Annotated in this window: 103 protein-coding genes, 2 tRNA genes, 1 pseudogene and 2 riboswitches (1 of these 108 only partly in view); of the genes and pseudogenes, 50 read left to right on the top strand and 56 right to left on the bottom strand. The window is 70.3% G+C overall.

The window, feature by feature from the left end; genetic code table 11:
• The 9 genes from HNQ05_RS06170 to HNQ05_RS06130 form a co-directional block, all read right to left on the bottom strand.
• Positions 1-1,202, bottom strand: partial view of an ABC transporter ATP-binding protein gene (locus HNQ05_RS06170; protein WP_147147003.1) — the 5' portion only. Its footprint begins 511 nt before the window's first position; 1,202 of the gene's 1,713 nt are visible here — the first part of the coding sequence; the start codon lies at positions 1,200-1,202; the stop codon falls past the left edge of the window.
• 125 nt (positions 1,203-1,327) lie between these two features.
• Positions 1,328-1,978, bottom strand: a complete 651-nt coding sequence (locus HNQ05_RS06165) for a thiamine diphosphokinase (RefSeq protein WP_183677660.1) — start codon at positions 1,976-1,978, stop codon at positions 1,328-1,330.
• Positions 1,975-2,937, bottom strand: a complete 963-nt coding sequence (locus HNQ05_RS06160; protein WP_147146999.1) for an ABC transporter ATP-binding protein — start codon at positions 2,935-2,937, stop codon at positions 1,975-1,977. The genes HNQ05_RS06165 and HNQ05_RS06160 overlap by 4 nt, the downstream gene beginning before the upstream one ends.
• The gene (locus tag HNQ05_RS06155; RefSeq protein ID WP_147146997.1) at positions 2,938-4,479 is read right to left on the bottom strand and encodes an ABC transporter permease; all 1,542 of its coding nucleotides are present in this window, start codon (positions 4,477-4,479) and stop codon (positions 2,938-2,940) included.
• Positions 4,480-4,583: 104 nt separating this feature from the next.
• Entirely contained in the window at positions 4,584-5,627 is a 1,044-nt protein-coding gene (locus HNQ05_RS06150; RefSeq protein ID WP_147146994.1) for a thiamine ABC transporter substrate-binding protein, read from the bottom strand.
• Positions 5,628-5,664: 37 nt separating this feature from the next.
• Positions 5,665-5,755, bottom strand: a riboswitch (TPP riboswitch).
• A gap of 37 nt (positions 5,756-5,792) precedes the next feature.
• Positions 5,793-6,164, bottom strand: coding sequence for an acyl-CoA thioesterase (locus tag HNQ05_RS06145; protein ID WP_147146992.1), 372 nt, complete (start codon positions 6,162-6,164; stop codon positions 5,793-5,795).
• A gap of 9 nt (positions 6,165-6,173) precedes the next feature.
• Positions 6,174-6,878 carry a Clp1/GlmU family protein gene (locus HNQ05_RS06140; RefSeq protein WP_246104109.1) on the bottom strand — a complete coding sequence of 235 codons (705 nt, stop codon included), beginning with the start codon at positions 6,876-6,878 and terminating at the stop codon, positions 6,174-6,176.
• A 30-nt stretch (positions 6,879-6,908) separates the two neighbouring features.
• Positions 6,909-10,028, bottom strand: coding sequence for a phage head spike fiber domain-containing protein (locus tag HNQ05_RS06135; RefSeq protein WP_147146990.1), 3,120 nt, complete (start codon positions 10,026-10,028; stop codon positions 6,909-6,911).
• Positions 10,029-10,084: 56 nt separating this feature from the next.
• Positions 10,085-12,949 (bottom strand): DUF11 domain-containing protein, encoded by a 2,865-nt coding sequence (locus HNQ05_RS06130; protein WP_147146988.1) that lies wholly within the window; start codon positions 12,947-12,949, stop codon positions 10,085-10,087.
• 588 nt (positions 12,950-13,537) lie between these two features.
• Between HNQ05_RS06130 and HNQ05_RS06125 the strand changes: the two genes are divergently transcribed.
• Positions 13,538-15,376: an Ig-like domain-containing domain gene (locus HNQ05_RS06125; RefSeq protein WP_183677658.1), complete on the top strand. Its 1,839-nt coding sequence runs from the start codon at positions 13,538-13,540 to the stop codon at positions 15,374-15,376.
• A gap of 260 nt (positions 15,377-15,636) precedes the next feature.
• The gene (gene clpB / locus HNQ05_RS06120) at positions 15,637-18,204 is read left to right on the top strand and encodes an ATP-dependent chaperone ClpB (RefSeq protein ID WP_147146984.1); all 2,568 of its coding nucleotides are present in this window, start codon (positions 15,637-15,639) and stop codon (positions 18,202-18,204) included.
• 67 nt (positions 18,205-18,271) lie between these two features.
• Here clpB and HNQ05_RS06115 read toward each other — a convergent pair whose 3' ends face one another.
• The 4 genes from HNQ05_RS06115 to HNQ05_RS06100 are packed head-to-tail and all read right to left on the bottom strand — an operon-like array spanning position 18,272 to position 24,012.
• Positions 18,272-18,670, bottom strand: a complete 399-nt coding sequence (locus HNQ05_RS06115; protein WP_147146981.1) for a cupredoxin domain-containing protein — start codon at positions 18,668-18,670, stop codon at positions 18,272-18,274.
• A 44-nt stretch (positions 18,671-18,714) separates the two neighbouring features.
• Positions 18,715-21,909 (bottom strand): molybdopterin-dependent oxidoreductase, encoded by a 3,195-nt coding sequence (locus HNQ05_RS06110; protein WP_147146979.1) that lies wholly within the window; start codon positions 21,907-21,909, stop codon positions 18,715-18,717.
• A gap of 1 nt (position 21,910) precedes the next feature.
• Positions 21,911-23,104 (bottom strand): NrfD/PsrC family molybdoenzyme membrane anchor subunit, encoded by a 1,194-nt coding sequence (gene nrfD, locus HNQ05_RS06105; protein ID WP_147146977.1) that lies wholly within the window; start codon positions 23,102-23,104, stop codon positions 21,911-21,913.
• Between the two features lie 11 nt (positions 23,105-23,115).
• Positions 23,116-24,012 (bottom strand): 4Fe-4S dicluster domain-containing protein, encoded by an 897-nt coding sequence (locus HNQ05_RS06100; RefSeq protein WP_147146975.1) that lies wholly within the window; start codon positions 24,010-24,012, stop codon positions 23,116-23,118.
• Positions 24,013-24,186: 174 nt separating this feature from the next.
• Here HNQ05_RS06100 and HNQ05_RS06095 point away from each other — a divergent pair, with 174 nt between their 5' ends.
• From HNQ05_RS06095 to HNQ05_RS06085, 3 genes are read left to right on the top strand one after another with little or no spacing between them, the layout of a single operon-like run.
• Positions 24,187-25,074, top strand: a complete 888-nt coding sequence (locus HNQ05_RS06095; RefSeq protein ID WP_147146973.1) for a PhnD/SsuA/transferrin family substrate-binding protein — start codon at positions 24,187-24,189, stop codon at positions 25,072-25,074.
• Positions 25,061-26,755 (top strand): sensor histidine kinase, encoded by a 1,695-nt coding sequence (locus tag HNQ05_RS06090; protein WP_147146971.1) that lies wholly within the window; start codon positions 25,061-25,063, stop codon positions 26,753-26,755. Before HNQ05_RS06095 ends, HNQ05_RS06090 begins: the two co-directional genes overlap by 14 nt.
• Complete coding sequence (locus HNQ05_RS06085) at positions 26,752-27,393, top strand: response regulator (protein ID WP_147146969.1); 642 nt, start codon at positions 26,752-26,754, stop codon at positions 27,391-27,393. Before HNQ05_RS06090 ends, HNQ05_RS06085 begins: the two co-directional genes overlap by 4 nt.
• A gap of 20 nt (positions 27,394-27,413) precedes the next feature.
• On the opposite strand, the gene HNQ05_RS06080 is transcribed toward HNQ05_RS06085, so the two are convergent.
• Positions 27,414-28,697, bottom strand: a complete 1,284-nt coding sequence (locus HNQ05_RS06080; protein ID WP_147146967.1) for an arsenic transporter — start codon at positions 28,695-28,697, stop codon at positions 27,414-27,416.
• A gap of 110 nt (positions 28,698-28,807) precedes the next feature.
• On the opposite strand from HNQ05_RS06080, the gene HNQ05_RS06075 reads away from it, so the two are divergent.
• The 3 genes from HNQ05_RS06075 to HNQ05_RS06065 all read left to right on the top strand — a co-directional run bounded on the left by HNQ05_RS06075 (position 28,808) and on the right by HNQ05_RS06065 (position 32,883).
• Positions 28,808-30,280, top strand: a complete 1,473-nt coding sequence (locus HNQ05_RS06075; RefSeq protein WP_147146965.1) for a glycoside hydrolase family 3 protein — start codon at positions 28,808-28,810, stop codon at positions 30,278-30,280.
• Positions 30,281-31,201: 921 nt separating this feature from the next.
• Positions 31,202-32,038 carry a glycerophosphodiester phosphodiesterase gene (locus HNQ05_RS06070; protein ID WP_183677656.1) on the top strand — a complete coding sequence of 279 codons (837 nt, stop codon included), beginning with the start codon at positions 31,202-31,204 and terminating at the stop codon, positions 32,036-32,038.
• Positions 32,035-32,883, top strand: coding sequence for a type 1 glutamine amidotransferase (locus tag HNQ05_RS06065; protein ID WP_147146960.1), 849 nt, complete (start codon positions 32,035-32,037; stop codon positions 32,881-32,883). Before HNQ05_RS06070 ends, HNQ05_RS06065 begins: the two co-directional genes overlap by 4 nt.
• Before the next feature lie 148 nt (positions 32,884-33,031).
• Here HNQ05_RS06065 and HNQ05_RS06060 read toward each other — a convergent pair whose 3' ends face one another.
• The 8 genes from HNQ05_RS06060 to cobT form a co-directional block, all read right to left on the bottom strand.
• Positions 33,032-33,238, bottom strand: coding sequence for a hypothetical protein (locus HNQ05_RS06060; protein WP_147146958.1), 207 nt, complete (start codon positions 33,236-33,238; stop codon positions 33,032-33,034).
• The gene (locus HNQ05_RS06055) at positions 33,235-33,489 is read right to left on the bottom strand and encodes a hypothetical protein (RefSeq protein WP_147146956.1); all 255 of its coding nucleotides are present in this window, start codon (positions 33,487-33,489) and stop codon (positions 33,235-33,237) included. Before HNQ05_RS06055 ends, HNQ05_RS06060 begins: the two co-directional genes overlap by 4 nt.
• Positions 33,490-33,557: 68 nt before the next feature.
• Positions 33,558-34,253, bottom strand: coding sequence for a glycerophosphodiester phosphodiesterase (locus HNQ05_RS06050; protein WP_147146954.1), 696 nt, complete (start codon positions 34,251-34,253; stop codon positions 33,558-33,560).
• Position 34,254: 1 nt separating this feature from the next.
• Positions 34,255-35,079: a carbohydrate ABC transporter permease gene (locus HNQ05_RS06045; RefSeq protein WP_147146952.1), complete on the bottom strand. Its 825-nt coding sequence runs from the start codon at positions 35,077-35,079 to the stop codon at positions 34,255-34,257.
• Position 35,080: 1 nt separating this feature from the next.
• Positions 35,081-35,971, bottom strand: a complete 891-nt coding sequence (locus tag HNQ05_RS06040; RefSeq protein WP_147146950.1) for a carbohydrate ABC transporter permease — start codon at positions 35,969-35,971, stop codon at positions 35,081-35,083.
• A 78-nt stretch (positions 35,972-36,049) separates the two neighbouring features.
• The gene (locus HNQ05_RS06035; RefSeq protein ID WP_147146948.1) at positions 36,050-37,360 is read right to left on the bottom strand and encodes an ABC transporter substrate-binding protein; all 1,311 of its coding nucleotides are present in this window, start codon (positions 37,358-37,360) and stop codon (positions 36,050-36,052) included.
• A 67-nt stretch (positions 37,361-37,427) separates the two neighbouring features.
• On the bottom strand, positions 37,428-38,156 hold the full coding sequence (locus tag HNQ05_RS06030; protein WP_147146946.1) for an adenosylcobinamide-GDP ribazoletransferase: 729 nt from the start codon (positions 38,154-38,156) through the stop codon (positions 37,428-37,430).
• A gap of 17 nt (positions 38,157-38,173) precedes the next feature.
• Positions 38,174-39,223, bottom strand: a complete 1,050-nt coding sequence (cobT, locus tag HNQ05_RS06025; RefSeq protein WP_147146944.1) for a nicotinate-nucleotide--dimethylbenzimidazole phosphoribosyltransferase — start codon at positions 39,221-39,223, stop codon at positions 38,174-38,176.
• Between the two features lie 84 nt (positions 39,224-39,307).
• On the opposite strand from cobT, the gene HNQ05_RS06020 reads away from it, so the two are divergent.
• Entirely contained in the window at positions 39,308-39,766 is a 459-nt protein-coding gene (locus tag HNQ05_RS06020) for a helix-turn-helix domain-containing protein (RefSeq protein ID WP_147146942.1), read from the top strand.
• Here HNQ05_RS06020 and HNQ05_RS06015 read toward each other — a convergent pair whose 3' ends face one another.
• Positions 39,767-40,846 carry an anhydro-N-acetylmuramic acid kinase gene (locus tag HNQ05_RS06015; RefSeq protein ID WP_147146940.1) on the bottom strand — a complete coding sequence of 360 codons (1,080 nt, stop codon included), beginning with the start codon at positions 40,844-40,846 and terminating at the stop codon, positions 39,767-39,769. It abuts the gene before it with no gap.
• The gene (locus HNQ05_RS06010) at positions 40,843-41,601 is read right to left on the bottom strand and encodes a GntR family transcriptional regulator (RefSeq protein WP_147146939.1); all 759 of its coding nucleotides are present in this window, start codon (positions 41,599-41,601) and stop codon (positions 40,843-40,845) included. The genes HNQ05_RS06015 and HNQ05_RS06010 overlap by 4 nt, the downstream gene beginning before the upstream one ends.
• A gap of 72 nt (positions 41,602-41,673) precedes the next feature.
• Between HNQ05_RS06010 and HNQ05_RS06005 the strand changes: the two genes are divergently transcribed.
• From HNQ05_RS06005 to HNQ05_RS05975, 7 genes are all read left to right on the top strand, one after another.
• The gene (locus tag HNQ05_RS06005; protein WP_147146937.1) at positions 41,674-42,711 is read left to right on the top strand and encodes a serine hydrolase domain-containing protein; all 1,038 of its coding nucleotides are present in this window, start codon (positions 41,674-41,676) and stop codon (positions 42,709-42,711) included.
• A complete protein-coding gene (locus HNQ05_RS06000) occupies positions 42,708-43,583 on the top strand; it encodes an N-acetylmuramic acid 6-phosphate etherase (RefSeq protein WP_147146935.1) in 876 nt (291 codons plus the stop codon). Before HNQ05_RS06005 ends, HNQ05_RS06000 begins: the two co-directional genes overlap by 4 nt.
• Positions 43,580-45,139 carry a glycoside hydrolase family 3 protein gene (locus HNQ05_RS05995; RefSeq protein ID WP_147146933.1) on the top strand — a complete coding sequence of 520 codons (1,560 nt, stop codon included), beginning with the start codon at positions 43,580-43,582 and terminating at the stop codon, positions 45,137-45,139. Before HNQ05_RS06000 ends, HNQ05_RS05995 begins: the two co-directional genes overlap by 4 nt.
• 4 nt (positions 45,140-45,143) lie before the next feature.
• The gene (locus tag HNQ05_RS05990; RefSeq protein WP_147146931.1) at positions 45,144-46,439 is read left to right on the top strand and encodes an ABC transporter substrate-binding protein; all 1,296 of its coding nucleotides are present in this window, start codon (positions 45,144-45,146) and stop codon (positions 46,437-46,439) included.
• Positions 46,440-46,503: 64 nt separating this feature from the next.
• Positions 46,504-47,466, top strand: coding sequence for a carbohydrate ABC transporter permease (locus HNQ05_RS05985; protein WP_147146929.1), 963 nt, complete (start codon positions 46,504-46,506; stop codon positions 47,464-47,466).
• A gap of 57 nt (positions 47,467-47,523) precedes the next feature.
• Positions 47,524-48,354, top strand: coding sequence for a carbohydrate ABC transporter permease (locus HNQ05_RS05980; protein WP_147146927.1), 831 nt, complete (start codon positions 47,524-47,526; stop codon positions 48,352-48,354).
• Between the two features lie 99 nt (positions 48,355-48,453).
• Positions 48,454-48,924, top strand: coding sequence for a c-type cytochrome (locus HNQ05_RS05975; RefSeq protein ID WP_147146925.1), 471 nt, complete (start codon positions 48,454-48,456; stop codon positions 48,922-48,924).
• 37 nt (positions 48,925-48,961) lie between these two features.
• Here HNQ05_RS05975 and HNQ05_RS05970 read toward each other — a convergent pair whose 3' ends face one another.
• The 14 genes from HNQ05_RS05970 to HNQ05_RS12330 form a co-directional block, all read right to left on the bottom strand.
• Complete coding sequence (locus tag HNQ05_RS05970; RefSeq protein ID WP_147146923.1) at positions 48,962-49,531, bottom strand: GNAT family N-acetyltransferase; 570 nt, start codon at positions 49,529-49,531, stop codon at positions 48,962-48,964.
• A 12-nt stretch (positions 49,532-49,543) separates the two neighbouring features.
• Positions 49,544-51,523 (bottom strand): cobyric acid synthase, encoded by a 1,980-nt coding sequence (locus HNQ05_RS05965; RefSeq protein ID WP_147146921.1) that lies wholly within the window; start codon positions 51,521-51,523, stop codon positions 49,544-49,546.
• Positions 51,508-52,041, bottom strand: a complete 534-nt coding sequence (locus tag HNQ05_RS05960; RefSeq protein ID WP_147146919.1) for a histidine phosphatase family protein — start codon at positions 52,039-52,041, stop codon at positions 51,508-51,510. Before HNQ05_RS05960 ends, HNQ05_RS05965 begins: the two co-directional genes overlap by 16 nt.
• A complete protein-coding gene (locus HNQ05_RS05955) occupies positions 52,038-52,754 on the bottom strand; it encodes a DUF3800 domain-containing protein (RefSeq protein WP_147146917.1) in 717 nt (238 codons plus the stop codon). Before HNQ05_RS05955 ends, HNQ05_RS05960 begins: the two co-directional genes overlap by 4 nt.
• Before the next feature lie 26 nt (positions 52,755-52,780).
• On the bottom strand, positions 52,781-53,758 hold the full coding sequence (locus tag HNQ05_RS05950) for an aminotransferase class I/II-fold pyridoxal phosphate-dependent enzyme (protein ID WP_307724371.1): 978 nt from the start codon (positions 53,756-53,758) through the stop codon (positions 52,781-52,783).
• A complete protein-coding gene (gene cbiB, locus HNQ05_RS05945) occupies positions 53,746-54,618 on the bottom strand; it encodes an adenosylcobinamide-phosphate synthase CbiB (protein ID WP_147146913.1) in 873 nt (290 codons plus the stop codon). Before cbiB ends, HNQ05_RS05950 begins: the two co-directional genes overlap by 13 nt.
• Entirely contained in the window at positions 54,615-55,946 is a 1,332-nt protein-coding gene (locus tag HNQ05_RS05940) for a cobyrinic acid a,c-diamide synthase CobB (RefSeq protein WP_147146911.1), read from the bottom strand. Before HNQ05_RS05940 ends, cbiB begins: the two co-directional genes overlap by 4 nt.
• Complete coding sequence (locus HNQ05_RS05935; protein ID WP_147146909.1) at positions 55,943-56,746, bottom strand: alpha/beta fold hydrolase; 804 nt, start codon at positions 56,744-56,746, stop codon at positions 55,943-55,945. The genes HNQ05_RS05940 and HNQ05_RS05935 overlap by 4 nt, the downstream gene beginning before the upstream one ends.
• 9 nt (positions 56,747-56,755) lie before the next feature.
• Positions 56,756-57,298 carry a cob(I)yrinic acid a,c-diamide adenosyltransferase gene (cobO, locus tag HNQ05_RS05930; RefSeq protein ID WP_147146907.1) on the bottom strand — a complete coding sequence of 181 codons (543 nt, stop codon included), beginning with the start codon at positions 57,296-57,298 and terminating at the stop codon, positions 56,756-56,758.
• Positions 57,279-57,641: a hypothetical protein gene (locus HNQ05_RS05925; protein WP_147146905.1), complete on the bottom strand. Its 363-nt coding sequence runs from the start codon at positions 57,639-57,641 to the stop codon at positions 57,279-57,281. The genes cobO and HNQ05_RS05925 overlap by 20 nt, the downstream gene beginning before the upstream one ends.
• A complete protein-coding gene (locus tag HNQ05_RS05920; protein ID WP_147146903.1) occupies positions 57,638-58,414 on the bottom strand; it encodes an ABC transporter ATP-binding protein in 777 nt (258 codons plus the stop codon). The genes HNQ05_RS05925 and HNQ05_RS05920 overlap by 4 nt, the downstream gene beginning before the upstream one ends.
• Positions 58,407-59,411, bottom strand: coding sequence for a FecCD family ABC transporter permease (locus tag HNQ05_RS05915; protein WP_147146901.1), 1,005 nt, complete (start codon positions 59,409-59,411; stop codon positions 58,407-58,409). The genes HNQ05_RS05920 and HNQ05_RS05915 overlap by 8 nt, the downstream gene beginning before the upstream one ends.
• Before the next feature lie 7 nt (positions 59,412-59,418).
• Entirely contained in the window at positions 59,419-60,300 is an 882-nt protein-coding gene (locus HNQ05_RS05910; RefSeq protein ID WP_147146899.1) for an ABC transporter substrate-binding protein, read from the bottom strand.
• Positions 60,301-60,428: 128 nt separating this feature from the next.
• Positions 60,429-60,571, bottom strand: a riboswitch (cobalamin riboswitch).
• A gap of 81 nt (positions 60,572-60,652) precedes the next feature.
• The gene (locus HNQ05_RS12330; RefSeq protein ID WP_221266821.1) at positions 60,653-62,518 is read right to left on the bottom strand and encodes a collagen-like domain-containing protein; all 1,866 of its coding nucleotides are present in this window, start codon (positions 62,516-62,518) and stop codon (positions 60,653-60,655) included.
• Between the two features lie 545 nt (positions 62,519-63,063).
• Here HNQ05_RS12330 and HNQ05_RS05900 point away from each other — a divergent pair.
• The 8 genes from HNQ05_RS05900 (at position 63,064) to HNQ05_RS05865 (ending at position 71,889) form a co-directional block, all read left to right on the top strand.
• Positions 63,064-63,603, top strand: coding sequence for a LemA family protein (locus HNQ05_RS05900; protein ID WP_221266820.1), 540 nt, complete (start codon positions 63,064-63,066; stop codon positions 63,601-63,603).
• Positions 63,597-65,468 carry a DUF2207 domain-containing protein gene (locus HNQ05_RS05895; protein WP_147146897.1) on the top strand — a complete coding sequence of 624 codons (1,872 nt, stop codon included), beginning with the start codon at positions 63,597-63,599 and terminating at the stop codon, positions 65,466-65,468. Before HNQ05_RS05900 ends, HNQ05_RS05895 begins: the two co-directional genes overlap by 7 nt.
• A 12-nt stretch (positions 65,469-65,480) precedes the next feature.
• Positions 65,481-66,743, top strand: coding sequence for a DUF2207 family protein (locus HNQ05_RS05890; RefSeq protein WP_147146895.1), 1,263 nt, complete (start codon positions 65,481-65,483; stop codon positions 66,741-66,743).
• A 12-nt stretch (positions 66,744-66,755) separates the two neighbouring features.
• The gene (locus HNQ05_RS05885) at positions 66,756-68,159 is read left to right on the top strand and encodes a DUF4832 domain-containing protein (protein WP_147146893.1); all 1,404 of its coding nucleotides are present in this window, start codon (positions 66,756-66,758) and stop codon (positions 68,157-68,159) included.
• Between the two features lie 121 nt (positions 68,160-68,280).
• Positions 68,281-68,368, top strand: a tRNA-Leu gene (locus tag HNQ05_RS05880).
• A 105-nt stretch (positions 68,369-68,473) separates the two neighbouring features.
• Positions 68,474-70,678 (top strand): RelA/SpoT family protein, encoded by a 2,205-nt coding sequence (locus HNQ05_RS05875; RefSeq protein ID WP_147146891.1) that lies wholly within the window; start codon positions 68,474-68,476, stop codon positions 70,676-70,678.
• Positions 70,678-71,325, top strand: a complete 648-nt coding sequence (locus tag HNQ05_RS05870) for a DUF92 domain-containing protein (RefSeq protein ID WP_147146889.1) — start codon at positions 70,678-70,680, stop codon at positions 71,323-71,325. Before HNQ05_RS05875 ends, HNQ05_RS05870 begins: the two co-directional genes overlap by 1 nt.
• Before the next feature lie 9 nt (positions 71,326-71,334).
• Positions 71,335-71,889 (top strand): hypothetical protein, encoded by a 555-nt coding sequence (locus HNQ05_RS05865; protein ID WP_147146887.1) that lies wholly within the window; start codon positions 71,335-71,337, stop codon positions 71,887-71,889.
• On the opposite strand, the gene HNQ05_RS05860 is transcribed toward HNQ05_RS05865, so the two are convergent.
• Complete coding sequence (locus HNQ05_RS05860) at positions 71,879-72,274, bottom strand: secondary thiamine-phosphate synthase enzyme YjbQ (protein ID WP_147146885.1); 396 nt, start codon at positions 72,272-72,274, stop codon at positions 71,879-71,881. The two genes, HNQ05_RS05865 and HNQ05_RS05860, sit on opposite strands and share 11 nt — an antisense overlap.
• 55 nt (positions 72,275-72,329) lie before the next feature.
• Here HNQ05_RS05860 and HNQ05_RS05855 point away from each other — a divergent pair, with 55 nt between their 5' ends.
• Positions 72,330-73,094: a hypothetical protein gene (locus tag HNQ05_RS05855; RefSeq protein WP_147146883.1), complete on the top strand. Its 765-nt coding sequence runs from the start codon at positions 72,330-72,332 to the stop codon at positions 73,092-73,094.
• Here the strand turns inward: HNQ05_RS05855 and HNQ05_RS05850 are convergent, their stop codons facing one another.
• Positions 73,095-74,264 (bottom strand): class I SAM-dependent methyltransferase, encoded by a 1,170-nt coding sequence (locus HNQ05_RS05850; RefSeq protein WP_147146881.1) that lies wholly within the window; start codon positions 74,262-74,264, stop codon positions 73,095-73,097. It lies immediately after the preceding gene.
• 27 nt (positions 74,265-74,291) lie between these two features.
• On the bottom strand, positions 74,292-74,492 hold the full coding sequence (locus HNQ05_RS05845) for a CDGSH iron-sulfur domain-containing protein (RefSeq protein ID WP_147146879.1): 201 nt from the start codon (positions 74,490-74,492) through the stop codon (positions 74,292-74,294).
• A gap of 79 nt (positions 74,493-74,571) precedes the next feature.
• On the opposite strand from HNQ05_RS05845, the gene HNQ05_RS05840 reads away from it, so the two are divergent.
• On the top strand, positions 74,572-75,828 hold the full coding sequence (locus tag HNQ05_RS05840; RefSeq protein WP_147146877.1) for a DNA recombination protein RmuC: 1,257 nt from the start codon (positions 74,572-74,574) through the stop codon (positions 75,826-75,828).
• A gap of 26 nt (positions 75,829-75,854) precedes the next feature.
• Here HNQ05_RS05840 and HNQ05_RS05835 read toward each other — a convergent pair whose 3' ends face one another.
• The gene (locus tag HNQ05_RS05835) at positions 75,855-76,286 is read right to left on the bottom strand and encodes a hypothetical protein (RefSeq protein ID WP_147146875.1); all 432 of its coding nucleotides are present in this window, start codon (positions 76,284-76,286) and stop codon (positions 75,855-75,857) included.
• Between the two features lie 90 nt (positions 76,287-76,376).
• On the opposite strand from HNQ05_RS05835, the gene purB reads away from it, so the two are divergent.
• The 3 genes from purB to HNQ05_RS05820 all read left to right on the top strand — a co-directional run bounded on the left by purB (position 76,377) and on the right by HNQ05_RS05820 (position 79,876).
• The gene (purB, locus tag HNQ05_RS05830) at positions 76,377-77,687 is read left to right on the top strand and encodes an adenylosuccinate lyase (RefSeq protein WP_147146873.1); all 1,311 of its coding nucleotides are present in this window, start codon (positions 76,377-76,379) and stop codon (positions 77,685-77,687) included.
• Between the two features lie 148 nt (positions 77,688-77,835).
• Positions 77,836-78,564 (top strand): HAD family hydrolase, encoded by a 729-nt coding sequence (locus tag HNQ05_RS05825; RefSeq protein ID WP_147146871.1) that lies wholly within the window; start codon positions 77,836-77,838, stop codon positions 78,562-78,564.
• 175 nt (positions 78,565-78,739) lie between these two features.
• Positions 78,740-79,876: a carboxypeptidase-like regulatory domain-containing protein gene (locus HNQ05_RS05820; protein WP_147146869.1), complete on the top strand. Its 1,137-nt coding sequence runs from the start codon at positions 78,740-78,742 to the stop codon at positions 79,874-79,876.
• Between the two features lie 179 nt (positions 79,877-80,055).
• Here the strand turns inward: HNQ05_RS05820 and trmH are convergent, their stop codons facing one another.
• Positions 80,056-80,700, bottom strand: coding sequence for a tRNA (guanosine(18)-2'-O)-methyltransferase TrmH (gene trmH / locus HNQ05_RS05815; protein WP_147146867.1), 645 nt, complete (start codon positions 80,698-80,700; stop codon positions 80,056-80,058).
• Positions 80,701-80,833: 133 nt separating this feature from the next.
• Between trmH and HNQ05_RS05810 the strand changes: the two genes are divergently transcribed.
• Positions 80,834-82,396 (top strand): hypothetical protein, encoded by a 1,563-nt coding sequence (locus HNQ05_RS05810; protein WP_147146865.1) that lies wholly within the window; start codon positions 80,834-80,836, stop codon positions 82,394-82,396.
• Between the two features lie 46 nt (positions 82,397-82,442).
• Here the strand turns inward: HNQ05_RS05810 and hisG are convergent, their stop codons facing one another.
• The 3 genes from hisG to HNQ05_RS05795 are packed head-to-tail and all read right to left on the bottom strand — an operon-like array spanning position 82,443 to position 84,857.
• A complete protein-coding gene (gene hisG, locus HNQ05_RS05805) occupies positions 82,443-83,075 on the bottom strand; it encodes an ATP phosphoribosyltransferase (protein WP_147146863.1) in 633 nt (210 codons plus the stop codon).
• Complete coding sequence (locus HNQ05_RS05800; protein ID WP_183677701.1) at positions 83,072-84,172, bottom strand: ATP phosphoribosyltransferase regulatory subunit; 1,101 nt, start codon at positions 84,170-84,172, stop codon at positions 83,072-83,074. The genes hisG and HNQ05_RS05800 overlap by 4 nt, the downstream gene beginning before the upstream one ends.
• 22 nt (positions 84,173-84,194) lie before the next feature.
• Complete coding sequence (locus HNQ05_RS05795) at positions 84,195-84,857, bottom strand: DNA/RNA nuclease SfsA (RefSeq protein ID WP_147146859.1); 663 nt, start codon at positions 84,855-84,857, stop codon at positions 84,195-84,197.
• Positions 84,858-84,938: 81 nt separating this feature from the next.
• On the opposite strand from HNQ05_RS05795, the gene HNQ05_RS05790 reads away from it, so the two are divergent.
• The 9 genes from HNQ05_RS05790 (at position 84,939) to HNQ05_RS05750 (ending at position 94,446) form a co-directional block, all read left to right on the top strand.
• Positions 84,939-85,784, top strand: coding sequence for a MurR/RpiR family transcriptional regulator (locus tag HNQ05_RS05790; RefSeq protein WP_147146857.1), 846 nt, complete (start codon positions 84,939-84,941; stop codon positions 85,782-85,784).
• A 105-nt stretch (positions 85,785-85,889) separates the two neighbouring features.
• Complete coding sequence (locus tag HNQ05_RS05785) at positions 85,890-86,948, top strand: sugar ABC transporter substrate-binding protein (protein WP_147146855.1); 1,059 nt, start codon at positions 85,890-85,892, stop codon at positions 86,946-86,948.
• A 45-nt stretch (positions 86,949-86,993) separates the two neighbouring features.
• Positions 86,994-88,517 carry a sugar ABC transporter ATP-binding protein gene (locus tag HNQ05_RS05780; RefSeq protein ID WP_147146853.1) on the top strand — a complete coding sequence of 508 codons (1,524 nt, stop codon included), beginning with the start codon at positions 86,994-86,996 and terminating at the stop codon, positions 88,515-88,517.
• A gap of 4 nt (positions 88,518-88,521) precedes the next feature.
• On the top strand, positions 88,522-89,505 hold the full coding sequence (locus HNQ05_RS05775; protein ID WP_147146851.1) for an ABC transporter permease: 984 nt from the start codon (positions 88,522-88,524) through the stop codon (positions 89,503-89,505).
• Position 89,506: 1 nt separating this feature from the next.
• A complete protein-coding gene (gene mtnA / locus HNQ05_RS05770) occupies positions 89,507-90,619 on the top strand; it encodes an S-methyl-5-thioribose-1-phosphate isomerase (protein ID WP_147146849.1) in 1,113 nt (370 codons plus the stop codon).
• A gap of 2 nt (positions 90,620-90,621) precedes the next feature.
• Positions 90,622-91,884 (top strand): S-methyl-5-thioribose kinase, encoded by a 1,263-nt coding sequence (gene mtnK / locus HNQ05_RS05765; protein WP_147146847.1) that lies wholly within the window; start codon positions 90,622-90,624, stop codon positions 91,882-91,884.
• Positions 91,877-92,542 carry a ribulose-phosphate 3-epimerase gene (locus HNQ05_RS05760; protein WP_147146845.1) on the top strand — a complete coding sequence of 222 codons (666 nt, stop codon included), beginning with the start codon at positions 91,877-91,879 and terminating at the stop codon, positions 92,540-92,542. Before mtnK ends, HNQ05_RS05760 begins: the two co-directional genes overlap by 8 nt.
• A gap of 10 nt (positions 92,543-92,552) precedes the next feature.
• Positions 92,553-93,356, top strand: a complete 804-nt coding sequence (lsrF, locus tag HNQ05_RS05755) for a 3-hydroxy-5-phosphonooxypentane-2,4-dione thiolase (protein WP_147146843.1) — start codon at positions 92,553-92,555, stop codon at positions 93,354-93,356.
• 58 nt (positions 93,357-93,414) lie between these two features.
• Positions 93,415-94,446 (top strand): zinc-dependent dehydrogenase, encoded by a 1,032-nt coding sequence (locus HNQ05_RS05750; protein WP_147146841.1) that lies wholly within the window; start codon positions 93,415-93,417, stop codon positions 94,444-94,446.
• 60 nt (positions 94,447-94,506) lie between these two features.
• On the opposite strand, the gene HNQ05_RS05745 is transcribed toward HNQ05_RS05750, so the two are convergent.
• From HNQ05_RS05745 to HNQ05_RS05715, 7 genes are all read right to left on the bottom strand, one after another.
• Positions 94,507-95,328: a ferredoxin--NADP reductase gene (locus HNQ05_RS05745; protein ID WP_147146839.1), complete on the bottom strand. Its 822-nt coding sequence runs from the start codon at positions 95,326-95,328 to the stop codon at positions 94,507-94,509.
• A gap of 94 nt (positions 95,329-95,422) precedes the next feature.
• Positions 95,423-95,498, bottom strand: a tRNA-Gly gene (locus tag HNQ05_RS05740).
• Positions 95,499-95,584: 86 nt separating this feature from the next.
• A complete protein-coding gene (locus HNQ05_RS05735) occupies positions 95,585-95,893 on the bottom strand; it encodes a hypothetical protein (protein WP_147146837.1) in 309 nt (102 codons plus the stop codon).
• A gap of 36 nt (positions 95,894-95,929) precedes the next feature.
• Positions 95,930-96,595, bottom strand: coding sequence for a 2-C-methyl-D-erythritol 4-phosphate cytidylyltransferase (gene ispD, locus HNQ05_RS05730; RefSeq protein ID WP_147146834.1), 666 nt, complete (start codon positions 96,593-96,595; stop codon positions 95,930-95,932).
• Positions 96,596-96,600: 5 nt separating this feature from the next.
• Positions 96,601-97,155, bottom strand: coding sequence for a UbiX family flavin prenyltransferase (locus tag HNQ05_RS05725; RefSeq protein WP_147146832.1), 555 nt, complete (start codon positions 97,153-97,155; stop codon positions 96,601-96,603).
• 55 nt (positions 97,156-97,210) lie between these two features.
• Positions 97,211-98,560, bottom strand: a complete 1,350-nt coding sequence (locus HNQ05_RS05720) for an alanine/glycine:cation symporter family protein (protein WP_147146829.1) — start codon at positions 98,558-98,560, stop codon at positions 97,211-97,213.
• A 12-nt stretch (positions 98,561-98,572) separates the two neighbouring features.
• Positions 98,573-99,379, bottom strand: a complete 807-nt coding sequence (locus HNQ05_RS05715; RefSeq protein ID WP_183677654.1) for a DUF4388 domain-containing protein — start codon at positions 99,377-99,379, stop codon at positions 98,573-98,575.
• Positions 99,380-99,480: 101 nt separating this feature from the next.
• Between HNQ05_RS05715 and HNQ05_RS05710 the strand changes: the two genes are divergently transcribed.
• The gene (locus HNQ05_RS05710; protein WP_147146825.1) at positions 99,481-100,164 is read left to right on the top strand and encodes an alpha/beta hydrolase; all 684 of its coding nucleotides are present in this window, start codon (positions 99,481-99,483) and stop codon (positions 100,162-100,164) included.
• Here the strand turns inward: HNQ05_RS05710 and HNQ05_RS05705 are convergent.
• Positions 100,161-100,601 carry a CBS domain-containing protein gene (locus HNQ05_RS05705; RefSeq protein WP_013456987.1) on the bottom strand — a complete coding sequence of 147 codons (441 nt, stop codon included), beginning with the start codon at positions 100,599-100,601 and terminating at the stop codon, positions 100,161-100,163. The genes HNQ05_RS05710 and HNQ05_RS05705 overlap by 4 nt on opposite strands.
• Positions 100,602-100,666: 65 nt before the next feature.
• Here HNQ05_RS05705 and HNQ05_RS05700 point away from each other — a divergent pair, with 65 nt between their 5' ends.
• The 3 genes from HNQ05_RS05700 (at position 100,667) to HNQ05_RS05690 (ending at position 103,178) form a co-directional block, all read left to right on the top strand.
• Complete coding sequence (locus tag HNQ05_RS05700; protein WP_147146823.1) at positions 100,667-101,527, top strand: nitrilase-related carbon-nitrogen hydrolase; 861 nt, start codon at positions 100,667-100,669, stop codon at positions 101,525-101,527.
• Positions 101,524-102,375, top strand: a complete 852-nt coding sequence (locus HNQ05_RS05695; protein WP_147146821.1) for an NAD+ synthase — start codon at positions 101,524-101,526, stop codon at positions 102,373-102,375. The genes HNQ05_RS05700 and HNQ05_RS05695 overlap by 4 nt, the downstream gene beginning before the upstream one ends.
• Positions 102,376-102,440: 65 nt before the next feature.
• The gene (locus tag HNQ05_RS05690) at positions 102,441-103,178 is read left to right on the top strand and encodes a DegV family protein (RefSeq protein ID WP_147146818.1); all 738 of its coding nucleotides are present in this window, start codon (positions 102,441-102,443) and stop codon (positions 103,176-103,178) included.
• Between the two features lie 53 nt (positions 103,179-103,231).
• Here HNQ05_RS05690 and HNQ05_RS05685 read toward each other — a convergent pair whose 3' ends face one another.
• Both HNQ05_RS05685 and HNQ05_RS05680 read right to left on the bottom strand, forming a co-directional pair.
• Entirely contained in the window at positions 103,232-103,588 is a 357-nt protein-coding gene (locus HNQ05_RS05685; protein ID WP_147146816.1) for a P-II family nitrogen regulator, read from the bottom strand.
• Positions 103,585-104,898: an ammonium transporter gene (locus tag HNQ05_RS05680; RefSeq protein WP_221266819.1), complete on the bottom strand. Its 1,314-nt coding sequence runs from the start codon at positions 104,896-104,898 to the stop codon at positions 103,585-103,587. Before HNQ05_RS05680 ends, HNQ05_RS05685 begins: the two co-directional genes overlap by 4 nt.
• A gap of 273 nt (positions 104,899-105,171) precedes the next feature.
• Here HNQ05_RS05680 and HNQ05_RS05675 point away from each other — a divergent pair, with 273 nt between their 5' ends.
• From HNQ05_RS05675 to HNQ05_RS05645, 7 genes and pseudogenes are all read left to right on the top strand, one after another.
• Entirely contained in the window at positions 105,172-106,497 is a 1,326-nt protein-coding gene (locus HNQ05_RS05675) for an ATP-binding protein (RefSeq protein WP_446430498.1), read from the top strand.
• Positions 106,498-106,506: 9 nt separating this feature from the next.
• On the top strand, positions 106,507-107,742 hold the full coding sequence (locus HNQ05_RS05670) for an aminopeptidase (RefSeq protein WP_147146812.1): 1,236 nt from the start codon (positions 106,507-106,509) through the stop codon (positions 107,740-107,742).
• A 29-nt stretch (positions 107,743-107,771) separates the two neighbouring features.
• The gene (locus HNQ05_RS05665; protein ID WP_147146810.1) at positions 107,772-108,704 is read left to right on the top strand and encodes a DeoR family transcriptional regulator; all 933 of its coding nucleotides are present in this window, start codon (positions 107,772-107,774) and stop codon (positions 108,702-108,704) included.
• A complete protein-coding gene (locus tag HNQ05_RS05660; RefSeq protein ID WP_147146808.1) occupies positions 108,694-109,377 on the top strand; it encodes a molybdenum cofactor biosynthesis protein in 684 nt (227 codons plus the stop codon). The genes HNQ05_RS05665 and HNQ05_RS05660 overlap by 11 nt, the downstream gene beginning before the upstream one ends.
• A 49-nt stretch (positions 109,378-109,426) precedes the next feature.
• On the top strand, positions 109,427-110,077 hold the full coding sequence (locus tag HNQ05_RS05655) for a hypothetical protein (protein ID WP_147146807.1): 651 nt from the start codon (positions 109,427-109,429) through the stop codon (positions 110,075-110,077).
• Positions 110,074-111,897: a hypothetical protein gene (locus HNQ05_RS05650; protein ID WP_183677652.1), complete on the top strand. Its 1,824-nt coding sequence runs from the start codon at positions 110,074-110,076 to the stop codon at positions 111,895-111,897. Before HNQ05_RS05655 ends, HNQ05_RS05650 begins: the two co-directional genes overlap by 4 nt.
• Positions 111,898-111,923: 26 nt before the next feature.
• Positions 111,924-112,815, top strand: a pseudogene (locus HNQ05_RS05645) (hypothetical protein); the annotation flags it as partial.

The following is a 112,815-nucleotide window of genomic DNA, read 5'->3' as shown; positions in this document are numbered from 1 at the left end:
CAGGCGGCCAGGTCGAGCTCGCGCAGGTCCACCCCGTCCACCAGCACGCGGCCCTCGCTGGGGTCGTAGTAGCGCAGCAGCAGCTTGACGAACGTCGTCTTGCCCGCGCCGTTCTCGCCCACCAGCGCCGCGGTGCGGCCGGGCTCGAGCCGCAGCGAGACGTCCGCGAGCGCAACCCGCCCGTCGGGGTATCGAAAAGAAACGTTTTCGAAGACCACTTCGGGCGGCCCGGGGTTCAGGCGAAGCCGGCCGCCGGTGATGCGTGGCTCGGCTTCCAAGAAGGCCCGCAGCTCATCCATGTAGTAAAGCGAGCGCTCCAGCATCCCCAGCGCCTCCACCAGCAGCGCCAGCTCGGCCTGCAACCGGTGCAGCGCCGCGGTCACCTCGACCACGCCGCCCACCCCCACGCCGCCCTTTAGCACGCTCCCGAACGTCCACCCCAGCCCCAGGGCGCTGGGGAGAACGTAGACGCCCGAGACCAGGACCTCGCGCCGCCGCACCGCCCGGCCGCGGGCGTGCAGCGCGCGAAAGTTGCGCTCGTAGAAACGCGCCCAGAAGCCGCCGCTGGCGAACAGGCGCGTCTCCGCCGCCAAATCGGGGCTGAGCACCACCCCGGTGGCGTAGTCCATGCGCCGCGCCTCGGGGCTGGTGCCGACGACCGTCTCCCAGACCAGCCGCTGCAACCGCACCCCGGCAAGGGCGTAGGGCAGCGTCGAAAGCAAGAGCGCCGGCGGGTAGACCCAACCCCAGCGGGCCACCAGCAAGAGTAGCGGCAGCGCCGTCAGGGCCGCGAGCAGCACCTGGCCCAGGAAGATCGAGAGGTTCATGGGGGCGTAGCTGGCCTCGCGCCGCAGCCGCTCGACCCGCTCGTAGAAGGCCGCGTCCTCGAAGGGCTCGAGCCCCGCGAACCGGTTCATCTTCTCCATCAGCGCCCGGTTGACCCGGGCGGTGAGGCGTTCGTTGAGGTTGCCCTCCACCATGCCCGACAAGGGGTCCAAGAGCCGCTCGGCGAGCAGCGCCCCCAGCCAGACCCCGCCCCAGCGGGCGAGCGCGTCGCCGTCCCCGGCCGCGGCGGCCGCGGCCAGCCGCCCCACGGACAGCACCACCCCCGCGGGCACCAGCGCCCGCAGAACCAGCAGACCCCAAAACCCCGCCGCCAGCGCCGGAGCGGCGCGAACGACGAAACCAAGCGCAAAAGCCATGCTTTGGTGACGGGAAAACACGACGCCTCCTTTTCGTGTCGGTAAATCAACAGGCCAAGACCTGCGCCCCTTGCGGGGCGCGCCGACGAAAGAGGAGGCGGCTAAAGGATCATCTTGTTCGTATTCTAGGAAGCCCGGGGCGCCGCGTCAACAACGAAAAGGCCGAAGCCGCCCATGAGCCCGACGTCCACGCCGCCTTCGGCCGCGTTGCGCAGCCCGTGACCGCTGCCGAGCGGCAGGCGGGCATCCTCCAGCTGCCAGCGGCCGCCGCGGATCGTCAGGCCCTCCAGGTCGGCCAGCGGCACCACGCTGAAAGACGTGCCCGGCTCCAGGTCCAGCTCGAGCCCCGGGGGCACCAGCGCAAAGGCCCAGGTGGGCCCGCTGGAGACAGCGGTCTGCACGCCTTCTTGCGCCAGAGCGACGGCCAGCGTCAGGTTGCCCAGCTCGTGGTCGAGCTCGCCTCCCAGCCCGCCAGCGAAGAGCAGGCGTTCCGGCCCGGCTTTGAGCGCTACCTGCGCCGCCAGCTCGGCGTCGGTGGCGTCCTTGTCGCGGGGGTATTCCATGCGCGGCAGGTGCCGCCAGCGGGTCAGGTCTTCGAGGTTCACCGAGTCGAAGTCGCCCACCCACAGGGCCGGCTCCACCCCCAGCGCCTCGGCGTGGCGCACCCCGCCGTCGGCGGCGATGACCAGCCGCGCCGCCCGCGCCGCCGCGCGCAGCGCGCCGGTGGCCTCGAGCGGCCCGCCCAGGAGCACCAGCACGTCAGGGGTCCAGTTCAAGGCCGCACCTCCACCGCCCGCGCCGGGTCGATGGTGAGGCGCACGCGGGCGCCCTCGGGCGGCGCCCCGGCCTCCGGGCCCTCCCAGTAGAGCCGCACCCCGCGCGCCTCCAGCCAGACGCCCACCCGCGGCCCGTAGAAGAGGCGCTCGCGCACCCGCGCCTCCAGGGGGCCCGCCCCCAGCCCCAGCGCGCCCGGAAGCAGCACCGTCCAGCGCTCCGCCAGACCCAGCCGCGCCGCCTGCCGGGGCTCGAGCACGTTCTTGTGCCCCAAGAACCGCGCCGTCCAGGCGTCGGCCGGACGCTCGAAGACCTGCTCGGGCGCGCCCTGCTGCACCAGGCGGCCGTCCTTGACGATGGCCACGCGCCCCGCGGTCACGAAGGCCTCGGTCTGGTCGTGGGTTACGAAGACGGCGGTCACCTTTTCGTCGCTCAAGACCCGCCTCAGCTCCAGCAGAAGGCGTTCGCGCAGCCGCAGGTCGAGCGCCCCCAGCGGCTCGTCGAGCAGCAGCACCGCCGGCTCCGGCGCCAGCGCCCGCGCCAGCGCCACCCGCTGCCGCTCGCCGCCGGAGAGCTGCTCGGGCTTCTTCCGGGCGTGGGCCTCGAGGCCCATCTTCGCGAGCAGTTCGCCCACCCGCCGGCGGATGCGGTCGCGCTCCCAGCCGCGCTCCTCCAGGCCGAAGGTCACGTTCCGCTCGACGGTCAGGTGCGGAAAGAGCGCGTAGTCCTGAAAGACGAAGCCCACCCCCCGCCGCTCGGGGGGCAGGTCGGTGACGTCGCGCTCACCGAAGAAGACCCGGCCCGCGGCCGGGCGTTCCAGCCCCGCGGCCACCCGCAGCGCGCTCGACTTCCCCGAGCCGCTGGGGCCGAGGAGGGCCAGCGTCTCGCCCCGGGCCACCTCCAGGTCGAGCCGCAGCTCGAAGCCCGGATAGCGCACCACCACGTCCCGCCACGCCAGCACTTACCCCACCTCCCCGCCGCGGCCCAGGCCCCAGAAGACCCCGCCGGCCAGCAGCCCCAGCACCACCGAGAGCGCCATGGCCTCCTGATAATTCACGATACCCGGCTTGCCCAGCCGTTCGTAGATGGCCACCGTCAGCGTGGCCCACTCGGGCCGCGCCAGCACCAGCGTCGCCCCGAACTCGCCGATCGTCACCGCCGCCGCCAGCGCCGCCGCCGCGCCCAGCGCCGGCCGCAAGAGCGGCAGCTCCACCCGCCACAGCACCCGCCAGGGCCCGGCCCCCAGGGTGCGGGCCGCCTCCGCCAGGTTCGCCGGCAGCCGCCGCATCGCCGCCAGCACGGTGCGGGCGAAGAGGGGGTAGGCGATCAGGGCGTAGGCCGTCACCAAAAGGACCAGCGAGGCGCGCAGCCCCGGGTAGGCGAGCAGGTAGCCCACGGCGAGGCTGACCGGGCTGACCAGCAGCGGCAGGAAACCCAACAGGTCGAGGCCGCGCGCCCCCTTCCAGACGCCGTAGGCGTAGGCGAGGCCCAGCGGCGCGGTGACCAGGAGCGCCAGCAGCGTAAAGCGCAGGGTGTTGTAGACGGCCCGGCCGGCGCTGGGCGCGAAGTAGCTGGCCTGCGCCTGCCCGAGCGCGGCCCAGCCGGCGAGGCTGAACCCCTCGGGGCCCCAGAAGCTCTTCAGCACCAGCGCCCACAAGGGCGCGTAGAGCAGCGCGAAGAACCCGGCCACCAGCGCGAACGCCAGCCAGCCCCGCGCCCCCCCGAGCCGCGGCGGCGGGGCCGGGGCGGCGGCGCGCACCGCCAGCCGCCGCTGGGCATAAAGGTAGCCGAGGCTCACCAGCGCCAGCACCCCGGTCTGCAGCAGGATCAGCGCCGCCGCCTCGCCGAAGGCGAGCCGCTGCAAGAGGGCGCGGTAGACCTCCACCTCGAGCGTCGCGTAGCGCGGCCCGCCCAGGATGAGCGGCAGGCCGAAGCTCGAAAAACTGTAGACGAAGGTCAGCCCCGCCCCGGCGGCCAGCGCCCCCGCCGCAAGCGGCAACTCCACCCGCCGGAAGCTGCGCCAGGAGCCGGCCCCCAGCGTCCGCGCCGCCTCGACGAGCCGCCCGTGGCCGCCCAGCACCCCCAGCACCAGCCGCAGCGTCATCCCCAGGTTGTAGAGCAGGCTGCCCCAGTAGAGGATCCAGGGCGTTCCGCTCAGGTCGACGCCCAACAGCCCCCGCGGCCCCGCCCAGGCGAGGAGGCCGGTGGCCACCACCAGCGTCGGCAGCACGAAGGGGACCATGGAAAGCGCCACCAGCGCGTCGCGGCCGGGAAAGCGCCAGCGCAGCAGGTAGACGAGGGGAACGGCGAGGAGGACGACGAGCAGGCTCGAGCCCGCCCCGAAGGCCAGGCTCCAGCCGAGCCGCCCGCGCAGGTAGGGGTCGGCCAGCACCGCCCCCAGGCCGTACCCGAGCCCCCGCCCGATCACCAGCCCCAGCGGCCAGAAGAGCGCGAAGGCCAGGAAGACCAGGACGAGGAGGGTGGCGAGGCGGGAGGGGCGCATAGGCAGTGCGTGGTACGTAGTGCGTAGTACGTGGTGCGTGGGGGAAGCGGCCCGTAGCTTGTGGCTTGTAGCTCGTGGGAAAACCACAAGCCACGGGCCACGGGCTATTTCCTCTTGAAAATCACTTCTTCCGCGCTCCGGCCGCGGACGACGACGGCCTCCCACTCGCTTATCCAGCGCTCACGGTTCTTGGCGATGGCCTCGGGGGAAAGCTCGGCGGGCTCGAGCGGCCGCTCGGCGAACTCGAACACCTCGGGAAGCTTGGCGTCGCGCCGCACCGGCCAGACCCACATGTTGAGCGGAATGTCCTCCTGGACGGGCTTCGAGAGCAGCCAGTCCACGAACTTCTCGGCGGCGGCGCGGTGTTTGGTTCCCTTGAGGATACCCACGAACTCGACCTGCAGGAAGCTCGCCCCCGGCCACAGCAGGTTGCCGGTGGGCGGCTCGCTGTACTTACCTTCCGAAAAATAGACCTCGGCCGCGGGGCTGGTGGTGTAGCTGACCACCAGCGGCCGGTCGCCGCCGTAGCGGGTGAAGTGGGCGAAGTAGGCCTCGCTCCAGCCCGGGGCCACCTTGACGCCGCCCTCGCGCAGCCTTTCCCAGAACCTCAGGTAGCCGTCCTCGCCCAGCGAGGCCACCGTGGCCAGCAGGAAGGCCAGCCCCGGCGAGCTGGTGGCCGGGTTTTCGACCACCAAGAGCCGGGCGTACTCGGGCCGGGCCAGCTCGTCCCAGCTCCGTGGCAGCGCCTGGTCCTTGAAGTAGTCCTTGTCGTAGTTGAGCGCCACATAGCCGTAGTCGACCGGCAACGCCGTCAGCGTGGGGTCGAGCAGGAAGCGGCTCTGGACCGCCCCGATCGCGGGCGTCGAGTAGCGTTCGAGGATGCCGGCCGCCAGCGCCCGCGAGAGGAAGGTGTTGTCGATGCCGTAGATCACGTCGGCGATCGGCGCGCCCTTGCTGAGGATCGCCTTGTTGAGCGTCTCACCGGCGTCGCCGCCCTCGACGAAGCGCAGCTTGATGCCCGTCTCCTGCTCGAAGCTCGCGATCACCTCTTTGGAGAGCGCGAAGCTCGAGTGCGTGAGCACGACGAGCGTTTCCGCCAGCGCCAGACCGAAGACCAGAGGAACGAGGAACAGCAGCTTCTTCAACATAAAACCCCTCCTTGTCACGCGGGAGGGGGAAGGGTGGGGCGCTTGCCCGTCACCTTCCCTACGCCGGCATTACCCGGTTCAGGTTCCAAGGGTGTCTCTCAGCCCGTAGGGCACCCCCGGTGACGCCTCCAGTATAGCGCCGTTTGCGGCCACCCGGTCCGCCGGCTAGCCGTCGACCGGCGTGGGCCGGCCTTCCTCGTCGATGGCCACGTAGACAAGCTCGCCGCGGGTCGCCAGCACCCGGGTCGCCTCGCCGCCCCCGAAGCGCTCCTTGAAGACCTCCACCTGGACGGTCAGCGAGGTGCGGCCCACCCGGCCCACCCGGGCCACCACCTCGAGCAGATCGCCCGCGCGGATGGGCACCTCGAACTCCACGCGCCCCACGGCCACGGTGACGACCGGCTTCTTCGCGCGGCGCGCGGCCGCGTAGGAACCCACCTTGTCCATCAGCCCCAGGACGAAGCCGCCGAAGGCGTTGCCCAGCGGGTTGGTGTGTTCGGGAAAGACCATCTCGAGGGTGCGGGCTTCGCTTTCCATGCCCCCAAGCTACCAAAGCCCCGCGAGGGGCACCCGGACCCAGGTCGGCACCACCCGCGCCGGCTCGCAGCGCACCGGGGTCAGCAGCCGGCCGTCCTGGGTGCGCGCCCCGTACCCCAGGAACCAACCCTCCCGGTCCAGCAACGCGAAAAGGTAGCCGGGCCGGGCGGGCGGGAGCTCCAGCTCGCGCGGCTGGGCCCCCTGCAGGTGCCGCAGCAAACGCAGTTTGCGCAAGCGGCGGCGCTCGGCGGCCGTCTTGGCGCGCACCCCCGGCGGCGCGGGGAGGGTCCGCACCTCCAGGTCGCGGCGCCAGGCGAAGATCTCGCGCAGGTCCGCGTCGCCGAGAACGCCCACCTGCGCCGCCCCCAGAACCTCGACCTGCTGGTACCGGAAACGGCGGGCCGCCGCCCCCTCGACCCAGCCGTCGGTATCGGCGACCCAGACCGCCCCGCCCGCGCGCGCCAACCGCGCGGAAGCCGCCAGCAGCCAGGCCTCGGCGCCGAGCGGCTGCACCTTACCCACGAGCAACCGCCGCCACACGCGGACGCCGGCGCGGTCCCAGCGGAAGAGCGTCACCGTGCCCGGCAGGCTGCCCTGTCCCACGTCCAGGTCGAGCAGGTGAGCGCGGCCGAACCGCCGGGCGGCGCGTTCGGCCAGCGCCCGCGCCAGGGTGGACTTGCCGCGGTCGGTGGGTCCTACGAGCACCAGGTTCACGCCCGCCTCCCCACCCCACGCTAGCAGGGCTCAGGGCAGCGGGTCCATGCGTCGGGCGGTGCCGTCGTCGTAGGCCTGCCAGAGCCAGACCGCGTCGGCCAGGGCGCCGACCGGGGCGACCGCGGTCACCGGGGTCTGCTGCTCGAGCACCGTCCCCGCGGCGTCGAGCGCCACCAGGCCGCCCGCCGCCTCGGTGGCGAAGACGGGCCCGTCGGTCACCGGGGCGGCCGCCAGCGGTCCGGCGAAGGTGTGGAAGAGGCTCGGGCCGGCGTCGTCCAGACGGGTCAGGCAGCCGCCCGCGTCGTGGATCCAGACCACGCTGGTGCGGCTGCGCCCGGCGTAGGCGCCGCAAAGGTCGTAGGTCACCGTCGGGGCGGGGTCAAGCGCGGTGTTGCCCACGTCGAGGCGCACGCCCCAGAGGTAGAGGTCCACGTCGGCGGCGAGGGGCGGATCGGAGCCGCTGGCCTCGCGTTTCAAGGGGTAGAGGACGACCTGGCCGACGCCCGCGGGCACGGTAAAGGTCACCGCCACGCGCGACCAGCTGCCCGCCGTAAGCGCGGCGGCGTAGTCGGTCTCGGGCACGATGGGGTTGCCGGACCCGTCGCTGACGGCGTAGTAGGCCTCGCTCCCGGCCCCCGGGTAGGCCCAGAAGCTGAAGGTGTAGGTCTCCCCTTCCTTGACGTCCACCGTCTGCCCCAGGGCGTACCCCTCCACGCCGGCCGTGACCTGCTCGGCGGTGGTGCTGCCGTCGGGCGCGGCGAGGGCGTCGGGGGCGACCGTCACCCCGGCGGCCGACCAGCTGGCGGCGTCGAGCGCGCTCGGATCCTGAACCGGGTTGAGGGCGAAGTCGCGGCCGACCAGCCGCGCGCCCTCCACCAGCCAGAGCCGGCCCCAGCCGTCGAAGCCGTCCGTGGGGGCGGCCGGAAGCCGCTCGTAGGTCACCGGCGCCGCGGCCGCGCTGTGGGCGTAGGCCAGGATGCGGGCGGGCGTGACGACGTAGACGTAGTTGCTGTCCGTGCCCAGACCCACGATCGCTTCACCCACGTCCAGCGACCAGGGGCCCGTGCCGGCGGCGCGCAGGACGCTGCCGGAGGCGAAGTAGGCGGACCCCGCGCGGACGCCAACGGGGGTGCCCGGTTCCCAGACGGGAACCAGCCCCGTGAGGTCGGCGCCGATGTAGTACACCCCCTGGGTGGTGCGGAAGTAGAGGATGCCCTGATCGTTCCACAGCTCCAGCACCTGCCCCGAGACGGCCCGCTGGGCGAGGGCCAGCGTGTCGCTGTCCACACGGGCCACCCAGCCGTCGCCGCCCCAGTAGACCCCGCTGCCCAGCACCACCGGCCCCGCCGTGGGCACGCCGGGAAGCGCGACCTCGTCGCGCACCCCGAAGGGCAGGCTCAGGTCGAAGCTGGCCTGCGCCTCACCCGAGAACGCCAGGGTATCGACGGCCAGCGCCCGCACCGTGTGGACGCCGTTGGCCTGGAGACCGGGATCCCAGCTCCAGCTGTAGGGAACCTCGGTGTCGGTGGCCACCAGGTTGCCGTCGAGGTAGAACTCCACCCGGTCGAGGGTGCCGTCGTCGCTGACGTTCGCGGTTACGGTCACCGGAGCGGCGGTGGGCTTGGCCGGCACGTCCAGGCTGACCTGGGGCGGCCGCGAGGTCTGCAGGGTGAAGCTCGCCGAGCCCCGGCGCAGGCCGTACTCGTCCTGCCAGTAGAGGCGCGGGGCGTACTCCCCGGAAACCGCGTCCGCGGGTACCTGCACCGTGACGGTGACGTTCTGACTGCCCCCGTTCGTGAGCACCACCGAAGACGGGCTCACCGAGACGACGACGTTGCCGTTCTGGTCTCCGCTCAAGAGCGCGGTGCCCTCGAAGCCGTTGCGCGAACGCACGGTGGCGGTGAAGCTCGTGCTCTCGCCCGGAACCAGCCGCAGCAGCGGGGGCAGGTTCTGGTACTCCACCCAGGCCGAGGCGTTCCAGGGCACGTTGAGGGTCACCGCGTGGGTGGGGCCGTTCACCCAGGTGCCGTCGAGCTTCTGCGCCCGCACCAGCAGGTCGTGGGGGCCGTTGTAAAGCGTGGGGTCGAGGATCAGCTCGCGCACGAAGTGGCTGTTTCCGTCCACGTACCAGGAGTCGAGGATGCCCATGTCGGTGAACTGCACGTCCATACGCACGTACTGCCCGGGATCGGCCAGATCCACGACCACGTTGAAGCGGGGTTCGGTGATCACCGTGCCGTCGGCGGGTTCCACCAGGGTGATCCCGCCGTCGGGCGGGGGCGGGGTGCCCTGGGTGTAGGTCAGGATCACCTGCGTCGTCTGACCCTCGAGCACCTCCACGTCGGTCGCCGGCGGGTCGACGTAGCCGTCCAGAGGCAGGCCGTCGACGGTGTAGGTGCCCACCGGCAGTTCGAGCACCGTGCTGCCGTTTACGGTGCCGTTGAAGACCGTCTGCGTTCCCTGGTTCACCAGCACGTCGGCCGCGGCCACGCCCTCGAGGACGAGTTCGAGCTGCCCCTTGACGACGGGGAGGCCGACCTCGACCTGGAAGGGGCGGCGCACCCGCCAGTCGCCCAGTGTGGCGGTCAGAGTGTAGTTGTAGTTTCCCTCGGCGTCGCGGGCGGGCAGGACCACGCTCGTCTGGCCGGGCACCATCAGCGGCTCCCGGGCCAGGAGCGCCCCCGACGCGTCGCGAAACTCGAGGGCCGCCGGGCAGCCGAAGCGCACGTCGCTGTCGATGCGGACGGGGACCGAGATGAACTGATCCGGCTCGGCGCCCACGGGGCTCGCAAGCACCAGCTGCGGGGGGTCCGGCGTGTAGTCGAAGGTGGCGCTGCGCTCGAGGGTGAGCTGAACCCCGCCGTTGCTGACGACCTGAGCCGAGACCTGGAGCAGGTTCGAGCCGTAGCACATGAGCCCTTCCAGGGGCAGGGTATAGGTTCCGGGCGCGAGCGGGCCGTTCAGGGTTCCGGCCCCGCGGCCGTTGATCTGATACTGGATCGACAATATTTTTTCCACGCCCTCGATCTTGACGGTGGCGTTGGGCACGGTCACGACCAGCGAGGTGATGGCGGCACGGCGCGCCGTGCCGCAGGCCGCCAGCAACAGCACGACCGCTGCGAGGAGGGCAAGACGGAGGGTTCGTTTCATAGTTCAGAAAAGAGAGCGGCCCCCGGACCGCACGGCGGTCCGGGGGCCCGAGAGGGCTAGAAGGGAGGCTGGATCGAGACGGTCTCGATCATGCTGTAGGGAACCAGCGGAGCCTGCGTGTCGGGGTTGGCGTAGTCCACGGTCGCCGTCGCCGAGTTGTTGCCCACGGCGTTGGCGTGCGCGAAGACCGCGAAGAAGGCGGTGTCACCCGGGGCCAGGTCGAACGGCGTGAAGCTCAGGCTCGAGCCGTTGAATGCGGCCACGGCGGTGTGGCTGCTGGCACCGCCCAGGATCGTAGCGTTGGCGTTGTCCAGCGTCACGACCAGCGAGACACCCTCGGCGACGCCGTCACCCGAGTTGCGGATCTCGTAGAGGTAGTAGAAGTCGCTGCCGCGGGTCACGTTCGGCTGGAAGGTGTAGACGTCCCAGTTGCCGATGCCGTTCAGCTCGACCCAGGGGTCGGTGGGCTCGATCACGAAGGACCAGGCGCAGTCGAAGACCAGGTTGGGCCGCTGCGGAAGGTCCGGCATGCCGATGGCGCTGGCGTCCACCCCTTCGAACGGCGGGCGGCAGTTGTTGGTGAACTGGTTCATGTTGGCCGCGGTCGCGCCGGCGAGGTTGATGTGGATGCCCGGCAGGTTGTTGTCGAGCACCAGCGTGGTGCTGGCCACGTCGCCGCCGCCCATCAGCGGGATCGTCGCCCAGAACATGCTCTTGTCGGCGAAGCCGAGGAAGTCGCCCGGCGCCGCGTTGGCGGCGAAGGTCTGATCGGGGTTCACGCCGTCGTCGTCGACCAGGGTGATCGGGTTGGTGGTGTTGAAGTCGAGGCCGATCAGGAAGCCGTCGCCCACCTGCACGTCACGCCCGTAGGGGTTGTCGCGCTCCGAACCGTCGAACTCGGCCGGGTACTGGGCCATCAGGCCGGCGTACTCGGGGCGGTCGAGGTTGTAGAGGGTGATGTCGAAGAAGGCGTCCATACCGACCTGGAACGGCAGATCCTGCGCGTTGGTCAGGACCTTGTCGATGTCGAAGATCGGGCGGACGGCCCAGACGATGGCCTGGTCTTCGTAGTACCAGCCGTTGAAGTCCACCACGGCCTGGAAGCCGCCTTCGGCTTCGGGGGCACCGGTGAACCAGCTGGCCGTCACGTCGCGCTGCTGCGCGCCGTTCACCACGAAGTACGGGTCTTCGTAGCAGTACTCGCCGTCGCGGTCGTAGCCGAACATGAAGGGCACGGCGTAGAACTTGGCGGCGGCCAGGTCCTCAGGATCCACACAGAAGCCGGGCTTCTGGCGCACGTAGATCTGGAAGGTGACCGTGATCGACTCGCCGGGGTCGAGCTGCTTGAACTTCGGCTCGTAGGCGCCGGCGGTCTGGTAGTTCCAGGTCACTGCGTGGTTGGTGGCGTCGTAGGTGCCGCCCGCGGGGTTGAGCGTGGATTCGATCACGCCCAGCTCGGCCGGCAGCTGGTCGGCGATGCTCACGTCGTAGACCGGGGCGTTGCCCTCGTTGGTCGCGGTCAGGGTCACCGTGGCGGTGAAGACCGAGTTCGCGGGCACCGCGTTGGCCGGGTCGAGCGTGTGCTCGGGGCCGTACCAGGTCAGGACGTGGTGGTCGATCTGCTTGTCGATCTTGAGGTAGCTGCCGATCCAGGTCTTGGTGACCGTGTAGTCCTTGAGATCGAACTCGTACAGGGTCTTGCCGTAGGGCTGCGCGATCACCAGCGTGGCCTTCACGGTCGCGCTGATGGGCAGATCCTCGAGGCCGATGTCGTCGTTCGGCTGCAAGCCGATGTTGGTGTCGTAGTCGTTGCAGACCGTGGCCGACACCGGGTCGTCACAGGCCACGAAGTGGACGTTGTCGGCCCCGTCGACGATCTCGTAGCGGATGTAGAAGTAACCGCCGTAGAAGTCCTCCCAGAAACCGCGGTCAAGGCGGAACTGCGGCTGCTTGGAGTAGACGGCGGTGTCGATCCAGAAGGTGTTGGGGAATTCTTCCCGCTCGGGCGGGTAGGGGTCGAAGATGTTGACCCGCTCGAAGCTGGCGCCTACGCGCTGGTCGGTGGGCACCGGCTTGTCGCCGTCGAACCCGGCCCAGAGGTGGGCGATGTTGTAGAAGTAGAACTTGAACTCCTCGAGCACGTTGGTGTCGTCGGAGTTCTCGGCGGCCGCGGTGATCTTGGCGATGCCGTACACCCAATCGTAGGCTTCGGAACCGAAGGTGGCGTAGAGGGTGAACTTGACCATGCCCTCGGCGTCGGTCATCAGGCCGTCGCGGAAGCCCATGGCCGCGTAGTCGCCCTCGGTCGCGCAGCCGCGGATGATGGCGATCCGGTCGTCCATCCAGGTGCCGTCGGCGATGTTGACCACCACGGGCACGAAGGCGGCCGGGTCACCGTTCTCGTCCAGCGCCTGCAGGGTCACGCACACCGGCTCCTCGGTCTGCGAAGCGTAGATCATTACGTCCTTGTTGATGTTCGCTTCCGGCAGGCCGGGCAGGTCCACGCCCATCACGTCGGTGACCGAGATCACCTGCAGCGAGCGCGCGATGCCGGGTTCGCCCTCGACCGCTACCGGCTTGTACTCGAGCTTGGCGGTTACCTGCGAGCCGCCGTCGAGCACGACGAGCATCGGCGAAGGATCGATCATGCCGCTGACGGGCATGCCGTCCAGGGTGTAGGTCCCGGGGCCGAGCTCGAGCGTCTTTTCGCCCGCCACGGTACCCTGGAAGAGCACTTCCTGCCCCTTGGCCAAAACAACGTCCGCCGCGGAAACGCCGTCAATGGCGATCTTCAGCACGGCGGTCTGAGGCGGCGGGGGCACGTTCGGATTCGTGCCGTTGTTGCCCTGCGGCTGCGAGCAGGCCGCGAGCACGAACACCAATCCCAATACCCACAACCACAACCTTGCTTGCTTTTGCATGTGTACCTCCAATAGGCCGAAAATGATGGGTCCTGCTTGTGGAAATAGCTTTGAAGTCGTAAACGGATCGTGGACGGATTGCCTGAAGCCTGTACCGCGTTTACCTCACTTCACCACCTCCCCCCTCTCGTTATTCATTGCATCCTCATCCTATGCAAGAGCTTCTCAGAATACAAGAACATTTACCGTTAACATCGGCGTTAAAGAAACGTTAAATTTCTCATCGTGCGTGAACCCAAGCACATTTCCGGGGAAAGGACACCGGCGGTCGCGCCGTCGATTTGACGCCGCGGCCCTCAGGTAAGGTGCTGCACCAAAGCGAAGGAGCCGGGCGTCAAACCGGTGCCGCGTTACCGGGGCGCGGGTCGCATTCGGGCACGTTGGGTGGGCGCGAAAGGTCCGGCGGCGCGCGCCTGCGGCGCTGCCGGGCGGGGCCGGCACCGCGGCCAGGCCGGCCTCCGAGCCGGCCGGCCCGTCCCCCCTGGCCGCTCCGCGGGCTGAACCCGCCGCGCAATGGAGCTTCTGTTACAATTTGACCAACCCGCGTCGAGAATCAGCTTCCACCGATTGTCGGCGGAAAGGAGCGGCATGACCACGGTTCTCAGGTATTTCTACGTTTGGATTTTGGCGTTTTTTCCCGTCCTTCTGGCGGCCTGCGGCTCACCCCCACCCCCTGCCGACACCACCCCGCCCCGGCTGGTGAGCCACACCCCGGCCGACGGGGCCACCGGGGTGGACCTGCACAACCCCGTCCGGCTGAACTTCAGCGAGGCCATCGCTCCGGACAGCGTGACCCCCGCCAACGTCAAGCTCAGCAGCGGCAGCGCGAGTCTGAGCTACACGCACACCCTCAGCTCCGACAAGAAGACGCTTACACTCACGCTTACTTCCTTCCCCGCCGCCAGCCCGGCGCCGGTGACGGTGGAGCTGCAGAACGTCAGCGACCTCGCCGGCAACCTGCTGGCGGCCACCTCGTTTGGTTTCGAGAGCGCCGACGTGACCGCACCCGAACTGCAAAGCCACGTGCCCTCCGACGGCGCGACCGGGGTCCTGCTGGCCGATGAGATCGTGCTGGTCTTCAGCGAGGCCGTGGACCCGGCCTCCGTCACGCCGGCGACGGTGGCGGTCCGCGACGGCGCGACCAGCCTTGACTACACCGCCTCGTTCAACGCCGAGCACACCGAGGTCCGGCTCACGTTGCAAAGCGCTCCGGCCAGCCTCCCCACCCGCCTGGACGTGGTCGTGAGCGGCGTCAAGGACGCGGCGGGCAACCCCAGCGCCGCGGCCGGCTTTGGCTTCGACACCGCCGCCGAGTGGGCCGCCATGGGCGGCTCGCTCGACATACTATCGAACAAGTTCTCTCAGTTCCCGCAAGTCGCCGCGGGCACCGACGGCTCCGTTGTGGTAACGTTCACCGAGCCCAACAACTACGGCGGCATCAACGTCTTCACCAAACGCTGGAACGCGACAGCGGAAAGCTGGGAGCTCCTGGGAACCGGCCCGGTGGACGGCGCCCCCACCAGCAACAACTTCAACTACGCCGCCATGACGCTGGACGGCGCCGACCGGCCGCTGGTGGCTTACACCAACAGCAACGACGGCATGACCGTCAAGCGCTGGGTCTGGGACGATGCGCAGCACAGCAGCGGCAGCTGGCAGCAGCTCGGCGGCGCGATCGCCGAGGCCGCCGGCGCACAGGACATCGGCGTGGCGGCCGGAGCCGACGGCACCGTAGCCGTGATCTGGTGGAACCAGGTAAGCGGCCAGTACCACATCCAGCTGGCCGTCTGGAACGAGGCCGGCGCCAGCTGGGACCCGCTTGGCGCCGCCTACTCGCAGGGGGCTTCCTCACAAGCCTCCCCGGCCTTAGTGGATTCCAGCGGTGCGGTTTACTACGCCAAGCCCGTGGCCGGTGGGGTGGCGGTCAACCGTTGGGACGGGGCCAGCTGGCAGCAGCTCGGCGCGGCCGTCAACCACCAAGACACCGCCCCCGACTCATGGCGGTACAAACTCGCCCTCGGCCCCGGCGACGAGCTCTACCTTGCCAGCAACTGGGACAGCGGCACCCACGTGGACCGCTGGAACGTCGTCGCCAGGCAGTGGGACGCGCTCGGCGGCGCCATCGCCACCGAAGCCGGCGCTACCACCAGGCCGCTGGCCCTGGCAACGGATGCGCAGGGCATGCCGCTGCTGGTCCTCTATCAGGATCTGGCCAGCGGCCAAGGCGGCTGGGTGATGCGCTGGAACGACGCGGGTACCAGCTGGGACACGGTCGGCGGGAAAGCCTTTACGCTGAGCAACGCCGACACCTGGCGGCGGGCTTCCCTGGCCGTGTTTAGCCACGACCTGCCGCTGATCAGCTGGCACCAGGAAGCCGGCAGCGGCGCCCACGTGCTGGTGGAGCGCTACAACGGACTGGCCCGGTGAACGGCTTGCGGCCGGGCCGCTGGACCCCCGCCGGGCGCGCTCGTTTCGTTTCGTAGCCCAGGGGCCGTCGGCTCAAAGGGCCCGGGCGACCTACGCCGAGCCGGACCGGTCGCAGCTTCGTACCCTGGGCGGTCCGCCAGGTAACCCCCTCGCACGAGGGGGTTTTCCTGGTCCCCGTACCATGGCCGAAAGGCATGCCCAAAATACTTGATATTACCTTTATCAAGTGTTATGCTTATGTACGGTCATAGGAGGACGTCATGAACCTGGAGAAATGGACCGCACAATCCCGCGAAGCTCTGGCGCAAGCCCAGGTGCTGGCGCGTGAACTGGGGCACCAGCAGATCGACCTGCCCCACATGGTCGTGGTCTTGTTCCGCGACCCCACCGGCCTGCCCGCACGCCTGCTCGAGCGCGCCGGGCGCGACCCCAAGGAAGCCGTGGACGCCGCCAACAAGGAACTGTCGGGCCTGCCCAAGGTGCAGGGCGCCGAGGGCGGCCGGTACCTTTCGCAGCGGCTCGACCGCGTCCTGGGGCGCGCCGAGCAGCTGGCCGAAGCTCAGGGCGACAAGTTCGTCGCCCTCGACATCCTGCTGCTGGCCATCGCCGAGGAGAACTTCCCCGGCCTGCCGGCGGCGGACGAGCTCAAGAAGATCATCGACGAGGTTAGAGGAGGAAGAACCGTGGAAAGCGAACATGGCGAGGGCACCTTCGAGGCCCTGGCGCAGTACGGCATCGACCTGACCGAGCTGGCCGAACAGGGCAAGCTCGACCCGGTCATCGGCCGAGACGAGGAGATCCGCCGCACCATCCAGATCCTGCTGCGGCGCACCAAGAACAACCCGGTGCTCATCGGCGAGCCGGGCGTGGGCAAGACGGCGATCGTCGAGGGCCTGGCCCAGCGGATCGTGAGCGGTGACGTACCCGAGGGGCTCAAGGAGAAACGCATCATCGCCCTGCAGATGGGCTCGCTGCTCGCCGGCGCCAAGTACCGCGGCGAGTTCGAGGAGCGCCTCAAGGCGGTCATCGCCGAGGCGACGGCCAGCGAGGGCCGCATCATCCTCTTCATCGACGAGCTGCACACCATCGTCGGCGCCGGTAAGGCCGAGGGCGCGGTGGACGCCGGCAACATGCTCAAGCCGGCGCTGGCCCGCGGCGAGCTGCGCCTGATCGGGGCGACGACGCTCGACGAGTACCGTGAGATCGAGAAGGACGCCGCCCTCGAGCGCCGCTTCCAGCCGGTGTTGGTGGACGAGCCCAGTGTGGAGGACACCATCAGCATCCTCCGCGGCATCAAGGAGAAGTACGAGGTCCACCACGGCGTGCGCATCTCCGACCCGGCCATCGTGGCGGCGGCGACGCTCAGCCACCGCTACATCTCCGACCGCCGGCTGCCCGACAAGGCGATTGACCTGATCGACGAGGCGGCGGCGCGGTTGCGCATGCAGCTGGAGAGCCAGCCCGAGGAGATCGACCAGCTCGAGCGCAAGAAGCTGCAGCTGGAAATTGAGCGTGAAGCGCTCAAGAAGGAGACCGACCCCGACTCCAAAGCACGGCTCGAGGAGATCGAGAAGGAGATCGCCGAGCTGACCGAAAGGATCGAGGCCATGAAGGCCGAGTGGCAGGCCGAGGTCGAGATCCTGAACCAGCTGCGCGAGAAGCAGAAGGAGCTGGACGAGCTGCGCACCCAGATCGAGCTGGCCCAGCGCAGCTACGACCTCAACAAGGCCGCCGAGCTGCAGTACGGGGTGCTGCCGAAGCTGGAGGAGGAGGTCAACCGGCTCTCCGAGCAGCTGAAGGACGCGCAGTACGTCCGCCTCGAGGTGACCGAGGAGGACATCGCCGAGGTGGTCAGCCGCTGGACCGGCATCCCGGTGGCCAAGCTGCTCGAGGGCGAGCGCGAGAAGCTGTTGCGCCTCGAAGACGAGCTGCACAAGCGGGTGGTGGGTCAGGACGAGGCCATTCGCTCGGTGGCCGACGCCATCCGCCGCGCCCGCGCCGGCCTGAAGGACCCGAACCGCCCCATCGGCTCGTTCATGTTCCTCGGCCCCACCGGCGTGGGCAAGACCGAGCTGGCCAAGACGCTGGCCGAGACGCTGTTCGACACCGAAGAGGCGATGATCCGCATCGACATGACCGAGTACATGGAAAAGCACTCGGTCGCGCGGCTCATCGGCGCGCCTCCGGGCTACGTCGGCTACGAGGAGGGCGGCCAGCTCACCGAGGCGGTGCGGCGCAAGCCCTACAGCGTGATCCTCTTCGACGAGATCGAGAAGGCCCACCCCGACGTCTTCAACATCCTGCTGCAGATCCTCGACGACGGCCGCCTCACCGACAGCCACGGCCGGGTGGTGGACTTCCGCAACACGGTCATCATCATGACCTCGAACATGGGCAGCCACCTGATCCTCGACGGCATCAAGGAGGGCCAGCCCTACGAGCGCATCCAGGAGCGGGTCTTCGCGGTGCTGCAGGAACACTTCCGCCCCGAGTTCCTCAACCGCCTGGACGACATCATCGTCTTCAAGCCGCTCACCCGTGAGCAGATCATCGAGATCGTCGAGATCCAGGTGGCCGGCCTCAAGAAGCGGCTGGCGGAGCGGCGGATCACCCTCGAGCTCACCGACGAGGCCAAGCGCTGGCTGGGCGAGCGCGGCTACGACCCGGTCTTCGGCGCCCGCCCGCTCAAGCGGGTCATCCAGAAGGAGCTGGAGACCCCGCTGGCCAAGGAGATCCTGGCCGGAAACGTGCGCGAGGGCGACACCGTCCTCGTCAAGGTGGGCGACCGCGGCCTGATCTTCGAGACCACCCACCCCGTCGAGGCCTGAGGAGCCGGTCGCCACAACGAACCCCCGCCGCGGCGGGGGTTCGTTCGTCGAAGCCGCCGAAGCGGGGTCAGCTGCAGCCCGAAGGCCCCTCGTAGTACTCGGGGGGCTCGAGGATCAGCTCGAGCAGGAACCGGGCGGACCCCTCCGTGACCCGCAGGTGCAGGATGCCCGTCCTGGTGGGCCAGTACTCCAGCTCGAGCCGCCCGGCGGCCGGCACCACGAGCGGGCCCTCGGCCAGGAAGCGGGCGGCAAAGGCCTGCTCCGGAGGGCTCAGCTCCGTCTTCTGATCGAAGAACAGCCGGACCGGCTCGTTCGTTTGGTTGATCAGGATGAGGCTATAGGGCTGGTCGGTGGGCACATGCAGCCGGGACGGATCGGGTCCCCCGGCGGTAAACCGTATCTCGACGGGGGCCCCCGCGAGGGCGAGGCCCGCGAACAACAGCGTCCAAACCAACAGGCGTTTCATGAAACGGGGGCGGGGACGTGCGTCCCCGCCCCTTCACCTCCTTCCTAGGAATTCCGGAACACCGCGCGGGCCGCCTCTTCCATCGCAGCCGCGCGTGCGTTCTGCTTTGCGCCCTCCGCGACGGCGCCCGCCACCTTGACGAGCTTGACGTAGGTCCCGCCGTAGGCCGAGTCGCCGGCGATGGGATCGGTGAGGCAGACGTCTTTGAGGTAGGGGTCTACGGCCATCGCCGGGTTGGGCACCAGGCCCCGGCCCCGGGTGGGGTCGCCCGCCACGGTCGTGCCGTCGATCTCGACGTCGCTGGACCCGTAGGCCCAGTGGCCGTAGTGCCAGGAGATGGCTACGGAGCCGGGGCGGATCCCCTGGCTGACCCGCACCTTGCCCTCGACGCGCTCGCTGCGGCCGGGCGCCACCTCGAAGGTGCCCTCGAAGTCGGGGGAGCGCACCTGCACCACGTCGCCGTCCCGGAGGCCCAAACGCTCGGCGTCCTTGGCGCTTATGTGCACGAAGTTTTCGGGCTGGATGGCCTGCTGGGCGGCGTAGTTGCTCGAGGTGCGCGACTGGCCACCGTAGATCTCCTTGTAGGTGAAGAGCTTCAGGTCGTACTCGGAGGGGAATTCGATCACGGTACCGTCGAAGCCGGTCATCCGCTCGAAGCGGGGCACGCCGGAAAGGCGTTTCGCCGTCACCGAGTGCACCCCCGTGCCAATGGGCTCGGCGTAGAGGTTCATCAGCTTGGACCAGGTGTGGGCCACGAACTCACCGTCCGGCGCGTAGGCCTTGTCCCAGGCCTCGAACCGTCCGCCGCGGTTCAGCACCGTCACCACCTGGCGCCACACCCCGCCACCAACGGCCTTGCGCCACTTGCCCTCGTCGAAGACGGCCTTGGGGAGGTGGCGCCGCGCCTTGCGCAGCAGCTCGACCTCGGCGTCCGGCGCCGCGGGGACGGGCGGATCCTGCATCGCCACGTTGGCCACCATCTTGAGGTAGTAGTCCTCGGGGCGGTTGAAGTCCCAGCTGGTGGCGAAGCCGTCTTTGCCGTAGCCCGGCGCGCGCAGCTTCTTGGCGATGGCCAGCATCATCGACTCCATGCTGATGGGCATCGCTTCCCCATCGACCTCGACGATCTCGGGGACCGGAGCCGCCGCCGGCTGGCGCAGCTTCCAGTTCTTCACCTTGATCGCCGGGCTGAACCCCTCGAAGGCCCACCGCTCCAGGTAGGTCAGATCCGGGAAGACGTAGTCGGCGTACATGCTCGTCTCGCCAATTACGATGTCGTCGGCGATGTAGAGCGGGACCTTGTCCGGGTCCTTCAGCATGTCGATCTGCAGGTGACCCGCAGGGGTGGCCAGCACCGGCGTGCCTTTGTGTAGCCAGAGGATCTTGATGGGGTACGGGTAACCCGACGCCGCGGAGGGAATGATTTCCTGGTAGACGTCGTCAGTGAAGGGGAACCAGGGCCGCTTGGCGGGGTAGCCGTCGCGTTTGAAGAGGGTGCTGGTCTCGTAGGGTCCGCTCGCCTCGCGGTTGCTCTTGACGCCGAACGGAGTGAGGGCGCCGGTATGCATCTTCTTGAGGTCGAAGACGCCGCCCATGGCGTTGTACTTGCCGCCGCCGGTCACCAGGCCGCCCTTGTGGTCGATGTTGCCGATGAGCAGGTTCAGGTGGATGATCGCCTGCGCGGCGTAGTACCCGTAGGTAAACTTGATGGGCCCACGGTAGAAGTCGATGGCCGCCCGCTTGCCGTGGCTGGTGAACTCGCGGGCCAGGTCGACGATGGTCTTCTTCTCCAAGCCGGCCTCGCGGGCGTAGAAGTCGAGGTCGTGCTTGAAGACCTCTTCCTTCAGCACCTGGAAGGCGGACTTGGCGGGGAGGCCGCCAACTTCGGTGTCGACCTCGAGGTCCCCCGTCACCGGCTGTTCGCTGTCGTAGGGGTCCACCGCCACCGGCCGGCCGGAAGCGAGCACCACGAACTCGCCTTCGCCGCCCAGACCGAGCTCACTGGCGCGAATGAAACGGCCGGTTTCGGGGTTGACGAGCCAGGTGGCGTTGCTCCAGCTCTTTTCGCCCCCGGCGTTCGCCGCCGCCTTGTTGGCGTTTCTCAGGAAGGCGGCGTCGTAGCGCCGGTTTTCGATGATCCAGCGAATCATCCCCAACGCCAGGGCCAGGTCACCGCCCGGCTTGACCGGGATCCACCAGCCGTGCGCCGCCGACTTGGAAAGCCGGGGGTCAATCACGGCGTACTTGAGCTTGCCGTCGGTGGCTGCCTGGGTGACCTGCGGCGTCATCGGCGGGGGCCCGAAGTTGGCTTCGGCGAAACCGGTCCCCCAGAAGATCACAAACTCGGCGCCCTCGAAGTCGGGCTTCATGTGGTCCTTGCCCTTCTTCCAGCTGTATTTGCCGAGTTTTTCAACCCACTGGGCGGTGGCGTACTTGTAGGCAATGTGGTGGGCCTGCTCGCAGATGGTGGTGTGGGCGTACCAGTTGATCGAGCCCAGGCCGCCGAAGGTAAACCGCTTGGCGTACTCCTTGCGGCCGTGCTCGATGCGGCCGGCCATGAAGACGAACTGGTTGTTCTTGGGACCGAGGTCGGGGTGGTCGGGGTCGATGAGCAGGTCCAGGTGGGCGCTGTGCTTTTGCTTGAACTCCTGGACCGTCATCCGGCCCGCGCGAATCGCGGCGACGTCGGCAGCCATCTCTTTGGCGAGCCGCGCGTCCTTGAGCTTGAAGACGTCCTTGAAGCCGGGGTAGACCCGGTCGTCGCCGATGTCGGCGAAGAGCTTGCCGCCGTTCACGATCTCGTCGATGGCTTGGTCGAACGAGATCGCCTTCCATTTACCGCTACCCCGGGGGCCGGCGCGTTTGAGCACCTTGCGGATTCGGTAGGGGTCGTACTGCGTCTGCACCCCCGCCTGCCCCTTGGGGCAGATCGAGCCGTCCACCTTCGCCGCCTGCTGGGGCGAGGTGGCGTAGTCGAGTTGCGGCTGCATGTTGCCCGGGCTGAAGGGGTTGCCGTCGATCTTGGAAACCACGCCGTCCTGCAGCTTGATCTTCAGGGTGCACTCGGTGTGGCACTGCAGGCACAGGCCGTAGATGATGTTCTCCGGCTCCACCAGCGGGTAGGCGCCCTCACCCTGGGCCATGGCGCGGTTCATCAGCCGGAGCCCCTCGGCCCCCAGCAGCGCGCCGGCCCCGGAAACCGCGCCCGCTTTCAAGAGATCCCTGCGGTTGACCTTCATTTCATGCCACCTCCTTGTCGGTTACGAGCGGCAACCAGCGGTAGCCGATGTAGAAGAGCGCGATCCCCATGGCGATCACGCCGAAGAAGATCTGCCATTCGAAGACCGAGGGCAGGTAGTCGAAGCTCAGGCGGTTCACCGGCGGGATGGGGTCGGTGTAGCTGCGCTCGAGCCCCCTCAGCTCGGGGAAGACGAGTCCGGGGATGACCAGGTTCAGGCGCACCGCGAAGAAGGTCACGGTGATCAACAGGCTGGCCAGGGCGATTCCCAAAGGCTTCCGGTACCACACCAGCAGGACCAGCGGGATGAGCACGCCGAGCAGCACGTGCACGATCCAGAAGTTCCACCAGAACGGACCGAAGAGGACGTACATGAGCTTGTCGTACTCGGCGCCGATGCCGTACCACATCGGGATGGAGTACTCGGCCCACTCGAGCAGCGCATCGAGCAGCAGCAGACCCAGCACCACCTTGCCCAGGTAGCTCACCGTCTCCCGCCAGGCGGGGGAGCGGTTAGGCCAGAAGTACGCGACCACCACGGTCATCAACGCCCCGCCGGAGAGCAGCGCGCCGGTGAGGAAAAGAATGGGGTAGATCGGGGTATGCCAGAGGTCGCGGGCGATGACGGTGGCGAAGAGGGCGCCGACCCCGCCGTGGAACGCGACCGCCAGCGGAATGCCGATCCCGCCCAGCCAGGTGAGGTAACGCTGGTAGCGCGCCTTCAGCGCAGCGTCGCTGACGGCGTCCTTCCGGATCGCGTAGTAGAGCTCGACGACCAGCAGGATGAAGTAGGCCGTGTACAACCAGACCATCCAGGCCATCATGGAGTGGAAGTTGGGGCGGGTGAAGACGTAGAAGAAGCGTTCGAGGTGCCCCAGGTCGAACCAGATCGTGACCAGCGCCATCAGCAGGGTGACGATCGCCGTGAACAGCGAGAGCTTGGCGATGCGCTCGAGCTGCCGCACCCCGAAGACGTAGACCAGGCTGGAAAGCAGGAAGGCGCCGGCGGAAAGCCCGATGAAGTAGATGTAGGCCGCCACCCAGTGCCCCCAGGGCACGTACGAGCTGTAGTCCGCCAGCCGGTGGCCGTAGAGGAACCGATCGATCAGGCCCCACCCGCCGAACACGGCCAGGGCCAGCCAGGCTACCCAGCCCACCACCGACAACCATCCGTAAGGGTATTTCTTCTGTACCATGACCGCCTCCTCTAGACCAGGTAGTAGACCTTGGGCTCCGTACCCAGCTCTTCTTTGAGCCGCACGGCGTTGTTGCGCGCGATCAGCTCGGAAACCAGCGATTCGGGATCGTTGAAGTCGCCAAAGAAGGTGGCGCGGCCGATGCAGGTGGTCACGCACATGGGCAGCACGCCCTTCTCGACGCGGTGAATGCAGAAGGTGCACTTACGGGCGTTGCCCACCGGGCTTTGCGGGATGATGCCCTCGCCGCGCTCCCAGGTCTCTCCGTATTCGAAGTTGGGCAGCTCCTCGTAGATGCGGCCCGTCTCCAGCGCCAGCGGACCGTCCTTCCCGGCGGCGGCCGCGTCGGTCCAGTTCTCGCCGAAGTCGAAGGTGCGGGCGCTGTAGGGGCAAGCGGTGATGCAGTAACGGCAGCCGATGCAGGCGTCGTAGTCGATCTCGACGATGCCGTCCTTGCGCTTCCAGGTCGCCCCCACCGGACATACGGGCACGCACGGCGGCTTGTCGCACTGCATGCAGGGCCGCGGCAGGAACTTACGGTCCACGTTCGGATACTCGCCGACCTCCATGTCGATGACGGGGCGGTAAACCACGCCGGGCGGGAGCTTGTTCTCCATCACGCACCCTACGGTGCAGGCGTGGCAGCCCACGCACTTGCGGGTGTCGATGACCATGCCCCACCTGCGCTCCTCGATCGGTTTCGTTAACGCCCGCTGCAGGTCGCGCTGCATGCGCAGCAGCACGTCCTCCTGGGCCTCCGAACTGATCTTGAAGGGCGGCGGCGGCGTGGGTTCGACGCCGCCTGCGGGGGCCTGCGCCTCGACCTTCGCCCCGCCAAGCACCATGCCGGCGAAGACGGCAGAGGCCACCTTCTCCAAAAAGTCGCGTCGGTCCTCGTGGTTGGCCATAGCTTTCCCCCTTTCTTGCCCTCACCCTAGGGGGGGGTCGCGGCCTTGCGGGTCCGTCGGCCTCCCACGTTGCCGGGGAGGTTTGTCCCGGCCGATTTGTGGTTCAAACTCCCACAACGCGGCAGGACGTCCCTCCCGGCGACGATTCCACGGGTCGGCTAGGATAGGGGAAAGATGCGTCGAATCGCCGTTCTCTTCCTGCTGGTCCTGGCGGGGTGTTCGCCTCAACTCCCCAGCGTCCGGCTGGGGGAGCTCGACCCCACCGTTCCCGAGGTGCGCGTCCCGGACAGCGGCGAAGCGCTGGTCGTGGCGGTGGCCGGGATGCTCTCGCCCCGGGCTTCGGAACCCTACCGCCGCCTCGCTGCGGCGCTGGCCGAAAAGCTGGGGCGCGACGTGGTGGTGCTGCAGCGCCGCACCTACGCCGACGTGCTCGAGCTGTTGCGGGAAGGCACGGCGCAGGTGGGCTTCCTCTGCACCCTGGCGGCGGGGAAAGGCGTTTCCGAAGGCTACCTGCGCGCCGTCGCCGCCGGGGTTCCCTACGAGTACGCCCCCTACCGCTCGGTAATCCTCACCCGCGCCGACATGCAGGTGCGGGGGCTCGAGGACCTGGCGAACCGCCGCTTCGCCTTCGTGGACCCGCTTTCCAACACCGGCTTCGCTTGGCCGCAGCGCTACTTCCGGAACCGGGGGGTGGACGCCCGAACCTTCTTCTCGCAAACCGTCTTCACCTATTCGCACGACCGCTCCATACGCGCGCTGCTCGACGGGTTCGTCGACGCCGCGGCGGTCGACGGGATCGTGTACTTCGGCCTGCTTAAGGACGACCCCGGGCTGGAGCGCGAGCTGCGGGTGCTCTGGGAGAGCCCCGAGGATCCGCCCCCGCCCCTGGTCGTGCGCTCCGGGCTGCCCCAGGCGCAGGTAAACGACCTGCTCGCAGCCCTCACCTCGCTCGACAAAAGCCTGCTGAGCCCCCTGCACATTGCCCGGTTCACCCCTACGGACTCGGCGCCCTACCGGCGGGTCTGGACGCAGTTCCTGGAGGAGCCGCATGCCGCGCCGTAGCGTCAGCCTGCGCGCGAAACTGCTGGGGATCGTCGCGGTCACCTTTGCCATCGTGGGGGGCGGCCTGTGGCTTTCCGCCTACGTCATCCTCAACGATCAGGCGAACCACGCGCTCGACGCACGCATCGAGGGTCTGTCGAAGAGCCTGGCCGGCGAGCTCACCGACTACGTGCTGATGAACGACCTCTACACAGTGCGGCGCATCCTCAAGCGCGCCCAGCAGCAGCACCCCGACCTGGCCTACGCCTATCTGCTGAGCCCCGGCGGCGACCTGCTCACCCACACCTTCGACGGGGGTTTCCCGGACGCGCTCCTCGATCTGGGTCAGCGGGAACGGATCGCCAGCGAAGCCGGGCCGGTGCGCCAGCGGCAGGTGGAACTGCTCGGGGGGCAGGCGGGCAGCCTCTGGCTCGGTGTGTACGAAAACGTCGCACTGGACGGAGTGCGCCGCACCCTGGCCAACCTCGCCCTGGCCCTGCTCCTGGGCGGCCTTGCCGCCGCGCTGGTGGCGGGGTGGATGACCAAGGCTTTTCTCGCGCCGGTGCGCGGCATGGTCGCCGCGGTGGAGAACCTGGAAAAGGGCAGGCGCGCGCAGGTCCCGGTGCCGAACGACGAGCTGGGCGTGCTGGGTCGGGCCCTGGAGCGCTTTTCCGAGACCGCACGGCGAAGATCGCTCGAGCTGAGGACGCTCAACCTGCTGGGCCAGCGCCTCAACAAGACGCTGGACCCACAGGAAATGCTCCGGGCCACCTTGAACACGCTGGTGGAGACCCGCTGGTTCTCCTGCGCCGAGGCCCTGAGCCCCACCGCCGAGGGGGGCTCGCTCCTGCGCGTGGGCTGCAAGGTTGCGCCCTCGGAGTGCCCGGCGCTGCGGCAGCTGCAGCTGGGCCGGCCCGTCGAGGGCTTCCAGACGCTGGAGATCAACGAGGAGGTCGTGCTCGCGCTCTCGGGAGGCACGGCCAGCGAAGCGTTCCTGGCGGCGGTGGCCGACTACCTCAGGAACGGGCTCGAGCGGGCCCGGGTGCACGAGCACATCCGGGAAAAAGAGCTCGAACGCCGCCGCCTGCTCCAGGCCCTGCTCAGGGCGCAGGAGGAGGAGCGCGGGCGCATCGCCAAGGACCTGCACGACCAGGTCGGGCAGTCGCTCACCGCCCTCCGGCTGGGGCTCGAGGCGCTGGAGCCGGCTCCGCCCACGCTGCACGCCCTGAAGCGCCTCGTGGAGACGACGCTCTCCGACGTCCGCCGCATCGGCCGCGAGCTGCGCCCCGCCGCCCTCGACGAGCTGGGTCTTGAAGCCGCCCTCAGGCGGATGGTCCAGGAGATGGCCGGCTTCGCGGAGATCGAGAGCGACGTCTTCGTTCACTGCAGCCGCCCGCTTCCGCCCGAGCTCGAGACCGTGCTCTACCGCGTGGCGCAGGAGGCCCTGACCAACGTCGTGCGGCATGCCCGGGCGAAACACGTCTCGGTGCTGCTCAAAGAGCACAACCGCCACGTCCAGCTGGTGGTCGAAGACGACGGCACCGGCTTCGACCCCCGACGGGTGAGCGAGAGCAGCAGCGGCCTGATCGGCATGCGCGAGCGCGTCGAGCTGGTGGGGGGCGAACTCGTCGTCGAAAGCAACGCGGGCGAGGGAACCTCGATCTACGCCCGCGTCCCCCTCCCGGTGGAGGTCCGGGCATGATTCGGGTTTTTCTGGTCGACGACCATCCGGTGGTGCGCGCCGGGGTGCGGTTCATCCTCGAGCGCTCCGGCGAGGTCACCGTCGTGGGCGAGGCGATCTCGGGCGAGGAAGCGCTGGAGAAGCTGGCCAAAACAGCGACCGAGGTCGACCTCGCCATCCTCGACCTTTCCCTTCCCGGCATCGACGGCATCGCCTGCGCCCGCCGGCTGAAGGCACTTCGCCCCAACCTCAAACTTCTCGCCCTTTCCATGCACGAGGAGGCCGAATACGCCGAACGTTTCCTGGCCGCGGGAGGATCGGGCTACCTGGGCAAGAGCAGCATCGAGTACGAACTGATGGATGCGGTCAAAGCCCTGGCGCGCGGCGAGCACTACGTGCCCCAGGACCTGCTCTACGCCATGATCCAGCACCGGCAGGAGGAGCCGAGGCCCACGCCCGAGGTCCTCACGGCGCGCGAACGCTCGGTGGTCCGGGGCATCGCCATGGGGATGACCTACAAACAGATCGCCGCCGAACTGGAGCTGAGCGAAAAAACGGTGGCGACGTACCGGGAGCGGGCGGCGTCGAAGCTGGGCCTGAGCTCCCGGGCGGCGCTCACGCGCTGGGCCCTCGAGGTGGGACTACTGGACGAGACCTGAGTCGGCCGCCCGGCCGACACTCAACCGCGGTGAGGCAGCCAAAAACCAAGGAAGATCAGGGTCACGAGCAGCACAGGGGTGGTGAGCACCACCCCGGTCTTGAAGTAACGCCCCCATCCAACCTTGAACCCTTTTCGTTCCAGGACGTGCAGCCATAAGAGCGTGGCCAGGCTGCCGATGGGTGTAAACTTCGGCCCCAGGTCGGATCCGATCACATTGCCGTAGATCATCGCCTCGCGCACCGCCCCCGTAACGCTGGCGTGATCGATCGAAAGCGCCACGACCATTACCGTGGGCATGTTGTTCATGGTCGCCGACATTAGCGCGCTCAGAATCCCGGTGCCCAGGGCGGCCTCGAGCGGCCCTGAAGACCATCCCTCCAGCAGCCCGGCGAGGTATGCGGTCAACCCCTGGTTCCTGAGTCCGTAGACCACCAGGTACATGCCCAGACTAAAGAGCACGACCTGCCACGGCGCCCCACGCAACAACCTGCCCACCGACAGCCTGCGCAGGGAGGCCACCCCCAGAAGAATCGCGGCGCCGGCTCCGGCCACCAGCGATACCGGTACGCCAAGCGGACCCGAGTAAAAATAGCCTGCAAGCAAAACTACGAGCACCACGAAACCCAGGTTGAACACGACCGGATCACGAACCCCGCTCACGGGCGTGGGGAGCTTGCCCGTGTCGTACCGCTGCGGCACTTCTTTGCGGTAAAACCACCACAGTACCGCCAAGCTGGCCAACACCGCCACCGCGTTGACGGGAAGCATCGTCCGGGCGTACGCATCGAAAGAAATCTCGAAATAGTCGGCGCTCACGATGTTGACGAGGTTGGAGACCACAAAAGGAAGGCTTGCGGTGTCGGCAATGAACCCGGTGGCCATGACGAAGGCCAAACTGGCCGCAGGCGTAAACCCCAGGGCCAGCAGCATCTCCATGACGATGGGCGTGAGAATCAGGGCTGCGCCGTCGTTGGCGAACATTGCAGCGACCGCCGCACCCAGGAGCACCACCAACACGAACAGCCAGGCTCCCTTACCGCCGCCGATGCGCCCAACGTGCAAGGCCGCCCAGCGAAAGAACCCAGCCTCGTCCAGAACGAGGCTGATCAAGATGACGAAGACGAAAGCGAAGGTAGCGTCCCATACGAAGCCCCAGACCACAGGAACGTCTTCCAACCGCACCACGCCCAACACCAGGGCCAATCCGGCTCCCACCAATGCGCCCACGCCGATACCCAACCCCCGCGGCTGAACGACGACGAGAAGGAGCGTCAGGAGGAAAACAGCGAACGCCACCGCCATGCCGCCCATGCTACACCCGCGCTTTCGGGAGAACGTCCGTTCCTCCGCTACGTCAGGCGAAGGTCGCGCAGCACCACAGGTCCCCCACATGGCCGGGGTAGAGTCAGGCTATGCACGCCGGACGCTTCGTCATCACCGGCCTCCCCGGCACCGAGCTCTCCCCCGACCTGGCGGCCCTCTGGCGGCGCTACCGGGTGGGCGGGGTCATCCTCTTCCGCCACAACGTCGTCGGGCCCCGGCAGCTCAGGCGGCTGGTGGCCGACCTGCTCGAGGTGCTGGGGCCCAAAGCGCTCATCAGCGTGGACCAGGAGGGCGGGGCGGTGCTGCGGCTGCCCTTCCTGCCCAGCCCGCCGCCGGGGATGAGCCTGGGCGCGGCCGACGACCCGGAGCTGGCCCGCGCCGTGGGCGCGGCCACCGCCCGCGGCCTCGCCGCCTACGGCTTCAACCTCAACTTCGCGCCGGTCCTCGACCTGAACACCAACCCGGCGAACCCCGTCATCGCCGAGCGCTCCTTCGGGGTGGACCCGGAGCGCGCCGGCGAGCTGGCGCTGGCCTGGCACGAGGGGCACGTGCGCCAGGGGGTGGCCACGACGGGCAAGCACTTTCCGGGCCACGGGGACACGGCCGTGGACTCGCATCTGGGCCTGCCGGTGGTCCACAAGAGCTTGGACGCGCTGCGACGGCTCGAGCTGGTGCCCTTCGCGCGGGCCGCCGGCCGCGTCCCGGCGCTGATGACCGCCCACATCGTCTACCCCGAGCTCGACGGCGAGCTGCCGGCCACGCTCTCGCGCCGCATCCTCACCGGCCTATTGCGCCAGGAGCTGGGCTACGACGGCGTCGTCGTCAGCGACGCGCTCAACATGCGGGCGATAGCCGACCGCTGGGGCGCGCCCGAGGCGGCGGTGCGCTCGCTGGCGGCCGGGGCCGACCTGGTGATGCCGCTGGGCGACTTGGCGTTGCAGGCGGCCACGCTGGCGCGGGTGCAGGAAGCGCTTGACTGCGGCGAGCTGGACCGCCGGCAAATGGAGGCCGGCGCCGAACGCATCGAACGCCTGGCCGAGCGTTTTCCGGTACGCACCGGCCCCTACCCACAAGCTTTGCAGGCGGAAGACCGGGCGCTTTTCGTGCGCGCCTGGACGCGTGGCCTGACCACGGTGGGCGATGCCACCCCTCCGCCCCGGAAAGCGCGGCTGCGGGTGGTGGCCCAGGCCCGTCCCCCGGGCGACGGCGTTTCCGAAGCCGGGGCCAGCGGCGCCGCGCTGGCCCGCCTGCTCGCGGACTACTGGCCGGTGGATCCGGTCTTCGTGGAACGTCCCGAAGAGGTGCCCCGTCTGGGCCTCGCCAAGAGCGACGGCTTCGACCTGCTCGTCTCCAACAGCCGTCGCCTCTACCCGAACGAGACCTGGAACTGGCGACCCGACCTGCACGTGGCCCTGTGGAACCCCTTCGCCGCCGCGCGCGTGCCCGCGCCGGCCCTGCTCAGCTACGGATTTCGCCCGGAGGCGCTCGAGGCGGTGCTCGCCTGGCTGCGCGGCGAGGTCGAAGCCCGCGGCCGCCTCCCCGCGCCCCTGGGCCCGACCTGACGTTTTCCCTATCGTTCCCGACGCAGACCGGAGCCACGCGACGCATCCGGGGCGGGTCCTCTTCCCAACGTACCGGCCGTGGCGGCGCGCCACCTTCGGGCCCCCTCCGAACCAACCTCGAGATCATGGGTCAGGTCCGGGGCAGGCCTGGAATCTGAATGAGCACTGATGCAGCACCGGTCGCTCGAAAACGGGAGGGTGACGACGGTGCGTCGGTTCGCTCGTAGCTCGCAGCAACGGCAAGATCCCCGATCTCGGCGCTTCGCGCCTCGTCGGGGATGACGGAATGGGGGTGTGGGTGTAGGGCGTGGGGGGTAGGGGTGTGAGTACAAGCACAGGAGATGAAGAGGTGCGGAAGCATGGGTCTCCGCGACTCTGGGATAGCGAAGAAAAGGTTGGTGGACTTACGGCCGCTGCCGTTGGGCTTGCTCCTCGTTCAAACTCCTACCCACCACGCACCTCGTACCACGTACCACGCACCGCCGTTATCCGTCATTCCGGACGAGGGGGCCACGCGGCCCCCGAGAGCCGGAATCTTGCCGGGCGCGGCTGGGAAGCCAACGGTTAGAAGCACCGGCGCTGACGAAGGCGGCGCGTTGGCTCACTCGAAACTCGCAGGCACCTTAAGATCCCCGATCTCGGCGCTTCGCGCCTCGTCGGGGATGACGAAAAATAGGCGGGGTCGATTGGGGCATGCACCGCGAAGACGACCACCTGACGCGCTTACGCTTCGCGACGACCACGCGGGCCCCCCAGACCCGGCGCTTCGTACCTCGTCGGGGGTGACGCAAAAAGGTCGGGTGGTCGGCCGCGACGAGTCCCGGGTCGCGCGGCCTGCGGCCGCCGGCCCGGAGCGGCAAAGAAAGCGCCGACGGCCAAGCCCGCCTCGCCTGCCCGCGTCCTCTGCGGTATCGTGTTCCCGTGAACCGCACCCTCGTCATCGCGCACCGCGGCGCCCGCAGTCTGGCGCCCGAGAACACCCTGGCTGCCGCGCAGAAGGGCCTGGAGGTGGGGGCCGACCTGTGGGAGACCGACGTGGGGGTGACCGCCGACGGCGTGCTCATCCTCTTCCACGACGACAGCCTGAAGCGGACCACCAACGCCGCCGAGGTCTTCCCCGACCGCGCGCCCTGGACCTTCACCGAGTTCACCTTTGACGAAATCGAACGGCTCGACGCCGGCAGCTGGTTCGACCGCGACGACCCCTTCGGCCAGATCGCGGCCGGTCGGGTGAGCGCCGCCGAACAGGCCGCCTACGTGGGCCTCCGGGTGCCCACGGTGGAGGAGGCGCTCGTCTTTACCCGCGACCACGACTGGACGGTGAACATCGAGCTGAAGCGGCTGCCGCCGCCGCTCGAGGACTTCCCCATCGTTCCCCGCTTCTTCGAGGTGATGGACCGGGTGGGCATCGCGCCCGAGCAGGTGCGGCTCTCCTCGTTCGAGCACCGCTGGCTCGAGGAGGCGCGCGCGCTGCGGCCCGAGGTGGAGGTGCAGGCGCTGGTGGGGTTTTACCGCGACCGCCCCATCGACTGGGACGCGGTGGCGGAGTTTCAGACGGTCAACGCCCGCGCCACGCTGACGCCGCCCGAGAAGGTGCGCGAGCTGGTGGCGGCGGGCAGGCGGATCAACCTCTTCACCGTCAACGACGCAGAGGAGGCCCGCGCCTACATCGAGGCGGGGGTGACCGGCCTCTTCACCGACTTCCCGCAGGACCTGGTGCCGCTGGCCCACGCCGCGGCCGGAAAGGAAACGCCATGACCCTGAACTTCCTGATCGTCAACGGCTATCCGCGCGCTAGCCGGGAAAACTTCGACCGCTCCGACGTGGCCCACCCGCACGACCTCTACCGGCGCCTGCTCGACCGTTACGCGCCCGGTTCGACCTCGCAGGTCTTCTTCATCGCCGACCTGGAAAACCCGCTCCTCAGCCTGGACGAGGTGCGCGGCTTCCACGGGGTCATCTGGACCGGATCGGACCAGACCATCTACCACACCCACGAAGAAAAGGTCGCCCGGCAGATCGCCTTCGCACGCCGCGCCTTCCAGGCCGGCGTGCCCCAGTTCGGCAGCTGCTGGGGGGCACAGATGGCGGCGGTGGCCGCCGGGGGCAGGGTCGAGAAGAACCCGAAAGGCCGCGAGTGGGGCTTCGCGCCGCGCATCGAGCTGACCGCCGCCGGCCGCGAACACCCGCTCACCGCGGGCAAGCCCGCCGCCTTCCAGGGCATCGAGATGCACCTCGACCACGTGACCGAGCTACCCCCCACCGCCGAGCTGCTCGCCACCGGCGAGCACACCCGCGTGCAGGCGCTGGCCGTGGAGCACGAAAACGGCGCCTACTGGGCCACCCAGTACCACCCCGAGTTCGACCTCTGGGAGAACGCCCGCCTGATCGCGGCCCGCGCCGGGGCGCTGGTCAAGGAGGGCTTCTTCGAGAAAGAGGAGGACGTGCTGCGCTACGCCGAGGAGATGAAGGCGCTGTTCAAGAACCCGGGCGACGAGGCGCTGCGCCGCAAGCTGGGCGTGGACGAGACGTTGCTCGACGACCACGTGCGCCAGCTCGAGTTCGCCAACTGGCTCGAGCACCTGGTGCGGCCTTCGGCCTGATCAGACCTCGCCGCGCTCGGAGCAGGCTTGGCGCAACTGCCCTATCCAGTGGGCGCGCTCCTCGTCCAACAGCTGCTTCACTACGGTACGTACCACCACGTAGGTAAAGGCGGCGTTTACGAGCAAGATGGCCAGAAGGAACACCGGATCACCCCCCTTCGCCTTCGTCCGCCCGCCCTTTGGGCGCGGGCGGCGCCGCCGCCTCGCGGACGAGCTCCGCAAGTTCGTCGCGGTGGGCCGCCAGGAACTGCTCGAGCGCAGCCCGAACGGCCAACTTGACGAGCGCGTAGAAAGCCCAGATCAAGAGCGCCCACACCGCGAGAACGATCCACAGCTCACCGAGACCTATGTTCATGTTCCTTCCCCCCTCGAATTCCGCGCCGCCTCCGCGGCTGCGGCCCCCGGCTCGCTGGCCTTGCTATCCGGCCCGGTCCGCGCCGGGGTTTGCGCGAAGCGCGCAAGCTCCTGTTCCAGGACCTGGCGCAGGGCCGCGGCCACGACGAACCGCAACAGCGCGAAGAGTAGCCCCGCAAGCAGGGCCAGCCCGAGCACCCATCCGGAGACCACGACCGGAGCGGTGAACCAAACCGCCGCATCCAGTTCCATACGTGTTCCTCCTTGGAACAAGGATAAACCAAGAGCGCGCTTTCTGGCGAGCGCAGCGGCAAGGCTGGCTAACGCGCCTGTTTGAGGACCTCGGCGTCGTCGCCCATGAGCACGTCCACGCCCAGGCGGGCCAGCTCGCGCGCCGCCTGGGCGTCGTTCACGGTCCAGGTGGCCACACCCATGCCCTTCTTGTGCCAGCGGGCCACCCGGGCGGCGGTGACGAGCTGCCACTGGGGGTGCACGGCTTCGATCCCCAGCAGCTCGGCCATACGGCCGGTGTCGTAGACACGGAAGAGGTAGCCCAGGGGGATCTCCGGACGGTGTTCGCGCACCTTGAAAAGGGCTGCGGGGTCGTAGGAGGAAATCCAGACGCGCCCGTGCCCCGGCCACGCGGCCACCGCATCGGCGAGCTCGTGAGCACGCCCGTCTTCGAGCCCGGGAATGCTCTTGAGCTCCAGGTTGAGGAGGAAGTCGGGGTAGGGCTCGAGCAGTTCGAAGAGCTGCTCGAGGGTCATCATCTCCGGGCGCTGCTCCATCAGCTCGGCGTAGGTCATGTCCGAGATCAGCCGCAGGCCCACGACGAAGTCGTGGTGGATGACCAGCACCCCGTCCCTGGTGCGCTGCACGTCGGTCTCGATCCCGTCGAGCCCCGCCTCTACTGCCGCCAGGAAGGCGGCGCGGGTGTTGCCGTCGGCGAGCGTCGGCAGCCCGCGGTGCCCCAGCAGTACGGGGCGCTTGCGGTTCGCGAAGGGCAGCGTCGGCATGCTACTTTTCCTGGCTGAGCGCGAAGCCGCGGCTGAACTGCTCCTGGAGCAGCAGGAAGACGACCAGGGCCGGCAGCAGGGCGATGATCGCCCCCGCCATGACGATGCCCCAGTTGGTGGCGTCCTGCCCGCTGGTCATCATGCGCAGACCCACCTGGACCACCTGGCGGTCACCCTCGCGGATGATGATCAGCGGCCAGAGGTACTGGTTCCACATGTAGACGAACTGGATCACGGCCATCGCCGCCACCACATTGAGCGACATGGGCAGCAGGATGGCCCAGGCGAACCGCAGTGGCCCCGCGCCGTCGATCTTAGCGGCGTCGACCAGGCTGGTGGGGATCTGCAGGAACTGCTGGCGGAAGAGGAAGGTACCCGTGGCCGAAGCCAGGAAGGGCACGATCAGCGCCGCGTAGGAGTTGGACCAACCCAGCTTGGTAACCAGGTCGAAGAGCGCGACGATCATGATTTCGGTGGGCATCATCAGGGTGAGCAAAATGAAGGTGAAGACGGCCCCCTTGAGCGGGAAACGGAAGTAGACCAGGGCGAGCGCCGCCATGAACGAGATGATCGTCTTCCCGACGGTCACGGCGATGGCGATGTAGAAGGAGTTCTTCATGTAAACGCCCAGGTGGAACTGGTTCCAGGCGATCGAGTAGTTCTCGAGCATCGCGGTGCCGAAGGTGAAGCGGGGCGGATAGCTGAAGATCTGCGCCGGAGTCTGGGTCGAGAAGATGAACGCCAGCAGAATGGGCGCCGCCACCACCAGCACCGAGAGGATCAGCAGCACGTGAACGATGAGGTTGCTCAGGCGTTTGCGCTTCACGTTAGCCTCCGTAGTGGACCCGGCCCTCGCCGACGCGGAACTGAAGGATGGTCAGGAAGACGACGGCGATGAAGAGGATCACCGACTGCGCCGCCGCCATGCCGGTCTTGTAGTACTCGAAGCCGTCGCGGTAGATGTTGAAGATCAGGATGTTCGTCGCGTTGCTGGGGCCGCCCTTGGTGAGCAGGTCGACGAAGGGGAAGGCCTCGAAGAAGGCGTAGATGGTGTTGATGATGAGCAGGAAGAAGGTCATGGGACTGAGCAGCGGGAAGGTCACCCGCCAGAAGCGCTGCCAGGGGGTGGCCCCGTCGATCAGTGCGGCCTCGAGCACCTCGCCGGGCAGGTTCTGCAGGCCCGCGATGTAAAAGACGACGTTGTACCCCACGTTCTTCCACACCGCCACGAAGACCAACAGCCCCATGGCCAGCGTGGGGTTGGTGAGCCAGTCGGGGGCGATGCCGAGCGTAATCGTGAGCAGGTAGTTCACGATCCCCGACTGGGGGTTGAACATGAAGAGGAAGATCACGCCCGCAACGGCGGGGCTGAGCGCGTAGGGCCAGATGAGGAGCAGCCGGTAGATGCGCCAGCCGGAAACCTTCTGGTTGGCCAGGATGCTGAGCGCGAGCCCCACCGCCATCGAGAAGATGACGACGAAGAAGGCGAAGATCACCGTGTTCTTGAAGATCTGCAGGTACTCGGGGTCGCTGAACAGGATCTTGTAGTTTTCGATTCCGACAAAACTCTTGGAAAGCCCTAAAAACGCCACCTGGTAGAGCGACAGCACGAAGGTCTCGATGGTGGGGTAGTAGAGGAAGAGGATCAGGATGACGAAGGAGGGAAGCAGCAGAACCCAGGGCAACCAGCGGCTTTTGTAGGCGGCGTGCGTGTCCATGTTGGTATTTTCCCTGTTGTGGCCTCGAAAAAGAAGGGGGAGGCCCGGCACCTCAGCGGTGCCGGGCCTCGGGCGGGCTTACTTCTTGACCGATGCGTTGTAGCGCTTGAGCGCCTGGTCGGCCTGCGCGTCGGCCTCGGAAAGGGCCTTGGCGAGGTCCTTACCCTGGAAGATCTCCTGGACCATGTTCTCGATGATCGTGCGGATCTCGGGGAAGGGACCGATCAGCGCGCCCTGGGTGGCGCGGTTGGCCTTCGACTGCAGCAGCTGGTCGAACGCCGCGCGGTAGGCGGGGTTGCGCTCGAACCAGTTCTGCCATTCGAGCACCTTCACCGAGGTGTTCAGCACCGGGAAGTAACCCGTGCCCTTGTGCCAGCGCACCATGTTCTCGGTGTTGGTGAACCACAGCAGGAAGGTGAGGGCCGCTTCCTGCTCCTCCTGCGGGTGCCCCTTGGTCAGCCACAGCGAGGCGCCGCCGACGACGGTACCGTTGCGCTCGACGCCGTCGGGAACGGGGAGGAAGCCGGTGCCCAGTTCGAAGCCGTTCTCGAAGGAGGCGTTCTGCATGAAGGTCACGTCGGAGGTCGAGGTGATCTCCATGGCCGCCTGCTGGCTGACGAAGAGCTGGTTGGCGCCGTCCCAGTCCTCGGGCTTGCCAGTGTAGGTGTAGTAGCCCTTGTCGTAGAGGCCCTTCCACCACTTCATGATCCGCTTCATCGCCTCGGAGTCGATGAAGACGTCGGTGGCGCGGGCGGCGCGGCCGTTCTCGTTGTTGGCGAGCAGCGCGCCCTGCTCGGCGACCCACTGTTCGACGAACCACGAGTGCAGCGGCCAGGTGATGCACTTGGGCGCGGCCTTGCTGGCGATGATCTTCTCACACGCCTGGGCCACTTCGTTGAAGGTCTTGGGCGGGTTCTCGGGGTCGAGCCCGGCCTTCTTGAAGATGTCCTTGTTGTAGTAAAGGATCGGGTTCGAGGAGTTCCAGGGGATCGAGTTGAACTTACCGCCGATGCGGTAGTAGTTCGCCACCGGCTTGATGTAGTCGTCGAGCTGGAACTTCAGGTCGGCGGGAACGTAGTTCTCGATGGGAACGAAGATGCCCGAGTCGAGCGCCAGCTGGCTGCCGACCTCGAAGATCTGGACGATGTGCGGCGCGTTGCCCTGCTTGGCCGCCAGAATGGCCGCGTTCAGCGTGTCGCGGTAGCTGCCCTTGTATTCGACTTTGACCTCAATGCCGGGGTGGGTGTAGTTGAAGTCCTCGACGGCGCGCTGGATGAAGGCCGTACGCCCGCCACCGAAAGCGTGCCAGAAGGTGATCTGCACCTTTTCGGCCGCAAAGGCAAAACCGAGGAGCGCCGAGAGACCGACTACCGTTGCTAATCGCTTCATAATGCTACCTCCTTTTCTTGCGAGACTCAGTATACCGCGTCCCGAAGGCAAACATAAAGCCCCTGCGTCATCCGGGCGTCGGTCCCGGCGCCTTCCAGAACAGAACAGCGAGGAGGAAGACCAGCTCGGTGGTCTCGACCGCAGCCCCGTAGACGTCGCCCGTGAGCCCGCCGCCCAGACGGCGGGAGGCCCACAGCGCGAAGCCCAACGCCCACGCACCGGCGACCACGGCCGGCCCGGGGGCCAGCAGCGCGAGGGGCGCGGCGAAGAGGAGCCCCCAACCCCACGCCCCGCCGCGGACGCCCGCGCCCAGGCCTCCGGGGCGGGCCGGGCGGAACAAGCCGAGCAGCGGCAGGATCCAGGCGCGCGCGGCCACCGGGGCCAGCGCCAGCGCCCCGAGCCCCGGGCCGGCGGCGATCGCCTGCCACTTGAGGATCAGGAAGACCGCGCCCACGCCCAGCGCAAAGCTGCCGTGGTGCACGTCCGCCAGGATCTTCAAACGCTCCCCGGGCGGGCGGGGCGCGAGCAGCGCGTCGGCGCTGTCGAGCAGGCCGTCGAGGTGGAGCATCCCCGTGACCGCGAGCCACGCGGCCAGCACCACAGCCGCCTCCACCCCGGGGGGCCACGCCCCGGCCAGCGCGGCCACGACCACGAGCACCCCGCCCACGACCCAGCCGACGAGCGGATACCAGAAGACGGAGCGGCGCAGTTCCTCCGCCGTTGCGTTTCCCGTGCGCGGGATCGGCAGCGTGGTCAGGAAACCCAGGGCGAACCAGAAGGGCCGCAGGCGTTTCATCACCCCACGATACCGACCTAGCCCTCGCTCACCCCGGCCTCGTCGAAGGTGGCCATGCCCCCGAGCACCGCGGCGGCGGCCCGCAGCACCGGGAAGGCGAGGACCGCGCCGGTGCCCTCGCCCAGGCGCAGGTTCAGATCGAGCAGGGGCTCGAGCCCCAGCGCCTCCAACTGCCGCGTGTGCCCCGGCTCGAGCGAGCGGTGGCCGGCGAAGAGGTAGCCGCTCAGGTTGGGTTCGAGCCGGGCGGCGAGCAGCGCCCCGGCGGTGACGGGGAAGCCGTCGGCGACGACGGGCAGACCCGCCGCGGCTCCGGCCAGGAAGACGCCCGCGGCGGCGACGATCTCGAGGCCGCCGAGCTGGGCGGCCACCTCCAGCGGGTCGGCGCGCTCGAGATCGCCCAGCTCGCCCCGGGCGCGCTCGAGCGCCCGTTCCACGACCTGCACCTTGCGGGCGTAAGCCGCGTCGTCCACCCCGGTGCCCCGGCCCGTCACCTCGGCCGCCAGCAAACCCAGCAAGGCGGCGGTGAGCGCCGCGGCGGCGGTAGTGTTGCCGATGCCCATGTCGCCGGCGGCGAGCAGGGTGGCCCCTTCGCTGACCGCTCTGCGGGCGGCGTTCTCCCCCGCCTGCAGCGCCGCCAGCGCTTCGGCGGGGCGCATCGCCGGTTCGCGGACAAGGTTGCCGGTGCCCGAGCGCACCCGTGCCGGTATCAGGCGTTCGTGGGCCGGAAACTCGGGGCCGCGCACGCCCACGTCGAGGACGTAGACCTCGGCCCCGGCCACGCGGGCGATCTGGTTGACGGCCGCGCCGCCGGCCAGGAAGTTCTGCACCATCTGCGGGGTCACCTCGGCGGGGTAGGCCGAGACGCCCTCGGCCGTCACCCCGTGGTCGGCGGCGGCGACCACCACCGCACCCGGTCCCAGCCGCGGCTTTTCGCTGCGCTGGATCGCCGCGAGGCGGACCCCCGCCTCTTCGAGCCGCCCGAGCGAACCGGGGGGCTTGGTGAGGCGGAGCTGGCGGGCGCGGGCACGTTCGAGGAAGGCTTGGTCGACGGGGAGTAGGTGGCTCATGGCTCCAAGATACCGCCACGCCCCCCTCCGGCGCTCAATTGGTTTATACTCGCTGCAAGAAACCGGGAAACGAGGAGGACGGCCATGGCAGGAAACGAAGTCTTCTTGGACACCGGCGCCCTTGAAGTGCTGCACAAGCTGACCGAGGGCGAGTTCACCGCCCCCGCGCTCGCCGACGCCACGGGACGCGCCCTGGCCCGCATCGTGCGCGACCTGAACCGCCTCGAGCGCCACGGCCTGATCCAGGTCGTGGGGCAGAGGGGCGAGCACAAGGTCTACAAGGCGACCGGCCGCTCCGCGAACGCGACGGCGGATACCGCCAAGCACCTGCTGGAGCACCTCAAGACCGGCATGGACAAAATCGCCCGGGGCAAGGCCGAGGGCACGATGAGCGCGGTCTTCTTCCGCACCACCGAGGAGCGGGCGCGTGAGGTCTTCGACCTGATCCAGCAGCTGCGCGAACGCATCGCCGAGGTATCGGCGGAGGAAGAGCCGGAAACGGGTCCGCTGGTCACCGTCTTCTTCGGCGGCTGGAAGGAGTAGCTAGACCGACGGCCGCGTCACCCGCCCCGCCACCGCGGCGCGGCGGGCGCCGGTGGTGTGGGGCAGCACGTTGGGCAGGTTCAAGAAGCGCAGGTAACCCAGCACCGCGAAGGCCAGCGCCTCGCGGGCCAGGGGGTCGAGTCCCAGCTCCTCGAAGCTGCGCACGGGCACCGGCAGCCCCGCGCGCAGACCCGCCATCAGGGTGCGGTTCTTCGCGCCGCCCCCGGCCACCCAGACCTCGTCGAGGCCCCGGGGAAGGACGAAGTCGCGGTAGGAGTTCACGATGGTGCGCACGGTGAAGGCGGTGACCGTGGCCACCAGGTCGGCGTCCGCGAGCCGCTCGGCGAAGGCCAGCCGCTCGAGCCGCCAGACCTCGCGCCCGGTCGACTTGGGCGGGGGCCGGCGCAGGTAGGCGTGGTTCAGCCAGACCTCCACCAACGCCTCGTCCACCCGCCCCTCGGCGGCGATGCGGCCGCCCTCGTCGTAACGTTCGCCCATGCGCGCCGCCGCCTCGTCGATCAGGCAGTTGCCGGGGCCGGTGTCGAAGGCGAGCACCCCCGCGGCGTCGCGGCCGGGCAGGTAGGTGAGGTTGGAGATGCCCCCCAGGTTGTGGATGCTGCGGCGCACCCCCTCCTCGCCGTAGAGAAGCAGGTCGGGGTAGGGCACGAGCGGCGCCCCTTCGCCGCCGGCGGCCAGGTCGGCGGGGCGGAAGTCGTGGACGACCGGCACCCCCAGCGCCTCGGCGAGCCAGCTGGGCTCGCCCAGCTGCCAGGTGACCCCGGGAGGCTCGTGCCAGACGGTCTGCCCCGCGAGCGCGGCCAGCTCGACGCGCCCCCGGAAGGGCGCGGCCGCCTCGGCGTAGAAGCGGCCGAGGTCGTGGTGCAGGTGCGCGAGGTCGCGCGGCCCCAGCACGCGGTTTTGCTGCGCCTGGCGCACCCGGGCGAAGAGGCCCTCGGGGTAGTCGGCGTGCCGGCGCTCCAGCACTTCGTAGACCAGCTCCGGGGGCCGTCCCTCCAGCCGTGCCAGCACCAGGTCCGCGCCGTCGGCGCTGGTACCGCTCATGAGGCCCAGAACGATCACGGTTCGGACCGAAGCTCGGCGACGAAGTCGTAGCGGTCGCCGCGGTAGTGGCTGCGGGTAAACTCGAGCGGCCGGCCTCCGGAGAGGAAGCTGACGCGCTGGATGTAGAGCACCGGGTCGCCGGGGGCGAGCCCCAAGAGCCGCGCCTCCTCTTCGGGCGCGGCGACCGCGCGCAGCCGCTGCAGCGCCCGCACCGGCCGCAGGCCGCGCGCCTTCAGGTAGGCGTAGAGCGAGTCGCCCACGGCCTCGGGATCGGGAACGAACTCGGCCGGCAACACCGCCGACTCGATGGCCATGGGCAGACCGTCGGCGGTGCGCACGCGGGTGATCCGCGCCACCGAGGCCCCGGGCGAGAGCGAGAGGGCGAGCGCCTCCTCCGGCGTGGCCTGGCCCAGCACCCGGCGCACCTGGCGCGAACCCGGCTCCATGCCGCGGGCGCGCATGTCCTGGCTGAAGCCGCTGAGAAACGAGAGCGGCTGCTCGAAGCGGCGCGCCACGAAGGTACCCGAGCCCTGCCGGCGCACCAGCACCCCCTCGGCCACCAGGCTGTCGAAGGCCTTGCGTACGGTCAAGCGCGAAACACCCAGCAGCTCGGAAAGCAGGCGCTCGGCCGGCAGCGCGCCGCCGGGCTCGAGCTGACCGGAACGGATCATCCGCAACACGTGCTCCCGCAGCTGCTGGTAGAGCGGCAGTCCGCCCCCGTCGTCGAGCTGCAGGCGCGACCAGATCTCGTGGTTGGGTTTGGGGCCTGGCATGGTCCCGAGTATACCACTCGCATACCATTCGCCTTGCCCCGCCCCTACCCGCGCGGTATACTCCGCCCAAAGATGAACGCCGCGCCGAACCAAGCCACCCTCGAACGGATGCTTACCGCAGCCGCACCGATTCTGGAAGCGGCCCTCGCCGAGGGCGGGGTTCCGGGAGCGGCGCTCGGGGTGGTTTCGGCCGCCGGCGGCCGCGCGGCGCTCCACCTGGGCGCGGCCATGCGGGAACCCGAAACCCGGCCGCTCGCGCCGGACGCCTGGTTCGACCTGGCCAGCCTGACCAAGGTGCTCTTCACCCTGCCCGAGGTGCTGCGGCTCGTGGAGGAAGGGCGGCTCGACCTCGACGACCCGCTCGCGCGCCACCTGCCCGAGGCCGGCTGGCTGCAGGAGGACGCCCCCCTGGCCCGCCTGACGGTGCGGCGGCTGCTGGCCCACCAGGCCGGTCTGCCCGCCTGGGTGCCGCTCTACACCTGGGGCGGGCGGCCCGAAACGCTGAAGGCGCGGCTGCTGCAGGAGCGCTGGGAGCTGGGCGCGCCCGTCTACTCCGACGTCGGCTACATGCTGCTGGGCCTGCTGCTCGAGCGCCTGCGCCGGCGGGAGCTGAAGCGGTTCGCGCTGCCTGCGGGCCTGACCTTCGCGCCCGATCCCGAGCGTAGCGCCGCCACCGAGCGTTGCCCCTGGCGCGGCCGCGTCCTGGTGGGCGAGGTCCACGACGAAAACGCCTTCGCCCTGGGAGGCGCGGCGGGCCACGCCGGCCTCTTCGGCACCCTGGACGGGGTGCTCGACCGCGCCCAAGCCTGGCTGACCGGCGCTGAGCTTTCCCCCGCGGCCCACGCGGAGGCGCTCGAACCTCAGAGCGAGGAGCGCCTGCTCGGCTGGGTGCGCCGCCACCCCGGCTGGTCCGGCGGCAGCCTGACCAGCCCGGCCGCCTACGGCCACACCGGCTTCACCGGCACCGGCGTCTGGATCGACCCCAAACGCGGCTACGCCTGGGCGCTGCTTTCGAACCGCGTCCACCCCAGTCGCCACCGCCCCAACCCCCTGCCCGACCTGCGGCGTGCCGTAGGCAACGCCCTGGCCGCCGCCTGGAGGCCCGCATGACCACCGAGGACGTCGCCCTGCGCTTCCGCGGCCTCGACACCTGGCCCGACGCCGAGGTGCTCGAGGCCCTGCTCGAACGCAACTTCGCCGCGCTGGCCGCGGTGCGCCCGGCGCTGCCCGAGCTCGAGCGCGCCGCCCGGGGCGCGGCCGAACGGCTGGAGCGGGGCTCCGGGCGGCTGCTCTACGCGGGCGCCGGAACCTCGGGACGGCTGGCCGCACTCGACGCCGTGGAGCTGCCCCCGACCTTCGGCTGGCCTCACGAACGCCTGGGCTACCTGCTCGCGGGTGGCGAGCAGGCGCTGGTGCGCTCCGCCGAGGCCGCCGAGGACGCGGCCGGGGAGGCCGAACGCCGGGTGCGCGAGGCCGGCCTGGGGCCCGCGGACGTGCTCGTGGGGGTGGCCGCGAGCGGCCGCACGCCCTTCACCGTCGCCGCGGTGCGCACCGCCCGCAGCCTGGGCGCGTTCACCGTGGGCCTCGCCAACAACCCGCAGACGCCGCTGCTGGCGGCGGCCGAGGTGGGCGTGCTGCTGGAGACCGGCCCCGAGGTCCTCGCCGGCTCCACGCGGCTGGCCGCCGGCACCGCGCAGAAGGTGGCGCTCAACCTCTTCTCGACGCTGCTCATGATCCGGCTCGGACGCGTCTACTCGAACCTGATGGTCGGCGTGAACGCCTCCAACGAGAAGCTCGTCCGCAGGGCGGTGGGCATCGTCGCCGAGATCGCCGGGGTGGACGCGGAGCGTGCCCGGGCGCTGCTCGAACGGGCCGGCGGCGACGTGCGCCTGGCCGTGCTGCTCGAGCGTGAACCCGACCCCGAAGCCGCGCGCCGGCGCCTGGCGGCCGCCGGCGGCAACCTGCGGGAGGCCCTGAAATGAAACGGCGTCTGCTCGCCCTGCTCGCCCTCTTCTCGCTGGCCTTCGCCGCCCACCCCGGGCAGTTCATGATCCTCTCCTACCGGGGCGCCGAGCCGCCGACCCAGCTGATCGAGCGCTACCGCCCCGCGGGGGTGATCCTCTTCCCCTCGAACCTGGCGAACGATCCGGTGGGAACGGTGCGCGAGCTGCGCCGGCGCTACCCCGACCTACTCGTCCTCATCGACCAGGAGGGCGGTCCCTTCTTCAGTTACCGCGCCCCCGGCGTGCCCCGCTTCCCCGCGGCCATGGCGCTGGCGGCCGCGGGCGACTCCGAGCTCACCCGCGCGGTCGGCCGCGCCATCGGCCAGGAAGTCGCCTACCTGGGCGCGAACGTGGACCTGGCCCCGGTGCTCGACGTCAACGTCAACCCCAAGAACCCGATCATCGGCCTGCGCAGCTTCGGCGCCGACCCCGAGGGGGTGATCCGGCACGGGCTGGCCTTCGCCCGCGGCCTCGAGGAGGCGGGCGTGCTCTGGACGGCCAAGCACTTCCCCGGCCACGGCGATACCCAGACCGACTCCCACACCGGCCTGCCGATCGTGGACAAGCCGCTCGAGGCGATCGAGCGGGTGGAGCTCGCCCCCTTCCGGACGGCCGTGCGCGCCGGGGTTCCCGTCATCATGACCGCCCACATCCTCTACCCCGCCCTCGACCCCGACGCCCCCGCCACGCTCTCGCGCAAGATCCTCACCGGGCTGCTGCGGGGGAAGATGGGCTACGACGGGCTGATCGTCACCGACGACATGGGCATGCGCGCCATCTCGGGCCGCTGGGGCGCGGGCGAGGCCGCGGTGCGGGCCGTTCTGGCCGGGGCCGACCTGGTGCTGGTGGGCCGTGGCGGCGGCACCGCCGAGGCGGTCTACGCCGCCCTCGACGAGGCGTTGACCAGCGGCCGGATCGCACCGGCGCGCGCCGCCGCCAGCGAACGCCGGCTGCAAGCGGCTCGGGCGCGGCTGCGCCCCCCCGCGCCCGAGCCCGACTGGAAGGCGCTCGCGGCGCTCAACCTGAAGGCGGCGCGGGCGGGCGTCACCTGGCTCGCCGGCGAGCTGCCCATTCCCGGTGCGGGCACGCTGGTCGTCGCCCCCCGGGTGCGCGCCACCTGGGGCGCCGAACCCAGCCTGGCCGAGCTGGCTCCCAAGTACCTGCCGGGGGCGCACTACCAGGTCGTGGGCGAGGTGCCTTCGGGCAGCGACATCACCGCGGCGGTGGCGCGCGCAAAGAAGTTCGACCGCATCGTCCTCGGCACCTACCACTGGCTGGGCCGGCTGCCCGAGGAGCAGGTCTGGCTCTACCAGGCGCTGGTCCGGACCGGCAAACCCGTCTACGTCGTCGCGCTGGGCAACCCCGACGACTACACCTACCTGGACCCCGCGCCCGCGGGGTACCTGGTCACCTACGGCTACCGCGCGGCCCAGGTGCGCGCCGCGTTGGAAGCGCTGTCCGGGAGCTTCGTCCCCGGCGGCAAGCTACCGGTACCGGTGGGGCCCTTCCCCATCGGATCGGGAATCGGGAGGTAAGACTATGAAGCGTTGGATCCTCAAACTGGGAGCCCTCGCCCTCGTGCTGACGATGGGCCTGGGCGCAGCCAAGACCACCAAGGTCACCGTGGCCGGGTGGGGCGGCGAGTCGGAGATCGCCCTCTACAAGGAGCTCTTCAAGAAGTTCGAGGCCGAGCACCCGAACATCAAGGTCGAGCTGCTGCACATCCCCTCGCGCGACTACTGGACCAAGCTGACCGCGATGTTCGCCGCCGGCAAGGCGCCCGACCTCTTCTTCACCAACAACATCAACTTCCCCGCCCTGGCGGCCAAGGGCGTGGCCCGGCCGCTCGAGCCCTTCATCAAGAAGGACAACTACGACACCGGCATCTTCTACAAGGGCATCCTCGACGCCTTCCGCTTCGAGGGCAAGCTCTACGCCCTGCCGCGCGACATCTCCAACATGGTCGTCTACTACAACCGCGACCTGCTGCGCGAGGCGGGCCTGCCCGACCCCGACCCCAACTGGACCTGGGACGACTTCCTGCGCTACGCCAAGGCGCTGACCAAAGAAGAGGGCGGCAAGCGCACCCAGTGGGGGGTGAGCTTCTACACCTACTTCCTCTTCTGGGAGCCCTGGGTCTGGTCGAACGGCGGCCGCTGGTACAGCCCCGACCACTCCAAGTTCCTGCTCAACAGCCCCGCCTCGGTCGAAGGCCTGCAGTTCTACGTGGACCTGCGCTGGAAGCACCACGTCGCCCCCACCCCCGCCGAGGCCGCCGACCGCAGCGCCTACAGCCTCTTCCTGGGCGGTAAGACGGGCATGATCGTCGACGGACGCTGGCGCGTGCCCAGCCTCAAGAAGAAGGCCAAGTTCGACTGGGACATCGTCCCCTTCCCCCGGGGCAAGGCCGGGAGCATCGTCGACATCGACGGCTCGGGCTGGGCCATCTCGCGGCAGAGCCGGAACCCCGACGCCGCCTGGGAGGTGCTCAAGTTCCTCGCCGGCCCCGAAGGCAGCCTCGCCTTCACCAAGGGCGGCCTGATCATCCCCGCGATCGGCTTCGACCCGCTGAACCCCACGGCCACCAACGCCATCCTCAAAGCCTTCTTCCAGCCGCCGCCGCCGCGCCACCAGCAGTACTTCCTCACCGTCAATAAGGACGCGGTGCCCACCGAGACCTTCGAGCGCTGGAGCGAGGCGCTGAACCTCATCTCCAAGGCGCTGGGTCCGGTATGGGAAGGCAAGGAGGACGTCCAGACCGCCCTCGACAAGGTCGCGCCCGCGGTGCAGAAGATCCTCGACGAAGTTCAGGCCGAGCGCGCGAAGCGCAAGTAACCTTTTTCGGGCCGCGGGGGCACGCCCCCGCGGCCCTTCCAACACGGGAAGTCACGTTTTCGAAATGTCCAGCTACCGCCGCTTTCCCTGGCTCTTCATCCTGCCCAGCCTGGTGGGCTTTTTCGCCTTCAACGCCGGGCCCATCCTGATCTCGCTCGTCCTCTCGTTCACCCAGTGGGACGTCTTCGACCCCCTCAACCTCAGCGCCGTCGTGGACAGCTGGGTGGGGCTCGAGAACTACCGCGAGATGGCGCGTGACCCGGTGCTCCACAAGGCCTTCTGGAACACCCTCTACTACGTGCTGGTGGCGGTTCCGCTGGAAATTTTCATTTCGCTGATGGTGGCCCTGGGACTCAACCGCGACTTTCCCGGGGTCAAGATCGTGCGCACCCTCTACCTGCTGCCCACGGTGACCAGCGTGGTGGCCGTGGGTCTTTTATGGCGCTGGGTGCTCAACCCCTACGTGGGCCCGGTCAACCTCTTCCTGCGCTGGAGCGGCCAGCAGCTCGAGGCCCTTTTCGGCTTCTTCGGGCTCGCCGCCCCCGCGCTCGTCCACTGGCTGGCCACCCAGGGGCCCGGCTGGCTCTCCGACGAGCGCTGGGCCATGCCCGGCATCATCCTCGCCGCCGTCTGGGCGGGCATCGGCTTCCGCATGCTGATCTTCCTGGCGGGCCTGCAGAACATCGACAAAACCTACTACGAGGCCGCGTCGCTCGACGGCGCCGGGCCCTGGCAGCAGTTCTGGAACGTCACCCTGCCGCTGCTCTCGCCCACCGTCTTCCTCAACACCCTGCTCGCACTGATCGGCGGCTTCCAGGTCTTCGGGCTGATCTACGTGATGACCGGCGGGGGGCCGCTCGACGCCACCAACGTGCTGCTCTTCTACCTCTACCAGAAGGCCTTCGGCATCTTCCCGCCCGACATGGGCTACGCCTCGGCGATCGCCTGGCTGCTCTTCGCCTTCCTCTTCGCCCTCACCGTGGTGCAGTGGCAGCTGCGCAAGCGCTGGGTCTGGGAGGAAGCATGAGAAGCGGCCAGCGAAGGAGAAGCCGCGGGCGGGCGCGAACCCGCGGGGAGGCCGGGAATGAGTAAACGCAAGCAGAGAATCGCCGACGCCGTCATCTTCGTGGTGCTGCTGCTGGGCGGCCTGACCATGCTCGTACCCTTCTTGTGGATGATCTCGACGAGCTTCAAGGAGCCGGGTTCGCTCTTCGACCTGCCCATCCAGCTCTGGCCCGAAAAGCTGCACTGGGAGAATTACCAGCGGGTGCTCACCGCGGTGCCCTTCGCGCGCTGGTACTTCAACTCGCTGGTGCTGGCGCTCGGCCTTACCTTCCTGAACCTGACCAGCGGCGCGCTCGCAGGCTACGCCTTCGCGCGCTTTTCCTGGAAGGGCAAGGACGTGATGTTCCTCTTCTCGCTGATCACGCTGATGATCCCGGCCCACGTGCTGATCATCCCGCTCTTCATCATCATGAGTCGGCTGGGCTGGATCGACACCTACTACGCCCTCATCCTGCCGGGGCTCTTCGACGCCTTCGCCATCTTCCTGATGCGCCAGAACTTCATCTCGCTGCCGCGGGAGCTCGAGGAGGCCGCGCTCATCGACGGGGCCACCCCCTGGCAGATCTACTGGCGGGTCGCCCTGCCGCTCGCGGCCCCGGCACTGGCCACGCTGGGCACCTTCACCTTCCTGGGCGGCTGGAACGCCTTCCTCTGGCCGCTGATCGCCACCAACTCCATCGAGATGCGCCCGCTCACCGTGGGCCTGGCCGTCTTCAACACCCAGTTCACCACCGAGTGGACCGTGCTCATGGCCGGCCTCTCGCTGGCCACGATCCCGCCGATCATCGTCTTCCTGGCCGCGCAAAAGTACTTCATCCGCGGGCTGACGCTGGGCAGCCTGAAGGGCTGAGGACCCCTTCGCCGCGGACGGGCGGCCGCGCGCGCCCAAGGCCCAACGCCGGGACACATGTCCCGGCTCCATATGAGAACCTATTCACAGGAGGACAACATGACGAGGAACGGGGTGCTGGTCATCGCGCTGGTTGCCGGTCTGGGCCTGGCGTGGGCTTCCGACGCCGGGAAAACCGCCTACGGTACTTACTGCGCCGCCTGTCACCAGGTGGGTGGCGAAGGCGTCAAGGGGGTCTTCACGCCGCTGGCCGGGGAGGTCTACGAGTACATCGAGAAGGGCGAGAAGGGGCGGAAGTTCCTCATACACGTGGTGCTCTTCGGCCTCCAGGGCAAGATTACGGCCATGGGGGTCACCTACGACGGCTTCATGCCGCCGCTGGCGCAGATCAGCGACGCCGAGATCGCGGCCATCCTCAACTACACCCTCACTGCCTGGGGCAACGCCGAACACCTGCCCAAGGACTTCAAGCCCTACACCGCCGAGGAGGTGGCCAAGGAACGCGGCCTCAAACTGACGCCGCAGCAGGTCTACCTCGAGTGGAAGGCCCTGGTGGAAGAAAAGGAATAGCGACCCCGCACGGGCCCGCGTCCCCCCGCGCGCCGCCTCAGGGCGAACGGCGCGCGGGGGTTACTTTGGCGTAGAGGTAGCCGTCGGCCGGCTCCGGGCCCAGGTTGGGAAAGGTGAAGTAGCGGCGCATCCGACCCTCACGCTCGAAACCCGCTTTTTCCAGGACGCGCTGCGACCCGGTGTTGTCCACGTGGCAGGTGGCGAAGACGCGCCAGGCGCCGTGGGCCAAGAGCCAGTCGGCCACGGCCCGCACCGCCTCGGGCATGTAGCCGTGGCCCCAGGCCGACCGCGCCAGCGCGTAGCTAAGCTCGTAGCCGTAGGTTTCCTTGCGCACCCCCAGCGTGCCCAGCGTCGCCCGGTCGGAACGGCGCTCCAGCAGGTAGAGGAACCCCTGCTTTTCCACGGACAGATCGCCGCCGTGGCGGGCCCAGGCGGCCGTGAAAGCGCTCAGCATCGCCCGAATGCGCTCGGGCTCGGTGACGGGCTCGAAGCTGAGGAAACGCACGACGCCGGGGTCGGAGAACAGCCCTTCGAGGAAGCCCTGATCGTCCGGGCGCGGGGCGCGCAGGCGCAACCGCTCGGTCTCGAGCTCGCGGGGTAGCCGCATCCTTCCCCCAGCCTACCCGAGCGGCAGCTCCCGCCCCGCCACCACCAACCGCACCTCGTCCGCCGCCGCGGCCACGGTGCGGTTGGTCCAGCCCAGCAGGTCGCGGTAGCGCCGGGCCAAAGCGACCGTTGGCACGATGCCCATCCCCACCTCGTTGCTGACCACGATCAGCGTCTTGCCGCTTTCGCGCCAGGCGGCGAGCAGCGCCTCTACGCCCTCCCGTACCGCCGCCTCGCCGCCATCCAGCAAAAGGTTGCTCACGAGCAGGGTCAGACAGTCGAGCACGACGACGTCGTGCCGCGCGCGCGCGAGCGCCGCCGCGGCGTCGCGGGGTTCTTCGATCGTCTCCCAGGCCGCGGGCCGCTCGGCCCGGTGGGCCGCCGCCCGCGCGGCCATCTCCTCGTCGCCCGCCTCGGCGGTGGCGACGAAGCTGACGGCCTCGCCCCCCAGCGCCCGCGCCCGGGCCAGCGCCGCCGCGCTCTTGCCCGCCCGCGCCCCGCCCAGGTAAAGAACGAGCCGCGGCCCCCCGGGCGGCTCCCCGGGCGCCGTGCCCGCCGCCTTCGCGGGCGCGCTTTCCCCAAGGGCCAGCGCCTCGATGCGGTCCATGTCCAGATGCGCTTCCAGCGCGTCCGCCAGCCGCTCGAACTCGGCCTCCAGGCCCGCGGCCGCGCGGCCGAAGAGGGCCCGCTGCACCGCCGGGTCCTCGAAGAGGCCGTGCAGGTAGACGCCCAGCACGTTCCCCCGGGCGAAGGCCAGCCCGCCGGCCATCGCCTCGCGGGTCGCGCCGCCGGCGCGGCTGTGGCCGTGGTGGATCTCGTAGCCGGCGACCTCCAGGCCCGCCAGCGGCGCCCAGAAACCCTCGAGCGCGGCGAAGCGCGCCCGCGTGCGCCGCACCGTCTTCTGGGGATCCATCGTCGTCTCGAGCTCCAGCAGGCCCAGCCCCTCCGCCGCGCCCTCGACCCCCTCAGGGTCCTGCACCTCGCGCCCCAGAAGCTGCAACCCGCCGCAGACGCCCAGGACCGGTTTTCCGGACTCGGCGTGCTCCTTTACGGCGCGGCCCATGCCGCTCGACGCCAGCCAGGCGGCGCTGGCGGCGACGTGCTTGGAGCCCGGCAGCACGACCAGTTCCGCGTCCGCGAGCGCCGCCGGCTCCCGTACCAGCTCCACCCGCGCCAGCTCCGCGAGCGGCCAGAACTCGTCGAGGTTGGAGGCGTAGGGGTAGGCGACGATGGCCACCCGGGGCCCCTCCGCGGACGCCGCGTGACCGAGGAGGGGCGCATCCTCGTCGGGGAGGTGGTGGCGCAGGTAGGGCAGCACCCCCAGCGTGGGCACCCCGGTCCAGCGCTCGAGCAAATCGGGGGCGGGGGCCAGCAGGCCGGCGTCGCCGCGAAACTTGTTGAGGACGAAGCCGCGCACCAGCGCCCGTTCCTCGGGCGCGAGCAGGCTCCAGGTGCCCCAAAGGTGGGCGAAGGCGCCGCCGCGGTCGATGTCAGCCACCAGCAGCACCGCCGCGCCCGCCTCGCGCGCGACGGCCATGTTGACGATGTCGCCGGCGCGCAGGTTGACCTCGGCGGGGCTGCCCGCGCCCTCGGCGACGATCAGCTCGTACTCCTCGCGCAGCGCCCGCAGACTCTCCCGCACCAGCGGCCAGAGCCGCGACTTCCGCTCGGTCCAGGGCGTGCGCGAGAGCCCGGGGTCGTACCGCCCCAGCACCACCACCTGGCTGCGGGTATCGGCCTCGGGCTTGAGCAGCACCGGGTTCATCCGCACCTCGGGCACCGCCCCGGCCGCCCGCGCCTGCAGGTACTGGGCGCTGCCCATCTCGCCGCCCGCGGCCACGCGGGCGTGGTTCGACATGTTCTGCGCCTTGAAGGGGGCCACCCGCAAGCCCCGGCGCGCGAACCAGCGGGCCAGCGCGGTGACCAGCAGGCTCTTGCCGGCGCCCGAGGTGGTCCCCTGGACCATCAGCACCGGGGCTAGGCGTCGCGCCATACCTCCACCAGGCGCCTGGCCGGCCATTCGTAGACGTAGACGGTGGTGTGGGGAACGATCTGCAGGTCTCCGGAGAGCCAGAGCAGCGCGCGCATCACCCCGGCGTGGCTGAAGATCAGGTGCCGCCCCGCCGGCAGTGCGTCCACGAAGGCGCTCACACGCTCCAGAACTTCGAGCGTCGCCTCGCCGCCGGGGGCGCGGAAGCGCTCGAAACCCATCATCGCCTCCTGCACCTCGGGCTCCAGGGTCTCCCAGCGGCGACCCTCGAGCAGGCCGAAGTGGATCTCGCGCAGATCGGGGACCCGCTCGGGCGCGAAGCCCGCCAGCTCGGCCGTCTTCCAGGCCCGCACCAGGTCGCTTGCCCAGACGGCGTCGAAACGCTCGCCGGCGAGCTGCGGCGCGAGCGCCGCCGCCTGCCGGCGCCCCAGCGGCGTCAGCGGCACGTCGGTCCAGCCGCCCAGGCGGTGCTCGCGGTTCCAGATGTTCTCGCCGTGGCGGATCAGGAACAGGGTCTTCACGGCTCGGCTCCTCCCGACGGCGCCACCAGGCGCACCCCAAAATAGGGCGGCTCGCGCCGGGTGTGAGGCCGGCAGAGCTCGGTCACACCCACGCGTTCGGCCAGGTGGCGGGCGACCTCCTGCTTGACCGGATTCGACGCGGCCACGCCGGCGCGCACCTTGCAGTCGTAGACCACCAACCCCAAGAGCACGTCGGCCAGCTGCACGTAGAGGGTGGCGTTGGAATCGAGCATGAGGGCGTTGAGCACCCGGGGGTGGCGGCGCACCTCGCGCTCGAAGTAGCGCTGCGACTCCCGCGGCTTGGTCACGTGGTCGGCGATGACCACCCCGTAGGCGCCGTCGGCCAGGGCGCTTTCGATCAGGCGGCGGCTGTAGGCGATCTGGGCCTCCCAGAGGCCGCCGTAGTTGCGCCCGGGGTCGAAGTCCGGACCCCGCTTGTCGAAGACCCAGGCCTTGAACCCCAAGCCCGGTAGGGCAAAGAAGAGGTCCACCAGCTCGCGGTAGACCCAGGCGCTGCGGCGGCCGATGCGGGTGAACTTGAACTCGAAGCGCGGGTGGATGCGGCCGCGCGCCCGCTGCAGGAGCGCGTGCAGCTCGGCCGAGAGCGCCGCGGTGTCGGCGGTGCGCAACAGCCCCAGACCAAAGAAGGGCTGGCGCCGGTCGCGGCTCAGCACGCCGGTCTCGTCGATGAAGAGGAAGTGGGCTCCTTCCATGCCTGCGCCTGATGATACCGCTCCGGTCATGAGGACTCCTGGGCGGCGCGCAGCAGGGCCTGCTGGGCCGCGGGCGGCTGGGCGGAGAGACGCGCCCAGTCGGGCAGCCCCTTGTCGTCCAGGGGGCGCACCCGGATCGAGCGCCGCCTCAGGCGGCCGGCCGCGGCCGCACCCAGGCGCGCCATCAGGAAGTTGGCCGCGCCCTCGCGCACCTCGTAACCGAGGGCGCGCAGGCTCGCCGCCAGGCTGCGGCGCCAGAGCCACAGCCGCGGGCGCGTGGAACGCACCCAGGCGCGCGCCGCCTCGCCCGCCTGGGCTTCCAGGAAGGCGACGGCGGCGGGCCCGATCACCCAGGAAGGCGCCGCTTCCACCAGCGGCGCCGCCAGACCGGGCGGCAGCACGAGGTAGCCGGCGCGCACGCCCACCAACCCGTGCGCCTTGTTGGGAGCGTGCAGCTGCAACGCCTCCGCGGGCCGGGGGGCGTCTCCCTCCACCAAAGGCGCGTAGGCCAGGTCGACGACGAGCCGCGCCCCGCCCTCGCGGGCGCGACGCGACGCTTCGTCCAGAAAGGCGGCCTCGTGGACCTCGCCGCTGGGGTTGTCGGGCTGGGCGAGGAAGGCCACCCCGGCGCCCGGGAGCGCCTCGAGGAAGGCCTCCGGCCCGTAGGTGGCGAGGTGTTCAACCCCCGCCGCGCGGGCCGCGGCGGCGTACTCGCCGAAGGTGGGCTCGAGCGTGAGCACCGGCCCGCCGAAGACCCGCACCACGCGGTGAATCAGCTCGCTCGCCCCCGCCCCCACCACCACGCGGCCGGCGGGGACCCCGTGCCACGCCCCCAGCCGGGTCCGTAACGCCGTGTAGGCAGGGTCCGGGTAGCGGCTCAGGTCGGCCGCGCGCACGGCCTCGAGCACCACCGGGTTGGGACCCAGGGCGTTGGCGTTGCTGGAAAAGTCGAAGCGCGGCTCGGGGCCTCCGTCGGGTCCGCCGTGAAAGATCACAACCCCCACACCCCCCAGCCGAGGAGCGCGGCCAGCGCGTAGACGACGACCGCCGTACGGCGCGCCCGCGCCAGCGCCCGCCGAAGGTCGGCGGGCTCGGGGTCGCGTCCGGAGGGGTTGAGCACGTAGGCGCCCCGCTTTTCCAGCCGCACCCCCATCGCCAGGGCCAAGGCCGCCATCGGCCAGCCGGCGTTGGGCGAGGGGGTGCGCGCCGCCTCGCGCCGCAACGCGGCGAGGTCGCGGCCACCCCCCAGCAGGCCGGCGGCCAGCCGCGCCGGCAGCAGGTTGAGCAGGTCGTCGGCGCGCGCGGCGAAGCGGCCCCAGTGCCGGTAACGACGGCTGCGGTAACCCCAGGTCGCGTCGGCGGTGTTGGCGTAGCGGTAGAGCCAGGCCCCGGGGAGACCGGAGAGGACGAAGTAGAACATCGGCGCCACCAGGCTGTCCGAGAAGTTCTCGGCCAGCGTTTCCAAAGCTGCCATGCGCACCCCGGCCTCGTCGAGGTTCCCGGTGTCGCGGCTCACCAGCCGCGCGAGCCGCGTGCGGGCCTCGTCCAGGTCGCGCGCCAGCGCCGCCTCGACCACGGCCACCTCCTCGAGCAGCATCCGCAGCGAGAAGGCGGGCCAGAGCAGCAGCGCCGTCGCCGCCAGGCGCCAGGGCGTCTCCAGCGTCAGGGTCCAGCGCCCGAGCAAGGCGGCGATCCCCGTTACGACCACGGCCCCCGCCGCCCAGGCGGCCGCGCCCGCGCGCGCGTCGTCGCGCCAGAAACGCTCGAGCCCCGCGAGCAGCCGCCCGATCCCCACCACCGGGTGCAGCCGCGCCGGCGGCTCGCGCAGCAGCCCGTCGAGAAAGGCGGCGAGCAGGACGGTCACCTCACACCCCCGCGCGCGGCCGCCGCGACGAAGCGCCGCGCCAGCTCCGGGGCCGCCGGGAAGTAGAGGTGGGTGTAGCTGGCGTGCACCCGGCCGTCGAGGTAGCCCTCGCGCTCCGCGCCGTCCACCCGCCGCCAGGCCGCGGGCTCCACCGCGGGCCGGGTGGAGTAGTGGAAGGCGTGCCCTTTGGCGCGCCAGCCGCGCCGGGCCACCGGACCGTCGGCCAGCGCCTCGACGTGGCGGTAGCCCAGGGTGGGCCGCTCCTGCATGCGCGCCGCTCCGGGGACGAGGCCGGCCATCGCAAAGCGGCCCTCGGGCGTCGTGAGCGCCTCCGAGAGGTACATCAGGCCGCCGCACTCGGCGTAGACCGGCCCCTCGAAGCGGCGCAGCGCCTCCAGCATCCCCCGGTTCGCGGCCAGCTCGCGCGCGTAGAGCTCGGGGTAGCCGCCGCCGATCCAGACCGCGCCTGCGTCTGCGGGCAAAGCGTCGTCTGCGAGCGGGCTGAAGGGAACGAGCTCCGCGCCCAGCTGCTCGAGCAGCTCGAGCGCTTCGGGGTAGTAAAAGTTGAAGGCGGCGTCGCGGGCCACGGCGATCCGCGCCCGCAGCGGCTCGCGACCCAGGGGCAGGCGATGGGCCGGTGCGTCGAGCGGCGGCGTCGAGCGGGCGAGCCGCCACAACGCCTCCACCTCGAGCGTGGCCGCCGCCCGGACCCAGGCTCCGGGGTCGAGCGTGCGCTCCCCGGCCAGCACCAGGCCCAGGTGCCGCTCCGGCAGCTCGAGTTCGGGGCTCCGGGGCAGGTAGCCCAAGAAGGGCACCCCCACGGACTCGAGCGCCTCGGCCAGAATCTGCGCGTGCCGCTTCGAGCCCACCCGGTTGGCCACCACCCCCGCCAGCCGCAGGCGCGGATCGTGGTCGCGAAACCCCCGCACCAGCGCAGCGATGGAACCGGCCATGGCGCGCGCGTCCACCACCAGCACCACCGGAGCGTCCAGCCAGCGGGCCACCTGGGCGGTCGAGCCTTCGCGCCCCAGGGCGTCACGACCGTCGAAGAGGCCCATCACCCCTTCCACCAGCGCACCCGCAGCGCCCTTTACCCCGCGCCGGAAGACCTCGAGCAGCTCGGGACGGTCGAGGAACCAGCCGTCGAGGTTGCGCGGCGTCCGCCCCGCGGCGCGGGCCAGGTGGGTAGGGTCGATGTAGTCGGGCCCGGCCTTGAAGGGCTGCACCGCCCTTCCCCGCGCCCGCCAGGCGGCCAGCAAGACCGCGGCCACCGTCGTCTTTCCCGATCCCGACGACGGCGCGGCGACGACCAGACGCGGCAGCTTCACGACTCCAAGAACGCGTCGAGCGCGGCGTTGAAGCGCTCGGGGTGGCTCAGGTAGGGGAAGTGGCCCACCGCCCCGAGGTCGCGCACGAAGGCCCGTGGGTAGCGGGCCTTCAGGTCGGCGCGAGCCCGCGGCGGGATGAGCGGGTCGTTGGCGGCCTCGAAGACGGCGTGGGGCAGGCGCGGTTCGGGCGGGTCGAAGACCTCGAAGACCGCCCGCGAACGGGCGAGGACGTCGGCCTTGCGCATCCGGCGGGTGTACTGTTCCTCGAGGTAGTAGGCGAGCAGCGCGTCGCCCCCGGCGGCCGGCACCAGCTTCCGGCGGGTGTTGCGCAGCATCATCCCCAGCACCAGCCGCTCGGGCAGCCAGCGGGCCAGCGCCGCCAGGCGGCGACCTTTCAGGATCTCGGGGTGGCCCGGCGGAAAGGTGTTGGCAAAGACGGCCCGCTCCACCCGCTCGGGCCGGACAGCGACCAGGTACTGCGCCAGCAGGCCGCCGAGCGAACTGCCGACCACCACCGCGCGCGTGGCGCCCAACGCGTCGAGCACCGCCCAGACGCCGTCCGCCAGGGCCCCCAGCGACCCGGTCGCCGGGTAGCTGGGGGCCACCACCCGCCAGCGCCGCGCGTAGGCTTCGAGCTGCTGGAACCAGATGTCGCCGGAGCCGGCCATGCCGTGCAAGAAGAGGAGCGTGCGCGGCCCCTCACCCAGCGCGTAGTAGCGCCAGACCCGGCCGCCCTGCTCCAGCGAGCGCGGCCTCCGGCGACGCCGGAACTCCCGCAGGGCCTCGACGCGCGGATCCATGCCCCCAGCCTAATGCTCCATGCCCTTCGCCGCCGGGACCCCGGCGTCGTAGGCGTGCCTGACCTTCTTCATCTCCGTCACGGTATCGGCGAAGGCGACCAGCGCCCGGGGGGCGTCGCGGCCGGTGAGCACCACGTGCACGTGGCGGGGCCGCGCGCGCAGCGCGTCGAGGACCTCCGCGACCGGAACCCAGCCAAAGTTGAGGGGGTAGGTCACCTCGTCGAGGACGACCAGGTCCCAGTCCCCCGAGGCGATGGCCGCGGCCGCCTGCCGCCAGCCCGCCCGCGCCAGCTCCGCGGACTTCTCCAGGTCGCGCGAGCGCCAGCTGAAGCCGTCGCCGAGCCCCTCGATGGGCACGCCCAGCTTTTCGAGCGCCCGGTGCTCGCCAAAGGCCGCCCGCTCGTGCTTCATGAACTGGAAGATGCGCGGCCGGAAGCCGCGGCCCAGCGAGCGCAGCACCAGACCCAGGGCCGCGGTCGTCTTGCCCTTGCCGTCGCCGGTGTAGACGAGCACCAGCCCGCGGCGCTCGCCCTCAGGTCGTTCCCTCTTCATCGTCCGTCCCCTCCACCCAGACGTAGTAGGGCGTCTCCACCCACGCCGGCGGGCCTTCCGGGTAGATGGCCACGCCCCCCACGCGCACGGTGCGCCCTTCGATCTCGAAGTCCAGGGTGTCGTCCGTCGTGGTGTAGACGACCGTTTCGCCCGGCGGCAGGCCGTGGCGCAGCAGCAGCGGCCCGAAGCGGTTCGTGCCCGCACGGGTGCAGGCGCGCACCTCCTCCGAGCGGACGACGGCCACGTAGCGCGCCAGCCGCGGGCCGCTCTCGGTCACCAGCCGCCGCACCTCCTCCAGGTCCACGACGAGCAGCCGGCCGGTGGCCCTCAGGCTTCCCTTCACCGCTCCGCCTCCGCCCAGCGGGGGAGCACCGCGACCCGGCCCTCGCCGCGCAGGACGCGAACGTCCCCCGCGTAGACCCGGCGGAAGGCCGCCCCCGTGACCACCTGCTCCGGGGTCCCGGCGTCGGCCACCCTTCCCCCTTCGAGGAGCACCGCCCGGCCCGCCGCCAGCGCGTGGTTGGGGTCGTGAAAGACGCTCGCGACCCCGATGCCCTCGGCCGCGAGCCGCCCCAGCAGCCTGAGCAGGGCCGCCTGGTGGTGCAGGTCCAGGTGGTTGGTGGGCTCGTCGAGGAGCAGGTAGCGGGGCCGCTGCGCCAACGCCCGGGCGAGCAGGACCCGCTGGCGCTCCCCTCCGGACAGCGCGGCCATGGGCCGGTCCGCGAGCGCAACCGTCTCGGTGACCTGCATGGCCCAGGCCACCGCGGCCTCGTCGTCCGGACCCTCGCGGCTCCACAAGCCCAGGTGGGGCAGGCGGCCCAGGCGCACCACCTCGCCGGCGGTCAGGCCCGGCGGGTAGGGGCCGTTCTGGGGAAGGTAGGCGATCCGGCGGCCGCGCGCGGCCGCGCTCCAGGCCTGCAGCGGGCGCCCGTCCAGCCGCACCTCGCCCGCGCTGGGGCGCAGCAGGCCCAGCAGCAGGGCGAGGAGCGTCGTCTTGCCCGACCCGTTGGGCCCCAGCACCGCGAGCCAGGTTCCCGGCTCGAGCCGCAGCTCCACCCCCGCCAGCACCCGCGGACCCTGCGGGTAGCCGAAGTGCAGCTCCCGCGCCTCAAGCACGCTGCCTCCGGAGCAGGTAGAGGAAGAAGGGGCCGCCCAGCAGCGTCGTCACCACGCCCACCGGCAGCTCGGCCGGCCGCACCAGCATCCGCGCCAGCACGTCGGCCAGCACCAGCAGCACCGCCCCGCCGAGCGCGCTCGCGGGCACGAGCGCCCGGTAGTCCTCGCCCGCGAAGCGGCGCATCGTGTGGGGCACGATCAACCCCACGAAGCCGACGATGCCCACCTGGGCCACCGCGGCCGCGGTGGCCAGCGTCGCCCCCAGGATCAGCCCCAGCTTGATCCAGGCGAGCGGCAGCCCCAGGGTGTGGGCCACCGCGTCGCCCAGCTGCAGCGCGTTGAGCGCACGCCCGAAGAAGAAGAGGGGCAGGAGCGCGACCACCAGGTAGGCCGCGAGCCGCTGCACGTCGGGCCAGCCGCTGAAGGCCAGGTTGCCCAGCGTGTAGCTGAAGACGGCGCGCACCCGGTCGGCGTCGAGCATCATCAGGTAGGTGGTGAGGCCGATCAGCACGCTGCCGACGACCACCCCCGCCAGGATCAGGTTGTAGCGCCGCGCCACCCCGCCGGCGAGGACGACGGCCAGCGCCACCGCGCCCACCGCGCCTGCAAAGGCGAAGAGAGGCACGCTCGCGGGCCAGCGCTCGGCGACGCTGTGGGCGTAGGCGCTCGAGAGCGAGCCGGTAAGGGTGAGGGCCACCGTGGCCCCGAAGGCCGCCCCCGAAGCCGCCCCCATCAGGTAGGGGTCGGCCAGGGGGTTGCGGAACAACCCCTGGTAGACGGCCCCGGAAACGCCGAGCGCCGCCCCCACCAGCGCCGCCATGAGCACCCGCGGCAGCCGGATCTGCCAGACGATGGGGTCGACCGCCCGGCCCGCCAGGCCGTCGGCGAGCGCGGCCAGCACCCGGTCCGGTCCCAGCGGCACCGCCCCCACCGTCACCCCCAGCACCACGACCAGGGCGAGGGTGCCGAGCAGGAGCAACCAGCCGAGCGCGCGCACGATCCGCCTACTCGCCCAGCAGACCGGGGTGGAAGCAGTCGATGAGCACCCGGAGCCCCTCGGCGACCCGGGGACCGGGACGGTGCACCACGTCGGTCTGCTCCTTGGTCAGCTCGCAGACGCGACCGCTGCGGACCGCCTGAAGGGCCGCCCAGCCCGGGCGCTCGGCGATCTTGGTCGCGGTCACGCCGTAGGGGGCGTCGCCCAGCACGATCACCGCGGGATCCTTCTCCACCACCAGCTCGGGGCTGATCTTGGGGAAGAGGCCCAGCTCGGCGGGGATCACGTTGACCCCGCGGGCCTTCTTGATGAGCGTGCCGATGAAGGAACCGGGGCCCACGGTGTAGGGGGTGGCGTCGATCTCGTAGTAGACCGTGGGGCGGTCCCCCGCCTTGGCCGCCTGCGACTCCAGCGCGTAAACCTCGCGGTTGATGCGGGCGACGAGCGCCTCGGCCTCGGCCTCGCGGTTCACCAGCTCGCCCAGGTTGCGGGCGGTGCGGAAGATGTCCTCGAAGGTCTGAGTGTTGACCGCGTAGGTGGTGAGGCCCAGCTTGTCGAGCGCCTCGGTGAGCTTGCCGTACTTGCTGGTGATCACCAGGTCGGGCTCGAAGCTGGCGATGAGCTCGACGTTGGGGTTGTACAGCCCCCCGGCCTTGGGCTTGTCCGCCACCTCGGCGGGCCAGTTGGAGTAGTCGTCGGTGGCCACGATCCGGTCGCAGGCTCCCACGGCGCAGAGCGTCTCGGTGGCCGAGGGCAGCATCACCACGATGCGCTGGGGCTCGGCGGGAATCGTGACCGTGCGCCCCAGGTCGTCGGTGACGACGAGCGGGTAGGACGTGGCCAGGGCCAGGCTGAAGAGGAGGGCCAACAGGAAGACGAACTTCTTCATACAACCACCTCCGTACCTCGGCCCCTTGCTCGGGAGGTGGGGGAAAGAAAACACCCTGCGCGCGGCAGGGTTCAGGGTCATGTGCATGACGCCCCCTAACCGCCCCCTTCCGCGAGAGGTGCCCCGTGGGGTGCGGGGCTTCCCTGGCAGGTGTTCGGGCTCGTGCTCGCTAGGAGCCATGACCGTTGCGGGACAGCGCCGGACTCTCACCGGACTTCCCCACTTTAAGCCTGGGCTACGCGCGCCAGGCACCAGGGACCTCGAGGCCGAGTTGTGGCCCCTTGCGGGGCTACCTTCAAGTTACCACGAAGAAGGGTCCCGAGCTCGGGACCCTTCTTCGCACGTTCGCGGGTTATTGGCCGCCGGCCAGATTGGGCTTCACGCAGATGGCCCAAACGGTGAGGGTCCAGTCCTCGGAGGGGCCGCCCACCATACGTCCGGCCTGCGCCATCCAGCCCACGTTCGATACGGGGTAGCTGGCTTGCAGGGTGATCGTCGGATCGTAGACGCCGCTCACCGTCTGCACGCTGGCGCCGCCGCCCACGACCTGGAACCCATCGGGGCAGGTGACCGAAGCGGTCTTGGGCTGATTGCAGGCGCAGGCGGGCGCGCCGGTATCGCTCGTGGCGCTGACGATGCGGAACTCGTTGATGCCCGGAGGGCCCATGGGGCCGCGCGGGCCCTGAGGACCGACGGGGCCGGTAGGCCCGGTGGGACCCTGCGGCCCCTGGGGACCGGCGGGGCCTTTGGGGCCGGTGGGGCCCGGAGGTCCTTGCGGACCGGTGGGGCCGGCGGGGCCCTGCGGACCGGCGGGGCCGGTGTCGCCCTTGGGCCCCTTGGGACCGGCGGGACCGCGCGCTCCCGTGGGCCCCTGAGGACCGGCAGGACCCATAGGGCCGATCGGTCCCTGGGGGCCGGCGGGACCGAAGCAGTCGAGGGCGTTGACCTTGCCGTCGCCGTTGAGGTCTTCGGTATCCAGGTCGGCGACGCCGTTACCGTTGCTGTCCCAGCAGTTCACGCCGGCCGGACCCTGAGGCCCGGTAGGGCCGGTGGGTCCTTGCGGGCCCTGGGGTCCGGTCGCGCCCTGGGGTCCTTGAGGACCGCGCGGACCCTGAGGCCCGGTGGGACCCTGCGGGCCGCGCGGGCCCTGAGGGCCGATGGGGCCCATGGGGCCCTGGGGTCCGGCGGGGCCGATGCAGTCGAGGGCGTTGACCTTGCCGTCGCCGTTGAGGTCTTCGCTTTCCACATCGCCTTTGCCGTTGCCGTTGGTGTCCCAACAGCTAATGCCGGCGGGACCCATGGGGCCTTGGGGGCCGACGGGGCCCTGGGGACCGGCGGGACCTTTGGGTCCTTGCGGACCCGTAGGTCCCTGGGGGCCGGCGGGACCCATGGGGCCCTGCGGACCCTGAGGACCGCGCGGACCTTGCGGACCGATGGGACCTTGGGGTCCGCGCGGACCCTGGGGGCCGGCGGGGCCGGTGTCGCCCTTGGGACCCTTGGGCCCGGCGGGGCCCTGGGGACCGGCGGCTCCCTGGGGACCCTGGGGGCCGGCGGGACCGGCGGGGCCCTTGGGACCGGCAGGGCCGGCGGGGCCCGCAGGACCTGGAGGACCCTTGGGCCCTTGAGGACCGGTAGGTCCGGCCGGACCCGCGGGACCGCGCGGTCCCGGCGGGCCGATGGGACCCTGGGGACCCGGAGGACCTGCAGGTCCGGGAGGCCCCTGGACAACGAGCACCTTCTGGGCCGGCGCTTTGGCCTCGATGGGCGTGGCGAAGACGGCCATGTTCTGGGTGCCGCTCTTGACCTGGTCCTTGAACTTCACGCCGTAGGGGATGAAGATCGTCAGCTGCTGCTGGGTCTGGTTGACCACGGTCAGGGTGCCGCGGCCGTGGTACTCGGGCTTCGAAATGTTCTTGAAGTCGCGGATCTCCGCGCGCACGAGGCCGTTCTTTACGGCTTCGGACAGCTCGAGCTCACCCTTTGGAAAAGCGTGCTCCGCATTGGATTTCGCATACCCGACCAGCTCATGGGTGATCGGCAGCTTGCCGGCGTCGTACTCGAGCCCGTCGGTGAAGTACCAAACCGCCCGCTGCACCTGGTAGGGGTGGCTCTTGTTGTACCCTTTGGCGGCCGCGTAGCGCTCGATGGCGCGCAGCGACGCGGGCGCGGGCGAAACGGGGGCCAGGCGCGCGCTGGGGAAGGGCTTGCCGTAGTTCATGCAAAAGCCTTCCACCGGCACCTCGACCGACGCCGAAGGCGGTACGGTGATCCGCACCCCCGACTCGGCCGCCCAACTTTGCGGCAATGCGAAGGACGAGGCCAGGGCCAACAGCAGAAACCAAACGCGCCTGCGTAAAACCCGGCCTACCTTGGTACGAACCTTCATATCTAAATCTCCTTTCATATCTCTCCGTGGGTTAATGCATTGACAGTTACACGATGCCAGGGTAATTACTGCAATAATCATCCACCCACATCCTTATTTAGCCACATACGGTAGCTTTATGCGTAAAAATCTTATAAAACCATGCCGTCGGGCTAAAAGTTTCTTGGGATAGGAGCGTGATCTGCGCCATCGGCGGTGGTCCGACGTCAGCCCGGCGCTCGGCGGCCTACCTGGCGCTGCTTGGCTCCCTGGGTTTCGTCCTCGCGACCGCAATTCTGCGCGCGGCGCGCTGACGCCCGCCGCGCGTCGCGGCCGGTAGGGGGCCTCTTCTTGGCGCCCCGTAGCCCCAACGCCCTCGCGTGTAACATGATTGAGACGTGAACTCCTTATCGCTGACGCTCTGGGCGGCCGTCGTGCTGCTCGCGCTGTGGCTCGCCTGGACTTACAACCGGCTCGTCTCCGCGCGCAACGCGGTGAAGGAGGGCTGGTCGGGGATCGACGTGCAGCTCAAGCGCCGGCACGACCTGGTGCCCTTGCTCGTCGACGCGGTGGGGGCCTACGCCCGGCACGAGCGGGGGCTGCTCGAGCGGGTGGCACGGCTGCGCAGCCGCAGCGTACCCGACCTGGAGGAAGAGGCCGAGCTGAGTCGCGGGCTGGAGCAGCTGCTGGCGGTGGCCGAGGCCTACCCCGACCTGAAGGCGAGCGCCAACTTCCTGAGCCTGCAGCGGCAGCTCGTCGAGGTAGAGGAAGCGTTGCAGCTGGCGCGGCGCTACTACAACGGGGCGGTGCGGGTCTACAACACCCTGCTCGAGTCGTTTCCCACCCTCCTCGTCGCCCGCCGCTTCGGCTTCACCCCGGCGCGCTACTTCGAACTGCCGCTGGCCACCGAGGCCCGGCCGCCGGAGGTGAAGTGGTAGCGCGGCTCCTGCCCCTGCTGCTGGCGGCGCTCTTCGGCCTCGCACAGGCCCGCGAGGCGGTCCTCGACTTCCAATCCGAGCTCGTGCTCCTGCCCGGCGGCCACCTCGAGGTGACCGAAGACCTGACGGTGCGGATCGAGCACGACCGCATCCGCCACGGCCTCTACCGCGACCTGCTCAAGCGGCCGGTGGCGGCCTGGGGGGCGTCGTCCCAGGCCGCCGTGCGCTACACCATCGAAGGCGCGTGGCTCGACGACGAACCGGTCCCCTGGCGGGTCCAGACTTCGGCCCAGGGCCTGCGCGTCTACCTGGGCTCGCCCGCGGCCCTCGCCCCCACCGGGGTGCACCGTTACACCCTGCGCTACCGCGCCGAATACGCCAGCCTCGCCCGCTCCGGCCGCGGCGAGCTCGAGTGGAACGTGACCGGCAACGACTGGAGCTTCCCGATCCAGCGCACGAGCGTCCGCCTCGTCCTGCCCGCGGGCCTCGATCCCGACGCTGTGGAGGCGCGGGTCTACTACGGGCCGCTGGGTTCGCAGAGTCGGGCCCCCCTGCGCGCCGAAGAAGGGGCCCTCGTCTACCGCCACGCGCAGACGCTGCCGCCGGGCTCGGGGCTGACCCTCTACGCCGCCTGGCCGCTGGCGGCCCTGCCCGTCGCGCGGCCGCCCCTCGATCCGCTGGTGGCGGGACTGGGCCTCGTCCTGGCCGCAATCGTACTCTTCGACGCAGCGGCCTGGTTCCGTTCCGGGCGCGACCCCGGCGGCGCGCCGGTGATCCCCCGGTTCCGGCCGCCCGAGGGGGCGAGCGCGGCGCTGGCCGCCTACCTGACCGACCGCAACGTAACCCCCCGAAGCTTCGCCGCGGCCTTGGCCGAGCTGGCCGCGCGGGGCTTCGTCGAGGTCTCGGACGGTTCCGAGCCCCGCGTCGCCCGCACCTCCAAGCCGACCGACGAACGCCTGCCGCCCGAGCTGCGCGCCCTACTGGAAGCGCTGGTGCCCCGGCGGCGGCCGCAGATCACGCTGGACCGCGCGAACGCCGAGACACTGCGGCGGGCGCGGTCCAAGCTAGGGCGCAGCCTGGCCCGGCGAACGGCCCCCTACCTGCGCCCCAACCCCGCGGCGGCGCTCGCGGGCGCGGCCGTGGCCATGCTGGCGATCGCAGCGCTGGCGGGCTACCTCGCCGGCGACTTCGGCGTCGCGGTCTTCGCCGGGGTGGCCGTGCTCTTCTACCTGATCTTCGCTGCGGCGGCGCTGCACGCGGCGGCGCTGGCCTGGGAACGTTACCGGCTGGTGCCGGGGCTGAACCCGCTGGGCGAGTTGCTGCGTATCGCCGGAAACCTCTTCTTCGTCTTCGGCGCGCCGCTGCTGGGCGGCTTCTTCCTGGGCCTCTACGCGGGAATGGCCACCGGGCTGCTGGCCGCGGGGCTGGCGCTCGTCGGGGCCCTCGGCCTCTACCTGATCCCGGCGTTCACCCCCGAGGGTGCCGCCCTTTGGCGGCACCTGCTGGGGCTGGCGCGCTACCTGGGAACCACCGACGCGGCCGAGCTGCGCCGCATCGAAGCTCCCGAGGACGCCCCCGAGACCCTGCGCGAGCTCTACCCCTACGCCATCGCCCTGGGTCTGGAGAGCGTCTTCGCCCGGAGGCTCGAGCGCTACCTGAGCGCCCACCCCGAGGCGGCCCCCCGCGTCCTGGTCTGGGGCACCGGCCAGGACGCCCACCCCCACGCCGACTTCGCGGGCTACAGCACCGGCGTTTCCCGGGCGCTGCAAACGGCCTACGCACGCCTGCACAGCGCCTCGAGCGGCGGATCCGGCGGCGGCTTCTCCGGGGGCGGCGTCGGCGGCGGTGGCGGCGGTGGGTGGTAAAATCATTACAAGATGAGACCTACCGCGTCCCTCCCGGCCGCGATCGCCGCGCTGGCGGCGGCGCTCTTCATCCCCACGGGGGTGCAGGCAGCCCGCCCGGCTCCTGCGCCGGCGGGCCCCGGCCTGATCGTGGGCCTGCTGGCCGGAGCTCTGCTGCTCACCCTCGTCCTCATTGCGGCCCGCGTCCGACAGACGGGCCGAACCGCCGGGGTGGTGATACCCCGCTTCGAGCCGCCCGCTGGTGTGAGCGCGGCGCTGGCCGCCTACCTGACCGACCGCAGCGTGACCTCCCGGGTCTTCACCGCGGCGGTGGCCGAGCTGGCGGCGCTCGGGTTCGTGAGCGTGGTGGGCGGGCCCAAACCGCGCATCGACCGCGCACCGCGGCCGCCCGAGGAGCGCCCGCCGCTCGAGCTGCGCGCCCTGCTGGAAGCGCTGCTGCCGCGGCGCCGCCCTCAGATCGAGCTGGGGCGCGAGCACGCCGCGGTCCTGCTGCTGGCCCGCTCCGAGCTGGAGCGCAACCTGGCCCGGCGGGCGGCCCCCTACCTGCGCTCCAAGCCCGCCGCAGCAATGGTGGGCACGGCCCTGGCGCCGCTGGCGATCGCCGCGGCCGCAGGGCTGGCCTACGCCCGCCTCGACGCCGCCCTGTTGGTCGGGGTCTTCAGCTACGCCTACGTTTTTCTCGCCGCCTCGGCGCTGCGCGCTGCGGCGCTGGCCTGGGAACGCTACCGGCTGGTGCCGGGGCAAAACCCCCTGCGCGAGCTGCTGCGGGCGGCCGGGAACCTGGTCTTGGTCTTCGGCGTGCCGCTGCTGGGCGGGCTCTACCTGAGCCTCGCGGCGGGCGCCGCCGCCGGCGCCCTGGCGGCGGTCCTGGCGCTGGTGACCGTATGGGCCGGCGAGCGGACGTCCGCCTTCACCCCCAAAGGGGCCGAGGCCTGGCGCCACCTCCTGGGTCTGGCCCGCTACCTGGGCACGACCGACGAGCGGGAGCTCCGCCGGCTCGGCGCCCCGGAAGACGCCCCCGAGACCCTGCGCCGGCTCTACCCCTACGCCATCGCCCTGGGCGTGGAAAGCGCCTTCGCCAAGCGCCTGGACCGTTACCTCGACCGCTTCCCCGAAAACGCCCGGACGGCGCTCCTCTGGGACACCGGCCCCGAAAGCTACCCGCGCATACCGGGGCGGCACACCTACAGCCTCGGCGTCTCCCGCTCGCTGCAAAACGCCTACGAGCAGGCGGGAGCCTACACCCCCAGGATCCAACCCGACGACCGTCGCTAGGAGGAACACACCGTGCCCAGGACGATTCCCGCCCTCACCCTCGCACTGGCGCTGAGCTTCTTCGCCGGATGCACCTCCGGACAGGCGCCGGGCGGCGGGAGCTGGACGACCCTCGCGCCCGCGCCGCTGCCGCTTACGCAGAACCTGCTCAACCCCGGCCGGGGTTTCTTCACCACCGGCATCGACCTGCTCCACCCCGACGAAGACGCGTACGCCGCGGTGCGCGCGCAGGGCTACACCCTGGCCTACCCCTACGAGACCTGGCTGCCGGCGGACCGCGAGCTGACGGAGGCCGAGCTCGCGGCCCTGCAACGTGGCTTCGACCTGGTGCGGCGGCACGGCTTCAAGCTAATCCTGCGTTTCCGCTACAGCGAAGCGGGCGACGCCGAGTGGAGCCGGATCACCCGCCACCTCGAGCAGCTGCTGCCCCTCATCCAGGCCAACGCCGACGTGATCGCGGTGCTGCAGGCGGGCTTTTTGGGCCGCTGGGGCGAGTGGCACTGCTGGCAGGCCAGCGGCCCCTGCCACGACGGCGCGGCCGAAAAGAAGTACGTCCTGGACGCCCTCTTGGGCGCTCTAGCGGACGCGGGCTACGACGATCTGCCGGTGGCCGTCCGCTACCCCGCGGACAAGGCGCGCTACCTGGGGGACGTGAGCTTCACGGGCGACGACGACGTGCCGCCCCCGCCCGAACCCGTAGGGGGCTTCGCGGAGAGCGCGGGGCTGCGGGGACGCATCGCCCACCTGAACGACTGCTTCCTTTCGAGCGCCAACGACGTGGGCACCTACCCCGACGTGCCCCCCGAACGCGTCGCCCAGTGGCGCGCCTTCACCTACGCCGAGAACGCCTACCTGGTCTTCGGCGGCGAGACCTGCGAGGCCGAAGACCGCGACGACCCCGCCCGCGCCCGAGGCGCGCGGGCGCTGGCCGAGCTGGAGCGCGCCCACCTGGACTACCTGAACGCGGACTACCACCCGGGCATGCTGGACCGCTGGCGCCAGGACGGGATTTACGGCGAGATCGCCGCGCGCATGGGCTACCGGCTGGTGGTGGAGGAAGCCGCCTGGACCAAGGCGCCCGCGGGCAAGGCCTGGGCCTTCCGGCTCAATCTGCGCAACGACGGCTTTTCACGGCTCAAGCGGCGCTACAACGTGGTGCTCGTGCTGCGACGAGGTGACCGGACCGTGGAGCGGCCGCTCGGCTTCGACCTGCGCACACTCGCGGCGGGTGCTACGGAAACCTTCGTCCAAGAGGGGATCGCTGGCCTCGAAGCCGGGCGCTGGCGCTTTGGCGTAGCCGTACGTGACCCCGCGCCGCGGCTGGCGACGCGCCCCGAGTACGCGATTCGTCTCGCCAACGACCTCGACTACGACGGCGTCAACTGGCTCGGCACCCTCGAGGTCGCCGCACCGTAGCGGCCGCGCGAGCCCCATCGCGCGCGAGTCCCGGACCGCTCCGCCCGCGCAGCGGCGGGGCTCCTGGCCCCTTCTTGACACCCTGCAGGCGTCCCGATACCATGAATGTTGCGCGCTACGCGCCGGGATGGCGGAATTGGTAGACGCGCTAGCTTGAGGGGCTAGTGGCCGCTTAGGCCGTAGGGGTTCAAGTCCCCTTCCCGGCACCAACCCTCCCCTGCTTCGGCAGGTTCGCGCCCCGCCTCCGGGCGGGGTCTTGCTTTATTCAGGGTTTCTGCATACGCGTGCTAGACTGGAGAATACGCAGGCGCACGATGGAAACCGCGACGATCACCCCCACCGTCCTCTGGCAGCAGCTCGAGCCCAAGCTCGGCTACCTGCCGGAGGAGGCGCGCGTGCGCGTGCGCGAGGCCCTGGACTTCGCCTACCAGGCCCACGTGGGCCAGTACCGCCGCTCGGGGGAGCCCTACATCACCCACCCGGTCGCGGTCACCGAGATCCTCGCCGAGCTGCAAATGGACCCCGACTCGCTGATCGCCGGGCTGCTGCACGACACCGTCGAGGACGTGGAGTCGGTGAGCTTCGAAACGATTCGCAAGCGCTTCGGCGAGGACGTGGCGCGCATCGTCGAGGGCGAGACCAAGGTCTCGAAGCTCTCCAAGATGGCGACGAGCGTCGAGGACCAGCAGGCCGAGAACCTGCGGCAGATGTTCATCGCCATGACCCGCGACCTGCGCATCATCATCGTCAAGCTCGCCGACCGCACCCACAACATGCGCACCCTCGAGTACATGCCGCCCGAGAAGCAGCGGCGGATCAGCAAGGAGACGCTCGAGATCTTCGCTCCCATGGCCCACCGCCTGGGCATCGGGCAGATCAAGCTGGAGCTCGAGGATCTGGCCTTCCGCTACCTGCACCCCGAGGAGTACACCGCGCTGGTGGAACGGCTGGCCCACCACAGCCAGGCCCACCGCGAGGTGGTCGAGAACGCCAAGAGCGCCCTGGAGCACGCCCTCGAAAGCGATTACGTGTTGGGCCTCTCGGTGGACGGCTTCTCGGTCTCGGGCCGGACCAAGCACCTCTTCTCGATCTGGAAGAAGATGCAGCGGGAGGAGAAGACGCTCGAGCAGATCTACGACCTGCTGGCCCTGCGCGTCATCCTCGACCCCAAACCGGTACCCAGCCCCGAGGAGACCGCGTCCCGCGAAAAACAGGTCTGTTACCACGTCCTGGGGCTGGTGCACGCCCTCTGGCCGCCCATCCCCGGCCGCGTCAAGGACTACATCGCCCAGCCCAAGCCCAACGGCTACCAGTCGCTGCACACCACCGTAATCACCCCGGGCGGCCTGCCGCTCGAGGTGCAGATCCGCACCCGCGAGATGCACCGCGTCGCCGAGTACGGCGTCGCCGCCCACTGGCTTTACAAGGAGGGCCTCACCGACCCCGACCAGCTCAAGCGGCGGGTGAGGTGGATCGAGCTGCTGCAGGAGTGGCAACGCGACTTCACCACCAGCCGCGACTTCGTCGAGGCCGTGCAGCACGACCTGCTCTCGGGCCGCGTCTTCGTCTTCACCCCCAAGGGGCGGGTCATCGACCTGCCCAAGGGCTCCACCCCGGTGGACTTCGCCTACCACATCCACACCGAGGTGGGCCACCGCATGATCGGCGCCAAGGTGGGCGGCAAGATCGTGCCGCTCAGCTACGAGCTCAAGAACGGCGACATCGTCGAGATCCTCACCTCCAAGAGCTCGCCGGGACCCAGCAAGGACTGGCTCAACTTCGCCCACTCGCGCTCGGCCCGCCAGAAGATCCGCCACTTTTTCCGCGCCGCCGAGCGCGACGAGCTGCTCGCCAAGGGCCAGCGCACCCTGGAGAAGTACTTCAAGCGGCGGGGGCTGCGCCTCCCCAGCGAGGCGGAGCTGGAGCGCGCCGCCGAGAAGCTGAACCTGCCGAAGAGCCCCGAGGACGTCTACCTGGCGCTGGCCCAGAGCCGGGTCACGCCCCACCAGATCGCCCGCATCCTCGTTCCCAACGAGCTGCGCGAGAAGCCCAAGCCGGCGCCCAAGACCCCGCCGCGCCCCAGCGGCATCCTGCTCGAAGGCCATCTCCAGGCCCCCATCAAGCTGGCCAGCTGCTGCAAGCCGGTGCGCGGCGACGTCATCCTCGGCTACGTGACCCGCGGCCGCGGCGTCACCGTGCACCGCGCCGACTGCCCCAACATGCAGCGGCTGCTGCGCAGCGAACCCGAGCGCTGCATCGCCGCCAGCTGGGACACCGGCAAGACCGGCCACTTCGTCGTCGAGATCCACCTCGAGGCCTCCGACCGCCCCGGCCTGCTGCGCGACGTGATGGACGTCTTCGCCGGCCTGGGTAAGAGCGTGCTGGGGGCCGACACCCAGGTGAGCGGCCACGTCGCGCGTATGCGCATCCGCCTCGAGGTCAGGAACGAGGAAGAACTCATGCGCTACAAGCAGGCCCTGCGCGAGATCCCCGACGTGCGCGTCGTCCGCCGCGGCTGATGGACCCGAAGCTCGCACTCTTCTACGCCGCCGGGCCCGCACTCGGCGCGGTGCTGGGCGGGCTAGCCGTGGCCCTGGGCTGGCTGCGGCCGCGTGCGGGGCTGGCCGCCATGTTCGTGGGCGCGCTCGCCTGGTGGGCCGGCGGGCTGGGCACCGCCGCCGCGCTCCTGCTCTTCGTGGCCCTCGGGAGCCTGGCCGCCCGGGGCAACCCGCGCTCGCGCGACCGCCGCGGCCGCGGGCCCGCGCAGGTGCTCGCCAACGGCCTGCCGGCAGGGCTGGGCGGAGTTCTTCTGGGTCCCCTCTTCTTCTACGGGGCGGTGGCGGCGGCGCTGGCCGACACCCTGGCCAGCGAGTTGGGGGGGCGCGCCCCCTGGGCCTGGCGCCCCGGCCGCGGCCGGGTGCCGAGCGGCACCAACGCCGCGGTGAGCCTTCCGGGCACGCTGGCGCTGCTGCTGGGCGCGGCGCTGGTGGCGCTCCCCTTCGGCGGAGAGCACCGCGGCGCGGTCTTCGCCGCCGGCGTCTTCGGCGCGGTGCTCGACACCCTGACCGGTCCGCTGGAAGAACGCCTGGGCTGGTGGACGAACGACGTCAACAACGCCGTGGCCACCGCAGCCGCGGGGCTGCTCGCACTCGTTCTGACGCTGTAAAGTTGTCCCATGCACTACTTTGAAGAACTGGTTCGCTTCTTGCTGGAACGCGATGGTTTCTGGGCGCGTACCAGTCACCGGGTCAACTTGACAAAGGAAGAAAAGCGTATGATCGGCCGGCCTTCATCCCCAAGGCCGGAAATTGACGTTCTTGCATACCACCCCCGCGAAAACGTCTTGCTGGTTATCGAAGTCAAGTCTTACCTGGACTCTCCAGGCGTCGCGCTTAAACACATCGACGCAGAGTTTGTCAGAGGTGAAGGTTACAGGCTGTTCAAGGACGAGAAGTACCGTCGCATCTTGTTTCGGCGACTCAAATCGGACCTCGTCGACGAGGGGGCAATCAATGGAACCGTATCGCTGGTTCCAGGCATGGTCGTAGGGAAAATAAAAGGCGACGAGGAACCTCTCGAACGGTTCTTTGCCCAAAGGGGCTGGTTTTTCTGGGGGCCAAGCCGATTGGTGGAAAAACTAGCCCGAACCGCCGACATGGGATACACCGATAATCCCTTTGTCTACGCCGCAAAGCTCTTAATCCGGAACGGCTTTCGGCCTAACCGATAGGCGACACCCACACCTGCCGCGTTCGCGGACCGTCGAACTCGGCGAGGAAGACCTGCTGCCAGGTGCCCAGCGCCAGCCGGCCTCCGCTCACCGGCAGCAGCTGCCCGTGGCCCACCAGCGCGGTCTTGAGATGGGCGTCGGAGTTGCCCTCGGCGTGGCGGTCGGCGGGGTGACGATGCGGGACCAGTTCGGCCAGGCGCGCCAGCAGGTCGTGGGCCACGTCGGGGTCGGCCCCCTCCTGAACGACGATCCCCGCGGTGGTGTGGGGCGAGTAGACGAGCACCGCGCCCTCGTCGAGGCCCAGCGTGCGCACGGCCGCCTCGACCTGGGCGGTGATCTTCACCATCTGGTTGCGGGAGCGGGTACGCACCTCGAAGCGTTCCATACCTGCACTCTAGCGCGGGCGGATGCCCCGGCGGGCCTGCCGTAGAATGGGCTGCATGAACCTGGTCGTCATCGGACTCGTTCTCGTCCTGCTCAGCGCTTCGATGGCGCTGTTTTCGCGGCGCTGGTCGTCGCCCGCGGTGTTGGGGGTGGTCTCCGGCCTGGCGATCGCCGCCTTCGGCCTCTGGCCCGGCGGATCCGAAGAACCGGCAGGCACGGTGCTCGCCTCCGACCGCGCCCCCGCCGTCGAAGCCACGGAAACGGCGACGGAAACGGGCGTTTCCGAAACGAGAGCGGACGGAGATCCGGCGCCCGCCGAAGCGGACGCGCCCGAGGTGGCCCCGCCCATCCCCGAACACCTGATCCCGGGGCGGGCCGCGGCCTGGGTGGACGAGCTCGCGAAGCTGGTGCAAAAGCCCAACCACTTCCCCCTGGCCCAGTCGGGCGCCGCCCCTGAAGGCGCGCCCAACGAGGGCGACCGCATCTACGAGTACGTGAACCTCGGCCTGGGCGGGCGCACCTTCCAGACCGTCTTCCTCTCGGCTGACCCCGAAGACCCGGGGACCTGGATGGTCCACCTCGAGCCCGGGGCTCAGGGTCCGCCGATCCAGCCCGAGGAGCTGGGCGGGGTCCGCATCCTGGGCGAGGGCGGCAACTTCCTCGTCTTCAAGATCGAAGACGGCCCCCTGGCCGGAAACTTCCTGGTCTGGGCCACCGGCGGCCACCGCGGCGGCGGCGAGGCCGTGCGCGTCTACAGCCCCGGCTTCCTCGAGCGCGAGCAGGGCCTGGCGCAGCAGATCGCCCGGGCGGCCGGCGAGTAGCTACGGCCGCCGGCCCAGGACCGCCCAGGAGCGGCCCGCGATCCGGGTGAGGAAGAGGGTGAGGGTCGGGCCGCCGGGAACGAGGGCGGCCCTCAGCTTTTTCTCGAGCACCGCGGGCTCGACGGGACTGCGGCGACGCTTCACCTCCACCCCGCCGGCGCCGTGGGCGGCCAGCCAGGCCGCCGCCGTCTTCTGCCGGAAGGGACCGTGCTCGAGCACCCGCCAGCCGCGCACCAGCGGCGTGCTGCGGGGTTCGTCCGCGCTCAGGTAGGCCACCTGCGCATCCAGCTGCCAGGCGTCCAGCTCGGCCGCCAGCCGCCGCACCAGACCGGCGCGGATCACCGCGGGGTCGGGCTCGTAGAGGTAGTTTCCGACGGGGCCGGTCCGCTCGGGGCCCTCGGGGCCAAGGAGCCGGACGCCCGCGGGCAGGGCCACCGCCCAGGGCTCGGGCGCCGCCAGCTCACCGAAACCGGCCAGCGCCTCCTTCAGCTCGCCCGCGAGCGAGACGAAGCCGAGACCCGCCCCGGGCGGAAGTTCGCTCTTGTCGAGCGCCGGGGCCAGCTTGACGGCCAGGGCCGGCAGCCTTCGGGCGAGGCGCTCCAGGTCCCGAATCGGCGGCTCCATCGCTTCGAGCCGGACCGTACGGCGGCCCCCGCTGCGGCGCGCGGGGTCGGCGAAGGCCGCGTCCACGTCCAGCGCCAGCGCCCGCCAGTCGCCCGTCACCACCTCGATGCGGTCCGCAAGCCCCAGCGCCGCGGCGTTGTGCTCGAGGATGGCGGCCCGCACCGGGTCGCGCTCGACGGCCCGCACCCGCTTGCCTGCCGCCGCGAGGGCCAGCGCGTCGCCGCCGATCCCGGCGCCCAGGTCGGCCACCCGCTCGTAGGGGCCGAAGACCTGCTCCGCCCGCCAGCGAGCCACCGGCCCGGCGCTCGCCTGCTCGAGCGCCTCGGCCTCGAAGAGCAGGGCCCCGGCTTCGGGAAACTTGCCGCGCGCCCGAAGGCGTAACCGCGCCTGGTCGTAAAGCCAGGCGGCCTCGTCCTCGCCCCAGCGCTTGCGCAGGGCGGCGACGGTGGCCAGGGGGTCGAGCGGCTCCCCGGCCAGCGCCGCCAGCTCGGCCTGGGCGGCGGGGCCGGAGAGGAAGCGCACGGCCTCGGGAGTGAGCCTTCGCACCCCCTCAGTATGCCCGGCGCGCGCAGGTCAGCCCAGCTCGAGCTCGATCTCCACCGCCGGGGCGGAGAAGCCGGCCGCCTTGTGGCTGCCGTCGCAGAAGGGCTTGTTCCGCGAGTGGCCGCAGCGGCAGAGCGCCACCTGCGCCTTTTCCAGCACCTCGCCGTTCACGCGCGCCTTGCCGCCGGTAGGCACCAGGTACGGTCCGTCCTGCGTTGCGGTGATCTTCATGTTTCTCCCTCCACCCCCAGGCTAGCGCCGTTCCCGCTTTGGCACCGTCGCCCACACTACCTTCCGGTAAGGTGGGGGCGTGGAGCCCGCTTACACCGCGCTGCACCTTCTGCTCACCTTCCTGCTGGGGCTGGCGCTCGCCGGGGCGCTGGCCGCCCGGCGCGGGGCGACGTGGGCGCGGCGCGAACGGTCCCTGGTGCGCGAGCTCGAACGCGCGCGCGCCGAACTGGAGGCCGAGCGCGCCAAGAACGCCTGGATCGAAGGGGCCAAAGGCGAGCTCGCCGACGCCTTCGTGGCCCTCTCCCACCGCAACCTGGAACAGAGCGCCCGCAGCCTGGCCGAGCGCAGCGCCGAGCTCTTGGGGCGGCTGGAAGACCAGCTGGGCGGCCGGCTGAGCACCCACAAGGCCGAGCTCGCCGGGCTCGTAGGTCCGCTGCGCGAGCATCTGGCGCGGCTGGAGGCGCAGGTGCGGGCGCTGGAGGAGAAGCGCGAGGGCGCCTACGGCCGCCTCGCCGAGCAGCTGCGCAGCCTCGCCGAGCAACAGCGGACGCTGGAGCAGGCGACGACGACGCTGGGCCAGGCGCTCCGGAGCTCGAGCGCGCGCGGGCAGTGGGGCGAGCTGCAGCTGCGACGCGTCGTCGAGCTTGCGGGCATGGCGGCCCACGTGGACTTCGACGTCCAGGTGCACACCCCGGCGGGGCGGCCCGACCTGGTCGTGCGGCTGCCCGGAGGGGCGGTGCTGCCCGTGGACGCCAAGGCCCCCCTGACCGCCTACCTGGCCGCGCTCGAGACCGCCAGCGACGGCGAACGCGCCGCCAGGCTGAACGAACACGCCCGGGCGCTGCGGGCGCGCATCAAGGAACTGGCCGCCAAGGCCTACTGGAAGGCCTTCGACCCCGCCCCCGACCTGGTCGTCGTCTTCGTGCCCAGCGAAGCCGCGCTCGCCGCGGCCTTCGAAGCCGACGGCCGCCTGCTCGACGACGCCCTCGCCCAGAAGGTGCTGCCCGCGGGGCCGGTCACCCTGGTAGCGCTGCTCAAGGCGGTGGCCTACGGCTGGCAGCAGCAAGCCCTCAGCGAAAACGCCCGCCGCATCGCCGCCTCGGGGCGGGTGCTGATCGAGCGCCTGGACACCCTCACCGGAGCGCTCGCCGACGTGGGCCGGGGCCTCGAAAAGAGCGTGACCGCCTACAACCGCGCCGTGGGCAGCTTCCAAAGCCGCCTGGCCCCGGCGCTCCGCCGCTTCCGCTCCGACCTGGGCGAGGACGAGGGACCCGAGCCCGAGCCGCTGGACCGCGCCCTCAGGCCGCCGCCCGACCAAGAAGAACCGGGGGACTGAGCCCCCCGGTCCCCGCCGCCCGCCACTCAGCGCCGCAGCAGCGCGGCGAGCAAGAGGCCGTAGGCGGCGTGGGCCAGGGCAAAGATCCAGCCCGGCAGGTTCTGGGCGAGCAGCGGAGCGGCGGCGCCCTGAACCAGCGCGGCCGCCGCCCAGACCCCCAGCCCGTAGACGATCCCCGCAGCGGGGGTGCTGGCGGAGGGCCGCACGGTGCGGGCGTACAGGCCCCCCAGCAACGCGCCGGTCGCCATGTGCAGCATCAGGCCGAGCAGCACCGGGAACACGCCGTCCAGGGCGGCTTCCCCCAGCAGCGCGCTGGCGATCAGGCGCAGGGGCTCGAAGAACCCCATACCGACAGCAAGGCCGAGCATCATCGTAAGCGCCCCCATGGGAACGGCGGCGACGAGGCCCGCGATCAGGCCGCGTACGGTTCGGTGGGTTTGGGTCGTGGCGTTGGTCATGTCCTTCCTCCTCCCCTCCACCCTGCGCCCGCCGCCGCGGCGGCGACGTCGTCCAGCCGACAGGGCGGCCTGCGTGCTAGGCTGGGGCCGATGATCGCGCGCTACCAGACCCCGGAGATGGCGGCCCTGTGGTCGCCCGAACACCGCTTCCGCGTCTGGGCCGAGGTCGAGCGCTTGGCCCTGGAGGCCTGGGAAGACCTGGGGGCCGTTCCCGCGGGCGTGGCCGAGCGCCTGGCCCGGGCCCTGCCCGCCGGCGACTTCGAACCCGAGTTCAGCGAGCGGGTGGCGGCGATCGAGGCCGAGACCCACCACGACGTGGTCGCCTTCGTGCGCGCCCTGGCGGAGCGCAGCGGCGACGCCGCAGTGCGGCGCTACCTCCACTACGGCCTCACCAGCTCCGACGTGGTGGACACCGCCCAGAACCGGCTGCTCGCCGAAGCCCTGGACCTGATCCTGGCCGAGCTGGAAGAGCTTCTCGCGGCGCTCGTCGACCTCGCCGTGCGCTACAAGCACACCCCCGCCGTGGGCCGCACCCACGGGGTGCACGCCGAGCCCACCGCCTTCGGCCTGCGCTTCCTCAGCTTCTACGCCGCGGCGCTGCGCGACCGCGAACGCCTCCGCCGCGCCCGGGAAGCCATCGCCACCGCGGTGGTGAGCGGCTCGGTGGGCAACTACGCCCACACCCCGCCCGAGGTGGAGGCCCACGTGGCCGGGCGTCTGGGCCTCGTCCCCGAGCCGGTGAGCACCCAGGTGGCCCCGCGCGACCGCCACGCCGAGGTGCTGGCCGCGCTCGCGGTCTACGGGGCGAACCTCGAGCGCGTCGCCGTGGAGCTGCGCCACCTGCAGCGCACCGAGGTGCTCGAGACCACCGAGCCCTTCCGCGAGGGGCAGACGGGCTCCAGCTCGATGCCCCACAAGAAGAACCCGGTCGCCCTCGAGAACGTCTCCGGCCTCGCCCGCCTGCTCAAGTCGAACCTGCAGGCCGGGCTCGAGAACGTGGCCCTGTGGCACGAGCGCGACATCAGCCACTCCTCGGTGGAGCGGGTGATCCTACCCGACAGCACCACCCTGGCCCACTACCTCACCCGCCGCCTCACCCGGGTGCTGCGGGGGCTGGCGGTTCACGAAGACCGCATCCGAAAGAACCTCGAGCTCACCCGCGGCCTCGTCTACAGCCAGCGGGTGCTGAACCTGCTCATCGAAAAGGGCCTGGAGCGCGACCGCGCCTACCGTCTGGTGCAACGTAACGCCATGAGGTGCTGGGAGGAGGGGCGCGAACTGGCCGAGCTGCTGGCCGCCGACCCGGAGAACCCGCTCACCCCAGGGGAGCTGGCCGCGGCCTTCGACCCCGCCCACTACCTGCGGTACGTGGACACCATCTACGCCCGCTTCGGGTTGTAAAATAGTCCAAAGTCGCCTTCGGTAAACCGCTGTGCCGGACGTCCCCGCGTACCGGCCGGACGGTGTTTACCCCCAAGGGCGCCCGCCCCGAGGCGCGGCGGGGCGGCCCCGCCCCGGCAAGCCGCGCAGGGCTCAAGCGAGGTGAAGCATGAAGGCGATGACCTTTGACTTCTGGGGAACCTTGATGGTCGAGGGGCCGAACTACGCCGCTCAGGTGCTGCCCGAGCGCTACGAGATCCTGCTCGCCGCCAGCGACGAGGCCGGCGTGCCCGCGGGCGAGGCCGAGGTGCGCGACGCCTGGAGCCAGGCCACCCGTAAGTTTAACGACGCTTGGCGGGCCGGGGTCTTCATGTCGCTCGAGGAGCGGGTGGCCTACGCCTTCAAGCTGCTGGGCCTGCGTTACGACCCCGAACGGGTTCGCCGCACCGCCCGGGCGCTGGCCGAGACCGGGCGCGACGCCGATCTGGTCGTCCGCCCAGGAGTGCACGAGGCCCTGCCCGAGCTGGCGCGCCACTACAAGCTGGCCATCGTCTCCGACACCGGGGTCTCGGGCGGGGCGATGCTGCGTCACTACCTCGACCGCGAGGGGCTGCTCCCCTACTTCTCCGCCTTCTCCTTCTCCGACGAGACCCGGGTCTTCAAGCCCGACCCGCGCGCCTTCCTGACCGCCCTCGAAGCCCTGGGGGTGGAGCCGGGGCAGGCGCTGCACACCGGCGACCACCCCCGCACCGACATCGCCGGCGCCCGTCGCACCGGCTACCGCCACACGGTCCTCTTCGAGGGCGACCACGCCGATGAGCCCGGGCCCGAGCCCACGGCCCGCATCCGCGACCACCGCGAACTGCTGGAGCTGGTCAAGGCGCTCGAGCCCGCCTGAGGCCGGCGCCTGCACCACCGTGGCCGAAAGGCCACGGCTAAGGCGCAAAGCGCCGGCCATCGGGGTGGGGGCCGCCAACGCGAAAAACGCCACCGCTGCGTCGTCCCGGCGCGGGGCCCAGGGTGGAAACGCGGCCGTAACGGTGCCTCCTCTAGACTCGCGCTGGAGGTGCATCGTGAGGAAAAGCAACCTGGTCGCCCTCGTGGCGATCGCCCTGCTACTGGCCGCCTGCGGAGGACCCAAAACCACCACCACCCAGATCTGGGGAACCGTAACCGACGCCAGCGGCCTTCCGGCCCCGGGGATCCGGGTGCTGCTTCCCGGAAAATCCATCGTGACCACCGACGTCAACGGTCGGTTCTCCTTCGATGGGGTCACCGTCCCCTACACCCTCATCGTGGAGCGGGAGAGCCACAAGTTCGTCGTCTACCAGGGAATCCAGCGCACCGATCCACAGGTCTTCACCGAAAATACTTCCGGTATCTACTCGACCGGCCTGCAGGGAACCGTGGCCAACACCACGGCGGGAAACACCCTCGGGCTGCAACTGGCCTCGGCGCACGCGATAGGTAGCGAAAGCATGGAATCCTCCGCAATCGGAACCGAGACCAGCTACAGCTTCCCGGCCTTCCTGCTCCAACCGGTGACCCGCGGCACCCTCCACGCCCTCGAGTGGAGCCAGGACGCCAGCCATAACGCTCAGGACTTCAGCGGCTACGGCGTCTACGGCGACGTCGACCTGGCCGCAGGAGGGTCTATTTCGAACGTGGACCTCGATCTCGCACCCGTCCCCGGCACCCACGACCTCGACGTCACCGTCGAGGTCCCCTCCGGGCTCGACCGCGCCTATCAGCTCGCGGGCGCGCGCTTCGCGGGCGCTCTGGAGTACGCCAGACCGCTTGTTACGTACCGGGACGGGTCCCCCTCCAGCGATGGGTACACCGTCCGCAGCCCCGACCTGGACGCGGCGCAGATGGTGCTCGCCGCTGCGGCGAGCCGAGGGGCAAACGTCTTTAGCGTGCGCTGGCAAAGCGTGCCCAGCTCGACGACGGCTCACACCCTGACGCTGCGCTACCCGGTGGAACTGCTCGATCCTCCCGATGGGGCCGGCGTGGCCGCGGACGCCACCTTCCGCTGGAATGCTCCAAGCGGCGCCCTCTCGCTCGTCTATTTTTCCGGCGACCTCGACGTTCGGGTGTACACCGCGGGCAGGGAAACCACGCTGGTGGACCTCAGCCCCTTCGGTGTGAGCTACGGCTCGAACCCCTACTCATGGAGTGTGGTTACCTTCCGCCTGGACAGGATCGTATAGGGGGAGGTCGACGCGTTGGCCTCTCCCGGTAGGGTTTCACCCGCGGTCTTGCTGTTATATGCCTACTTCGGCTCCCCGGTTAGCGAAAGCGGGTTCTTGATCGGCAGCGAGGAACGCGCCGTGAACCTGCCGTAGGCAGCAGAGCTCCGACCGGGAACGCGCCGCTTTCGAGCGGCGCGTCAAACGATGCGCCCTTCTTCGTCCAGCTCCGGATAGGGAAGGCCCTGGCGCCTCAGCACCGCCGCCTCGCGCGGGTAGGCCCACTCGAAGAGGGTGCGCCGGTAGGTGAGGGGGTCGAGGCGGGGCCGGTCGTAGAGGCCTGAAGCCAGGCGCTGGCGCTGCGCCTCGAAGAGGATCACCGCCGCAGCCACCGAGACGTTGAGGCTCTGAACCATGCCCATCATCGGGATGACGACGTCGGCGTCGGCCAGTTCGGCGGCGCGCGGGCTAACCCCCCACTTCTCCGCTCCCAGGAGCACCGCCGACGGAAGGGTGTAGTCGACCTCACGGTAGTCCAGGGCGCGTTCCGAGAGGTTGGCGGCGTAGACGGTAAAGCCGCGCTCCTTCAGGTGGGCGACGGCCTCGTCGACGTTCGGGTGTACCCGCAGGTAGACCCATTTCTCGCTGCCTCCGGAGGTGTCGTGGAAGGTGGGTACCCCGCCGGTGGGGTTAACCGCGTGCGCCTCGTAGACGCCCACCGCGTCGGCGGTGCGCAGGATGGCCGAGAGGTTGTGGGGTTTGTGAACGTTTTCCATCAGCACCGTCAGGTCGGGCTGGCGCTTGTCCAGCACGTCCCTGAGGCGGCGGTAGCGCTCGGGCGTCACGGGGGCATTCTAGCAGTTGGGAGGCGGCCGAATAGACTCCTGACGCCTTCCTATGTTGCATTGATTTCCTTGTGACGGCTTTGTGACGGTCATTTACTATGCTTAAGTGACTTTGGTAAGAACGGAGAGAATTATGAACAAAATCACCGTAGTGCGTTTGATCCGTTTGAGCCTCTTTGGGGTTGTAGCGCTGGCCTTTCTTTTCGCCATCAGCGCCTGCGGCGGACAGGCTCCGCTCAAGGTCAGCCCCGAAACGCTCTCCGTCACCGCCGGCGACGGCCCCACCACCTTCACCGCCGGCGGGGCCAGGGGTACCGTCAGCTGGAGCCTCAACCCCGAACTGGGCACCATCTCGACCACCAGCGGCGCCAGCACCCAGTACACGCCGCCAATCGGCGTCCAAAGCACCCAGACGGTCACGCTGACGGCCAGCGCCGGCGGCCAGAGCGCCAGCGCCACGATAACCGTCAACCCCCACATAGCCAACGTCAGCGGCGTGATCCGGGAGCCCTGGGGAGCGCCCCAGGCGGGCCTCCGGGTGCTCATCCCCGGCCACGGCCTGGTCACCAGCAACGCAAACGGCACCTTTGCCGTTAGCAACGTCATCTTTCCTTATCAGGTGATAGTCGAAACAGGCAGCCATGCATACGTTGCTTACGCGGGCCTGAACCGTGCAGACCCAACACTTATTACCAACCACGGTGCTTTTTCGTCCTCCTACTCGGCCGGGATCAGCGGCACCGTCAGCGGTTCCGGCGCTTCCGGGCGCGCGGTTGGCATAGACTACGAGTCGCCGGGCGCAATGGCAACCACGAACATCGACAGCGACGGTAGCGGCAATACCAACTTCGACGTCACCGCAAGCCTGGCCTCAGACAGTGCTCACGGCGCCCTGCACGCGCTGGAGTGGACCAAAGACGCAGACGGCAACGCCAAAGTTTTTACCGCGGTCGGGAAGAGCGACGCCTTCACGGTCGCCGACGGCGGCGATTTTGCGGGTAAAGATTTTTCTCTGAACCCCTTCACCTCGCCGAACGGCCACGAACTGAGCTTGACCGTCACCCCCTATAGCGGAACTGCTATTTACGGAGTTACCGCCGGAGTCCGCTTTAGCGAAGACAGCGCCGGTGAAATACTGACCGCCACCTTTTCCAACCCCATGACCGGCGCCTTCACCCTTACCAGCCCGGACATTGACGAAGCCCTGCTATCGGTTTCCGTGCTCCTCAAAAACGGTAGCGGCGCTCTGGCGGGCGGCGCTTGGTTCACCGTCCCCACCAGTAGCCAGGCCCTGGCTATGACCGTCCCCGAGCCGCCCACGCTCAGTGAGCCCGCCAACGGCGCCAGCGGTATCGGCCCTGGCAGCCGATTTGCCTGGAGCAGCAACCTCAATCCGGCCCCCGGCTACTTTCTGACGATCAAACAATCACCTTTTGAATTCTCAGTGATCACCACGGCGCAAAGCTACGAACTTCCCGACCTGAGTGCTTTCGGCGAAAGCTACAGCGGAAGTTACGACTGGGGGGTAACTTCTTTCAGGGCCGCTCCCGGCGCCGTGCAGATGGACGACCTGGTAACGAGCAGCGATTCCTTCAGCTACATGATAAAGCTTGTGACGGGAACGATCTTTGGCGTTCCCATAAGCCACTCCGGTTTCCTGGCGGTCGGTCCGACCCGCTCCTTCACCTGCCCCTAGACCCTGTACGCGCATCGAAAAGCCCGGCTCCGCGCCGGGCCTTTTCCTAACCTTCAGGTTTCCGCGTCGCTCGGCGCAGTTCTTCGATAAGGGGACGCAACACGGCGCGCTTGAGCTTGAGCGCGCTCTTGTTGACCACCAAACGGGCGCTGGAGCGCGCCAGCACTTCCACCTCGACGAGACCGGCGGCGCGGATGGTGCTGCCGGTCTGCACCACATCCACCACCGCGTCGGCCAGGCCGGTGAGCACCGCCAGCTCGACGTTGCCCGAGAGCTTGACCACATCGGCCACCAGGCCGCGCGAACGCAGCCAGGCCTGGGTGAACCGGGGGTACTTGCTCGCCACCCGGCGCACCGGCCCTTCGTCGCCCGGCCGGCGGATGAGCGAGAGCCGGCAGGCGCCGAAACCCAGGTCCACGGGTTCGTAGAGTTCGCGACCAGCCTCGAGCAGCACGTCGCGCCCCGCCACGCCCACGTCGGCGATGCCCAGGTCGACGTAGGTGGGCACGTCGCCGCCGCGCAGCTCGAGCACGGCCACCCCCTCCCCCGCGTGCCACAGCTCGCGCTCGCCGGCGGCCGCGGGCAGCGGGTAGCCCGCGCGCTCGAAGATGCGGTAGGCATCGGCCATCATCCGGCCCTTGGGCAGGGCCACCACCCAGTCGAAGCCGGAGAGGGTCACGGCGCCACCTCGCCTTCGGGGCCGGCGATGCGGGGAATGCCGCGCCGCCTGGCGTAGGCCCGGAGTTCGTCCAGGTCGCCGGTCCAGGCGAGCTCCACCGCCAGCCCCTGTGCGCGCAGGGCGCGGGCCGTCGCCGCGTCCAGCGCCAGCGCGTCCGGCACCGGCGCGGCCGCGGGAAGCCCGGCGGCCTCGAGGACGCGCTCCAGGCCCAGCGCGAACCCGGCGGCGAAGGGCACCCCCGCGCCGTCGTAGCGGCCGCCTCCCAGGAGGGGCAGCCCGAAGTCGGGGGTGTAGGCGCGGAAGTGAATGCCCGAGTAGTAGTCGTAGGCCCGGGCCATGCCCAGGTCGAAGAGCGGCTCGAGCCCTGCGGGCAAAAGCGCCAGCACCTCCTCGAGCCAGTCCAGGTCGATGCGCGCGCGCTCGCTCACCGCGTGCCGCCGCGCCGCCGCCAGCACCTCGCGCCCTCCGAAGAGGTCGGGCAGCGCCAAGAGCGCCTCCGCCAGCGCTCCGCGCACCCCGTAACGCTCGAGCCGCTCGGCCAGCTCCGGGGTGTTCTTGCGGTCGATGGCGGTGTGCAACTTCCGCACGCGCTCCTGCTCCAACCCGGTGGCGTCGAGCAGGTCGGCCACGAAGGCGGGCAGGCCCACCTCGATGCGCGCACCTTCCAGACCCGCCGCCGCCAGCGCCTCGGCCGCGAGCGCCAGCAGCTCGGCGTCGATCCGGGGCGAGGAGGCCCCGAAGACCTCGACGCCGACCTGGGCGAACTCGCGCAGGCGCCCCAGCCCCACCTCGCTGTCGCGCAGCCACAACCGCCCCGCGTACTGCAGCCGGTGCGGGCCCGCGGACTCGAGCTGGCTGCGCGCCATGCGCACCAGCGCGGTGGTGAACTCCGAGCGCAGCGCCAGCACCCGGCCGCTCTTGTCGACCAGCTTGAAGGCGCGCTCCGCCAGCGGGTGGGCGGCGTCGTAGATCTCCAGCGCCGGCAGCTCCACCGGCGCGTAGCCCCAGGCGGCGAAGAGCTCGCGCCAGCGCTGCGTCAGCTGCAGCCGCGCCTGCGCCTCGGGCGGCAGGTAGTAGCGGGTCCCTTCGGGGATCACGTTGCGGGCCTCCTCGCGCGCGTCACGCTCCACAGTATAGGGGGAGCTCCGCGTCCCATACGAGGCCCGCGGGCTCGACGCGCGCCCGTACCGCCCGCGCCCAGAGCCCGGCCTCGAGCGCCCTGCAGAGCGCACCCGCGAAGGCGGGGTCGACCGGGCAGGGGGCGAAGCGCGCGGCGTCGGCCCGCAGCACCGCGAAGACGAGCGCCCCCCGGTGCCGGGCGAGCAGCCGCAGGTGCCGCAACGCCCGCGCCGACGGGGCGTCGGGGAAGCAGGCGGTCCCCGCCTCCACGTGGGTGACCGACTTGAGCTCGAGCCATCGCTCGCGCCCTGCGGCGTCGCGGACGAGGGCGTCGAGCCGGCTCCCCTCCACCCGGGGCTGGGCGGCGAGGAAACCCCAGCCCCAGCGCGCGAGCAACCGCGGCAGCCCCGCCTCGGCGTACGCCGAGTCGAGCAGCGCCCAGACCGCCCCGTCCCGCGCCAGCAGCACCCGCCCCTGGGTGCGGCCGCCCGAACGGGACAGGTAGCGCAGCGGCGTTTCCGGCTTCAACCAGACGAGCCGGCCGGTGTTGGGCAGGTGCAGCCGTAGCTCCTTACCGCCGGCCACGGCCCGCACCACGAAGCGGTTCTCCCGCCGGATCAGGCGGGCCTCGAGACTCGCGGGAAAACGCACGTCCAGCTCCACCCCATCAGCCTATACCCGCCGTTGACAGCGGCCGCGGCCCGGGGTACAATCACTACAACCCAGAGGTAGTGGGACTACACCATGGCCACGAACGCAAGGGTCCTCTCACGCATCAACAGTTTTTACGACAAGCTCTCGCCCTCGGAACGGCGGGTGGCCGACTACGTGCGCGAGCACCCGGAACAGGTCATCCACATGCCGCTGGCCAAGCTGGCACAGCAGGCGGGGGTGAGCGACCCCTCGGTGCTGCGCTTCTGCCGCGCCATCGGCTACCGCGGCTACCTCGACTTCAAGGTGGCCCTGACCCAGGACTTGGCCTCGCCGGTGCAGTTCATTCACGAGACCGTCAACCCCTCCGACGGCCCCCGCGAGATCGCCCAGAAGGTCTTCGCCGCCGCCAACCGGGCGCTGCTGGAGACCCTGCAGAGCCTCGACGTCGCCGGTATCGAGCGCGTCGTCGACCTCATCGACGGCGCGAAGCGCACCCTGATCATCGGCGTGGGCACCTCCGCGCCCATCGCCCAGACCTTCTACAACCGCCTCTTCCGCCTGGGTCTGCCCGTCTGGATCCAGACCGACTCCTACCTGCAGCTGATGCACGCCGCCCTCCTGGGGCCGGACGACGTGGTCGTCGGCATCTCCCAGACCGGGGCCTCGACCGACCCCGTGCTCACGCTCGAGGAAGCTAAAAAGCACGGAGCCGCCACCGTGGCCATCACCGGATCGCTCTCCTCCCCCATCACCCAGCAGGCCGACGTCACCCTCTACTCCAGCTACCACGAACTGCGCCCGGAAGCCGCTTCGTCGCGCATCGCCCAGATCGCCATCGTCGAGACGATCTACGTCGCGCTGAGCATGCGCCGCCTCAAGACCGCCGACTCCGACGAGCGGCGCATCTGGGAAGCCCTGTCCCGAAAGACCCTGTGAGCAAGGAGGGAGGTGAGAGCGCGACCAACCGCACCGGACCGTTCGGCCTGAAATCCCCTCGCATTCACCGCACCCCAGCGGGTGCGACCGAAGGAGTCGTTGAAAATGGGTAAACCCGACCTTAGCCGCCGTAAATTCATGATCCAGAGCGCCCTGGCCTCGATGGGCATCGTCGCCGGCCCCGCCTTCCTGCAGACCGTGCGCGCCGCCGAGGGCAAGAACCGGCCCCTCAAGGCCGCTTTCTCCAACGCCGGCCTCCAGGCCACCTGGTGCGCCCAGGGTAAGGACACCGTCGAGCAGTGGGGCGAGTGGCTGGGCGTCGAGATCCACTGGTACGACGGCCAGCTCGACGTCGCCAAGCAGCGCGCCGCCGTGGACGCCATGGCCGCCAAGGACTGGGACTTCGTCGCCATCCAGTCGCTCTCGATCGGCTCGCTGGTGGAGCCGGTGCAGAAGATGATCGACAAGGGCATCCCGGTCATCGCCATGGACACCATGCTCGCCCCCTGGGGCAAGATCAAGCAGCACACCTTCATCGCCCCCGACAACGTCTGGATGGCCGAACAGGTCACCCAGGCGCTGGTGGACGCCATCGGCGGTAAGGGCAACATCGTCATGACCCAGGGCTCGCTGGGCCACACCGGGGCCCAGGGCCGGGCACAGGGCTTCTACAACGTGGTCAAGCGCTACCCCGACATCAAGGTGATCGACGAGTCGCCCGCCGACTGGGACGTGGCCAAGGTGGCCCAGCTCTGGGAGAACCTCCTCAACCGCTACAAGAAGATCGACGCCGCCTTCTTCCACAACGACGACATGGCGCTGGCCGCCTACCACGTGATCAAGAACGCCGGCCGCGAGAACGAGATCGTCCTCGGCGGCATCGACGGCATGCCGCCCGCGGTTCAGGCGGTACTCGACGGCAAGCTGCACGCCACCGCCCGCAACTCCTCGGCGCGCATCCACTGGGGCGCGCTGGTGGCCGGCTACTACGCCGCCATGCAGAAGGAGATGCCCGGCAAGGACATCCCCGAGTTCATCCTCGCCGACGGCCCCGCCATCCTGCCCCCGAGCAAGGAGAAGACCGACAAGCCCTGGCTGCTCAAGGGCTACGGCATCGGCGCCGGCCCCGGTCTGCTCTGGCAGGAGAAGCACTTCCTGGCCTAGCCTCCCCGGCCCCCGGCCCCGGAGGGCCGGGGGCGCCTCCCCGTCATGGAAACGACCGCACCCTTGCTCGAGCTCCACCACGTCGCCAAGCGCTTCGGCGGCATCCAGGCCCTTTCGGGCATCGACTTCGACGTACGCCGCGGCGAGGTGCACGCCCTCGTCGGCGAGAACGGCGCGGGCAAGTCCACGATGATGAAGATCCTCGCCGGCGTCATCCCCGACTACGAGGGGGAGATGGTCTGGCAGGGCCGGCCGGTGCGCCTCAGGAACCCGCGCCACGCCCTGGACCTGGGCATCGCCATGATCCACCAGGAGCTGAGCGTGATGCCCGAGCTCACCGTCGCCGAGAACATCTTCCTGGGGCGTCAGCCGCTGCGCGGCGGGGTGGTGGACTGGCCGCGGATCTTCCGCGAGGCCGAGGCCATCCTGGCCGAGCTCGGCTTCGCGCACGTCAACGTCCGTGAGCCGCTCGAGCGCTACCCGCTGGGCGTGCACCAGCTCACCGAGATCGCCCGCGCCCTCACCTCGGGGGCGGAGCTGATCATCATGGACGAGCCCACGAGCGCGCTCAGCCCCATGGAGACCCGCCACCTGCTCGAGCTCACCCGCAACCTGGCGCGCTCGGGCAAGGCCGTGGTCTACATCTCCCACTTTCTCGAAGAGGTCACCTGGGTGGCCGACCGGGTCACGGTGCTGCGCGACGGGCGCAAAATAGCCACGCTCGAGGCCGGAACCACCGACAAACAAGAACTCGTCCGGCTCATGCTGGGCAAGGAGGCCGCCTTCTTCGAAGAGTCGTACATGGGCGGCCGCACCGTCGTCGACCGCCACGCGGCTTCGCAGCCGGTGCTCGTGGTGGAAGGCCTGACGCGGCCGCGCACCTTCACCGACGTCCACCTCCAGCTCCACCCCGGGGAGATCCTGGGCCTTTACGGCCTGATCGGCTCGGGCCACTTCGAGCTGGGTGAGGCGGTGTACGGCCTGCTCAAGCCCACCGCGGGCCGGATCCTCCTGGAGGGGCGGCCGGTCGGCGTCGGGCCGCGGCGGGCCATCGACCGCGGCGTCGCCTACGTGCCCCCTTCCCGGCGCACCGGGCTGTTTTTGGAAAAGCCGATTTACCAGAACGTGACCCTGCCCTGGCTGGCCCAGATCTCCGGGCTGGTTCCGCAGATCCCCCGCGAGGTGGCCGTGACCGACGAGGTGATCCGCCGCGTCGGCGTGCGCCCGCCCGACCCGCTCAAGGAGGTCGTCTTCCTCAGCGGCGGCAACCAGCAGAAGGTGGCCATCGCCCGCTGGCTCGTGGAGCCCCCGAAGGTCTTCGTCGTCAGCGAACCCACGCGCGGCATGGACGTCGGGGCCAAGGAAGAGGTGATGAAGATCCTGCGTGAACTTAGCCAGGCCGGCGTGGGCGTGCTGCTCATCTCCTCGGAGCCCGAGACGGTGCTGGCCGCGAGCGAGCGCATCCTGGTGATGGCCAAGGGCCGCATCGTGCGCGAGTTCGTGGGCGAGACCGTGACCAAGGAACAACTGCTGCACGCCGCCGCCGGCGAGCTGGCCGAAGCGAGGTAACGCCATGGCAAACGAACCCCACGACCCCAACAACCCCCCCAGCCGCTGGCGGACCTTCCTGGCCAAGAGCCGTGAGTTCGCCCCGGTCTGGACGCTGCTGGCGCTGATCCTGTTCTTCTCGGTCTACTCCGACAGCTTCCTCACGCTGGAGAACGCCGCCAACATCCTCAACCAGGTCGCGCTGCTGGCCATCATGGGAACGGGCATCACCTTCGTGCTGCTCACCGCCCAGATCGACCTCTCGGTCTCCTACATGGCCACCTTCGCCGGCGTGGTGGCGGCCTACTACACCGCCGGCCACCTGCCCCAGCCCTGGCCCCTCGTCGCGGCGCTGCTGGCTGCGGGCGCCTTGGGCTGGATCAACGGCGTGGGCACCGCGCGGCTCGGCATCCCCTCGTTCATGGTCACCCTGGCCATGTCGCTCATCGCCTCGGGCCTCAGCCTCTACCTGACGCGTGGCCGCATCCTCTTCGACCTGCCGCCGCTTTCCGAGACCCTGGGCAGCGGCCGCATCTTCGGCGTCAAGTGGCTCGTCATCGTCGCCGCGCTCACCCTCCTCGTCGGCCACCTGGTGCTCAAGTACACCCGCTTCGGCCGCTACGTCTACATGACCGGCGCCAACCCCAAGGCCGCCGAACTGGCCGGGGTGAACACCAAGGGCGTGATCACCGCGGTGATGGTCATCGGCGCGCTCACCGCCGGCCTCGCCGGCGTGGTGGGCATCGGCCGCCTTGGCAGCGCCACCCCCACCGCCTTCGACGGCATGCTCATCGACGCCATCGGCGCGGTGGTGCTGGGCGGCACCTCGCTCTTCGGCGGCGTGGGCGGCATCCCTCAGACGATCGTAGGCCTCCTGATCCTGGGGGTGCTGCGCAACGGCCTCGACCAGGTTTCCGTGGACATCTACATGAAGACCCTGATCACCGGCGTCATCTTGCTCGCGGCGCTGGTGTTCAACATCCTCTTCGCGGGCAGAAAGGAAGCATGAGGTGAACGTAGGCGGCGAGCACTACCGCACGATCTGGCTCAAACCGGGCGACGACCGCACGGTGCAGATCATCGACCAGCGGCCCCTACCCCACACGTTCGTGATCGAAGACCTGGCGAGCAGCGACGCCATGGCCCGGGCCATCAAGGAGATGCACCTGCGGGGCGCCGGGCTGATCGGCGCGGCGGCGGGCTGGGGCATGTACCTGGCGGCGCTGGAGGCCCCGCAGTCCTCGCTGGAGGCCTTTTTGGGCTACCTGCACGAAGCGGGCGAGAAGCTCAAGAAGACCCGCCCCACCGCGGTCAACCTCGAGTGGGCCGTGGACCGCCAGCTGCGCGAAATCGCGAGCCGCGCCCAGACCCCCGCGGAAGGGGTGCAGGTCGCCCGCGCCACCGCCCAGGCCATCGCCGACGAGGACGCCGAGTTTTGCCGGCGCATCGGCGAGCACGGGGTGAAGATCATCGAGGAGATCTACGAGAAAAAGGGCGACACCGTCCACATCCTCACCCACTGCAACGCCGGCTGGCTCGCCTTCGTGGACTACGGCACCGCCACCGCGCCCATGTACGAGGCGCAGAAGCGGGGCATCCCCATCCACGTCTGGGTGGACGAGACCCGCCCCCGCAACCAGGGCGCGCGGCTGACGGCCTGGGAGCTCGTGCAGCAGGGCGTGCCCCACACCGTGGTGGCCGACAACGTGGGCGGGCACCTGATGCAGCACGGGCTGGTGGACCTGGTGATCACCGGCGCCGACCGGGTGACCCGCTGCGGCGACGTGGCCAACAAGATCGGCACCTACCTCAAGGCCCTGGCCGCCGCCGACAACGGCGTGCCCTTCTACGTGGCGCTGCCCAGCAGCACCCTCGACTGGTCGATCTGCGACGGCGTGGCCGAGATTCCCATCGAGCAGCGCGGCGAGGAGGAGGTCAAGTACATCCAGGGCTTGCACGAGGGCGAGGTCAAGCGCGTCCTCCTCACCCCGCCCGAAAGCCCCGCCGCCAACTACGGCTTCGACGTCACCCCGGCCCGGCTGGTGCGTGGCCTCATCACCGAGCGCGGCGTCGCCGCCGCCAGCGAAGCGGGCCTGCTCGAGCTCTACCCCGAAAGGAGGTAACCGTGGCCTACCAACCGCTCACCCCCGAGACGCTCCTCGACTACCTGAAAGGCCGGCCGGCGCTGGCCGAGATCCTGCCGCCGGACGAGAGCTACGACGTCCAGGAAGTCGGGGACGGCAACCTCAACCTGGTCTTCGTGGTCCAGAGCCGCGAGAACCCGGCGCACACCCTGGTGGTCAAGCAGGCGCTCCCCTACCTGCGCGTCGTCGGCGAGGACTGGCCGCTCACCCGCGACCGCGTCATCTACGAGACCGAGGCGCTCATGCTCCACAACAAGTACGCCCCCGGACTGGCGCCCCGGGTCTACGACCACGACTACGAGATGTCCACGCTGATGATGGTGAACCTGAACCGCCACGAGATCATGCGCAAGCCGCTGGTCCGGCGGGTCAAGTTCCCCAACTTCGCCGAGCAGATCGCCACCTTCCTGGCGAACACCCTCTTCTACACCTCCGACCTCTACCTGAAGGGCGAGGAGAAAAAGGCGCTGGTGGAGCGCTTCATGAACCCCCACCTGCGCAAGCTGCAGGAGGACTTCGTCTACACCAACCCCTTCAAGGAATCGCCCGAGAACAACTGGAACCCGCTGCTGGACGACCTGGTGCAGGAGGTCCGCCGCGACGGCGACCTCAAGGAGCGCGTGGCCTGGCTCAAGGAAGGCTACATGAACCACGCCCAGTCGCTGATCCACGCCGACCTGCACACCGGCTCGATCATGATCAACCAGCAGGAGACCCGGGTCATCGACCCCGAGTTCGCCTTCGTGGGGCCGGCGGGCTACGACGTGGCGGCGGTGCTGCAGAACCTGATGCTGAGCTACGCCTCCCACTTCGCCCACACCCCCGACCCCGCCGCGCGCGCCGACTACCAGACCTGGCTGATGGAAACGATGAAGCAGATCTGGGAGCGGTTCGCCGAGAAGTTCGAGAACCTCTGGATCGAACACCCCGAAGGCGACCTCATGCCCGCCGACTACTGGGCCTACCCCGGCGGCGAAGCGGACTTCGCCCGCTTCCGCAAGGACTACCTCGCCACCGTATTCCGCGACATGGTGGGCATCGCCGGCACCAAGGCGCTCCGGCGCATGATGGGCATCGTCAGCGTTTGGGACATCTCCAGCATCGAAGACCCGGAAAAGCGCGCGGTGGCCGAGCGCTTCGCTATCCAGGTGGGACGGCGCTGGATCAAGGAGATGGACACGATCAAGAACGTCGACCAGTTCCTGGACGTCATGCGGGAGGAGGCGGAAAGGGTCGATGCCTGAGACCTTGCTATCGGTGGGCGTGCTCGCGGCCGACCTGGGGCGGCTGGCCGAGGAGCTGGCGCGGCTGGAGGAGGCCGGGGCCGACTGGATCCACCTCGACGTGATGGACGGCGTCTTCGCTCCCCAGATCCTGGGCGACGTCGCGCTCTTCAAAGCCGTGCGCCGCCTCACCAGCCTGCCGCTCGACGTGCACCTAATGGTGCAGCACCCCGAGCGGCACGTGGCCGCCTTCGAGGGTGCGGACTGGATCACCGTCCACGCCGAGGCCGGCCCCCACCTGCACCGGGCGGTGGCCGAGGCGAAGCGCGTCGGCGCCCGCGCCGGCGTGGCCCTGAACCCGGGCACCCACATCAGCGGCGTGGTGGCGCTGGCGGACGAGGTCGACCTCGTCCTCTTCGTGGCCGTGGATCCCGGCTTTCCGGGAGCGCGCTTCGTGCCCGGCACCCTGCGGAAGGTCGCGATGCTGCGCGGTAAGCTGGAGGACCTGGGCGCGAGCGGCGTCCGCATCGGCATCGACGGCGGCATCACCCTGGACAACGCCGCCGAGGTGGCCGCGGCCGGGGTGGACGTGGTGGTCTCGGGCTCGGCGGTCTTCAAGGGCGCCGGACCCGAGGAGAACATTCAAGCGTTCCATGCGGCCTTCGGCCGGAAGGAATAGGAGGAAGGACATGCAAGAACTCAACATGGACTGGGGCATGAAGAACCGCTACCACAGCGTCTTCAACGAAAAGAGCGGGCGCACCATCTTCTTCGCGGTGGACCACGGCTACTTCATGGGGCCGACGACGGGGCTGGAGGACATGCACAAAGCCATCCACCCCGCGATCGACTACGCCGACGCCCTGATGCTCACCCGGGGGGCGTTGCGCAACGCCGTGGACCCCAAGCTGAAGAAGCCCATCTCGCTGCGCGTCTCCAGCGGCACCAGCATCCTCAACGAGGACCTGCTGCACGAGGGCATCTCGGTGGGCATCGAGGAGGCCGTGCGCATGAACGCCGCCTTCGTCGCCTTCTCGGTGATGGTGGGCACCCCCGCCAGCGAGCGCGACACCATCCTGGAGTTCTCCAAGATGGTGGACGCCGCCGAGCGCTACGGCATCCCCACCCTGGGGGTCGTCGCCGTGGGCCGCGGCCTCGACCGCGACGCCCGTTACCTCAGCCTCGCCACCCGCATGGTGGGCGAGCTGGGGGCGCGCCTGGTCAAGACCTACTACTGCGAGAACTTCGAGCGCGTCATCGAGACCAGCCTGATCCCGGTGGTCATCGCCGGCGGCAAGAAGATCCCCGAGAAAGACGCGCTGCAGATGGCCCGCGACGCCCTCGACGCCGGCGCCATCGGCGTGGACATGGGCCGCAACGTCTTCCAGGCGGACGACCCGGTGGCCATGATGCGGGCGCTGGCCAAGCTGGTGCACGAGGACGGCAGCGTCGAGGACGCCTACGCCTACTACCAGGAGCTCAAGGGCCGGTAGCGGAACCGCAGCCGGGGGCCCCGCAGGGGCCCCCGGCCCCGCCTGAGAGGAGGCCGCCGTGCGCGTAGCCATGTACTACAACAACCACGACGTGCGTCTGGAGGAGCAGCCGATCCCCGAGATCGGACCGGGCGAGGTGCTCATCAAGATCATCGCCAGCGGCATCTGCGGCTCCGACGTGATGGAGTGGTACCGCATCAAGAAGGCGCCGCTGGTGCTGGGGCACGAGATCGCCGGCGACATCGTGGCCGTCGGCGAGGGCGTGACCGGGTTCCAGCCCGGCGACCGGGTGACGGCCACCCACCACGTGCCCTGCGGCCGCTGCGAATACTGCCAGCGGGGTCAGCACTCGCTGTGCACCCTGATCAGCAACACCACCTACGACCCCGGCGGCTTCGCCGAGTACGTGCGGGTGCCGGCCATCAACGTCGAGACCCGGGGGGTGCTCAAGCTGCCCGACTCGGTGAGCTACGAGGAGGGCAGCTTCACCGAACCCCTGGGCTGCGTGGTGCGGGGCCTGCGGGTGATGGGCTTCGAGCCCGCCCGCAGCGTGCTGGTGCTGGGCAGCGGCCTCTCGGGGCAGCTCGTCATCCGCACCGCCCGCGCCTACGGCGCCGGCAAGATCATCGCCACCGACATCAACGACTTCCGCCTCGAAATGGCCAGGAAGTCGGGGGCCGAGGTGGCCCTTCACGCCACCCGCGAGGACGTGGTGCAGCGGGTGCTCGAGGAAACGAACGGCGAGGGGGTGGACTACGTCATCCCCACCGCCGCTGCTCCGGTGCTCTTCGACCAGGCCATGCAGGCGGTCAGGAAGGGCGGCACCGTACTGCTCTACGGCATCATGGCCCCGGGCACGAAGGTGGAGTTCGACGTCTTCCCCTTCTGGAAGAAGCAGGTCAAGCTGCTCTCCACCTACGCCGCCGCGCCGCGCGACCTGGCCGAGGCGCTCGAGCTCATCCGCGCCGGCCGGGTGCCGGTCGAGGACCTGATCACCCACCGCCTGCCGCTGGCCGAGACCCAGAAGGGTTTCGAGCTCACCGCGGCGGGGGGCGACTCCATGAAGGTGATCGTCGAACCGCAGCGCTGAACGCCCACCTTCCAGGCCTGCGCGCCGCCGGAATCCGGCGGCGCGCAGGCCTGCCGCAGGTCAGTACTCTTCGATGTACAACTCGCCGGGTTCGCGGCCCTTGGCCTTGCGGTAACCGGCGTTCGCCTCCAGCCAGGCCGAAACGTTTTCCACCATCTTGGGGTTGCCGCAGAGGTAGACGTGGGTGCGCGCGGGGTCGAGCGCGATCCCGCTGGTCTTCTCGATCTCACCCGAGGCCAGCATCTCCTCGATCCACATGCGGTGGCCGCTCCAGGTGGCATCGGCGTCGGTGAGTGTGGGCAGGTAGTGGAAGTTGGGAAAGGCGTTGCGCAGGAAGGCCAGCTCGGCGTAGTACCCCAGGTCGCGCTGGTGCGCCGCCCCCTGGACCACCACCATGCGGCTCTGCGGCCGCTCGGCGACGTGGGAGCGCAGGAAGCTGATGAACGGGGTGATGCCGGTGCCGGTGGCGATCATGAGGATGTCCTGCTCGGGCGGGACCTCGGAGAGCCGGAAGCTGCCGACGATGCGGTCGCCCACGAAGAGGCGGTCCCCCACCTTGAGCGCGAAGAGGCGCGGGGTAAGCTGGCCGGACTTCACCTGGGTGATGTAGAACTCGAACTCGCGCGTTTCGTGGCGCGCGGAGGCGATCGAGTAGGCGCGGCGGATCAGTTTGTCCGGGGCCGCCGGCTGGAACTCTTCGTCGGAGTTCGCCGAGCGCGGCTCGAAGCCGAAGCGCCCCAGGGTGGTGTACTGGCCCGCCGAGAACTCGGCCCGGGGCTCGTCGGTGACCGCCCGCAGGATCATCAGGTTGGGCGTCACCATGATCTTGCTCACGACGGTCGCGTTGTACTGGGTCTCGCGCAGCTGTTCGGGTGTGCTCATACGTTCGGTTCCTTTTCCGGGGGAGCGCCGATGCGCCGGCCGCCAGTATACGCGGCCCGGAGGCAAAAGCAAAGCCCCCTTCCGGGGGCTGGTCTGGAGCGGGAGACGGGACTCGAACCCGCGACCCCAACCTTGGCAAGGTTGTGCTCTACCAACTGAGCTACTCCCGCGTGCGCTCAAGCGCTCAGCAAGAAAGATGGTACTACAGGCGCCTTTTTTCTGCAAGCGGCGGGCCCGGGAACAGCCCCCGCAGCCGTCAGAAGTCGAAGAGCGCCTCGTCGGCCGGCTCTTCCCCGGCGGGCTTCAATTCGAAGGAGCCGGTCACGGGGTTGTAGGTCGGTTCGTAGGCGTCGGAGCCGAGCTCGTAACGGCCCTCGGGCGGGTTGTACAGCGGGCGCGCCTGCGGCCCGCGCGCCTCGAAGCGGCCCTCGGGCGCGTCGTAGGCCGGCGCCGCGTCGGGCGGCGCGTAGCGGTAGGTGCCCTCCTGGGGAAGGTAGGTCAGCACCCAGTCGCGCGGGGCCATCTCCCACGCACCGGTCACCGGGTTCATGCGCGGAACCTTCATGCCCTCACTCTAGGGCCACCGCAGCCGGCCCTCGGGTCATTCCGGCCGTTCCTCCCAAACGCGCGCCAGCGCCTCGGCCAGGGCCAGGTCTTCGGGGAAGGTGACCTTGAACATGCGGCGGTCGCCGGGAACCAGTTCCACCGGATAACCCAGTGCCCGCACCAGCTGCGCCTCGTCGGTGGCCGTGCGCCCTTCGGCCCGCGCCAGCTGGTGCGCCTCGGCCAGAACCTCGCGGAAGAAGGCCTGGGGCGTCTGCACCAGCGCGTAGCGGGAGCGGTCGAGCGCGGGCCCGTAGCGCCCCTCTTCGGGCTCGATCAGGGTGTCGGGCAGCGGAACCACAGGCACCGCCGCGCCGCTGCCGGCCACGGCCGCCAGGAGCCGGTCCACGACCGCGGGCACCACGAACGGCCGCGCCGCGTCGTGCACGAGCACGACGTCGCCGCCCGCCCCCTCCAGCAACCGCGCCACGCTCTCCTGGCGCTCGGCGCCGCCAGGAACGAAGCGGACGTTCGCCGCAGCCGGGGGCGGGGGAACCCCGGGCGGCAGGGCCACCCGCACCTCGTCGGCCCAGGCGAAGGCTGCGAGCACCCATTCGAGCAGGGTGCGGCCGCCCACCCGCACGAAGGCCTTGGGGCCGCGCCCCAGCCGCGTCCCCTGGCCGGCGGCGGGGACGAGGACGGAGACGGTCGCGAACGGAGGCACGCCAGCTAACCTCCCCAGCGCGCCCCGTCGCCCTCGAGGCCCAGGTGGTCGAGGATGCGCTGCGAAACGAAGCCGAGCAGGTCGTCGATCGTCTCGGGCCGGTGGTAGAAGCCGGGGCTGGCCGGCAGGATCACGGCGCCCGCCCGGGCCAGCTTGAGCAGGGCCTCGAGCGTCACCTCCGGCAGCGGCGCCTCCCGCGGCACCACGACGAGCGGCCGCCGCTCCTTGAGGTGCACGTAGGCGGCCCGCAGCAACAGGTTGTCGGCGATCCCGGCGGCCAGCTTGCCCACGGTGGTGGCGCTCGCCGGCACCACCACCATCCCCGCGGTGGGGAAGCTGCCCGAGGCCGGAGCCGCGCCCAGGTCGTCGGGGTCGTAGACCACGTCGGCGTGCACCGCCAGCTCCGCGGGATCGCCCCCTTCGCGGGCGTAGACCCGGCGCGCCCCCCGGCTGACGATCAGGTGGACCTCGACGCCCTCGCGAACCGCCAGCTGGCCCAGCAGGTTGCGGGCGTAGGGCATTCCCGACGCTCCGCTGACCCCCACGACGATGCGCTTCACCCTTGCAGCATACAAAAGCCGCGGCCGTCCGGCCGCGGCCTCGGGAGGGGCGGGGCTACTTCGGCGGGGTCCAGGGCTCGCCCGAGAAGAAGCCGCGCGTCAGCCTGGCCACCACGCCGCCGAGCAACAGCAGCGCGATCAGGTTGGGGATGGCCATGAGGCCGTTCATGGTGTCGGAAAGCTTGATCAGGGTGGTGAAGCTGCCCAGACCGCCCACGAAGGCCATGACCACGTAGGCCAGCCGGTAGGGCCAGCGGATGCCCTCGCCGAAGAGGAAGGTCGCCGACTCCTCGCCGTAGAAGGCCCAGGAGATCAGGGTGGTGAAGGCGAAGAGCGCGAGCGCCACCGCCAGCAACGTCTGCGCGGAGACGATGCCGCCGAACCCCTGCCCCAGCACCTCGTAGGGGGTGCCGCCGGCCATCCAGGCGCCGGTGGAGAGGATGACGAGCGCGGTGAAGGTGTTAATCACGATGCTGTCGATGAAGACCTCCATCACCCCCCAGAACCCCTGGCGCACCGGGTGGTCGACCTGCGCCTGGGCGTGGGCGATGGCGGCCGAGCCGAGCCCGGCTTCGTTGGAGAAGATGCCGCGGCCCACGCCGGCCTTGATCATCTCGATCGTGGCCACGCCTACGGCGCCGCCGAAGCCGGCCTGGAGGCTGAAGGCGCTCTCGAAGATCGAGCGCAGCGCCGGCCAGATCCCCGCGGCGTTGAGGGCCAGCACCGCGACGGCCAGCACCAGGTAGAAGAGGATCATCAGCGGCACCAGGGTCTGGGCGAAGTAGGCGATGCGGCGCACCCCGCCCGCCAGCACCACGGCGACGACCAGGCCGGCCAGCAGACCCGTCCAGGCGGGCGCGATGTGGAGCTGGGTCTCGAGGGTGCCGGCGATCGCGCTCACCTGCACCACGTTGCCGATGCCGAACGCCGCCACCGCGGCGAAGACGGCGAAGAGGCCGCCGAGCCAGGGGAGGCCCAGCCCGCGGGCGATGTAGTACATGGGGCCGCCCGAGACCGACCCGTCGGCGAACTGGCGGCGGAAGTGGACGGCCAGGGTGGCCTCGGCGAACTTGGTCGCCATGCCCACCAGGGCGGCGATCCACATCCAGAAGATGGCGCCGGGGCCGCCGGCCAGGATGGCCGCGGTCACGCCCACGATGTTGCCGATGCCGATCGTGGCGCCCATGGCGATCATGGTGGCCTGGAAGGGTGAGATCTCGCCGCCGCTGCCGAGGGTGCGCTCGCGGATGGCGCCCAGGGTCTCGCGGAAGATGACGCCGATGCGGGCGAACTGGATGAAGCCCGAACGGACGGTCAGGTATAGGCCGACCGCCAGGAAGACGAGCATCATCTCGAAGCCCCACACCCAGCCGTTGATCTGGTTGATCCACTCCATTACGTTCATCGTCCCCTCCCCTCAGCCGACCGTGGTCAGCTCGGGTTGTACGCTCAGCTTGATACCGCGCCCCGCGCGCAGCTTGCGCAGGTCCTTGTCGTGCAGCATGATCCGCCCGGGGATGTCGGCCCGGGGGCGCACCTGAAAGAAGGCCTCCTGACCCCGCGGCGAGCGGACGCGCACGCCGAAGGGGTGCGGGAGCAGCTTCTGCCACTCGCGGTGGAGGGCCTCGTCGACGTAGGCCACCCCGGTCTCCTTGCCGTAGAAGCTGAGGGCGACGAGCTCCTCGCCGCGCATCTCGCTGGGGGTGCGCAGCTCCAGCACCCCCTCGCCCAGCATCCGGTCCAGGGCCTCGGCCACCTCGACCGGCGGCGCCTCGGCCTCCTCGAGGATGCGCGCGATGGAACGCCCCTCGACGAGCCCCAGCACCTGGAGCATCACCGGCGTCAGCTTCATCTCCCCGCTCTTGCGCGAAAGCGCCAGCTCCACCTGCCAGTCGCCGGGCAGGTGCACGAGCCCCGACCAGCGGTCGCCCACCGCGAGCATGCGCGCCAGCGCCGCCTCCAGGGGCAGGTTGAGGTTGGGCTCGGACGGCAACGGAATCGTGTCGTCGAAGACGAAGGGGGCGCGCGGCAGACCGGCCAGCAGCTCGAGCGCCGCCCAGCCGCGCCGGGCCCCCGCCCGCGCCGCGTAGAGCCCGCCCTCCCTGAGGGCGATCCGGCCCTCGAGCCAAGGGGGCTGCACCACCAAGACCCCGCTGCGGCCGGCGGCGGCCAGGGTTTGGATGAGGGTACCCAGAGGGAATTCTGAGAGGTTACCTTTGAGCACGTTGCCTCCGAGAACGAACGTCGCGTACAGCTCCCTTTAGATTAACACTAACTTTACATGGAACTCTCACCCCGTCGGGCTCCGCGGGGGATAATGGGGGCGTGAACCCGGTACTGCTCATCCACGGCTTCACCTCGCACCCGACGCGGGTCTGGGGTCCGCTGCCCGAAGCCCTCGAAGCCCGCGGCCTGGCGGTGCGCTTCGTCACCCTCGCGGGGCACGGCACCCGCCCCGAGGACCTGCGGGGGGTGCGCGCCGAGGACTGGCTGCAGGACGTCCGCCGGGCGGCCGCGGACCTCGAGGACTACGCGCTCGTCGGCCTCTCAATGGGGGCGCTGCTGGCGGCGGCGCTGGCGGCGGAGAAGCCGCCGCGCGCGTTGGTGGCCGCGGTGCCGGCGCTGGGGCTCAGGAACCCGCTGGTTCCCCTCGTGCCCTACCTGACCTGGCTGCTGCCGCGCCTGCCCGGAACCGACTCGATCGAGGACCCGAAGCTAAGGGCGCAGAACCCCAACTACCCGCACTTCCCCAGCCCGGCCCTGGTGGAGCTGCTCCAGCTCGTCCGCCGCACCCCCGCCTGGTTGCGGGCGGTGCGGGCGCCGGCGCTGGTGGTGCAGGCGGAGGGGGACAAGGTCATCGCGCAGACGGCGGTGCGCCGCTACCTGGAGGGGCTGGCGTCGCCGTCCAAGGAAGTCGTCCGCGTGCGCGGCGGTCACGACTTCCTGCTCGACCGCCACGCCCGCGAGGGGACGGAACGGATCGCCGGCTGGCTCGCGGAACGCGGCTAGCTCATGCCGCGTTGGATGTACTGCTCGAGCTGCTCGATGTGGAACTTCTGCTCGTCCATGATCGACTTGACCACGTCGCCGATCGAGATGAAGCCGACGAGCCGGCCCTCCTCGAGCACCGGCAGGTGACGCACCCGCTTGTCCGTCATCAGCGCCATGCACTGCCAGTCCGTGGTCTCGGGGGTGATGTAGAGGACGTGGGTGCTCATGATCTCGCTCACGGGAATGTCCTTGGAGGCCTTCCCGCGCAGGATCACCTTGCGCGCGTAGTCGCGCTCCGAGAACAGGCCCACGATCTGCCCCGAGGCGTCCACGACCGGCAGCGCCCCCACGTTGTACTCGGCCATCTTCTCCAGCGCCTCGAAGACGGTGACGTCGGGAGCCACCGTGTAGACCTCGTGCCCCTTCTTGTCCAGCATCTGGCGTACCGTTGCCATGACGGCCTCCTTTTCCCCGGTGGGGTCTGTGGCTCTCATTGTAGCGCGGGGTATCCTGAAGGGGTATGGTCCGCCACGCACTCCTGCAACTGAAGCCCGAAAAGGGCCGGATCGGGCGCAACCTCGAGCACCTGCAGCAGACCCTCCTGGGGCTCCGGGACGAGGGCGTCGACGTCGCCGTGGTGCCCGAGGCCTACCCCACGGGCTACTTCCTGCAGGGCGGCGTGCGCGAGCTGGCGCTCGAGGCCGCCGAGCTGGAAGACCGGCTCGGCGCCTGGCACGCCGCGCAGTACCGGGAACCGCTCGACCTGGTGATCGGCTTCTACGAGCGCGACGGCGGCAGCTACTACAACGCCGCGGCCTACCTGGAGCTGGGCGGGCGCGGCCTGGTGCACCGGCACCGCAAGATCTTCCTGCCCACCTACGGCGTCTTCGACGAGGAACGCTTCCTCGACCGCGGCCACGAGCTGGCCAGCTTCGCCACCCGCTTCGGCCGCGCCGCGCTGCTGATCTGCGAGGACTTCTGGCACACCGTCACCGCCACCACGGTCGCGCTGCAGGGCGCCGAGATCATCTACGTGCCCTCGGCCTCGCCCGCGCGCGGCTTCGCCGGCGGCGCCCCCGCCAACGTGGAACGCTGGGCGACCCTGGCCCGGGCGGTCTCCGGCGAACACGGCCTCTACGTCGCCCTCGCCAGCCTGGTGGGCAGCGAGGCGGGCAAGCTGATGAGCGGCGGCAGCCTGATCGCCGGCCCCGAGGGCGAGGTGCTGGCCCGGGCGCCCGAGTTCGAGGAGGCCGTCCTTCTCGCCGACGTCGACCCGGGGCGCATCCCTCCGGTGCGCTACGACAACCCCATGCTCGCCGACCTCAAGGCCGGACTGCCCCTCATCTTCCCCGAGCTGCGGCGGCTGGTGGAGGAGCTATGAAGATCGTCCGCGGGATCCCCAACCACGAGGTGCTCGACCTCAACTACCCGCTGGTGGCCGCCGCCCTGGAGCGCTTCATCCGCGAGGAGCTCCACGGCCGCGGCTTCGAGAAGGCTGTGGTGGCCGCGAGCGGCGGCGTCGACTCGTCGGTCACGCTCGCGCTGGCGGCGCGGGCCCTGGGTCCGGAGAACGTCCACGCCCTCAGCCTGCCCCACCGCGACTCCTCCCCGGAGTCGGTCGCCCACGCGCGGCTGGCGGCCGAGCGCTTCGGGGTGGCGCTCGAGACCGTGGACATCACCCCCATGGTCGAGGGCTACGCCGAGCAGACGCCGGACCTCACCCCCCGCCGCAAGGGCAACGTCATGGCCCGGGCGCGGATGATCGTCACCTTCGACAAGTCGGAGCAGTACCACGCGCTGCCGCTGGGCACCGGCAACAAGACCGAGCGCCTCTTCGGCTACTTCACCTGGCACGCCGACGACAGCCCCCCGGTCAACCCCCTGGGCGACCTCTACAAAACCCAGGTCTGGGGGCTGGCCGAGCACCTGGGGGTGCCGGACGAGATCGTCCACAAGGCGCCGACCGCCGACCTGGAGCCGGGCCAGACCGACGAGGCCGACCTGGGCGTGCGCTACCGCCGCGCCGACGTGATCCTCGAGCACTACCTCAAGGGCTACCCCGACGACTACATCACCGGCCTCGGCTACACCCCCGAGGAGGTGGCCCTGGTCAAGCGCCGGGTCAACCGCACCCACTACAAGCGCCACCTGCCCGCGGTGGCGCTGGTGAGCAGCACCGCGATCGGCGAGTTCTACCTGAGACCGCTGGATTTCCGCCTCGAGGACTGAACAAACGTCCCTCCCCGGGCGTGCTAGCTTGAGCGCGTAGGGCGTACCCCTGCGGTGGAGGGCCAATGGCCAAGGACGAAATCATCGGCGTGGTAACCGACCCCGGCAGCAGCCTCACCCCGGAGGCCGCCCGCCGCAAGGGGGTGCTGCTGCTCGACCCCACGGCCCCGCTCGAGCCCCAATACCGCCGGCTGCTCGAACACTTCGACCGGCTGCTCTCGCTGCACGCCTCGCCGGAGCTCTGCCCCATGCACGACGCCGCCGCCCAGGCGGCCGCGGGGCTGGCCGACCGGGTGCGCGTCGTCGACACCCGCCTGGGCTCCGCCGGTCTGGGGGCGGCGGCGCTGCGCGCGGCCGAGTGGATCGCCCACGGCGCCGACGAAAAGGAGACGCTGCGGGAGATCGAGCGCCTGGCCCACGAGGGGCGCTTCTTCCTCCTCACCCACGACCTCAGCCAGCTGGTCGAGAACCGCATGCTGCCGCCGCTGGTGGGCCGCTTCGGTCAGGCCCTGGGGCACTGGGCCCTGATCGGACTGGAAAAGGGGCGCTTCCAGGCGCCGCGGCCGGTGCGCGACGCCAAGCTGCTGTCCACGATCGCCGGGCTGCTGAAACGCCGCTACGGGCCGCTGCGGCTGCGGGTGCGCGCCACCTTCGGCGACCTTCCCGACGAGGTCCGCGGCCGCCTCAAGGAGGCGCTGGCCCGCGAGCTGCACCTGGAGGCCGGTACCCTCGCCCCCATGGACCCGGTCGCGCGGATGCGCGTGGGCGACCACGCCCTCGCCGTCTTCGCCTACCCCGTCTGAGCCGCGACGAAGCGGCCGGCCCCGCTGGGCGGGGCCGGCCGCCTGCGTGTACCTCAGGAAGGCCTGACCGGGGTCACCGCCGCCTCGTTCTCCTCGCCGGTGCGGATCCGCACCACCCGCTCGACCGGCAGGACGAAGATCTTGCCGTCGCCCACCTCGCCGGTGCGCGCCGAGGCCAGGATGGCCTGGATCGTCGGCTCCACGAACGCCTCGGAGACGCCGATCTCGAGCTTCACCTTGTCGTAGAGCCCCATCTTCACCGTGGTCCCGCGGTAGGTCTCCACCCGCTCGGTCCCCCCGCCGTGGCCCTGGACGCGGCTGATCGTCAGGCCGCGCACCTCGGCCTTGAACAGGGCCTCGAGCACGTCGTTGAGTTTCTCCGGCCGGATGATGGCCACGATCATCTTCATGCCGCACCTCCCGCCCGCTCGCCGTCGAGCACCAGGATCGCCCCTTCGGTGGTGGGGTAGGCCTCTTCACCGTGCTGCACGGCGTCGAGCCCCACGGCTTCCTCGCGCTGGGTCGCCCTGAGGGGGACGACCAGCCCCACCAGCTTGAAGATCACGAAGGAGGCCACCGCGCTGAGGAGGACCGCCGCCGCGACGGCGACGAGCTGCACCCAGACCTGCGCCGCGTTCCCCTCCAGCAGCCCCGGGGTGCCGCCCCAGGCTTCGGAGGCGAAGACGCCGGTCAGCAACGCCCCGGTGATGCCGCCGATCCCGTGGGCCCCGAAGACGTCGAGCGAGTCGTCCAGGCCCAGCCGCGGCCGCGCCAGGATGAAGAAGAAGCTGGGGAAGGCCGCGATGGCCCCCAGCCAGATCGCGCCCAGCGGCCCCACGAAGCCGGCCGCGGGGGTGACGGCGACGAGGCCCACCACCGCCGCGGTGGCCGCGCCCACCGCCGTGGCGCGCCCGTGGCGCCAGAGCTCGAGCAGCATCCAGACCGACATCGTCGCCGCGGGGGCGAGGAAGGTGTTGGTGAAGGCCAGCCCGGCGCTGCCGTTCGCCCCGTAGGCGCTGCCGCCGTTGAAGCCGAACCAGCCGAACCACAACAGCCCCGCGCCCAGGAGCACGAAGGGGATGTTGTGGGGCAGGAAGGCGAGCCGGCCGAAGTCCTTGCGCGGACCCAGGACGGCCACGCCCACGACGCCGGCGATGGCGGCGTTGATGTGGACCACCGTCCCCCCGGCGAAGTCGAGGGCGCCCAGGTCCTTGAGGAACGCCGACCCCGCGGGGCCCCAGACCCAGTGCGCCAGCACCGCGTAGTCGAAGATGGTCCAGAGGGCGATGAAGAGCAGCCACGCGGAAAAGCGCATCCGCCCCACCAGCGAGCCCGAGATGAGCGCGGCGGTGATCACCGCGAAGGTGCCCTGAAAGGCCACGTCGAGAAGCGCGGGCATCTCGCCGGAGAGGTCGAGGCCGTTCAGGAAGGCCATCGAGAGGTCGCCCACGAACTTGTTCCCGGTTCCGTAGGCGATCGAGTAGCCGAAGAGGGCCCAGACCAGGGTGACGAAGCCCAGGGCGCCGAAGCTCATCATCATGGTGTTGAGCACGTTCTTCTGGCGCACCAGGCCGCCGTAGAAGAAGGCCAGGGCCGGCGTCATGAGCAGCACCAGCGCCGTGGAGACGAGCATCCAGGCCGTGGTGCCGGTGTCGGTGTCTCCTGCAGCCAGGGCCGCGCCCGGCAGCAGGAACAGCAATAGGGTCCCTAGTCGCATCATCGTTCAGACTTCCTCCCTCCGGCCGCAGGCCGGTCAGTCCGAGTCTAGCGAGTGGAAATACGAGTTGTCAAGTATTCTTGTATCTTTATGCATACTTTGCCGAGTTATTCTAGCCATTTAGGGCTGATTCGTGCATCTTGTCCTTCATTTCCTTTACGTTCTGCCATATCCACCTGCACATCCTGCACAACAGCGGGGCTGCGGTATCGTGGTTCCGTGACCGAAGCGGAGGTCTACCAAGCACTGCTCGAAGGGCCCAACGCGCGCCGGGTACTGCTCGGTGCCCAGGTCGCCCCCGAGGCCCTCGCCCGCTACGCCGCGGGGCTGGCCAACCGCGAAGGCGGGGTGATCCTGCTGGGGGCCCTGCCCGGGGGACGGGTGGAGGACGCGGGCGGGCTCGAGCCCCTGCAGCTCAGCCACGCCCTCTTCGAGCTCACCGCCGGCGCCGTCCTGCCGCACGTGGAGCGCGTCGAGACCGCCGAGGGGGTCGTCTGGGCGCTGCACGTGGCCAAGAGCCCCTACGTGGTCTCGGCCGGCGCCGGGCCCGCTCCCTACTGGGACGGCGCGCGCCTCGTCGCCGCCCCCAGCGCGGACGGCCCCGCCGCCCCGCCCGACCCCACGGCGCGGCCGCTTCCCGAAGCCGGCCTCGACGACCTCGACCCCGCGGAGCTGGCGCGGCTCGAGGACCGGCTGCGCGAACGCGGCAGCCCCCTCGCCGAAGCCGCGCCGCTCGAGCGGCTGCAGGCCCTGAGCATGGCGCGGGAGGTCGACGGCCGCTGGGTGCCCAGCGTGACCGGGCTGCTGCTCGCGGGCCGGCCGGCGGCGCTCGCGCGCCTCCTCCCCCAGGCCGAGGTGAGCTACTACCGCCACGAAGACGACGACGTCGACTACGTCTTTCGCGAGGACCTGCTGCGCCCCATCCCCGCGGCGCTCGAGCGCCTGCGCGAGCTGATCCAGAGCCGCAACCGCTTCCACCCGCTCACCGTCGGCCTCTTCCGCCTCGAGGTCTGGGACTTCGACGTCGAGGTCTACCGCGAAGGCCTGCTCAACGCCTTCGTGCACCGCGACTGGACGGCCCACGCCACGGTGCAGGTGCACCACCACCCCGACCGCCTGGAGATCGCCAACCCCGGGGGGTTGCCGGCGGGGATGACGCCCGCGAACATCCTGCGCCACCCCCCGCACCGCCGCAACCCGGCGCTGGCGGCGGCGCTGGCGCGGCTCGGCTACGTCGAACGCGCCGGGCAGGGGGTGGACAAGATGTACCGGCTGATGCTGCGCTACGGCAAGGAGCCCCCCGAGTACCGCGCCTGGCCGCACGCCGTCACCCTGGTGCTGCACAACCCCGGCTTCGACGCCGAGTTCGTCCGCTGGGTCTCCGAGGCTCAGAACCGCCAGGGGAGCTTCACCCTCGACTACCTGATCGTCGCCGCGGCGCTGCGCCGCGGCCCCCGCCCCACCGCCGAGCTGGCGCGGGCGCTGGCGCTGGAGCCGCCCGCGACCCGCAAGCTGCTCGCGCGCATGGAGGCGGCGGGGCTGATCGTCCCCGAGGGGCAGGGACGGGGCCGCCGCTGGCGCCTGGCCCCCCTGCCCCGATAGACTTCCTGCATGCCCAGCGACGACCGCTTGCAACGTTACGCCGACCTGGCCCTGCGCGTGGGGCTCAACCTCCAGGAGGGCCAGCCCCTCGTCCTCAGCGGCTCCGCCGAGTCGCGGCCGCTGCTGCGGGCCCTGGCCCGCAGCGCTTACCGTCTGGGAGCGCGGGCCGTCGTGGTGGATCTGCACGACCCCGCCCTCGGCCGCATCGACCTCGAGGATGTGTGGGAGGCCTACCTCGACGAGGTCCCCGACTGGTTCGTGCAGGCCCGGGTGCGCGCCGTCGACGCGGGCGCGGCCCAGCTCAGCCTCACCGACGCGGACCCGTTCCTGCTCCGCGGCGTCGACCCCGCCCGCCTGGCGCGGCGCATGCAGGCGGCGGCGCGGGCGCGCCGCCCCTACCTCGAGCGCGTCGGCGCCCACAAGGTCAACTGGCTGGCGCTGGGCGCGGCCACGCCCGCCTGGGCGCGGGCCGTCTTCCCCGAGCTCGCCCCCGACGAGACGACCGAACGCCTCTGGGAGGCGATCTTCGCCACCGTCCGCCTGGACGCCCCCGACCCCGAGGCCGCCTGGCGCGACCACGTCGCCGCCCTCGAGGCGCGGGCGGCGACGCTGAACCGGGCGCGCTTCGCCGCCCTGATCTTCGAGGGGCCGGGCACCGAGCTGCGCGTCGGCCTCGCACAGCGCCACGTCTGGAAGAGCGCGGTGGCCGAGGCCCAGAACGGCGTGCGCTTCGTACCCAACCTGCCCACCGAGGAGGTCTTCACCGCCCCCGACCCCGAACGCGTCGAGGGCGTGGTCACGAGCACCCGGCCGCTCAACATCGGCGGCACCCTGGTCGAGGGGCTGCGCGTCACCTTCGCCGGCGGGCGCGCGGTCGAGCTCGAGGCCGCGCAGGGCCTCGAGGCGGTGCGAGCGGTGCTCGCGACCGACGCGGCGGCCCCGCGCCTGGGCGAGGTGGCGCTCGTGGAGACCCCCAACCCCGTCTTCGACCGCGGCCGGCTCTTCCTGAACACCCTCTACGACGAGAACGCCGCCAGCCACCTCGCCTTCGGCCGCGCCTACCCCGACACCCTGGGCCTCGCGGAGGGCGACGACACGGCGCTCACCGCCGCCGGGGGCAACGCCAGCACCGTGCACCTCGACTGGATGATCGGATCCCCCGAGGTCGACGTCTGGGGCGAGCGCGCAGACGGCGCCCGGGTGCCGCTCATGAAGCGGGGGCGCTGGGTGGACGCGGCGCGGTAGGCGCGTTCGCGCGGGGGTAAAATGAAAGCGTGACGGAGCGTCAGCGGAGGCTGCTACACCTGCTCACCCGCGCCTACATCGAGACCGGCAAGCCGGTGCCTTCGCGCTGGCTCGCCGAGCGGTTGGGGGTGAGCCCGGCGACGGTGCGCTACGACCTCGCCGACCTGGAGGCCGCGGGGCTGATCGAGAAGCCCCACGCCTCGGCGGGGCGGGTGCCGACGCGCCAGGGGTTCCGCCAGTACGCGCTGGCGCAGCTGCCGCCCGAACCGCTGCCGCACGACACCCTGGAGCGGCTCGCCCGCGTGCTTACCGGCTCGGGCAGCCGCTGGCCCCAGCTCGCCGCCCAGATGGCCACCCGGCTCGGGGGCTATCCGGTCGTCGTCCGCCTGAGCGAACCCGGCCCGCCGCGGGTGCTGCAGGTGCACCTCTCCAACCTGGGCGGAGGGCAGCTCCTGGCCGTGGCCGTGCTCGAAGGCGGCCGGGTGCTCGAGGGGGTGGTCCCCTTCGACCTCGACGGCGACGACTTCCTGGAGCAGGCGGAGCGCTGGCTGCGCGGCCCCTACCCGCTCGCCGAGCTGGGCCGCCGCAGCGCGCCCACCCCCCAGCTGGCCGAGCTGGGGCGCAAGCTCACCAGCGCCTTCGCGGGGCCGGGATCGGAACGCTACCTCGAGGGCCTGGGCGCCATGCTGGCGCAGCCGGAGGCGCAGGACCCCGCGTTCGTGCGCCGCGCCCTCGACCTGCTCGAGCAGCTGCCCACCGGCCCCATCACCCCGGCGCGCCGCCTCAACGTGCGCGTCGGCGACGTGGAGGGCCTCAGCCTGGTGCAGGCGGGGTTCCAGCGGGGCGGACGCACCGGCGAGCTGACCCTGATCGGCCCCCTGCGCATGCGCTACCGCGAGGCGCTCTCGGTGGCCGAGAGCCTGAGCCGCGCCCTGGAAGGAGAAACCGTTCATGCGCGTTAACGTACGTCTTTTCGCCCACTACCGCGAAGCGGCCGGAACCGGCCGCCTCGAGCTCGACCTGCCCGAGGGCAGCACCGTCGCCGACGCCAAGGCGGCCGTGGAGGCGGCCGTGCCCGGCCTCGACCTCTCGGGGGGGATGGCGGCCCTCGGCGAGGAGCTGGTAAAACCCGACACCCCCCTGCGCGAAGGCAGCGAGCTCGCCTTCCTGCCGCCGGTCTCCGGCGGCTCCGGGGACGACCGCACCGGCCTCTCCCACGAGCCGCTCGAGCCCCTGATCGGCGAGCTCGTCGCCTGGGCCACCGCGCCCCCCTACGGCGCGGTGGTCAGTTTCGTGGGCACGACCCGCTCGCCCAACAAGGGACGCGAGGTGCGCTACCTTACCTACGAGGCCTACGAGAGCATGGCCGAGGCCACCCTGGCCCGCATCGCCGGCGAGCTGCGCGCGCGCTGGCCGCTCGGCCGCATCGCCCTGGTGCACCGGCTGGGGCGGGTGAACCCCGCGGAGGCCTCGATCGTGATCGTCGTCTCCTCCCCTCACCGCCCCGAGGCCTTCGAGGCCGCCCGTTACGCGCTCGAGCGCGTCAAGCTGATCCTGCCGGTCTGGAAGAAGGAGCACCTCGAAGACGGCGAGGTCTGGGTCGAGGGCGGCGCGGCCGAAGGCTACCGGCTCTAGACCCAATCGAGTTGGACATTTCCTCTATAATGCGTGAGTAAGGAGGCGTATGCCGCAAATCGAACGCCTCGTGGTCGAGGCCCTCACCGAGTACGCGTCGCCGGTTGCGGCGCAAAATATCATGAACCGGGCCCTCCGCCGGGCCGGCGTCAACCCCGACGCCATGGGCCCGGAGGCCTGGGTGCGCTTCGTGCGCGGGCCGCTGCTCGCGGAGCTGCAGCAGGTCTTCCCCATCCAGGAGCCCACGGGGGCGCTGCGGCGGGTGCTGCGCGGCCTGGAGGAGGCCGCGGCGGCCCGGCCCCAGCCCGCGGCGGCACCGGCACCGACCGCGCCCGGCGACCGCAACACCCTGATCCTGCCGCGCCGCGAGGTCGACCTCGGCCGCGCGGACGCCCGCGAAGGCCTGGTCAACGAACTGGCCCGCGAGGAGGGCGTCAGCGGGGTGCTGCTGCAGGGCCCCTCGTACCAGGAGGCCCGGCTTCCCGGGGTGGAGGACCTGGCCCCCATCCTCGGGGTGGTGCACAACCTCCTGCAAAAGCAAAAACCGTATAAACTATTTTATAGCGTTTTCCAGGAGGGTCAGGTGCTCGTGCGCCCCCTCGGACCTGCACTGGTCGCCCTCGTGGCCAAGCGCGAGGCGAACCTCGGCAGGCTGCTGCACGTATTAAACAGCTACGAGGCCAAAGGAGGTCAACCATGAACCACACCCGTTGGATCGTTCTAGTCTTTCTCTTCGCGGTCGCTTGGGCGATGCCGCTCCCCCAGCTCTACGACCAGCTGGCCCCCAAACTGGAGACGGCGCGCACCGAGCTGCTGCGCGATCCCACCGCCAGCCTGCAGGCGCTCGACGACGCGCTCAACATCTTCCGCAGCGGCGCCGAGAACGTCCCCGAGGCGTTGAGCGAGGGTGTGGTCCAGGCGTTGAACAACGCCCGCATCGCCGTGTCGCGCAAGAGCAAGGCCGACCTCGAGGGTCAGCTCTGGGTCGTGCGCGGCTCCCTGGGCAAGCTGATGTACGAGGCCATGTTCCAGGCCGTCTACCAGGGCAACACCGACGAGGCGCTGGCGCTGCTCGACCGCCTCATCGAGATCACCGCACGCACCCCCGACCTCAAGGCCAAGGCGGTGCCGCTGATCCAGGCCGGCGACATCGAGGGGCTGCGCACCCTCTTCGAACGCGCCTACGCCGAGGCGATGTACAAGTCGCTGCAGCTCGCCCAGCAGAAGAAGCAGCGCGCCTCGGCCTACGCCCTGACGGCCAAGGCCTACGGCCTCTACCTGGTGGTGCAGGACTCCCCGCGCATCGACAACCTGGCGCGCGACTACGTGGACGCGCTGGCCAAGCTCGTCTCCGGCGACGAGGCCGGGTTCAAACAGCAGACCGACCAGCTGATCGCCGCCGCCCAGCGCTTCTTCCGCGCCGCCGGCCCTGCCGCCGCGGCCCCCGCGCCGGCGGCCCCGGCGGTAACCCCCGCCGCCCCCGCCGAAACGCCGCCCGCGGCCCCGGCCGCAGCCACGGCGCCCCAGCCTCAGCCCCAGCCGGCGGCGCCCGCCGCCCCCCAGCCCGCCGCCCAGCCGGTGGCCGCGCCCAAGCCCGCGCCCGCGGGAACGCCCAAGATCCAGGCGCAGGTCCTCGTCTCGCCCATCGAGCAGCTGAACCAGGACATGGCCTTCCTGATCGGCGACAAGAAGAAGGCGGAGAAGGTCGCGCGTTCGATGGCGCAGGTGGGGATCTACAGCTACACCGACTGGCGCAACAGCCTCTACATCACCAAGGGCCTGCTGGCCACGGCCCAGGCCTACGTCTCCGTGGGGCGCGCCCAGGACGCGCGCAGGTACATGGAGTACGCCCGCAACCGCTACGTCTACGAGATCTACCCGCTCGTCGAGGCCATCGACCCCAAGGCGGCGAAGGTCACGCTGGCGATGTTCGAGCAGCAGATGGGCGGCGTGGGTCTGCGCACCTCCGACCTCACGGTGCTCAACGCCCAGCTGGAAAACGTGGCCGACATCGTGCTGGAACGGCCGCTGGGCCCCTGGCACGACTTCACGGTCTCGCTGCAGCGCGCCACCTTCGGCCTCCCCCGCGCGGTCTTCTTCATCCTCGTCGGCATGCTCGCCCTCTTCCCGCTCTACCTGATCTACCTGACCTTCGGCGGCCGCAACATCTACTGGCGCCTCATGGGCCTCGCCTTCTTCTTCCTGCTGCTGCCGGGCATCATCGAAGGCCTCAGCTACCTGGGCGACATCCTCGCCACCTACGGCGGGGTGCCGCAGCTCTTCGTCCTCGACAACCTCTCGATCCTGCAGAACATCGTGGCGCAGCTGGCCTGGGGGGCCCTGATCTTCCTCGTCGTCGTCTTCGCCACCTGGGGGCTGCGCGGCATCGCCATCCAGTTCGGCCTCATCCAGGACCGCCGCCAGGCGGCCACCACCGTGCAGACCTCGGCCGACATGACCGGGGAACGCAACCCCACCCTCACCAGCGAAACGATCGTGGAGTGGGACGAAGAGTTCTAGCTCCAACCCGGAGGTAACCCGACGCCGTGCCCCTACTGAGCCGACTCCAAGAAGCCCTGGAACCCCACCTGGGGGCCCGCACCCAGGCCGTCCTAGCCGAGGGCCTGGCCCGGCTGGGGCTCGAGCCCGGATCGCTCGACCCCGACCGCGCCGCGATCCTGCTCAAGCGCTTCGTCTACCGCGAGCTGCAGGGGCAGATGGACGCCGCCAGCGCCCGTAAGGTCGTCGAGGAGACGCTGCGCGCCCTCGCGCAGGAAGCGCCCGCAGCGCGGGAGCCGGACCCTGCCCGCAGCGACCCCAAGCGGGCACTGCAGCAGGCCGTCTCGCGCTTCAAGCTCTACTTCGAGTGGCCCGAGGTGCAGCGCCTGCGCAGCCTGGCCGCCCTGGTCGAGGCCAGCGAGAGCGAGGGCGAGTCCAGCGAAGAGCTGCTCAAGGAGGCGCTCGCCCAGATCGACCTGCTCGAAGAAAAGCTGCAGAACGCCCTCCTGCGGCAGGCCCGCGACATCTCGGACCTCGAGGACGCCCTCGAGCGCGTGAAGAACATCGGGGGTCCCAAGCCCCGGCGGCTGCGCTCGCTGCTCAAGCAGATCAAGGAGGCGCAGCAGCAGGAGACGCTGGCCACCGCCGAGGTGGAACGCGCCCGCAAGCTGGCCGCCGACCTGCGCAAGCTCGTCGAGTCGTCGGTGGTGCAAAACCCCACCCTCGTCCCCGAGATGGCGCCCGAGGCCGCGGCCGACGCGGGCGTGATCGCGCTGGAGGACGAGGAGGTCCCCGAGCTGATCGCGGGCGAGGGCGAGGAGTTCGAGATCCTCATCGACTTCGAAAACCTCGAGCCCGAGGTGGCCGACCGCATCCGCGAGATCGACCTGGCCGAGGAGCGGCGCCGCCTGGAGCGGCTGAAGGAGCAGTACGCCGCGG

Source organism: Oceanithermus desulfurans (genome assembly GCF_014201675.1).
Taxonomy (GTDB): Bacteria; Deinococcota; Deinococci; order Deinococcales; family Marinithermaceae; genus Oceanithermus; species Oceanithermus desulfurans.
Note: the sequence above shows the minus strand (reverse complement) of the source record. Positions and strands in the feature narration are given on the sequence as shown.

Bases quoted from the DNA above. Each gene is read 5' to 3' on its own strand.
- HNQ05_RS05935 (WP_147146909.1), bottom strand. From the start codon at position 56,746: ATGGATCCGCGCGTCGAGGCCCTGCGGGAGTTCCGGCGTCGCCGGAGG.
- cobT (WP_147146944.1), bottom strand. From the start codon at position 39,223: ATGAGCCACCTACTCCCCGTCGACCAAGCCTTCCTCGAACGTGCCCGC.
- HNQ05_RS05690 (WP_147146818.1), top strand. From the start codon at position 102,441: ATGGCCAAGGACGAAATCATCGGCGTGGTAACCGACCCCGGCAGCAGC.
- HNQ05_RS05650 (WP_183677652.1), top strand. From the start codon at position 110,074: ATGAACCACACCCGTTGGATCGTTCTAGTCTTTCTCTTCGCGGTCGCT.
- HNQ05_RS05985 (WP_147146929.1), top strand. From the start codon at position 46,504: ATGTCCAGCTACCGCCGCTTTCCCTGGCTCTTCATCCTGCCCAGCCTG.
- HNQ05_RS06125 (WP_183677658.1), top strand. From the start codon at position 13,538: ATGACCACGGTTCTCAGGTATTTCTACGTTTGGATTTTGGCGTTTTTT.
- HNQ05_RS06115 (WP_147146981.1), bottom strand. From the start codon at position 18,670: ATGAAACGCCTGTTGGTTTGGACGCTGTTGTTCGCGGGCCTCGCCCTC.
- HNQ05_RS06005 (WP_147146937.1), top strand. From the start codon at position 41,674: ATGAACGCCGCGCCGAACCAAGCCACCCTCGAACGGATGCTTACCGCA.
- lsrF (WP_147146843.1), top strand. From the start codon at position 92,553: ATGCAAGAACTCAACATGGACTGGGGCATGAAGAACCGCTACCACAGC.
- HNQ05_RS05990 (WP_147146931.1), top strand. From the start codon at position 45,144: ATGAAGCGTTGGATCCTCAAACTGGGAGCCCTCGCCCTCGTGCTGACG.
- HNQ05_RS05705 (WP_013456987.1), bottom strand. From the start codon at position 100,601: ATGGCAACGGTACGCCAGATGCTGGACAAGAAGGGGCACGAGGTCTAC.
- HNQ05_RS05980 (WP_147146927.1), top strand. From the start codon at position 47,524: ATGAGTAAACGCAAGCAGAGAATCGCCGACGCCGTCATCTTCGTGGTG.
- HNQ05_RS05685 (WP_147146816.1), bottom strand. From the start codon at position 103,588: ATGAAGATGATCGTGGCCATCATCCGGCCGGAGAAACTCAACGACGTG.
- HNQ05_RS06130 (WP_147146988.1), bottom strand. From the start codon at position 12,949: ATGCAAAAGCAAGCAAGGTTGTGGTTGTGGGTATTGGGATTGGTGTTC.
- nrfD (WP_147146977.1), bottom strand. From the start codon at position 23,104: ATGGTACAGAAGAAATACCCTTACGGATGGTTGTCGGTGGTGGGCTGG.
- HNQ05_RS05720 (WP_147146829.1), bottom strand. From the start codon at position 98,560: ATGAACGTAATGGAGTGGATCAACCAGATCAACGGCTGGGTGTGGGGC.
- HNQ05_RS06020 (WP_147146942.1), top strand. From the start codon at position 39,308: ATGGCAGGAAACGAAGTCTTCTTGGACACCGGCGCCCTTGAAGTGCTG.
- HNQ05_RS06060 (WP_147146958.1), bottom strand. From the start codon at position 33,238: ATGAACATAGGTCTCGGTGAGCTGTGGATCGTTCTCGCGGTGTGGGCG.
- HNQ05_RS05780 (WP_147146853.1), top strand. From the start codon at position 86,994: ATGGAAACGACCGCACCCTTGCTCGAGCTCCACCACGTCGCCAAGCGC.
- HNQ05_RS05975 (WP_147146925.1), top strand. From the start codon at position 48,454: ATGACGAGGAACGGGGTGCTGGTCATCGCGCTGGTTGCCGGTCTGGGC.
- HNQ05_RS05825 (WP_147146871.1), top strand. From the start codon at position 77,836: ATGAAGGCGATGACCTTTGACTTCTGGGGAACCTTGATGGTCGAGGGG.
- HNQ05_RS05695 (WP_147146821.1), top strand. From the start codon at position 101,524: ATGAAGATCGTCCGCGGGATCCCCAACCACGAGGTGCTCGACCTCAAC.
- HNQ05_RS12330 (WP_221266821.1), bottom strand. From the start codon at position 62,518: ATGAACTACGGCAAGCCCTTCCCCAGCGCGCGCCTGGCCCCCGTTTCG.
- HNQ05_RS06155 (WP_147146997.1), bottom strand. From the start codon at position 4,479: ATGCGCCCCTCCCGCCTCGCCACCCTCCTCGTCCTGGTCTTCCTGGCC.
- HNQ05_RS05910 (WP_147146899.1), bottom strand. From the start codon at position 60,300: ATGAAGAAGTTCGTCTTCCTGTTGGCCCTCCTCTTCAGCCTGGCCCTG.
- HNQ05_RS05670 (WP_147146812.1), top strand. From the start codon at position 106,507: ATGCCCAGCGACGACCGCTTGCAACGTTACGCCGACCTGGCCCTGCGC.
- HNQ05_RS05995 (WP_147146933.1), top strand. From the start codon at position 43,580: ATGAAACGGCGTCTGCTCGCCCTGCTCGCCCTCTTCTCGCTGGCCTTC.
- HNQ05_RS06065 (WP_147146960.1), top strand. From the start codon at position 32,035: ATGACCCTGAACTTCCTGATCGTCAACGGCTATCCGCGCGCTAGCCGG.
- HNQ05_RS05660 (WP_147146808.1), top strand. From the start codon at position 108,694: ATGCGCGTTAACGTACGTCTTTTCGCCCACTACCGCGAAGCGGCCGGA.
- HNQ05_RS06030 (WP_147146946.1), bottom strand. From the start codon at position 38,156: ATGAAACGCCTGCGGCCCTTCTGGTTCGCCCTGGGTTTCCTGACCACG.
- HNQ05_RS05680 (WP_221266819.1), bottom strand. From the start codon at position 104,898: ATGATGCGACTAGGGACCCTATTGCTGTTCCTGCTGCCGGGCGCGGCC.
- HNQ05_RS05810 (WP_147146865.1), top strand. From the start codon at position 80,834: ATGAACAAAATCACCGTAGTGCGTTTGATCCGTTTGAGCCTCTTTGGG.
- HNQ05_RS06150 (WP_147146994.1), bottom strand. From the start codon at position 5,627: ATGTTGAAGAAGCTGCTGTTCCTCGTTCCTCTGGTCTTCGGTCTGGCG.
- clpB (WP_147146984.1), top strand. From the start codon at position 15,637: ATGAACCTGGAGAAATGGACCGCACAATCCCGCGAAGCTCTGGCGCAA.
- HNQ05_RS06135 (WP_147146990.1), bottom strand. From the start codon at position 10,028: ATGAAACGAACCCTCCGTCTTGCCCTCCTCGCAGCGGTCGTGCTGTTG.
- HNQ05_RS05970 (WP_147146923.1), bottom strand. From the start codon at position 49,531: ATGCGGCTACCCCGCGAGCTCGAGACCGAGCGGTTGCGCCTGCGCGCC.
- HNQ05_RS06035 (WP_147146948.1), bottom strand. From the start codon at position 37,360: ATGAAGCGATTAGCAACGGTAGTCGGTCTCTCGGCGCTCCTCGGTTTT.
- HNQ05_RS05655 (WP_147146807.1), top strand. From the start codon at position 109,427: ATGCCGCAAATCGAACGCCTCGTGGTCGAGGCCCTCACCGAGTACGCG.
- HNQ05_RS06050 (WP_147146954.1), bottom strand. From the start codon at position 34,253: ATGCCGACGCTGCCCTTCGCGAACCGCAAGCGCCCCGTACTGCTGGGG.
- HNQ05_RS05965 (WP_147146921.1), bottom strand. From the start codon at position 51,523: ATGGCGCGACGCCTAGCCCCGGTGCTGATGGTCCAGGGGACCACCTCG.
- HNQ05_RS06055 (WP_147146956.1), bottom strand. From the start codon at position 33,489: ATGGAACTGGATGCGGCGGTTTGGTTCACCGCTCCGGTCGTGGTCTCC.
- HNQ05_RS05845 (WP_147146879.1), bottom strand. From the start codon at position 74,492: ATGAAGATCACCGCAACGCAGGACGGACCGTACCTGGTGCCTACCGGC.
- HNQ05_RS05860 (WP_147146885.1), bottom strand. From the start codon at position 72,274: ATGGAACGCTTCGAGGTGCGTACCCGCTCCCGCAACCAGATGGTGAAG.
- cobO (WP_147146907.1), bottom strand. From the start codon at position 57,298: ATGAAGAGGGAACGACCTGAGGGCGAGCGCCGCGGGCTGGTGCTCGTC.
- HNQ05_RS06000 (WP_147146935.1), top strand. From the start codon at position 42,708: ATGACCACCGAGGACGTCGCCCTGCGCTTCCGCGGCCTCGACACCTGG.
- HNQ05_RS05870 (WP_147146889.1), top strand. From the start codon at position 70,678: ATGGACCCGAAGCTCGCACTCTTCTACGCCGCCGGGCCCGCACTCGGC.
- HNQ05_RS05700 (WP_147146823.1), top strand. From the start codon at position 100,667: ATGGTCCGCCACGCACTCCTGCAACTGAAGCCCGAAAAGGGCCGGATC.
- HNQ05_RS06085 (WP_147146969.1), top strand. From the start codon at position 26,752: ATGATTCGGGTTTTTCTGGTCGACGACCATCCGGTGGTGCGCGCCGGG.
- HNQ05_RS05745 (WP_147146839.1), bottom strand. From the start codon at position 95,328: ATGAGCACACCCGAACAGCTGCGCGAGACCCAGTACAACGCGACCGTC.
- HNQ05_RS05735 (WP_147146837.1), bottom strand. From the start codon at position 95,893: ATGAAGGTTCCGCGCATGAACCCGGTGACCGGTGCGTGGGAGATGGCC.
- HNQ05_RS06100 (WP_147146975.1), bottom strand. From the start codon at position 24,012: ATGGCCAACCACGAGGACCGACGCGACTTTTTGGAGAAGGTGGCCTCT.
- HNQ05_RS06090 (WP_147146971.1), top strand. From the start codon at position 25,061: ATGCCGCGCCGTAGCGTCAGCCTGCGCGCGAAACTGCTGGGGATCGTC.
- HNQ05_RS05790 (WP_147146857.1), top strand. From the start codon at position 84,939: ATGGCCACGAACGCAAGGGTCCTCTCACGCATCAACAGTTTTTACGAC.
- purB (WP_147146873.1), top strand. From the start codon at position 76,377: ATGATCGCGCGCTACCAGACCCCGGAGATGGCGGCCCTGTGGTCGCCC.
- HNQ05_RS06110 (WP_147146979.1), bottom strand. From the start codon at position 21,909: ATGAAGGTCAACCGCAGGGATCTCTTGAAAGCGGGCGCGGTTTCCGGG.
- HNQ05_RS05855 (WP_147146883.1), top strand. From the start codon at position 72,330: ATGAACCTGGTCGTCATCGGACTCGTTCTCGTCCTGCTCAGCGCTTCG.
- HNQ05_RS05865 (WP_147146887.1), top strand. From the start codon at position 71,335: ATGCACTACTTTGAAGAACTGGTTCGCTTCTTGCTGGAACGCGATGGT.
- HNQ05_RS05875 (WP_147146891.1), top strand. From the start codon at position 68,474: ATGGAAACCGCGACGATCACCCCCACCGTCCTCTGGCAGCAGCTCGAG.
- HNQ05_RS05760 (WP_147146845.1), top strand. From the start codon at position 91,877: ATGCCTGAGACCTTGCTATCGGTGGGCGTGCTCGCGGCCGACCTGGGG.
- HNQ05_RS05890 (WP_147146895.1), top strand. From the start codon at position 65,481: ATGAGACCTACCGCGTCCCTCCCGGCCGCGATCGCCGCGCTGGCGGCG.
- HNQ05_RS05775 (WP_147146851.1), top strand. From the start codon at position 88,522: ATGGCAAACGAACCCCACGACCCCAACAACCCCCCCAGCCGCTGGCGG.
- HNQ05_RS06080 (WP_147146967.1), bottom strand. From the start codon at position 28,697: ATGGCGGTGGCGTTCGCTGTTTTCCTCCTGACGCTCCTTCTCGTCGTC.
- HNQ05_RS05835 (WP_147146875.1), bottom strand. From the start codon at position 76,286: ATGACCAACGCCACGACCCAAACCCACCGAACCGTACGCGGCCTGATC.
- HNQ05_RS05785 (WP_147146855.1), top strand. From the start codon at position 85,890: ATGGGTAAACCCGACCTTAGCCGCCGTAAATTCATGATCCAGAGCGCC.
- HNQ05_RS06075 (WP_147146965.1), top strand. From the start codon at position 28,808: ATGCACGCCGGACGCTTCGTCATCACCGGCCTCCCCGGCACCGAGCTC.
- HNQ05_RS06040 (WP_147146950.1), bottom strand. From the start codon at position 35,971: ATGGACACGCACGCCGCCTACAAAAGCCGCTGGTTGCCCTGGGTTCTG.
- HNQ05_RS05955 (WP_147146917.1), bottom strand. From the start codon at position 52,754: ATGGAAGGAGCCCACTTCCTCTTCATCGACGAGACCGGCGTGCTGAGC.
- HNQ05_RS06145 (WP_147146992.1), bottom strand. From the start codon at position 6,164: ATGGAAAGCGAAGCCCGCACCCTCGAGATGGTCTTTCCCGAACACACC.
- HNQ05_RS06095 (WP_147146973.1), top strand. From the start codon at position 24,187: ATGCGTCGAATCGCCGTTCTCTTCCTGCTGGTCCTGGCGGGGTGTTCG.
- HNQ05_RS06010 (WP_147146939.1), bottom strand. From the start codon at position 41,601: ATGCCAGGCCCCAAACCCAACCACGAGATCTGGTCGCGCCTGCAGCTC.